The 115343-nt window shown below is 49.3% G+C and carries 102 protein-coding genes, 1 tRNA gene and 5 pseudogenes (1 of these 108 only partly in view); 55 read left to right on the top strand and 53 right to left on the bottom strand.

The window, feature by feature from the left end; all coding sequences use genetic code 11:
• From DYC63_RS03950 to DYC63_RS03885, 14 genes are all read right to left on the bottom strand, one after another.
• On the bottom strand, positions 1-8977 hold part of the coding region annotated (locus DYC63_RS03950; protein WP_147284923.1) for a beta strand repeat-containing protein (this coding region is incomplete at its 3' end). Its footprint begins 940 nt before the window's first position; 8977 of 9917 annotated nt are visible.
• A 39-nt stretch (positions 8978-9016) separates the two neighbouring features.
• Complete coding sequence (locus DYC63_RS03945) at positions 9017-9505, bottom strand: hypothetical protein (RefSeq protein WP_115218018.1); 489 nt, start codon at positions 9503-9505, stop codon at positions 9017-9019.
• A gap of 969 nt (positions 9506-10474) precedes the next feature.
• Positions 10475-11227, bottom strand: coding sequence for a hypothetical protein (locus DYC63_RS03940; RefSeq protein WP_115218017.1), 753 nt, complete (start codon positions 11225-11227; stop codon positions 10475-10477).
• Positions 11228-11331: 104 nt separating this feature from the next.
• The gene (locus DYC63_RS03935; RefSeq protein ID WP_115218016.1) at positions 11332-11655 is read right to left on the bottom strand and encodes a DUF1820 family protein; all 324 of its coding nucleotides are present in this window, start codon (positions 11653-11655) and stop codon (positions 11332-11334) included.
• Complete coding sequence (locus DYC63_RS03930; RefSeq protein WP_115218015.1) at positions 11648-12439, bottom strand: 3'-5' exonuclease; 792 nt, start codon at positions 12437-12439, stop codon at positions 11648-11650. The genes DYC63_RS03935 and DYC63_RS03930 overlap by 8 nt, the downstream gene beginning before the upstream one ends.
• Positions 12439-13035: a YdbL family probable chaperone protein gene (locus tag DYC63_RS03925; RefSeq protein ID WP_115218014.1), complete on the bottom strand. Its 597-nt coding sequence runs from the start codon at positions 13033-13035 to the stop codon at positions 12439-12441. The genes DYC63_RS03930 and DYC63_RS03925 overlap by 1 nt, the downstream gene beginning before the upstream one ends.
• A 12-nt stretch (positions 13036-13047) precedes the next feature.
• Positions 13048-13617, bottom strand: coding sequence for an elongation factor P (gene efp / locus DYC63_RS03920; RefSeq protein ID WP_115218013.1), 570 nt, complete (start codon positions 13615-13617; stop codon positions 13048-13050).
• Positions 13618-13632: 15 nt separating this feature from the next.
• Positions 13633-14724, bottom strand: a complete 1092-nt coding sequence (gene ychF / locus DYC63_RS03915; RefSeq protein WP_115218012.1) for a redox-regulated ATPase YchF — start codon at positions 14722-14724, stop codon at positions 13633-13635.
• Between the two features lie 66 nt (positions 14725-14790).
• Complete coding sequence (gene pth, locus DYC63_RS03910) at positions 14791-15369, bottom strand: aminoacyl-tRNA hydrolase (RefSeq protein ID WP_115218011.1); 579 nt, start codon at positions 15367-15369, stop codon at positions 14791-14793.
• Between the two features lie 5 nt (positions 15370-15374).
• The gene (locus tag DYC63_RS03905) at positions 15375-16025 is read right to left on the bottom strand and encodes a 50S ribosomal protein L25/general stress protein Ctc (protein WP_115218010.1); all 651 of its coding nucleotides are present in this window, start codon (positions 16023-16025) and stop codon (positions 15375-15377) included.
• A gap of 67 nt (positions 16026-16092) precedes the next feature.
• Positions 16093-17031 carry a ribose-phosphate pyrophosphokinase gene (locus tag DYC63_RS03900; protein WP_172459408.1) on the bottom strand — a complete coding sequence of 313 codons (939 nt, stop codon included), beginning with the start codon at positions 17029-17031 and terminating at the stop codon, positions 16093-16095.
• Positions 17032-17080: 49 nt separating this feature from the next.
• Positions 17081-17155 (bottom strand) — tRNA-Gln (locus DYC63_RS03895).
• Positions 17156-17276: 121 nt separating this feature from the next.
• Positions 17277-17816 (bottom strand): outer membrane lipoprotein LolB, encoded by a 540-nt coding sequence (locus DYC63_RS03890; protein ID WP_115218009.1) that lies wholly within the window; start codon positions 17814-17816, stop codon positions 17277-17279.
• Complete coding sequence (locus tag DYC63_RS03885) at positions 17806-19512, bottom strand: tetratricopeptide repeat protein (protein ID WP_172459400.1); 1707 nt, start codon at positions 19510-19512, stop codon at positions 17806-17808. The genes DYC63_RS03890 and DYC63_RS03885 overlap by 11 nt, the downstream gene beginning before the upstream one ends.
• A gap of 50 nt (positions 19513-19562) precedes the next feature.
• Between DYC63_RS03885 and hemA the strand changes: the two genes are divergently transcribed.
• The 8 genes from hemA (at position 19563) to gltS (ending at position 26711) form a co-directional block, all read left to right on the top strand.
• Positions 19563-20858 carry a glutamyl-tRNA reductase gene (hemA, locus tag DYC63_RS03880; RefSeq protein WP_115218007.1) on the top strand — a complete coding sequence of 432 codons (1296 nt, stop codon included), beginning with the start codon at positions 19563-19565 and terminating at the stop codon, positions 20856-20858.
• The gene (gene prfA, locus DYC63_RS03875) at positions 20858-21943 is read left to right on the top strand and encodes a peptide chain release factor 1 (protein ID WP_115218006.1); all 1086 of its coding nucleotides are present in this window, start codon (positions 20858-20860) and stop codon (positions 21941-21943) included. Before hemA ends, prfA begins: the two co-directional genes overlap by 1 nt.
• The gene (gene prmC / locus DYC63_RS03870; protein WP_115218005.1) at positions 21943-22767 is read left to right on the top strand and encodes a peptide chain release factor N(5)-glutamine methyltransferase; all 825 of its coding nucleotides are present in this window, start codon (positions 21943-21945) and stop codon (positions 22765-22767) included. The genes prfA and prmC overlap by 1 nt, the downstream gene beginning before the upstream one ends.
• 159 nt (positions 22768-22926) lie before the next feature.
• Positions 22927-23655 (top strand): IclR family transcriptional regulator, encoded by a 729-nt coding sequence (locus DYC63_RS03865; protein WP_115218004.1) that lies wholly within the window; start codon positions 22927-22929, stop codon positions 23653-23655.
• A gap of 14 nt (positions 23656-23669) precedes the next feature.
• On the top strand, positions 23670-24551 hold the full coding sequence (gene hutG / locus DYC63_RS03860; protein ID WP_115218003.1) for a formimidoylglutamase: 882 nt from the start codon (positions 23670-23672) through the stop codon (positions 24549-24551).
• A 5-nt stretch (positions 24552-24556) separates the two neighbouring features.
• Complete coding sequence (locus DYC63_RS12865; RefSeq protein WP_112863885.1) at positions 24557-24859, top strand: IS630 transposase-related protein; 303 nt, start codon at positions 24557-24559, stop codon at positions 24857-24859.
• On the top strand, positions 24820-25395 hold the full coding sequence (locus DYC63_RS03850) for an IS630 family transposase (RefSeq protein WP_112863887.1): 576 nt from the start codon (positions 24820-24822) through the stop codon (positions 25393-25395). The genes DYC63_RS12865 and DYC63_RS03850 overlap by 40 nt, the downstream gene beginning before the upstream one ends.
• A gap of 110 nt (positions 25396-25505) precedes the next feature.
• Positions 25506-26711 (top strand): sodium/glutamate symporter, encoded by a 1206-nt coding sequence (gene gltS, locus DYC63_RS03845; protein WP_115218002.1) that lies wholly within the window; start codon positions 25506-25508, stop codon positions 26709-26711.
• Positions 26712-26809: 98 nt separating this feature from the next.
• Here the strand turns inward: gltS and rlmKL are convergent, their stop codons facing one another.
• Entirely contained in the window at positions 26810-28960 is a 2151-nt protein-coding gene (rlmKL, locus tag DYC63_RS03840; protein WP_115218001.1) for a bifunctional 23S rRNA (guanine(2069)-N(7))-methyltransferase RlmK/23S rRNA (guanine(2445)-N(2))-methyltransferase RlmL, read from the bottom strand.
• Between the two features lie 23 nt (positions 28961-28983).
• Between rlmKL and DYC63_RS12365 the strand changes: the two genes are divergently transcribed.
• Complete coding sequence (locus DYC63_RS12365) at positions 28984-29325, top strand: hypothetical protein (protein ID WP_172459399.1); 342 nt, start codon at positions 28984-28986, stop codon at positions 29323-29325.
• A gap of 228 nt (positions 29326-29553) precedes the next feature.
• A complete protein-coding gene (locus DYC63_RS03835; protein ID WP_115218000.1) occupies positions 29554-30885 on the top strand; it encodes a DEAD/DEAH box helicase in 1332 nt (443 codons plus the stop codon).
• Positions 30886-31029: 144 nt separating this feature from the next.
• Here DYC63_RS03835 and DYC63_RS03830 read toward each other — a convergent pair whose 3' ends face one another.
• Genes DYC63_RS03830 through DYC63_RS03820 form a run of 3 tightly spaced genes read right to left on the bottom strand, consistent with a single transcriptional unit; the run spans position 31030 to position 33086 of the window.
• Positions 31030-31455, bottom strand: a complete 426-nt coding sequence (locus tag DYC63_RS03830; RefSeq protein ID WP_115217999.1) for a SixA phosphatase family protein — start codon at positions 31453-31455, stop codon at positions 31030-31032.
• 9 nt (positions 31456-31464) lie between these two features.
• Positions 31465-32187, bottom strand: a complete 723-nt coding sequence (gene cysZ, locus DYC63_RS03825; RefSeq protein ID WP_115217998.1) for a sulfate transporter CysZ — start codon at positions 32185-32187, stop codon at positions 31465-31467.
• Complete coding sequence (locus DYC63_RS03820; RefSeq protein ID WP_115217997.1) at positions 32184-33086, bottom strand: hydrogen peroxide-inducible genes activator; 903 nt, start codon at positions 33084-33086, stop codon at positions 32184-32186. The genes cysZ and DYC63_RS03820 overlap by 4 nt, the downstream gene beginning before the upstream one ends.
• Before the next feature lie 153 nt (positions 33087-33239).
• Between DYC63_RS03820 and ahpC the strand changes: the two genes are divergently transcribed.
• Complete coding sequence (ahpC, locus tag DYC63_RS03815; protein ID WP_115217996.1) at positions 33240-33803, top strand: alkyl hydroperoxide reductase subunit C; 564 nt, start codon at positions 33240-33242, stop codon at positions 33801-33803.
• Positions 33804-33874: 71 nt separating this feature from the next.
• Positions 33875-35434 (top strand): alkyl hydroperoxide reductase subunit F, encoded by a 1560-nt coding sequence (ahpF, locus tag DYC63_RS03810; protein WP_115217995.1) that lies wholly within the window; start codon positions 33875-33877, stop codon positions 35432-35434.
• Positions 35435-35538: 104 nt separating this feature from the next.
• On the opposite strand, the gene DYC63_RS03805 is transcribed toward ahpF, so the two are convergent.
• The 4 genes from DYC63_RS03805 to ygfZ all read right to left on the bottom strand — a co-directional run bounded on the left by DYC63_RS03805 (position 35539) and on the right by ygfZ (position 38109).
• Positions 35539-35979, bottom strand: a complete 441-nt coding sequence (locus DYC63_RS03805; protein WP_218564538.1) for an META domain-containing protein — start codon at positions 35977-35979, stop codon at positions 35539-35541.
• A gap of 36 nt (positions 35980-36015) precedes the next feature.
• Positions 36016-36282: a hypothetical protein gene (locus tag DYC63_RS03800; protein WP_115217993.1), complete on the bottom strand. Its 267-nt coding sequence runs from the start codon at positions 36280-36282 to the stop codon at positions 36016-36018.
• Positions 36283-36294: 12 nt separating this feature from the next.
• Positions 36295-37278, bottom strand: coding sequence for a Z-ring associated ZapG family protein (locus tag DYC63_RS03795; protein ID WP_115217992.1), 984 nt, complete (start codon positions 37276-37278; stop codon positions 36295-36297).
• A gap of 87 nt (positions 37279-37365) precedes the next feature.
• A complete protein-coding gene (gene ygfZ, locus DYC63_RS03790) occupies positions 37366-38109 on the bottom strand; it encodes a CAF17-like 4Fe-4S cluster assembly/insertion protein YgfZ (RefSeq protein ID WP_172459397.1) in 744 nt (247 codons plus the stop codon).
• Positions 38110-38182: 73 nt separating this feature from the next.
• Here ygfZ and DYC63_RS03785 point away from each other — a divergent pair, with 73 nt between their 5' ends.
• The 5 genes from DYC63_RS03785 (at position 38183) to DYC63_RS03765 (ending at position 41888) form a co-directional block, all read left to right on the top strand.
• Entirely contained in the window at positions 38183-38359 is a 177-nt protein-coding gene (locus DYC63_RS03785; RefSeq protein WP_115217990.1) for a DUF1674 domain-containing protein, read from the top strand.
• Between the two features lie 150 nt (positions 38360-38509).
• On the top strand, positions 38510-38902 hold the full coding sequence (gene sdhC / locus DYC63_RS03780; protein ID WP_115217989.1) for a succinate dehydrogenase, cytochrome b556 subunit: 393 nt from the start codon (positions 38510-38512) through the stop codon (positions 38900-38902).
• 3 nt (positions 38903-38905) lie between these two features.
• Positions 38906-39292, top strand: coding sequence for a succinate dehydrogenase, hydrophobic membrane anchor protein (gene sdhD / locus DYC63_RS03775; RefSeq protein ID WP_115217988.1), 387 nt, complete (start codon positions 38906-38908; stop codon positions 39290-39292).
• A gap of 10 nt (positions 39293-39302) precedes the next feature.
• Complete coding sequence (gene sdhA / locus DYC63_RS03770; RefSeq protein WP_115217987.1) at positions 39303-41093, top strand: succinate dehydrogenase flavoprotein subunit; 1791 nt, start codon at positions 39303-39305, stop codon at positions 41091-41093.
• A gap of 9 nt (positions 41094-41102) precedes the next feature.
• Positions 41103-41888: a succinate dehydrogenase iron-sulfur subunit gene (locus tag DYC63_RS03765; protein ID WP_115217986.1), complete on the top strand. Its 786-nt coding sequence runs from the start codon at positions 41103-41105 to the stop codon at positions 41886-41888.
• Positions 41889-42148: 260 nt separating this feature from the next.
• Here DYC63_RS03765 and DYC63_RS03760 read toward each other — a convergent pair.
• The 7 genes and pseudogenes from DYC63_RS03760 to DYC63_RS13700 all read right to left on the bottom strand — a co-directional run.
• Positions 42149-42394: pseudogene (locus DYC63_RS03760) on the bottom strand (IS1595 family transposase); the annotation flags it as partial.
• Positions 42395-42517: 123 nt separating this feature from the next.
• Positions 42518-43954 carry an efflux transporter outer membrane subunit gene (locus tag DYC63_RS03755; RefSeq protein ID WP_115217985.1) on the bottom strand — a complete coding sequence of 479 codons (1437 nt, stop codon included), beginning with the start codon at positions 43952-43954 and terminating at the stop codon, positions 42518-42520.
• A 3-nt stretch (positions 43955-43957) separates the two neighbouring features.
• Positions 43958-45085 carry an ABC transporter permease gene (locus tag DYC63_RS03750; RefSeq protein WP_115217984.1) on the bottom strand — a complete coding sequence of 376 codons (1128 nt, stop codon included), beginning with the start codon at positions 45083-45085 and terminating at the stop codon, positions 43958-43960.
• Positions 45086-47905, bottom strand: a complete 2820-nt coding sequence (rbbA, locus tag DYC63_RS03745; protein ID WP_172459396.1) for a ribosome-associated ATPase/putative transporter RbbA — start codon at positions 47903-47905, stop codon at positions 45086-45088.
• Positions 47860-48969, bottom strand: coding sequence for an HlyD family secretion protein (locus DYC63_RS03740; protein WP_218564537.1), 1110 nt, complete (start codon positions 48967-48969; stop codon positions 47860-47862). Before DYC63_RS03740 ends, rbbA begins: the two co-directional genes overlap by 46 nt.
• Entirely contained in the window at positions 48969-49217 is a 249-nt protein-coding gene (locus DYC63_RS03735; RefSeq protein WP_115217982.1) for an FAD assembly factor SdhE, read from the bottom strand. The genes DYC63_RS03740 and DYC63_RS03735 overlap by 1 nt, the downstream gene beginning before the upstream one ends.
• Positions 49218-49323: 106 nt before the next feature.
• Positions 49324-49539, bottom strand: coding sequence for a transposase (locus DYC63_RS13700; protein WP_425452119.1), 216 nt, complete (start codon positions 49537-49539; stop codon positions 49324-49326).
• Between the two features lie 164 nt (positions 49540-49703).
• Between DYC63_RS13700 and DYC63_RS13340 the strand changes: the two genes are divergently transcribed.
• On the top strand, positions 49704-49829 hold the full coding sequence (locus tag DYC63_RS13340; RefSeq protein WP_281267758.1) for a hypothetical protein: 126 nt from the start codon (positions 49704-49706) through the stop codon (positions 49827-49829).
• Positions 49830-49843: 14 nt separating this feature from the next.
• Here the strand turns inward: DYC63_RS13340 and bioB are convergent, their stop codons facing one another.
• The 4 genes from bioB to hldE all read right to left on the bottom strand — a co-directional run bounded on the left by bioB (position 49844) and on the right by hldE (position 54542).
• On the bottom strand, positions 49844-50869 hold the full coding sequence (gene bioB / locus DYC63_RS03720; protein WP_115217979.1) for a biotin synthase BioB: 1026 nt from the start codon (positions 50867-50869) through the stop codon (positions 49844-49846).
• 469 nt (positions 50870-51338) lie between these two features.
• Positions 51339-52094, bottom strand: coding sequence for a hypothetical protein (locus tag DYC63_RS03715; RefSeq protein WP_115217978.1), 756 nt, complete (start codon positions 52092-52094; stop codon positions 51339-51341).
• 60 nt (positions 52095-52154) lie between these two features.
• On the bottom strand, positions 52155-53117 hold the full coding sequence (locus DYC63_RS03710; RefSeq protein WP_115217977.1) for a dipeptidase: 963 nt from the start codon (positions 53115-53117) through the stop codon (positions 52155-52157).
• Positions 53118-54542, bottom strand: coding sequence for a bifunctional D-glycero-beta-D-manno-heptose-7-phosphate kinase/D-glycero-beta-D-manno-heptose 1-phosphate adenylyltransferase HldE (gene hldE, locus DYC63_RS03705; protein ID WP_115217976.1), 1425 nt, complete (start codon positions 54540-54542; stop codon positions 53118-53120).
• A 116-nt stretch (positions 54543-54658) separates the two neighbouring features.
• Here hldE and msbA point away from each other — a divergent pair, with 116 nt between their 5' ends.
• The 6 genes from msbA to DYC63_RS03675 all read left to right on the top strand — a co-directional run bounded on the left by msbA (position 54659) and on the right by DYC63_RS03675 (position 65259).
• Positions 54659-56404 (top strand): lipid A export permease/ATP-binding protein MsbA, encoded by a 1746-nt coding sequence (msbA, locus tag DYC63_RS03700; RefSeq protein ID WP_115217975.1) that lies wholly within the window; start codon positions 54659-54661, stop codon positions 56402-56404.
• Positions 56405-56439: 35 nt separating this feature from the next.
• Positions 56440-58230 (top strand): cation:proton antiporter, encoded by a 1791-nt coding sequence (locus DYC63_RS03695; RefSeq protein WP_218564536.1) that lies wholly within the window; start codon positions 56440-56442, stop codon positions 58228-58230.
• Positions 58231-58238: 8 nt separating this feature from the next.
• Positions 58239-59555: a chromosomal replication initiator protein DnaA gene (gene dnaA, locus DYC63_RS03690; protein ID WP_115217973.1), complete on the top strand. Its 1317-nt coding sequence runs from the start codon at positions 58239-58241 to the stop codon at positions 59553-59555.
• A gap of 203 nt (positions 59556-59758) precedes the next feature.
• A complete protein-coding gene (gene dnaN, locus DYC63_RS03685; RefSeq protein ID WP_115217972.1) occupies positions 59759-61000 on the top strand; it encodes a DNA polymerase III subunit beta in 1242 nt (413 codons plus the stop codon).
• Positions 61001-61150: 150 nt separating this feature from the next.
• Positions 61151-63037 (top strand): MFS transporter, encoded by a 1887-nt coding sequence (locus tag DYC63_RS03680; RefSeq protein WP_115217971.1) that lies wholly within the window; start codon positions 61151-61153, stop codon positions 63035-63037.
• Positions 63038-63126: 89 nt separating this feature from the next.
• Positions 63127-65259 carry an inverse autotransporter beta domain-containing protein gene (locus DYC63_RS03675; protein WP_115217970.1) on the top strand — a complete coding sequence of 711 codons (2133 nt, stop codon included), beginning with the start codon at positions 63127-63129 and terminating at the stop codon, positions 65257-65259.
• A 101-nt stretch (positions 65260-65360) separates the two neighbouring features.
• Here DYC63_RS03675 and DYC63_RS12575 read toward each other — a convergent pair whose 3' ends face one another.
• From DYC63_RS12575 to DYC63_RS03660, 4 genes are all read right to left on the bottom strand, one after another.
• Positions 65361-65516 carry a hypothetical protein gene (locus DYC63_RS12575; RefSeq protein ID WP_172459395.1) on the bottom strand — a complete coding sequence of 52 codons (156 nt, stop codon included), beginning with the start codon at positions 65514-65516 and terminating at the stop codon, positions 65361-65363.
• 326 nt (positions 65517-65842) lie between these two features.
• Complete coding sequence (locus DYC63_RS03670; RefSeq protein WP_115217969.1) at positions 65843-67999, bottom strand: RelA/SpoT family protein; 2157 nt, start codon at positions 67997-67999, stop codon at positions 65843-65845.
• On the bottom strand, positions 67996-70641 hold the full coding sequence (pepN, locus tag DYC63_RS03665) for an aminopeptidase N (RefSeq protein ID WP_115217968.1): 2646 nt from the start codon (positions 70639-70641) through the stop codon (positions 67996-67998). Before pepN ends, DYC63_RS03670 begins: the two co-directional genes overlap by 4 nt.
• Positions 70642-70649: 8 nt before the next feature.
• The gene (locus DYC63_RS03660; protein ID WP_115217967.1) at positions 70650-72950 is read right to left on the bottom strand and encodes an NADP-dependent malic enzyme; all 2301 of its coding nucleotides are present in this window, start codon (positions 72948-72950) and stop codon (positions 70650-70652) included.
• A gap of 146 nt (positions 72951-73096) precedes the next feature.
• Here DYC63_RS03660 and ppc point away from each other — a divergent pair, with 146 nt between their 5' ends.
• Both ppc and DYC63_RS03650 read left to right on the top strand, forming a co-directional pair.
• Positions 73097-75871, top strand: a complete 2775-nt coding sequence (ppc, locus tag DYC63_RS03655; RefSeq protein WP_115217966.1) for a phosphoenolpyruvate carboxylase — start codon at positions 73097-73099, stop codon at positions 75869-75871.
• A gap of 214 nt (positions 75872-76085) precedes the next feature.
• A complete protein-coding gene (locus DYC63_RS03650) occupies positions 76086-76400 on the top strand; it encodes a PepSY domain-containing protein (protein ID WP_115217965.1) in 315 nt (104 codons plus the stop codon).
• A gap of 59 nt (positions 76401-76459) precedes the next feature.
• Here DYC63_RS03650 and DYC63_RS03645 read toward each other — a convergent pair whose 3' ends face one another.
• Positions 76460-78235, bottom strand: coding sequence for an SLC13 family permease (locus DYC63_RS03645; RefSeq protein WP_115217964.1), 1776 nt, complete (start codon positions 78233-78235; stop codon positions 76460-76462).
• 157 nt (positions 78236-78392) lie between these two features.
• Here DYC63_RS03645 and DYC63_RS03640 point away from each other — a divergent pair.
• Positions 78393-78743, top strand: a pseudogene (locus tag DYC63_RS03640) (substrate-binding domain-containing protein); the annotation flags it as partial.
• Positions 78744-78823: 80 nt separating this feature from the next.
• On the opposite strand, the gene DYC63_RS03635 reads toward DYC63_RS03640, so the two are convergent.
• Genes DYC63_RS03635 through DYC63_RS03620 form a run of 4 tightly spaced genes read right to left on the bottom strand, consistent with a single transcriptional unit; the run spans position 78824 to position 83882 of the window.
• Positions 78824-79756: an FAD:protein FMN transferase gene (locus DYC63_RS03635; protein WP_072280907.1), complete on the bottom strand. Its 933-nt coding sequence runs from the start codon at positions 79754-79756 to the stop codon at positions 78824-78826.
• A 3-nt stretch (positions 79757-79759) separates the two neighbouring features.
• Positions 79760-81121 (bottom strand): ankyrin repeat domain-containing protein, encoded by a 1362-nt coding sequence (locus tag DYC63_RS03630; protein ID WP_115217962.1) that lies wholly within the window; start codon positions 81119-81121, stop codon positions 79760-79762.
• 21 nt (positions 81122-81142) lie between these two features.
• Positions 81143-83326 carry a PepSY domain-containing protein gene (locus tag DYC63_RS03625; RefSeq protein WP_115217961.1) on the bottom strand — a complete coding sequence of 728 codons (2184 nt, stop codon included), beginning with the start codon at positions 83324-83326 and terminating at the stop codon, positions 81143-81145.
• Positions 83327-83369: 43 nt separating this feature from the next.
• Complete coding sequence (locus DYC63_RS03620) at positions 83370-83882, bottom strand: DUF2271 domain-containing protein (protein ID WP_078055496.1); 513 nt, start codon at positions 83880-83882, stop codon at positions 83370-83372.
• Between the two features lie 148 nt (positions 83883-84030).
• Between DYC63_RS03620 and DYC63_RS03615 the strand changes: the two genes are divergently transcribed.
• Both DYC63_RS03615 and DYC63_RS13695 read left to right on the top strand, forming a co-directional pair.
• Entirely contained in the window at positions 84031-84333 is a 303-nt protein-coding gene (locus tag DYC63_RS03615) for an IS630 transposase-related protein (RefSeq protein WP_112863885.1), read from the top strand.
• Positions 84294-84869, top strand: coding sequence for an IS630 family transposase (locus DYC63_RS13695; RefSeq protein WP_115217960.1), 576 nt, complete (start codon positions 84294-84296; stop codon positions 84867-84869). The genes DYC63_RS03615 and DYC63_RS13695 overlap by 40 nt, the downstream gene beginning before the upstream one ends.
• A 16-nt stretch (positions 84870-84885) precedes the next feature.
• Here the strand turns inward: DYC63_RS13695 and DYC63_RS03605 are convergent.
• Positions 84886-85797 (bottom strand): annotated as a pseudogene (locus tag DYC63_RS03605) (IS110-like element IS5708 family transposase); the annotation flags it as partial.
• Positions 85798-86021: 224 nt separating this feature from the next.
• On the opposite strand from DYC63_RS03605, the gene DYC63_RS03600 reads away from it, so the two are divergent.
• The gene (locus DYC63_RS03600; protein ID WP_115217959.1) at positions 86022-87227 is read left to right on the top strand and encodes an IS256 family transposase; all 1206 of its coding nucleotides are present in this window, start codon (positions 86022-86024) and stop codon (positions 87225-87227) included.
• 78 nt (positions 87228-87305) lie between these two features.
• Here DYC63_RS03600 and DYC63_RS03595 read toward each other — a convergent pair whose 3' ends face one another.
• The 3 genes and pseudogenes from DYC63_RS03595 to DYC63_RS03580 form a co-directional block, all read right to left on the bottom strand.
• Positions 87306-87797 (bottom strand): SprT-like domain-containing protein, encoded by a 492-nt coding sequence (locus DYC63_RS03595; RefSeq protein ID WP_425452118.1) that lies wholly within the window; start codon positions 87795-87797, stop codon positions 87306-87308.
• Positions 87798-87861: 64 nt separating this feature from the next.
• A pseudogene (locus tag DYC63_RS03590) lies at positions 87862-87981 on the bottom strand (IS1 family transposase); the annotation flags it as partial.
• A 294-nt stretch (positions 87982-88275) separates the two neighbouring features.
• The gene (locus DYC63_RS03580) at positions 88276-89181 is read right to left on the bottom strand and encodes a LysR family transcriptional regulator (RefSeq protein WP_245888006.1); all 906 of its coding nucleotides are present in this window, start codon (positions 89179-89181) and stop codon (positions 88276-88278) included.
• Between the two features lie 73 nt (positions 89182-89254).
• Here DYC63_RS03580 and DYC63_RS03575 point away from each other — a divergent pair, with 73 nt between their 5' ends.
• The 11 genes from DYC63_RS03575 to DYC63_RS13505 are packed head-to-tail and all read left to right on the top strand — an operon-like array spanning position 89255 to position 97378.
• Positions 89255-90349 (top strand): ABC transporter substrate-binding protein, encoded by a 1095-nt coding sequence (locus tag DYC63_RS03575; RefSeq protein ID WP_099065564.1) that lies wholly within the window; start codon positions 89255-89257, stop codon positions 90347-90349.
• Complete coding sequence (locus DYC63_RS03570) at positions 90346-91404, top strand: FecCD family ABC transporter permease (RefSeq protein WP_016239115.1); 1059 nt, start codon at positions 90346-90348, stop codon at positions 91402-91404. Before DYC63_RS03575 ends, DYC63_RS03570 begins: the two co-directional genes overlap by 4 nt.
• Before the next feature lie 2 nt (positions 91405-91406).
• Positions 91407-92201 (top strand): ABC transporter ATP-binding protein, encoded by a 795-nt coding sequence (locus DYC63_RS03565; RefSeq protein WP_115217956.1) that lies wholly within the window; start codon positions 91407-91409, stop codon positions 92199-92201.
• 23 nt (positions 92202-92224) lie between these two features.
• On the top strand, positions 92225-92740 hold the full coding sequence (locus tag DYC63_RS03560; protein ID WP_072281355.1) for a hypothetical protein: 516 nt from the start codon (positions 92225-92227) through the stop codon (positions 92738-92740).
• Between the two features lie 12 nt (positions 92741-92752).
• The gene (gene phnG, locus DYC63_RS03555) at positions 92753-93178 is read left to right on the top strand and encodes a phosphonate C-P lyase system protein PhnG (RefSeq protein WP_021565143.1); all 426 of its coding nucleotides are present in this window, start codon (positions 92753-92755) and stop codon (positions 93176-93178) included.
• 4 nt (positions 93179-93182) lie between these two features.
• Positions 93183-93740 (top strand): phosphonate C-P lyase system protein PhnH, encoded by a 558-nt coding sequence (phnH, locus tag DYC63_RS03550; protein WP_016239119.1) that lies wholly within the window; start codon positions 93183-93185, stop codon positions 93738-93740.
• Positions 93740-94753 carry a carbon-phosphorus lyase complex subunit PhnI gene (locus tag DYC63_RS03545; protein ID WP_016239120.1) on the top strand — a complete coding sequence of 338 codons (1014 nt, stop codon included), beginning with the start codon at positions 93740-93742 and terminating at the stop codon, positions 94751-94753. Before phnH ends, DYC63_RS03545 begins: the two co-directional genes overlap by 1 nt.
• Positions 94750-95562: an alpha-D-ribose 1-methylphosphonate 5-phosphate C-P-lyase PhnJ gene (locus tag DYC63_RS03540; protein WP_021565144.1), complete on the top strand. Its 813-nt coding sequence runs from the start codon at positions 94750-94752 to the stop codon at positions 95560-95562. The genes DYC63_RS03545 and DYC63_RS03540 overlap by 4 nt, the downstream gene beginning before the upstream one ends.
• Positions 95555-96319 (top strand): ATP-binding cassette domain-containing protein, encoded by a 765-nt coding sequence (locus tag DYC63_RS03535; protein WP_016239122.1) that lies wholly within the window; start codon positions 95555-95557, stop codon positions 96317-96319. Before DYC63_RS03540 ends, DYC63_RS03535 begins: the two co-directional genes overlap by 8 nt.
• Positions 96319-96933 (top strand): ATP-binding cassette domain-containing protein, encoded by a 615-nt coding sequence (locus tag DYC63_RS03530; protein ID WP_016239123.1) that lies wholly within the window; start codon positions 96319-96321, stop codon positions 96931-96933. Before DYC63_RS03535 ends, DYC63_RS03530 begins: the two co-directional genes overlap by 1 nt.
• Before the next feature lie 52 nt (positions 96934-96985).
• Positions 96986-97378: a porin gene (locus tag DYC63_RS13505; protein WP_310520874.1), complete on the top strand. Its 393-nt coding sequence runs from the start codon at positions 96986-96988 to the stop codon at positions 97376-97378.
• 184 nt (positions 97379-97562) lie between these two features.
• Here the strand turns inward: DYC63_RS13505 and DYC63_RS03520 are convergent.
• Positions 97563-97670, bottom strand: a pseudogene (locus DYC63_RS03520) (IS110 family transposase); the annotation flags it as partial.
• A gap of 37 nt (positions 97671-97707) precedes the next feature.
• On the opposite strand from DYC63_RS03520, the gene DYC63_RS03515 reads away from it, so the two are divergent.
• From DYC63_RS03515 to DYC63_RS13690, 3 genes are all read left to right on the top strand, one after another.
• The gene (locus DYC63_RS03515; protein WP_112863885.1) at positions 97708-98010 is read left to right on the top strand and encodes an IS630 transposase-related protein; all 303 of its coding nucleotides are present in this window, start codon (positions 97708-97710) and stop codon (positions 98008-98010) included.
• Positions 97971-98546, top strand: a complete 576-nt coding sequence (locus tag DYC63_RS03510; RefSeq protein ID WP_115217955.1) for an IS630 family transposase — start codon at positions 97971-97973, stop codon at positions 98544-98546. The genes DYC63_RS03515 and DYC63_RS03510 overlap by 40 nt, the downstream gene beginning before the upstream one ends.
• A gap of 472 nt (positions 98547-99018) precedes the next feature.
• Positions 99019-99917 (top strand): IS630 family transposase gene (locus DYC63_RS13690; RefSeq protein WP_425452114.1). Its coding sequence is split into 2 segments (ribosomal slippage): positions 99019-99334 and positions 99334-99917, totalling 900 coding nucleotides; the frame shifts between segments, so codons are not numbered across the junction.
• Positions 99918-99932: 15 nt separating this feature from the next.
• Here DYC63_RS13690 and DYC63_RS03495 read toward each other — a convergent pair.
• From DYC63_RS03495 to purF, 5 genes are all read right to left on the bottom strand, one after another.
• Positions 99933-100136 carry a hypothetical protein gene (locus DYC63_RS03495; RefSeq protein WP_115217952.1) on the bottom strand — a complete coding sequence of 68 codons (204 nt, stop codon included), beginning with the start codon at positions 100134-100136 and terminating at the stop codon, positions 99933-99935.
• Positions 100090-101670 (bottom strand): glucose-6-phosphate isomerase, encoded by a 1581-nt coding sequence (gene pgi, locus DYC63_RS03490; protein ID WP_115217951.1) that lies wholly within the window; start codon positions 101668-101670, stop codon positions 100090-100092. Before pgi ends, DYC63_RS03495 begins: the two co-directional genes overlap by 47 nt.
• Before the next feature lie 8 nt (positions 101671-101678).
• The gene (locus tag DYC63_RS03485; protein ID WP_115218048.1) at positions 101679-103295 is read right to left on the bottom strand and encodes an alpha-D-glucose phosphate-specific phosphoglucomutase; all 1617 of its coding nucleotides are present in this window, start codon (positions 103293-103295) and stop codon (positions 101679-101681) included.
• A 79-nt stretch (positions 103296-103374) separates the two neighbouring features.
• Entirely contained in the window at positions 103375-104097 is a 723-nt protein-coding gene (locus DYC63_RS03480) for a class I SAM-dependent methyltransferase (RefSeq protein WP_172459393.1), read from the bottom strand.
• Positions 104090-105607, bottom strand: a complete 1518-nt coding sequence (purF, locus tag DYC63_RS03475; protein WP_115217949.1) for an amidophosphoribosyltransferase — start codon at positions 105605-105607, stop codon at positions 104090-104092. Before purF ends, DYC63_RS03480 begins: the two co-directional genes overlap by 8 nt.
• A gap of 82 nt (positions 105608-105689) precedes the next feature.
• On the opposite strand from purF, the gene DYC63_RS03470 reads away from it, so the two are divergent.
• On the top strand, positions 105690-106577 hold the full coding sequence (locus DYC63_RS03470; RefSeq protein WP_115217948.1) for a LysR family transcriptional regulator: 888 nt from the start codon (positions 105690-105692) through the stop codon (positions 106575-106577).
• A 5-nt stretch (positions 106578-106582) separates the two neighbouring features.
• Here DYC63_RS03470 and DYC63_RS03465 read toward each other — a convergent pair whose 3' ends face one another.
• Complete coding sequence (locus DYC63_RS03465) at positions 106583-107482, bottom strand: cupin domain-containing protein (RefSeq protein ID WP_072281773.1); 900 nt, start codon at positions 107480-107482, stop codon at positions 106583-106585.
• A 94-nt stretch (positions 107483-107576) separates the two neighbouring features.
• Between DYC63_RS03465 and DYC63_RS03460 the strand changes: the two genes are divergently transcribed.
• The 10 genes from DYC63_RS03460 to DYC63_RS03410 all read left to right on the top strand — a co-directional run bounded on the left by DYC63_RS03460 (position 107577) and on the right by DYC63_RS03410 (position 115034).
• Entirely contained in the window at positions 107577-107912 is a 336-nt protein-coding gene (locus DYC63_RS03460) for a carboxymuconolactone decarboxylase family protein (protein ID WP_072281772.1), read from the top strand.
• Between the two features lie 134 nt (positions 107913-108046).
• Positions 108047-108451, top strand: a complete 405-nt coding sequence (locus DYC63_RS03450; RefSeq protein ID WP_115217946.1) for a rhodanese-like domain-containing protein — start codon at positions 108047-108049, stop codon at positions 108449-108451.
• Between the two features lie 159 nt (positions 108452-108610).
• Complete coding sequence (locus tag DYC63_RS03445) at positions 108611-108850, top strand: accessory factor UbiK family protein (RefSeq protein ID WP_172459392.1); 240 nt, start codon at positions 108611-108613, stop codon at positions 108848-108850.
• A 22-nt stretch (positions 108851-108872) separates the two neighbouring features.
• On the top strand, positions 108873-110213 hold the full coding sequence (locus tag DYC63_RS03440; RefSeq protein WP_115217944.1) for a cation:proton antiporter: 1341 nt from the start codon (positions 108873-108875) through the stop codon (positions 110211-110213).
• Positions 110214-110303: 90 nt separating this feature from the next.
• Positions 110304-110627 carry a 50S ribosomal protein L21 gene (rplU, locus tag DYC63_RS03435; protein ID WP_115217943.1) on the top strand — a complete coding sequence of 108 codons (324 nt, stop codon included), beginning with the start codon at positions 110304-110306 and terminating at the stop codon, positions 110625-110627.
• Between the two features lie 19 nt (positions 110628-110646).
• Positions 110647-110910, top strand: a complete 264-nt coding sequence (gene rpmA / locus DYC63_RS03430; protein WP_115217942.1) for a 50S ribosomal protein L27 — start codon at positions 110647-110649, stop codon at positions 110908-110910.
• A 113-nt stretch (positions 110911-111023) separates the two neighbouring features.
• Positions 111024-112091, top strand: coding sequence for an Obg family GTPase CgtA (gene cgtA, locus DYC63_RS03425; RefSeq protein ID WP_115217941.1), 1068 nt, complete (start codon positions 111024-111026; stop codon positions 112089-112091).
• A complete protein-coding gene (proB, locus tag DYC63_RS03420) occupies positions 112081-113199 on the top strand; it encodes a glutamate 5-kinase (RefSeq protein WP_172459391.1) in 1119 nt (372 codons plus the stop codon). The genes cgtA and proB overlap by 11 nt, the downstream gene beginning before the upstream one ends.
• Positions 113199-113753: a hypothetical protein gene (locus tag DYC63_RS03415; protein ID WP_147284920.1), complete on the top strand. Its 555-nt coding sequence runs from the start codon at positions 113199-113201 to the stop codon at positions 113751-113753. Before proB ends, DYC63_RS03415 begins: the two co-directional genes overlap by 1 nt.
• 93 nt (positions 113754-113846) lie before the next feature.
• Entirely contained in the window at positions 113847-115034 is a 1188-nt protein-coding gene (locus DYC63_RS03410) for an NnrS family protein (RefSeq protein ID WP_115217938.1), read from the top strand.
• Positions 115035-115343 lie beyond the last annotated feature (309 nt).

The raw sequence follows: 115343 nt of genomic DNA, 5'->3' as shown, positions 1-115343 counted from the left end.
TTGCGGTGAATTCTTTACCTTGACCATCTTTTGAGACTGGGACTTTCACATCAACTTTACCTGCTTCGATGTGTTTGTCGGTTAATGTTGTTTCTTCGCCATTGACCACCAAGGTGTTGCCTGCTTTGGCATCATCTGGCAGTTCAACGGTGACGGTGACCTTGCCATCTTGGTCAATTTCGTTTGCTGTGATCGTGTCATCGCCGTCGCCTATCGTCACACCGGTGGGTGCGCTTGGGGCTTTGACTGGTGGCGTGGTGTCTGCTTGGGTGGCTGTATCTGAGGCAGGACCACTTGTGTTGTTGCCGTCTTTGATGGTTGCTGTTGCGGTGAATTCTTTACCTTGACCATCTTTTGAGACTGGGACTTTCACATCAACTTTACCTGCTTCGATGTGTTTGTCGGTTAATGTTGTTTCTTCGCCATTGACCACCAAGGTGTTGCCTGCTTTGGCATCATCTGGCAGTTCAACGGTGACGGTGACCTTGCCATCTTGGTCAATTTCGTTTGCTGTGATCGTGTCATCGCCGTCGCCTATCGTCACACCGGTGGGTGCGCTTGGGGCTTTGACTGGTGGCGTGGTGTCTGCTTGGGTGGCTGTATCTGAGGCAGGACCACTTGTGTTGTTGCCGTCTTTGATGGTTGCTGTTGCGGTGAATTCTTTACCTTGACCATCTTTTGAGACTGGGACTTTCACATCAACTTTACCTGCTTCGATGTGTTTGTCGGTTAATGTTGTTTCTTCGCCATTGACCACCAAGGTGTTGCCTGCTTTGGCATCATCTGGCAGTTCAACGGTGACGGTGACCTTGCCATCTTGGTCAATTTCGTTTGCTGTGATCGTGTCATCGCCGTCGCCTATCGTCACACCGGTGGGTGCGCTTGGGGCTTTGACTGGTGGCGTGGTGTCTGCTTGGGTGGCTGTATCTGAGGCAGGACCACTTGTGTTGTTGCCGTCTTTGATGGTTGCTGTTGCGGTGAATTCTTTACCTTGACCATCTTTTGAGACTGGGACTTTCACATCAACTTTACCTGCTTCGATGTGTTTGTCGGTTAATGTTGTTTCTTCGCCATTGACCACCAAGGTGTTGCCTGCTTTGGCATCATCTGGCAGTTCAACGGTGACGGTGACCTTGCCATCTTGGTCAATTTCGTTTGCTGTGATCGTGTCATCGCCGTCGCCTATCGTCACACCGGTGGGTGCGCTTGGGGCTTTGACTGGTGGCGTGGTGTCTGCTTGGGTGGCTGTATCTGAGGCAGGACCACTTGTGTTGTTGCCGTCTTTGATGGTTGCTGTTGCGGTGAATTCTTTACCTTGACCATCTTTTGAGACTGGGACTTTCACATCAACTTTACCTGCTTCGATGTGTTTGTCGGTTAATGTTGTTTCTTCGCCATTGACCACCAAGGTGTTGCCTGCTTTGGCATCATCTGGCAGTTCAACGGTGACGGTGACCTTGCCATCTTGGTCAATTTCGTTTGCTGTGATCGTGTCATCGCCGTCGCCTATCGTCACACCGGTGGGTGCGCTTGGGGCTTTGACTGGTGGCGTGGTGTCTGCTTGGGTGGCTGTATCTGAGGCAGGACCACTTGTGTTGTTGCCGTCTTTGATGGTTGCTGTTGCGGTGAATTCTTTACCTTGACCATCTTTTGAGACTGGGACTTTCACATCAACTTTACCTGCTTCGATGTGTTTGTCGGTTAATGTTGTTTCTTCGCCATTGACCACCAAGGTGTTGCCTGCTTTGGCATCATCTGGCAGTTCAACGGTGACGGTGACCTTGCCATCTTGGTCAATTTCGTTTGCTGTGATCGTGTCATCGCCGTCGCCTATCGTCACACCGGTGGGTGCGCTTGGGGCTTTGACTGGTGGCGTGGTGTCTGCTTGGGTGGCTGTATCTGAGGCAGGACCACTTGTGTTGTTGCCGTCTTTGATGGTTGCTGTTGCGGTGAATTCTTTACCTTGACCATCTTTTGAGACTGGGACTTTCACATCAACTTTACCTGCTTCGATGTGTTTGTCGGTTAATGTTGTTTCTTCGCCATTGACCACCAAGGTGTTGCCTGCTTTGGCATCATCTGGCAGTTCAACGGTGACGGTGACCTTGCCATCTTGGTCAATTTCGTTTGCTGTGATCGTGTCATCGCCGTCGCCTATCGTCACACCGGTGGGTGCGCTTGGGGCTTTGACTGGTGGCGTGGTGTCTGCTTGGGTGGCTGTATCTGAGGCAGGACCACTTGTGTTGTTGCCGTCTTTGATGGTTGCTGTTGCGGTGAATTCTTTACCTTGACCATCTTTTGAGACTGGGACTTTCACATCAACTTTACCTGCTTCGATGTGTTTGTCGGTTAATGTTGTTTCTTCGCCATTGACCACCAAGGTGTTGCCTGCTTTGGCATCATCTGGCAGTTCAACGGTGACGGTGACCTTGCCATCTTGGTCAATTTCGTTTGCTGTGATCGTGTCATCGCCGTCGCCTATCGTCACACCGGTGGGTGCGCTTGGGGCTTTGACTGGTGGCGTGGTGTCTGCTTGGGTGGCTGTATCTGAGGCAGGACCACTTGTGTTGTTGCCGTCTTTGATGGTTGCTGTTGCGGTGAATTCTTTACCTTGACCATCTTTTGAGACTGGGACTTTCACATCAACTTTACCTGCTTCGATGTGTTTGTCGGTTAATGTTGTTTCTTCGCCATTGACCACCAAGGTGTTGCCTGCTTTGGCATCATCTGGCAGTTCAACGGTGACGGTGACCTTGCCATCTTGGTCAATTTCGTTTGCTGTGATCGTGTCATCGCCGTCGCCTATCGTCACACCGGTGGGTGCGCTTGGGGCTTTGACTGGTGGCGTGGTGTCTGCTTGGGTGGCTGTATCTGAGGCAGGACCACTTGTGTTGTTGCCGTCTTTGATGGTTGCTGTTGCGGTGAATTCTTTACCTTGACCATCTTTTGAGACTGGGACTTTCACATCAACTTTACCTGCTTCGATGTGTTTGTCGGTTAATGTTGTTTCTTCGCCATTGACCACCAAGGTGTTGCCTGCTTTGGCATCATCTGGCAGTTCAACGGTGACGGTGACCTTGCCATCTTGGTCAATTTCGTTTGCTGTGATCGTGTCATCGCCGTCGCCTATCGTCACACCGGTGGGTGCGCTTGGGGCTTTGACTGGTGGCGTGGTGTCTGCTTGGGTGGCTGTATCTGAGGCAGGACCACTTGTGTTGTTGCCGTCTTTGATGGTTGCTGTTGCGGTGAATTCTTTACCTTGACCATCTTTTGAGACTGGGACTTTCACATCAACTTTACCTGCTTCGATGTGTTTGTCGGTTAATGTTGTTTCTTCGCCATTGACCACCAAGGTGTTGCCTGCTTTGGCATCATCTGGCAGTTCAACGGTGACGGTGACCTTGCCATCTTGGTCAATTTCGTTTGCTGTGATCGTGTCATCGCCGTCGCCTATCGTCACACCGGTGGGTGCGCTTGGGGCTTTGACTGGTGGCGTGGTGTCTGCTTGGGTGGCTGTATCTGAGGCAGGACCACTTGTGTTGTTGCCGTCTTTGATGGTTGCTGTTGCGGTGAATTCTTTACCTTGACCATCTTTTGAGACTGGGACTTTCACATCAACTTTACCTGCTTCGATGTGTTTGTCGGTTAATGTTGTTTCTTCGCCATTGACCACCAAGGTGTTGCCTGCTTTGGCATCATCTGGCAGTTCAACGGTGACGGTGACCTTGCCATCTTGGTCAATTTCGTTTGCTGTGATCGTGTCATCGCCGTCGCCTATCGTCACACCGGTGGGTGCGCTTGGGGCTTTGACTGGTGGCGTGGTGTCTGCTTGGGTGGCTGTATCTGAGGCAGGACCACTTGTGTTGTTGCCGTCTTTGATGGTTGCTGTTGCGGTGAATTCTTTACCTTGACCATCTTTTGAGACTGGGACTTTCACATCAACTTTACCTGCTTCGATGTGTTTGTCGGTTAATGTTGTTTCTTCGCCATTGACCACCAAGGTGTTGCCTGCTTTGGCATCATCTGGCAGTTCAACGGTGACGGTGACCTTGCCATCTTGGTCAATTTCGTTTGCTGTGATCGTGTCATCGCCGTCGCCTATCGTCACACCGGTGGGTGCGCTTGGGGCTTTGACTGGTGGCGTGGTGTCTGCTTGGGTGGCTGTATCTGAGGCAGGACCACTTGTGTTGTTGCCGTCTTTGATGGTTGCTGTTGCGGTGAATTCTTTACCTTGACCATCTTTTGAGACTGGGACTTTCACATCAACTTTACCTGCTTCGATGTGTTTGTCGGTTAATGTTGTTTCTTCGCCATTGACCACCAAGGTGTTGCCTGCTTTGGCATCATCTGGCAGTTCAACGGTGACGGTGACCTTGCCATCTTGGTCAATTTCGTTTGCTGTGATCGTGTCATCGCCGTCGCCTATCGTCACACCGGTGGGTGCGCTTGGGGCTTTGACTGGTGGCGTGGTGTCTGCTTGGGTGGCTGTATCTGAGGCAGGACCACTTGTGTTGTTGCCGTCTTTGATGGTTGCTGTTGCGGTGAATTCTTTACCTTGACCATCTTTTGAGACTGGGACTTTCACATCAACTTTACCTGCTTCGATGTGTTTGTCGGTTAATGTTGTTTCTTCGCCATTGACCACCAAGGTGTTGCCTGCTTTGGCATCATCTGGCAGTTCAACGGTGACGGTGACCTTGCCATCTTGGTCAATTTCGTTTGCTGTGATCGTGTCATCGCCGTCGCCTATCGTCACACCGGTGGGTGCGCTTGGGGCTTTGACTGGTGGCGTGGTGTCTGCTTGGGTGGCTGTATCTGAGGCAGGACCACTTGTGTTGTTGCCGTCTTTGATGGTTGCTGTTGCGGTGAATTCTTTACCTTGACCATCTTTTGAGACTGGGACTTTCACATCAACTTTACCTGCTTCGATGTGTTTGTCGGTTAATGTTGTTTCTTCGCCATTGACCACCAAGGTGTTGCCTGCTTTGGCATCATCTGGCAGTTCAACGGTGACGGTGACCTTGCCATCTTGGTCAATTTCGTTTGCTGTGATCGTGTCATCGCCGTCGCCTATCGTCACACCGGTGGGTGCGCTTGGGGCTTTGACTGGTGGCGTGGTGTCTGCTTGGGTGGCTGTATCTGAGGCAGGACCACTTGTGTTGTTGCCGTCTTTGATGGTTGCTGTTGCGGTGAATTCTTTACCTTGACCATCTTTTGAGACTGGGACTTTCACATCAACTTTACCTGCTTCGATGTGTTTGTCGGTTAATGTTGTTTCTTCGCCATTGACCACCAAGGTGTTGCCTGCTTTGGCATCATCTGGCAGTTCAACGGTGACGGTGACCTTGCCATCTTGGTCAATTTCGTTTGCTGTGATCGTGTCATCGCCGTCGCCTATCGTCACACCGGTGGGTGCGCTTGGGGCTTTGACTGGTGGCGTGGTGTCTGCTTGGGTGGCTGTATCTGAGGCAGGACCACTTGTGTTGTTGCCGTCTTTGATGGTTGCTGTTGCGGTGAATTCTTTACCTTGACCATCTTTTGAGACTGGGACTTTCACATCAACTTTACCTGCTTCGATGTGTTTGTCGGTTAATGTTGTTTCTTCGCCATTGACCACCAAGGTGTTGCCTGCTTTGGCATCATCTGGCAGTTCAACGGTGACGGTGACCTTGCCATCTTGGTCAATTTCGTTTGCTGTGATCGTGTCATCGCCGTCGCCTATCGTCACACCGGTGGGTGCGCTTGGGGCTTTGACTGGTGGCGTGGTGTCTGCTTGGGTGGCTGTATCTGAGGCAGGACCACTTGTGTTGTTGCCGTCTTTGATGGTTGCTGTTGCGGTGAATTCTTTACCTTGACCATCTTTTGAGACTGGGACTTTCACATCAACTTTACCTGCTTCGATGTGTTTGTCGGTTAATGTTGTTTCTTCGCCATTGACCACCAAGGTGTTGCCTGCTTTGGCATCATCTGGCAGTTCAACGGTGACGGTGACCTTGCCATCTTGGTCAATTTCGTTTGCTGTGATCGTGTCATCGCCGTCGCCTATCGTCACACCGGTGGGTGCGCTTGGGGCTTTGACTGGTGGCGTGGTGTCTGCTTGGGTGGCTGTTTCTTTGGCGCGATCAGTAGCATCATTGCTTTTCTGTCCGTCAACGGTTTGGTTGGCGGTGACTTCACTGCCGTCTTTGACTTTATCCGCAGGTATGCTAACGGTGCCTGTGTCTTTGTCTACGCTGACTGAAGGATTGTCGCCTGTCCATTTGTTGTTGTTCGGATCTTTGCTGACGGTGACGGTTTTTTCTTTACCGCTTTCATCGGTGTAGCGGATGTTGACTTCTGTCGCTTCTTTGCTCGGCGTCACGCTTACGCTGCCGTTTTCTTCGGCTTTAATTGTCGGCTCAGGTGTATTGTCCGCTACTTTAACGCTGGCAGGGTCGCTGGCGCCTGCGGCGGTGCTTTGGGTGGCGGTGACGGTTGATCCGTCTTTGATGTCTGTGCCGGCGACGGTGATGACGGGTTTTTCACCGCTTGCATCGATGCTGACTGCTGCCGGATCGCTGCTTGTCCATTCATTGGTTTTGGGGTCTTTGCTGACGGTGACGATTTTGCCTTTGCCTTTTTCATCGGTATAGGTGATGGTGCTTTTTTCGGCATCCGGGTGCAGGGTGACGATGGCTGAGCCGTCCGGTCCTGCTTTGATGTCCGGTTTGACGGTGGTGCTGCTGTCGCCGTTTTGGGCTTTGGCGGTGGTTTGTCCGGTTCCTTGTGTGTCGTTAGGCAGGGTTTGGGTGGCGGTGGCGGTGCTGCCGTCTTTGACTTCGTCGGCAGGGATGGTGATTTCGCCGGTCATCGGGTCGATGCTGACTTTGTCGTTAGGGTCATTGTCTTTCCAAGTGTCCGGTCTGCCGTCGCCATTGGTATCTTCTTTGGTGAAGGTTTTTTCTTGTTCTTTGCCGTTTTCGTCGGTGTAGTTGATGGTGGTTTGCTTGGCGGTGTCGCTGGGTTTGATGCTGACGGAGCCGTCGTTGTTGGCGATGATTTCAGGATTAGGGATTGCGTTGCCGGCAATGACGGTTTCGTCGCTGCTGACGACGCTTGTTTGTTTTTGGGTGTTAGGGTCTGTGAGTGTTACTTTTTGTTTGGCGCTGACGGTTGAGCCGTCTTGTACGCTTGACTCGGGAAGGGTGACTGCCCCTGTGATAGGGTTTGCTGTGATGTTAGGATTCGATGATGTCCATTTGTTGTTGTTCGGATCTTTGCTAACAGTCACGGTTTTCTCTGCACCGCTTTCATCGGTGTAGGTGATGGTGACTTCTGTCGGTTCTGCGATTTTGCTTGTTTTCGGCGTGATGCTGACGGAGCCGTCGCTGTTGTCAATGACCTGCGGCTCGGGGATTTGATCGCGCATGGTGACTTCATGTTTACCTTGTCCAAGTCCGGGAACCTTTTGAATGGCTGTGATTTGGCTGCCGTCTTTGGCAACGCCTGCGTTAACGGTGACGATGGGTTTGCCGTCAGCAGGGTCGGTTCCGACTGTAATGGGGTCGCTCGTATTTTGGGCCGCCCATTTTATGCCGTCCCAGTTCAGAGTGAATTTGAATGTGTCTATGCCTGCTTGCGGTTGTGCGTAGGTGCCTGAAATCTCGAGGGTCGAATCTTTTACGTTTTTGAGTGCGTCTACGGTGGCGCTGCCGTCGATGTTGGCGGTAATGCGCGGTTGAGGCGCTGCCGGTTCGTAGGCTGTTGCAGGCTGGCTAATATTGAGACCGTCTGAGGCTTTCGCTTCGATTTTGCTTTCCGCTTTGATTTTTTCGCCGGCAATGGTAATGGTTCCTGTTCTCGAATCGATTTCAACATCTGAGTTTGAAATTTCTTCGCCGTTCTCATCCACTACCGCCCAAGTATCCGGCGTGTTCGGATTATTGTCATGGTCGCCTTTGGCGGTAATAACGGTTGTTTCTTCGCCTTGGTCGTTAATATAAGTAATGCTTGTTTGTGTCGTGCTTGGATCTGTGTTTGGATCAATGCTGACTTTGCCGCTGTCTTGGTCGACGCTGATGTGCAGTGCATTCGGCGGGATTTGGTCGGTGATTTTTTCTGTCGCAGGGCTGCTGTTTTTGCCGTCAATGCTTTGCTCGGCGCTCACTGTTTCGCCGTTTGGTACGCTGTTGGGCGGCAGGGTTACTTTGCCGCTTGTCGGGTCTATCCAAGGGCTGTTAGGGTCTTGGGCATTTGGCAATGTTTTGCCGTTTTGGTCGGTTGCCGTCCAGATGGCAGGGGTAGAAGGATCGTTGTCATGATCGCTTTTAGTCGCTTTAATTTCTATTTTTTTGCCGTTGTGGTCGAGGTAGCTGATGTTGAGTGTGCCGGCATTAGCGCTAGGTATCACGCTGGCGCCGCCGTCAAATTTGTTCTCAGCATTATTGGTGCTGGGTTCGATGTCGGGGCTTGCTATTACGCTGTTGTTATTATTATTGCTGCCGCCGCCATTATTGCTGCTGCTGCCGCCGCCGGCTGCTGCGGCTATGCCGCCGATGGCGAGGGGAAGGAAGAGCCAGGCGGGGTTGAATGCGGAGTTAAATACGGCTGCGCTCAGTGCTTCGCCGCCTAGGGCTTGTCCTGCCGAGACTTGTTCGGCCAGTTGGGTGACGATGTCGAGGTTGTTCGCCGATTCCGGAATGTAGGCGTAGTATTGACCGTTTTCGTGTAGGCCGATGAGGAGGTTGTTGTTGCCGTCTTCGTAGTAGTTTTCAATGATGAGGTCGGCTTCTTGGCTGCCTTCGAAGGCGATATGCAGGTCTTTGCCGTGTCGGGTGGCGGTGAGGTTTTCAGGGGCGAAGCCTGTGCTTTCGTCTGTTAATAGGTAGTTGACGTTTTTTTGCGCTTGGATGCGTAGGGCTTCTGTGTTTTCTGTGGCGAGGCGGTGGCTGTTAAGGGTGTTGTTGCCTTGTTGGATGGATACTGTGATTGTTGCCATGTGTTTTTACCTTTTTGCTTTGTGTTTCTTGATACGTGTTTAGTGGGCGCAGCTGATGCTTGGGCTTAAGCGCGCGAGGGTGTGGGCTTGTGTTCGGGTCTGCGCAAGTTCTGTTTGGGCGGTTTGCGGGTCGATTTGTTGGAGTTGCGCGTTGTTGCCGTCGCTATGGATTTTGATGTAAACGGTTTGCCCTGCTTGGATGTTGAGGCTGCTGCCGTGTTGCTTGAGTTTGCTTAGGTAGGCTTGGTCTTTGCCTGTGGGAACAGCGGTGATTTGGTGGGCACTGGGGCATACGGGGGTGCTGATGTGTCCGCCGGCAAGTAGGGAGCTGAGGTATTGTCCGTCAATAGAGAGGTTTACGGCCGAGCCCATTTTCTCTTCCCCGCTGCGGTAGAAAACCAGCAGGCCTTGCTGTGCTTGTGCTTCTTGTACGCCGCTTTGATTGAAGTCTTGCCAGCTGATGTGATTGCCTTGATGGGCACAGGCGGCTAAAGCCAATGAGAGTAGGCCGGGTATGATGCGTTTCATATATCCTCCATTAACGTCTAATGTAACAATTTCTTAAATGCCAAAATACTCAATAAATAATAGGAACAAATATGTTACAACTATAGTCAATTCAGCTCAAATAAAGACACAGTTTTTATATGTTAGCTTGTACAATAGTAAAGCTTGATATTTTTAGGTGTGCAACTTTGTCATGAATTGACTATATTATTCTCATGAGTTAACAATGCAAAATCCGAGCCAAACTTTCTTGATGCAAAAATTAATTCTTAGTTATTTTCTAATGAAATTAGATGAATAAAGCAACAAAAAGAAATGAGGTTCAAATAATAAAAAGTAATCCACAATAATTCGGAATGAACAAACGCGCTCATAGCGTGCAGTTTCTAAGCCACTAAATTACAAAAATCTTTGTAAGTAATTTCTCATATTATTTGCTTGGATATAAGTCAAATAATTTACAAAGAGTTACAGATTCGCCTCTCTTTTTCATACCTTCTCTAACGTCTGTAACTCGCCATCTTGTGTCAGTTTTTCAATTCTTTGATTTATAGTCGGAAAAGTGAAAAAGCAGTACAAGGCGCGTAATATAGTCAATTTATGGCAAACTTGATCATTTTTCAATCGGTAGGTCGGATACTTGTATCCGATATTACTTAAAATATAAATTTGACGGATTCAAGAATCCGACCTACTTCTTTATAAATTATTAGCTTAGATATTTATACCCAATACAATTTGTTATGGCGTGTGTCAGTCCAGCATAAATGCCTAAGCTAAGGTTAAAAATATAATGTTCGTCTTTGTCATGAATTGACTATACTATTCAATTATTCGACTATAATTATTCGACTATAATTTTCACTTCTTCGACTATAATTATTCGACTATAATTTTCACTTCTTCGACTGCATTCTTACTTTTCAGGGTTAAATCTAAGCAATAAAAACCTCGCAAAATTTGCGAGGTTTTTTCTACGTATCCGCCAACTTATTTAGCGATTTCACTATCCGCTTTTTGAATAATGTCTTGAGCTTCCATTTTTACTTCCGCAGCTGCGCCTTCTGCAGCATTTGCCACCTGCTCTGCAGCGGCATCAACCGAGACGGCACCATGCTCATGAACGTGTTCGGCTGCTTTTTCCGCCGCTTCCGCGACTTTTTCAGCGCTGTCTTCAGCGGCATTTTGCGTAGGGCTGCTTAATTCCGCACCTTGATTGCGGATGTTGTCCGCTGCTTCTTGAGTCGCTTCTAATACGGCACTGGCTGCATTTTCTACGGCATGTTCCCCATTTACGGCAGCTTGGCTTGTAGCCTGTTTGACGTCTTCTGCTGCTGTTGCAGCGGCATTAGATACAGTATCTGCAGCATTCGCTGCGGCTGCTTGTGCATCTGCTTTGAGCTCTGCCGCACCTTGTTTGATATCTTCTGATGTTTGCGCAATGCTTTCACTGGCAGATTCGACAGCGTTTGCGGTCGCTTCTTTGGCATCATGCGCCACTTCTGCCATTTTCTCACCGGCAGCTTGAGTCGCTTCTTTAGTTGCTTGTGCAGCATTTGAAGTAGCTTCTTTTGCTGCTTGAGCCGCTTCTCCTGCCGCCGCTTTCGCATCTTGGGCAGCAGAGCTGACCGCCGCACCGGTTTGCTCGGCAGCATTAGCTGCTTTTTCTTTTGTATCGTCGGAACAAGCGCTCAGCAGACCGGCAGATAATAATAAGGCAATCGCTAAATTTTTTGTGTTCATGGTTGGTCTCCAAAATGTAAAGTAATGAACGTAAATCATCATAGCTTGTCGCTTGATGATGTAAAAGTCAAACACCAAATTATGAATAAGACTTCATCATTTGTTTAATGGCTTGCTTGCGGGAAATGGCGGATTTTACCGCTGTTTTGCGCGTCACTGATACGGCTTTCGCCGACTTGTTTGACTTGGTCTATGCGGATAACTTGGTAATAAGGAATAAAGGCGGTTTCCACCTGCCCGAATTCCAAGCTCAATTTTTCGGTGCGCGGATCGATAATCCTGCGGTTTTCCTCAAGAAAGGTAAAGCCTTCCAAACAGATAAAACCTGACATATCCGAAGGATAGACGTGACGAACAAATAAGTCGTAATGTTTGTCATCCGTTTTGAATTGCACGCGATAAATCACGTCTGCTTTTGAATCATACATGCCAGGCCTCTAAAAATTCCGTGATATGAGTGGCGCCGTTTTCCGACAGATGCTGCAAATAAGCGCGCAATTGGGCGATTTTTTCCTCGTATTCCGCCGGCTGCAATCTTCCGCGCAAAAGTTCAAAACGCAGGTAAACGCCGTAGGTATTGAGCACATCGGTTTCGCAGTAATCGCAGATTTTTTCTTTTTCGCCGTTTTGCCATAAGGTTTGCACTTGAGAACCGTCGGTATCGAGTTTTCCCGGCAAAGCGCAGAGTTTCGCCACATCATTTAAAGAGGCGCGCGTATTAGCTTGATAGCCGGACAGTACGTCCATCATGTCAATATGCCGCCAATGAAAACGGCTGATGTAGTTGTTGTAGCGGAATTGATTGTCTTGCTCGCCGATTTCAAAATATGCCGGCGCACTAATGCCGTGAAATAAGGCACGGTAATGCAAAACGGGCAAATCAAATCCGCTACCGTTCCAGCTCACTAATGTAGGCAATGTTTTATCAATGCCGGCAAAAAAGCGGGCAATCAGGCTTTGCTCCGTTTCGTTTTCCCGCCCCAAGCTCCATAATTTGATTTTATTGCCGCTCAACAGCAATAAAGAAATCGTCACCACTTTATGCAGATGATGGCGGTAAAACGTGCTTCCGTTTTCCGCCAAGCGCTCATTATTCATGATGGCGACAATCTCGTTTTCGCTTAAATCCTCGGGCAGCCGATGCAATAAACGATAACCGTCGCAATCAGCGACGGTTTCAATATCAAAAATTAGGACGTTATTATCTAGCATTATTTCTGCTTCCAGCCGCCGCTTTCTACCCACCAGCCGCTTTCCGCCTGCTCAATCCAGCGTTGGGCAAATACTTGGCGGATTTGATCCGCCCAACCGGGCTGATTATTGGCTTTGGCAATCGCCGCATATAGCGCTTTGCGGTCGGCATTTTCTGCGTTGACCAATTGCTGCGCTTGTCCGCGCTCGGACATCGGCACGACAGAAGCATCGCGCAAAACCACGTAGCCATTGTCTGCAAAACCGATGGCGCCTGAAGCATAGTAAGGACGGATTTTGCCAAATCGCGCGCTCATCCGCGATTTAATCGCAGAAATCTCGGCAGAATTGGCATTGAAGTCGATGTCTTGCGCATAGGCCGTGCGGCTTGACATACTCACTACCGCCACTAATGCACGCCGCATCGGTTCATCCCAATGCCTATCATTGCTTGCTTGCGGCGGTAGCGGCGCATTTTTCGCACCCTGCCAAATATCTTCAATGATTTGATCCGCCGCTTTTCCCGCGGCAGCCGCAGGGAAATAGATATTAACGGTGACACAAGCCGCTAATACCAATAGCAGCACCAGCCATGAACTTCTTTTCAGCGCAAGCATATTCGCCTCCGTTTATTCTTTTGCACGACCTAAATATTCGCCGCTGCGGGTATCGATTTTAATCACATCGCCGATGTTCAAGAACAATGGCACACGCACCACCGCACCGGTTTCAATCGTCGCCGGTTTGCCGCCACCGCCGGAAGTATCGCCGCGCAAGCCGGGATCGGTATCAATGATTTTGCGCTCGATAAAATTCGGTGCGGTTACGCTGATGATATTGCCGTTCCATAATACGACGGTGCATTCATCCTGTTCTTTCAGCCATTTTTCCACATCTTCAATCGCACTTTGCGGCGCCGGCAGTTGCTCGAAAGTTTCCGCATTCATGAAATACCAATTGTCGCCGTCTTTATACAAATATTGCATATTGGTTTCCATGACGTCCGCCGCTTCAACCGTATCGCCGGACTTAAAAGTACGCTCAATCACGCGTCCTGTTTTTAAATTACGCACTTTAGTACGCGTAAAGGCCTGTCCTTTGCCCGGTTTGACGAATTCGTTTTCAACGATGCTGTAAGGATCGCCGTCCAGCATAATTTTTAATCCGCCGCGAAAATCATTAGTTGAATAATTTGCCATAAAATTTCTCACTTATTACACATTAAAACGAAAATGTATCACATCGCCTTCATTGACGTGATAATCCTTGCCTTCCAAACGCCATTTTCCTGCTTCTTTCGCGCCTTGTTCGCCACGACAAGCAACAAAATCCTCATAAGCAATCACTTCCGCACGAATAAATCCGCGCTCGAAATCGCTGTGAATCACGCCCGCCGCTTGCGGCGCAGTCGCGTTTTTCGGCATTGTCCAAGCTCGCACTTCCTGCACGCCGGCAGTGAAATACGTTCCCAAATCCAATAACTCATAACCCGCGCGAATTACGCGGTTCAATCCCGGTTCTTCCAAACCGTATTCGCCCAATAATTCCGCCTGCTCTTCCGGCTCCAATTGGGATAATTCCGCCTCAATCGCCGCACAGACTTCTACGACCACCGCATTCGTTTGCGCTGCTTTGGTATACACCGCTTTCACATGCGGATTATCCGGTGAATTGTCCTCCGCCACATTCGCCACATACATCATGGGCTTCATCGTCAGCAAGAAAAACTCGCGCGCTGCGGCTTTTTCCTCATCGCTAAGCGGATAAGTACGCGCCAACTCGCCGTTTTCCAAATGCGGTAGCAGTTTAGCGATAATCTCTAATTTCAGCTTGGCATCCTTATCGCCGCCCTTGGCAATACGCCCTAAGCGTTGCTGCGCCTTCTCCAAAGAAGCCATATCGGCTAAAATCAGCTCGGATTCAATGACCTGAATGTCATTTAAGGGGTTAACTTCCCCCGCCACATGCACCACATCATCATTTTCAAAACAACGCACCACTTGGGCAATCGCATCCGTCTCGCGGATATTGGCTAAAAATTGGTTTCCCAAGCCCTCGCCTTTTGAGGCTCCGGCTACCAAACCGGCAATATCCACAAATTCCATGGTTGCCGGCAAAATGCGCTGCGGATTAACGATTTCCGCCAATGCTTTCAAGCGCAGATCAGGCACATGCACAATGCCCGTATTAGGCTCAATCGTACAAAAGGGATAATTTTGCGCATCAATACCTGCATTAGTTAAGGCATTAAATAAGGTCGATTTCCCCACATTCGGCAAACCGACAATGCCACAATTAAAACCCATGACTGCTCCTTCTCATTTTTCATTCATTTAAGCACGTAAAAAACATCAAGAGGTTTCATATGAAACCTAGGCATTTTCCGTGTGCAAAAAAAGCATGGCTTTTTCCAAGCTCTCTTTCTGACAAATTTCTATTGCCCGCAATGCCCGAACAATGCCCGCATCAATTTTTTCGCGCCCTTCTTTGCCGGGTGCCTTCAAAACATAATGCACCACCTGCGAACGATCGCCGGGATGATCAATGCCTAAGCGTAAGCGCAGAAATTCCCGAGAATCTAATGCCGCAATAATATCACGCAAACCGTTATGTCCGCCATGACCGCCGCCTTGCTTAAGCTTGGCAGCGCCTTCGGGCAAATCCAACTCATCATGTACCACTAAGATTTCATCGGCGCTGAGATTATAAAAATTCGCCAATGACGCCACAGATTTACCGCTTGCATTCATAAAGGTTTGCGGCATTAGTAAATGAAGCGGTTTATTCGCAAGCAAGATTTTGCAGTATTGCGCAAAGAATTTTTTTTCTTCGCGCCATTGTGCGCCTCCAGAAATACGCGCCAGCTCTTCCAATAACCAAAAACCCGCATTATGGCGGGTTTTTTGGTACTGTTCACCTGGATTTCCCAAGCCAACAATGAGCTTAATCATCTAGATTATTCAGCGTCATCCGCATCAGCAGCTTCTTCTTCAGCACTTGTGCTAGATGCGCCGCCCGCAGGACGTAAAATGCTTGCAATCACTAATTGCGACAATTCATCTTCGCTCAATTCGCCTGCAACGCGTACGCCCTCAGGGAATTTAATATCTTTTGCGGTAATCGATTCGCCGACTTCTAAATTGCCTACATCCACTTCGATGTATTCAGGCAAATGACGCGGACGGCAAACAACGTCCAAGCTGGTTAATACGCGAGACAATACGCCGCCGGCAACGACGCCGGGAATTTTTTCGTCATTGATGAAATGCAATGCCACGCTTGCATGCAATTCTTGACCGCGCACGATGCGTTGGAAATCAAAATGTTGGAACAAAGGCTTGTAAACGTGGTGCTGCACATCGCGCACTAAGATTTCTTGTTCTTCTTCGCCTTCAATTTTCAAATTAATGATTTGAGAGAAAAAGCTGTCGTGCTTAGCATTTTTTTGCAATTCATCTTGCTTGATAGCAATGCTTTTCGGATCGGCATTACCGCCATAAACAATAGCAGGAACCCAACCCTCGCGACGCAGGCGGCGGCTCGCACCTTTCCCTTCATCTGTACGCACAACAGCATGTAGCGTATAGCGATATTCTTGATTTGACATTAAATATACTCCAAGTTTAAAAAAGGGTACTTGCGACCAGTACCCTATGAAATTCGCTATTTATAGATTAATCGATAAATAGCGAAGAAATCGATTCTTCAACATGTACGCGGCGAATGCTTTCCGCCACCAATCCCGCAATAGATAATACGCGGATTTTTTTACATTCCTTCGCATCTTCGCGCAAAGGAATCGAATCTGCCACGACTAATTCATCCAAACCGGAATTATTAATATTGCTGACCGCATTGCCCGATAAAACGGCATGCGTGCAATAAGCGACTACGCTGCGTGCGCCGCGCTCTTTTAAAGCGGTTGCGCTGTTAGACAATGTGCCTGCGGTATCCACCATATCGTCAACAATAATGCAATCGCAGCCGGTAATATCGTCGCCGATAATGTTCATAATTTCCGATTCGTTCGGACGCGGACGACGTTTATCGACAATCGCCAATTTTGTGCCCACGCGTTTGGCAATCGCCCGTGCACGCACCACACCGCCGATATCGGGTGACACGACCACAGGGGATTTGAAATCCTGCGATAAAATATCGTTTAGAATAATCGGCGTTGCATAAATATTATCGACAGGGAAATCAAAGAAGCCTTGAATTTGATCGGCATGCAGGTCGAGCGTCATCACACGGTCAATCCCGACGCTGGCAATCATATTGGCAATGACTTTGGCAGAAATCGGCACGCGGGCAGAACGCGGACGACGGTCTTGGCGCGAATAACCGAAATACGGCATAACGGCTGTGATACGGTTTGCTGAAGAGCGGCGCAGTGCATCGCTTAAAATCAGCAGTTCCATGACGCTGTCGTTAGTCGGATGACAAGTCGGCTGAATGATAAAGACGTCTTTTCCGCGGACGTTTTCACGGATTTCGACTTGAATTTCGCCATCTGAAAATTTACTGACGCTGGCATTGCCTAATGGCAAACCAAGGTGCTGAACAATTTGACGAGCTAATTGTGGATTAGCATTGCCCGTAAAAACGGTCATACTGCCTCTTGACACGGCAACCACCCATTTTTGATGATGACTAGGAAATTGGCTGGGGCGGCAGGATTCGAACCTACGCATGCCAGGATCAAAACCTGGTGCCTTACCGCTTGGCGACGCCCCAATTAATCTTTTTTTGAGACTCTCGAGCAATTCGAGAGAGTGCTATTATACGAACTTTTTCCTCGGGCGCAAGTTTTTTGCAAACTTTTTTCTCTCTTTTGTCGAGGCAAGAATTTTAAACCTTAAAATACAGCCACATGATTGACTAAGATGCGCAGATAATAATCTTTTTGCCGCATGGTCAGGCGGCGATAATATTGTCCCTGCCATTGATCGACTTCGATTTGCCAGCCGTCCGCGGTAAATTTCGCTTTATCCTGCGGCGCAAACAGCCATTCGCGCAATTTTTCCACAGGAATAGGCAGTCCGAGTTCTTGGGCTAATTGCGCATGGCTGATTTCTCTTTCTCCGGAACGGTCGTGCAGACGGATGCTTTGTTTTTGATAGGTAATTTTTAATGCTTCCTGTCCTGTCGGGTCGTATAAAGAGAGTTCGTCAATCGGCGCTTTATGCAGCCAATGCAAATTAGCGCTGAATGCCTCTTCTTTGCAGCCGCGATATTCGTCGCAGCGCGGGAAACGCAGCGCTACCTTGCCGTCAGCGGCAAAATTGCCGATTTTAAAAGCGGATTGCGTGAATGTTTTTTCTTCAAACCCGCTGCTACAGCCTTGCAATACGGCAAACGCCAAGCAGCTCATCAGGCAATAATGCTTAATGTTCATCGGCTAGTCCTAAACGTTGTCCTATTTCGATTAGATGGGGATTATTGGGCTGTCCCCGCATTTCGTTTTGATACACTTCTCTTGCCAAGTCTTTTTTATCGTTTGCCGCCAGAATTTCCACATAATGTGCGGCAATTTCGTTTTTCCGATAAGCGGCATAGGCGCGCTGCGACCATTTCAAGGCTTCTTGGCTTTTGCCTTGTCGATACAAAAGCCAGGCATAGCTGTCTTGAATCGCCGGAGAATCGGGGTATTGAGCAATTGCTTTCTCTATCATGACCGCCGCTTCCTGCCGACGCTCGGTTTGCGTGAGCAAGAGGTAGCCGTAGGCATTCAAGGCATCGATATTCGCCGCATCAAGGGCTAGGATTTCCTGATAAGCGCTTTCTGCCGCCGCCGCATCGCCGCTCATGCTGAGATGCTCGGCTTGGGCATAGAGCAAATCGATTTGCCTGGGATAATCTTGCAGGGCGGCGTGTAAGACGGCTTGCGCTTGCGCAAATTTCTTCGCTTGGTCTAATTGCGTGATTTCAACCAAATACATTTCCAGCGCATAGTCCGAAAATTCCTTGCGCATTTCCGCAAAGGCTTGCTGCGCCTGCGCAATCCGTTTTTCTTCAAACAGCATTAAAGATTGCTGCTGCCTTGCCAACATATATAGACGTGAATCCGCGGGGATGCTTTGCAGCCATGTGCGTGCCGCGTCGTTTTTACCGGCGGCGATGGCAGCCTGCCCCATTTGAAAGGCGAATTGACTGTCTTCGATAATGTCGTGTTCGAGCAGATAGCGGTAGGATTTTTCCGCCATCGCATAATTTTTGCTATTGGCGTACAGCCAAGCGATGAGCTCTTGAATACGCGGTTCGCCGGGGACATTTTTATCCCAACGCCGCGCCAATTCCAGCGCATCTTCCCATTGGTAATATTCCACCAGCATATCGATTTCTGTGGATAACAAACTACTGTCTTCAGGATAGCGCTTGCGCAGATTCGCCATCATATGGCGCGCTTCTTTCAGCGCGCCGATGCTGGACAAGGCTTTCGCCTGCATAATTTCCAGCTGTCGCCACTGCTTGTCAATCATTAAGGCATGATTAAAGGCGTCTATCGCCAAATCGATTTGTCCCTGCTCGCTGGCGTGGATACCAAGGTAATAATATAAGAAGGGATTATCGGGAAAGGCTTTGCTCAAGCGCTGCAGTATCGAAACGCGGTTATTGCCATCATTCAAATAGCTCAGCAGACGGCTAATTTGGGCGATGTTCTGCGGACCGGCATCGGTTGATAAGACCGCCAACATTTCCGCATAGGCGCTTTCCACGTCGTTTTTCATCAGCAGGGCGCGCATCAATGCCAAATGCGCCTCGCTGTCTTGCGGATAGGCGGCGACCCAATGTCGGGCGATTTCCGCCGCGCGTTCTATATATAAGGCGCTGATTGCCAAATCGTAGGTGTAATTAAAGGCTTCATATTGTTTGCTTTGTTCGGCGACATCGGCAATTGAGCGGATGGCGTCTTGGTAATCGTCGGCTTGTTTAGCAAAATTTGAGGTCAGCGCGTTAAACAGCCAATGCGAAGAACTTTGCCAAGCAGGCACCTGCGGTATTTTTTCGGCATTTTGAGATGTTAGCGTATTGGCATATAATGAGCCGCTTAATAAGAGCGCGCTATACGCGGCACGTTTTAGAAAAAACAAACTGTCTCCAAATCGTTGAGCAAACGAGAAAGCATAAATCATACGCTATCATGAGCCATTTCGCATTACCAACCGCTGTTTTTGAAGCACCACATATCGCCAGTTTCGGCTTAAATCATCAAACTGCCAATATGGCGGTGCGCGAACAGCTTGCCTTTTCGCCGCAGCAGGCGGCGGAAATTCTCGCGCAAATGCGTCATGATTTTCCGCAGACGGAAATCGCTCTGCTTGCCACCTGCAATCGCACGGAATGGTATTTGTGCAGCAGCGAGCATCTGCCCAATATCGGACAATGGCTGACCAGCCAAGGCTATCTTCAGACGGAACAAGTGCAAAGCAATACCTTTTACTATCAAGACCGCCATGCGGTGCGGCATCTGTATCGCGTCGCCTGCGGCTTGGACTCTTTAATTTTAGGCGAGCCGCAAATTCTCGGACAACTCAAATCCGCCTACCGTCTCGCAAAAGCACAAGGCACCTTAGGCTCGGCGCTGGAACGTTTGTTTCAGCAAAGTTTTGCCGTTGCCAAGCAAATCCGCCACAGCACCGCCATCGGCGAAAATCCCGTTTCCGTTGCTTATGCCGGCGTCAAACTCACGCATCAATTCTTTGACGATCATCCGCAGCGCTGCGCGCTGATTATCGGCGCCGGCGAAACGGGACAATTGGTGGCACGCTATCTGCGCGATTTAAACCTCAAACGGATTATTATCGCCAATCGCAGCCTAAACAATGCCCAAACATTGGCGGAAGAAGTGGGCGGCTATGCCATCAGTTTGGCGCAAATCAGCGAGCATCTGCATGAAGCGGATATGATTTTCGGCGCGGCACAAATGGACGAACTGATACTGAATAATGCCCATCTTCAGCAATCTCTGAAAAAACGCCGTCATGCCTTTCAAGTATTGGTAGATTTGTCCCTGCCGCGCATTTTCGACAATGACATCGAGCAATTGGAAAACGCCTTTTTATACGGCATCGACGATTTAGAGCAAATTATTGATGTGAACCGCGAAAACCGCCAAAAAGCGGCACGGCAGGCGGAAGTGATGATTAATCTGCACAGCGACGACTTCATCGGCTGGCTGAATTCCAAGCCGCAGCAACTGCTTATCCGCCAAATCCGCCAGCAAGCCGATGTCTACCGCCAAGAATTGCTCGGCGAAGCCTACCGCCGCCTTGCTTTGGGCGAAGACCCCGCACTCATCATCGAACAAATGAGCTACAAACTGACCAATAAACTCCTCCATTCCCCCAGTGCGATGATTCACGCCATACCGCCCAATCACAAAGAATGGCTGGCAATCATGGCAGACACCTTTGATAAAGAAAGAAATAATCACTAATGCATCCATCTATCCGCACCCGCTTAAGCGAAATCCAAGAACGCTACGAAGAACTCAACGCCCTGCTTGCCGATGAGCAAACCGTTGCCAATCCCGATTTATTGCGCAAATACAGCCAAGAACATGCGCAAATCTCGCCCATCGTGGAAACGCTCGGCGAACTGCAAGCCCTAGAAGCCGAAAAAAACGATTTGGCAGAACTCGCCGGCGATGCGGAAATGCGCGACTATGTGCGTGAAGAAATCCCGAAAAACACCGCCGCCATCGAAGCCTGCGAACACCGTCTTGAGCGCCTCATGATTCCGCAAGACCCCTTGGACAGCGCGGACGTCTTCCTTGAAATCCGCGCCGGCACGGGCGGTGACGAAGCCGCTATCTTTGCCGGCGATTTATTCCGCATGTATTCCAAATTTGCCGAACTGCAAGGCTGGCGCGTAGAAATCCTCTCTGAAAATGCCGGCGAACACGGCGGTTATAAAGAAATCATCTGCCGCATCAGCGGCGAACGCGTCTATTCCACCTTGAAATACGAATCCGGCGCACACCGTGTGCAACGCGTTCCCGAAACCGAGTCCAGCGGACGTATTCACACCTCCGCCGCCACTGTCGCCATACTGCCGGAAAGCGAAGAAATTGCCGATATCGACATCAATCCGGCGGATCTGCGCATCGACACCTACCGCTCAAGCGGCGCCGGCGGACAGCACGTCAATAAAACCGACTCCGCCATCCGCATTACCCATATTCCCAGCGGTCTTGTGGTCGAATGCCAAGAAGAACGCTCGCAGCACAAAAACCGCGCCAAAGCCATGCGTCTGCTGCAAGCCCGCTTACTCGACGCCGAACGGCAAGCCGCCCAATCGCAGCAAGCGGCGGAGCGCAAAAACCTTGTCGGTTCGGGCGATCGTAGCGAACGCATCCGCACCTACAACTACCCGCAAAGCCGCGTAACCGATCACCGCATCAACCTCACGCTCTACAGTTTGGCGGAAATTATGGAAGGCGCCTTGCAGCAAATCACGCAGCCTCTGCAACAAGAACAAGAAACCCAAGCCCTGCTCGCCCTACAAAGCGAAACGCGCTGATGCAGCCCCTAGCATGGCGGCAAAGCAATCTGTGCCGCCTCAATACGGACAACCCTGATTATGAACTCAGCCTCCTGCTGGAACATATCACAGGCTTGAACAATGTCCAGCAACGCATCAGCAGCCGTCCGCTTAGTGCCGAAGAATTGCAGCGTTTAGAAACATACCTTCTGCGCCGCATCGCCGGCGAACCTATGGCGTACATCCTCGGCACACAAGCCTTCTACGACATCGAACTGCGCGTCAATCCGCATACCTTGATTCCGCGCCCCGACACCGAAATTCTCGTCGAAGCCGCCTTAGAAAAAATTCCTCACGACGCCGCATGGCAGATTGCCGACCTCGGCACCGGCAGCGGCGCTATCGCCATCAGCATTGCCAAACACCGCCCGCACTGCCGCCTCATTGCCGTCGATAAGAGCATCGCCGCACTGCAAACCGCTGCCGAAAACGCCCTGCTCAATAAGGTAGATAACATTCAATTTATCTGTGCAAACTGGCTGGACTGCTTTGCCGCGCAATCCTTCACAGTCATTCTCAGCAATCCGCCCTATATCGCGGCAAACGACTCACATTTGCCCGCATTGCAATATGAACCGCAAAGCGCACTTATCGCCGCCAATCAAGGACTGGCAGATTTACAGCACATCATTCAAGACGCCGAGCAAAAATTGACAACACAAGGCTATTTGATTGTAGAACACGGTTGGCAGCAAGCCGCTGCCTTACAGACATTCGCCGCCCAAAGCGGCAAATGGCAAGATATCCATAGCCGCAAAGATTACGGCGGCAATGAACGCATTACCCTAATGCAAAAATCCTAAATTATTGTTCCCATAATTGAGGGATTGAAAAAATATTAAAGCATCCGCGTAAGAAATAAGTTTATTTTCGAGATTTTCGGCTATATTTTCTCATAAGATGAGAAAAACACTTGTCCAGAAAATCGTGTATTGCTATGTTTTCCATGAGAGGAAAACATCATGAACAGTTTGCATAGAGCCCTAGCTATTCTGAATTTTATCGCCGGACAAGACAATCCTGTCTCGCCAAAAGAGATTGCTGCTCATTTATCTATCCCGCTTTCTACGGTTTATCGTCTGCTGCATATTCTTAAAACATGGGAAATGATCACTTATGCGCAGACTTACGGCACATACACCGTTGGTGCGCATAGTTTAAAAACCACAGATAAATATTACCGTCACAGCCTGCTGTTCAGGCAGCTTCGTCCTTTTATGGCAAAGTTATCCACAAACTGCAAAGAAACCGTTGCTTTGCTGGTAGGCAATTTACAAGAAACCATTTGCGTAGATATTATTGAAGCGGAGCGAACCTTGCGTTGCTCATTTGAAATAGGCAAAAGCAATACCTTATTGCGCGGCGCAAGCGGCAAAACCTTTTTGGCTTTTTGTGCAGAAGAATACCGCAATACCATTTTACACATGCCCAATATACCTCTTGATACCGATTCATCCCAACATTTGCAACAAGAACTCGCCCAAATTCGCCAACAAGGTTTTGCCTGTTCTACAGGTGAAATTGATGAAGGAGTATTCGGCGTCTCTGCACCGATTTTCTATCGCGGCGAATTATTGGCGGTACTAACCATCATGGCGCCGGCTTTCCGCGCATCGGCACAGCAATCTTTTCTAAGTGCTCAAGTCTGCAAAACCGCTGCACAAATGAGCAATTGGCTCAATGGAGAATAAACAAAGGAACAACTATGAATACTAAAGCAAAATCAATTTGGCAAGGACGATTTGACGGCGAAGGAGAAGAGCATCGCCGCTTCTATCAGGCAATATCGGCACAGACTGATGTGGATTTTTCTCTATTCGGCTTTGCCTGCGACGAAGGCGTGCGTCGCAATCAAGGGCGCATCGGTGCAGCGGCCGCACCTGATGCCATCCGCCGCCAATTGGCAAATTTTGCGCTGCATCACAATATCCGCATTACCGATAAAGGCAATGTTTCTTGCGAACAAGGTGATTTAGAAGGCGCTCAATCCGTACTTGCTCAAAAAATCACAGATACCTTGGCGTATCATTCCATGCCCATTATTTTCGGCGGCGGTCATGAAGTTGCCTTTGCCAGTTTTAAGGGTTTGTTTGACTACCTGCAAACACAGCCGCAGACAGGCAATATCGGCATTATCAATATCGATGCCCATTTTGATTTGCGCCAGTCCGATACCGCTTCTTCAGGCACGCCTTTTCTACAAGCCGCACAGATTTTGCAGCAAGCAGGAAAAAGCTTTCATTATCTATGCCTAGGTATCGCCCGACACAGCAATACCGCCGCTTTATTTCAGACCGCATCTGCAGTCAATTGCCGCTATCTTCTAGATAAAGAAATAACATTAATGAATCTAACTTTTCTAAAACAACAATTGGAGGACTTCATCAGCCCATTAGATCATCTTTATTTGAGTATAGACCTAGATGCGTTCCCTAGCAGCATCGCACCGGGTGTCAGTGCAACTGCTGCTCGCGGCATTGATTTAGCCGCCACGGAACATGTATTAGAAATTATTTGTCAAAGCGGCAAACTGCGTTTATTCGATATCGCCGAATATAGTCAAGGAATCAAAAAACAGTTACACTAAAACTTATGGCATACTCAAAAGATTACAGACAAATGATATTGAACAAGCTGGCATCAGGTCATAGCTACAGAAAGCTTGTTGAAGAATATCGACTCAGCGCAACAACTATTCAACGTTGGAAGAAAAGCATAGAACGCAAGAAGTACGAACGCAAACCGGCAAAAATCGATAATGAAGCTTTAATGGCTGACGTCCAAGCTTATCCTGATGACTATTGCTATGAACGGGCAAGACGCTTTAACTGTAGCGACAGAGCTATTGCCATAGCATTAAAACGTGTCGGCATTACTCGAAAAAAAAGACCTTAATTCATCCGAAAGCAGACAAACAACAGCGCCTATTATTTCTTAAGCAGTTAGCGGCATTTGAAGCTGAAGGCAGAACCCTGATTTACTTAGATGAAAGCGGCTTTAAATCTCATGAGAACAGAGCTTACGGCTATTCCCACAAAGGCTGTCCTTGTTTAGGAAAGTACAACTGGCAACTCAAGAATCAAAGCAATGCTATTGGGGCAATACATAAGAACAAGTTGTTTGCGGTAGGGCTTTACGATTGCAGTATTAATAGTGATGTATTTCATTGTTGGGTAGAAGAATTGCTGTTAACACAATTGCCTGAAAACAGCGTCATTATTATGGACAATGCCAGCTTTCACAAAAGACAGGATACCCAAGAGCTTATTGCAGATGCGGGACATCATATTTTATGGCTGCCGCCATACAGTCCGGATCTGAACCCAATCGAGAAAATGTGGGCTTGGCTTAAACGTAAACGCAAGGATTGGCGATTAAATTGCATCGATAAACTATTCTTTTACTTCTTGTGGATTTGTAACTCTTTTTGATTTCCTTGACTATATAATCCTCAATTCGATATCGAACATAGAACCGCAAAACTTGCCGCCTATTTAACCTATCAACTGATCACTTATTTACAAACACAGGAGAAATAGCGATGAACAGCCTTCATTTCGATAGTTTAAGTACACTTTTTATCAGCATACTATGCCTTCTTTTAGGCATTCACTTGAAAAAACGCATTCGATTTTTGCAAAAATTCTGCATCCCCTCGCCCGTCATCGGCGGCTTTCTCATCAGCATACTCATCTGGCTGCTACGTTCTGCCGACCTATTGGAAGTGAGTTTTGAAACCAGTCTACAAAGCATATTGATGGTGGCATTTTTCACCACCGTCGGCATGGAAGGCAGTTTAAAAATTTTACGCAGCGGCGATAAAACCCTGTTTATTTATCTAGGCATTTGTTGGACGGTAGCGCTATTTCAAAACAGCTTCGGCGCAGCACTTGCCGCACTTCTCGGCGAAAATCCTGTAATCGGCGTCATGGCAGGCTCCGTATCTTTAACCGGCGGGCACGGCGGTGCGGCAACATTCGGCGGTATGGCAGAAGAATTGGGTGTTGCTTCTGCCAGCGTAGCCGCTATTAGCGCCGCCACTTTCGGACTGATTGCCGGCAGTTTGCTCGGCGGACCGATGGCACATTTTTTAATCCGCAAGCATCGTATTAACCCACAAACAAATGCGGAAAAACCTGATGTCGTCAAAGAAAATCTACTTCCCCAAGTCAAGGATATTGATGTTCATGCCTTTTTAAAGATGCTGGCACTCATCTTAGGCATTATGGTCGTGGGAGGATACGCCTCCGCATGGTTTACCAAATTAACCGACTTTACGCTGCCTGCTTACGTCGGCGCAATGCTCATTGCCATTATTGTGCGCAATCTTAATGATTACTTGGGTTGGTTTACATTCCGCGAATCTTCCGTGAATTTAATTTCGGAAGTTTCTTTAGGCTTATTTTTAAGCATGGCGATGATTTCACTTAAAATCTGGCAATTGCAAAGTATTGCATTTTCATTGTTTTTCATTTTATTTTTACAAACGGCAGCCTTAAGTGTCTTTGTTGTTTTTGTCGTATTCCGCTTATTAGGCAAAAATTACGATGCCGCCGTAATGTGCGCCGGCTTAATGGGGCACGGCTTAGGCGCTACTCCAAACGGTATGGCAAATATGTCGGCAGTTTGCGAACGCTATCAAGCCAATTCCACCAAGGCATTCATGATCGTTCCGCTCAGCGGCGCCGTCTTGATTGACATTGTCGCCATCCCTTATCACACCTATCTGATTAATCTCTTTACATAAACCTTTTACCTGCACTACAGCATATTTTAAGCCTTGTAGTGCAGGACTTTTCAAGCAAAACATGTCGATATGTCCGCCTCTCACAGCAGCACGAGAACTTATTGATGCCGGATTTTCCACACGCGATGAATGCGCGGATTGCGCTCAAAGTCCTTATCGATGGTTGCGGTACTAATTTCCTTAAGCTGAAATGCCGCCAATGCCGCCTCATCTAATTTAAAACCGCGGTAATTATTAGAAAAATACAAAATCCCGTCTTTAGCCAAACGCTGCATGGCTAATTCAATCAATGCCACATGATGTTTTTGCACATCAAATAAGCGGTTTTCTTTTTTGGTATTGGAAAAGGTCGGCGGATCGCAGAAGATAAGATCGTATTGGTCCTGCCCTTTTGCCAACCATTCCATCACATCGGCTTTGACCAAGCGATGCTCGGAACCCAAAGCATTCAAATGAAAATTATCCTGCGCCCAATCCAGATATTTGCCCGACAAATCAACGCTGGTGCTGTATCGCGCACCGCCTAATGCCGCATGCACGCTGGCGGAAGCGGTATAGCAAAACAGATTCAAAAAGCGTTTGCCCTGCGCTTCTTTTGCCAGCATCAGACGCATGGGGCGGTGGTCCAAAAACAAACCCACATCCAAATAATCGCGCAAATTCACGAGAAAATTCGCCCGCCCTTCCTGCACCATCAGTCGCTGCTCGCTATCATCTAATTTTTCGTACTGCTTATTGCCCGATTGCCGCTCCCGCGTTTTTAAAACGATATTTTCCGGCGCAAAGCCGCTGGCGACAGGCAGAGCCTGCAAGACATCAAATAAACGCTGCTGCGCTTTTTCCTTGGGGATCTCTTTAGGTGCGGCATACTCCTGCACCAGCAAATGTTCGCCGTAAACATCTATCGCAAAAGCATATTCAGGCAAATCTTTATCATAAATGCGGTAAGCATTTGTCGGCACATTCGCCGCCCATTTTTTTAATTTGCCGAGATTTTTTTGCAGACGGTTGGCAAACATTTGCGCCACCTCCGACAAAGCGCTCGGTGCGTCCTCCAGTACCGCTTCTCGTATTTCTTGAGCATCTTCGGGCTGCTGCGCACGCTCATAAAGCAGAATCTTACCCTCCAAAGCACCGTTGAAAATTTGATACTGCCGCTGCGCACGCAATTTCAATCGTTTTAGCAATGCTTCATTAGAAGCGATTAAAGTCATTGTCCAATCATCGGGAAAGGTTTTGAAAGCCTGTCCGATATGCGCATACAGCGGCACCAAATCCGTAATCTCACCCAAACGTTCGCCATAAGGCGGATTGGAAACGATAAACCCTACTTCTCCATAGGCTTTTTCAAAACGAAAATGCTCCACAGCGCGCGTTTCAAAATGAATATATTTTGCCAAACCTGCCGACTCGGCATTCTTCCTTGCTGCCGCCAAGACTTGCGCATCGCTATCGAAGCCGTAAAATTTATGGGAAAAATGTTTCAGCCCTTCTTCCGCCCGCGCCTGCGCTTCGCCGAGCAGTTGCCGCCAATGACTGGGACGGTGCTGCTGCCATTGTTCAAATCCGAATTTCTGACGCTTTAAGCCCGGTGCGATATCCGCCGCCATCATCAAGGCTTCCAGCAACAAAGTACCTGCGCCGCACATAGGATCAATCAAAGTCTTTTTCGCTTGCGCCTGCTCATGCCATTTGCCGCGATACAGCATCGCCGCCGCTAAAGTCTCGCGAATGGGCGCTTTCCCCTGCCATTGACGATAACCGCGCTCATGCAATGCGCCGCCGGAAACATCCAAAGCCAGCGTTACTCTTCCACGTTGCAGATGGGCATCAATGCGAATATCAGGGTTGTCCGTATCGACATCGGGACGGCGTTTATAATATTCCCGCAACCTATCCACCACCGCATCTTTGACTTTCAGTGCGCCGAATTGCGTATTGCGAATGCCCTGCCCCGTGCCTGAAAAGCGAATCGCAAAACGCGTATCCGCCGACAAATGTTCCGTCCAATCGATTGTATAAGCCCCTGCGTATAAATCCTCGGGCGAAGCCATGTCATATTCCGTCAAGACCAACAGCACGCGGCTTGCCACTCTTGACCACAAACACAGACGATATGCCGTTAGCTCATCGCCCTCGCCCGAAACCACCGCCACACCGATTTTACTATTTTGCAAACCCAGCGTATCCGCCTCCGCTTGCAACACCTGCTCTGTCCCCTTTGCACAAGGAAGAATAATCTTATACATGCTTTTCCTAAATATAATGACATTTGCTTGAACGCAAAGCCCAGTATGATACCGCAATCTCAGGAAAAACTTTATCCTCTATGGAAAATCTCATACTCAATCCCCAAATAAAATCGAACAGCTTTTTATCTAAGAAATTTGTTCCACATAGGGAAATAAAAACTCAGTTTCATGTGAAACGCGTCAAATCTCCTCAAACAACTTTACTCCCTCTTGAGTTGTCAAACCAAGCTGTTAAAGTCGAAGAATTGAAAAAATATCACTCTATTGCCTCGCCTTGCCGCACACTAAATATGATGCTCCATACACTTTATACTGGCCGCGCTTCCGTTTTCACCCCAACTTTTCAGATTCCTCAGATATAGATAAAAATACTCGAAAAATCTCAATCCATTCTTTTTCTTGACCTAATCCTTTTCTTGCGTATAATGCGCCGCTCTTCCATCGCCCGCGATCCCCAAAGCGACGTGCTTTACTTCTGATTGTTGCCGATGATTTCGCTGCCTTGCAGCCTATGGCAACACCATCTCGTTATTTCAATATTTTTCACCCTTAGCGGCGTATGGCTTTGCCTCTTTTTCAAAGAGATATAAATGACAACTTTTTCCGATTTAGGACTTCCCGATTTCCTCGTAGCTACCCTCAGACACAGCGGCTACGAACAACCCACTCCCATCCAAGCGCAAGCGATTCCTTTGGCGCTTGCCGGCAAAGATTTGCTCTTATCCGCGCAAACCGGTTCGGGCAAAACGGCGGCATTTGTGCTGCCGCTATTGGCAAAATTATCCGAGCAGCCTTCTAAAATCAAAAAACCGCGCGCCCTTATCATCACGCCGACCCGCGAACTTGCCCAGCAAGTACAAGACAGTTTGCGCAAATACAGCCGCGGCATGGATTGGCTATTTTCCATTCCCCTGCTTGGCGGCGCGCCCTACGGCGGACAAATTCGCGCGCTGAAAAAAGGCGTTTCCGTCGTCGTCGCCACCCCCGGACGCCTACTTGATCATCTGCGCGAAGGCACTTTAGATCTCTCCAAATTGCAATACCTTGTCATTGATGAAGCCGACCGCATGTTAGACATGGGCTTTTCAGACGATATTGCCGCAATCATCGATGCCTGTCCGCCGGAAAGACAAACTATCATGAGCTCCGCCACATGGGATGGTGCGGTAGGCAAAATCGCCGCCGGCTTCACTTACCAAGCGGAAAAAATCGTGATTGCACCGCAGCATCAGCACATTGAAGAAAGCATTTATTTCAGCGACGACCAGCAGCATAAAAATGCCCTGCTTGATCGTCTTTTAAGCGGTGAAAACATCAAACAGGCGATTGTTTTTGCCGCCACCAAGAAAAGCAGCGAAGAAATTGCCGCCATGCTGCATGAACAAGGACATCGCGCGCGTTTCTTACACGGCGATTTACCGCAGCAAAAACGCAATCGCATCGTTGAAGATTTGCGTAAAGGCAAAACCGATATTCTCGTAGCAACCGATGTTGCCGCCAGAGGTATCGACATTCCGGCCATCAGCCACGTTATCAACTATGATTTGCCGCGCCAAAGCGAAGACTATGTGCACCGCATCGGACGCAGCGGACGCGCAGGACGCACAGGAACGGCAATGTCATTGGTCAGCCTCGGCGATCGCGCCGCACTGGCGCAATTGCAGCGCTATCTCAAACGAGATTTAAGCATTGAAGTATTGGAAGGATTAGAGCCGAAAAAAGTCGCGCCTATCAAAAAAGAGAAAGCGGCGGGCAAAAATGCGCGTGGCAAATTCTTTAAAGGCAAGCAGGCCAAACCCTTCAGCAAAAACAAATCTTCGGCCAAAAACGACAGCTATAAATCCTCGGCACCAAAGCGTAATGCCAAACCGGGCGTCAAATTAGGCGCGGTAAAAAGCAAACGCACGCACGCAAGCCGCTAAAAACCAATCGGAGCAATCTTCAGAAATAAGATTGCTCCGATATCACTTTATATTCGACATTTGTCTTTGCTATCACTATAAAATATTTGACAATTTCAACATTGATAAAGAACACTACAGTCATAAAGATAGCCGTTTCGTTCTTTAGCCTGCAAAATGCCCTTTAAGCTGCCAAATACCATCTTTCTGCTCTAGCCAAAATATTTCAGCAGTATTGACTTCAATATAGCCGGAAGGCTTTTCGAGAAATTCGCCGACAATTTTCCCCAACCAAGGCAGATGTCCGACAATCACCGCCGTCTCATCCTGAATTTGCGCCAATGCAGCATAAACCGCTGCAATATTGCCGTCGGGATTAAGCCCTGATAGCTTCTGCTTAGGCTCGGCATAATATCTGCCTGTTTCTTGAGCGCGGCGGGCTTCGGAGGTATATAGCGGAAAGTCGATGTCTTGGTCTTTCAGCCAATCGGCGGCGGCTTGCGCCTGCAGTCGCCCGACTTCCGTCAGCGGACGTTCTAAATCATTTGCTGCCCAAGCGGCTTGGGCGTGTCGCCAAAAAATACGTTGCATATTCTATCCTTATGCGGTTTGAGGAAGATTGGGTCGCACATGACGGACCCAATGCAGGGTTGCGGCAATCACGCTTACCGGCATTGCTACCAGATTAATCAGCGGAATCATCAGCAAAAAGGAAGCAATACCGCCAAATCCTATAATATCGCTTAAACGCCGCCGCAAAATAGGACGCTGCTGCGTAAAAAAGATACCATTATTTGCCATAGGATAATCCATATATTGCAAATAAGCGGAATAAGCAGAATACGCAAACCATAAAAACGGGGTCAGAAGATTTAAGGGCGGTACAAAACCCGTCAGCAAAATAGGAATTGCCCAAAGCAAAAAAAAGTAGGTTTTGCGAATTTCCTGTGCAATACTTTGCCAGATTTCCGCCGCTAAACTCATGCCGGAATCCGGCGCCTGCCCTGTTTCCAAAGCCTCGACTTTTGCCGCCAAAAAACCGTTAAACGGCGCGGCAATCAAATTTGCAAGCAAGGAAAACGTGTATAAAACCAACACGACAATCATCACGGCGATGACAGGCCATAGCAGCCAATGCAAGAAAGCCAACCATGAATCCGTGGGCAGAAAATGATTCATCAAGGCGGAGAAATACCGAATCAATGCCCACATGCCGGTGCCGTAGAGCAATACATTAATCAGCAGAGGCAGCCAAATATATTGGCGCAGGTCTTTATGCTTAAGCCAAGCAAAAGCTTGGCGTAGGCAATCTAGTCCTTTCATTTCATTTTGCTGTCGATAAGCGCCTGCTTGAATAAATCCAAAAGCAGATTCATATCTGCCGCGCGCGGATAATTCGGACGCGTAATAATCGCCAAAGTGCGGTGCGGCGTAGGCGCATCTAAAGGAATTTCTTTTAAATTCGGATAAGCGCTCATTTGAGACAATGCCATTTCAGGCACCAATGTCAGCCCCATATTATTCAGCGTCAATTGCACCAATGTATTTAAACTGGCATCGCGGAACATATCCTGCCCCGTATTGCGCTGGAATTTGCAGACTTCCATAATGTGATCACGCAGACAATGTCCGTCGCCCAAAAGCATCAACGGTTGCTTTTTCAATTTGGCAGGGCTGATTTTTTTCTCTTTGCTCAAAGAGTTATCTTCATGTACTAAAATGAAGAAATTCTCATCGCCAATCGTACTGACTTCCAAGCTCGAGGTATCATAAGGCAGCGCGATGACCGCCGCATCTAAACGCCCGGTTTGCACCATATTGACCAAATGCTCGCTAGTTTTTTCCACCACATTCATTTCGAATTTCGGGTAAGCCTCACGCACAATCGGCAGTAAAACAGGTAAATAGAAAGGTGCAATCGTCGGAATAAAGCCGATGCTCATGCCAAAGCCGAGATCCTTTTGTCCTGCATGGGCACGCTCGACCAATTGCTGCGCATCTAAAAAGATTTTCTCAGCTCTTTGGATCAGCTCTTCGCCGATCGGCGTAACCACGACCTGCTTATTATTGCGTTCGAAAATAGAAACCCCGAGGTTTTTCTCCATTTCCGCAATGCCTAAAGACAAGGCAGACTGAGAAATATTGCACTCTTCCGCTGCACGTTTGAAATGCTTATGTCTTGCAACAGCTAGGGCGAATTGGATTTGACGTAAAGTAATCATGATGTCAGTCCTATATATTTTGATGGTGAAAACATTCTACATTTATTTTCCTTGCTAGGAAAATAAATTTTTTGAAATTTTACTTTGCCAATCGATTATGTATAATTTAGCATGAAAAATCAATTCTTAATTTCTTTTCATTTGGAGAAAAACATGCCGATTATCAATCGTTCAATCCCTGAGTTCAAAGTACAAGCCTACCACAATGGGCAATTCAAAACCGTCACGCATGAAGACGTGAAAGGCAAATGGGCTATTTTCTGCTTCTATCCTGCTGATTTCACATTCGTTTGCCCGACCGAATTGGAAGATTTGGCAAAGCATTACGATGAATTCCAAAAATTAGGCGCTGAAGTTTATTCAGTTTCTTGCGACACGCATTTCACGCACAAAGCATGGCACGACACTTCCGATGCCATCGGTAAAATCACTTACCCGATGTTGGGCGATCCGACCGGCGTATTGGCACGCGGTTTTGACGTCATGATTGAAGAAGAAGGCGTCGCTTTCCGCGGTACTTTCTTAGTCAATCCCGAAGGTCAAATCAAAGTGGCGGAAATCCACGACAACGGCATCGGACGCAGCGCTAAAGACATGGTTCGCAAACTGAAAGCGGCGAAATACGTTGCCGAGCACGATGGCGAAGTTTGCCCGGCGGCATGGGAAGAAGGTCAAGAAACCTTAAAACCAAGCCTTGATTTAGTTGGCAAAATCTAATTGCATAGATGCAAGTTGAAAAGCCAGTAATTTTACTGGCTTTTTTTGCCTAAATAAGATTGGAAAAATCAATGATAGAACAGAATTTGTTAGACGCAGTCAAACAATACACTGCAAACCTCGATAAAGACATCACTTTCGTCTTACAAACCGGCGAACACAGCAAACGCGAAGAGCTGAAAAGCTTCTTAAACGACATCGTTTCCGTATCTGAGCGTCTACATCTTGAAGAAAGCGATTTCACCGATGCACGCAGCCCGATCAGCTTTACCCTCTTAGCAGACAAAACCCATACCGGCATCATTTTCTCCGGCATTCCCGGCGGACATGAATTTTCTTCGCTGATTCTGGCGATTCTGCAAGCCGGCGGCACAGCACTGAAACTTGATGAAAGCGTGCAAGCATTGGTGCGCAATGTGAAAGAGCCGCTGCGTTTTGAAACCTTCATTTCCCTTTCTTGCCACAACTGCCCCGAAGTCGTGCAGGCTTTGAACCAATTCGCCCTGCTCAATCCTTTGATTAGCAACGACATGATTGACGGCGGGCTGTTCCAAGAAGAAATCGAAAAACGCAATATCCAAGGCGTGCCGGCGGTATTTTTAAACGACGAAAGCTTTGCCAACGGCAAAATCGACACCGCCAAATTGATTGAAAAACTCTTGGAAAAATATCCGCATATTACGGAAGGCGCAGCAAGCACGCAAGCATTGCCGTTGCAAGACGTTACCGTCATCGGCGGTGGACCTGCCGGTGCGGCTGCTGCAATTTATGCCGCGCGCAAAGGTTTAAAAGTGACTTTAATTGCCGACCGCATCGGCGGACAAGTCAAAGACACGATGGGCATTGAAAATCTCATCGGCACCAAAGAAACCACCGGCCCGAAATTGGCTGCGCAATTACAAGAACATATCCGCGCCAATGACATCACCGTCAAAGAAAATCTTTCCGTCAAAAGCGTGGAAAAAGGCGAAAAAAGCCATGCAGTGATTTTGCAGACCGGCGAACGCATCGACACTCGCACCCTGATTATTGCCAGCGGCGCGAAATGGCGTGAATTGGGCGTGCCAGGGGAAAAAGAAAACCTTGGGCAAGGTGTGGCTTACTGTCCGCATTGCGACGGTCCTTTCTTCAAAGGCAAACATGTAGCGGTCATCGGCGGCGGCAATTCCGGCATCGAAGCGGCGATTGACCTTGCCGGTATCGTGCGCCATGTCAGCGTCTTTGAATTTGCCGACAGCCTGAAAGCGGATAAAGTTTTGGTAGATGCCGCACAAAAACGCGACAATATCGATATTTATCTCGGCGTCGCCACCCAATCGATTCAAGCCAGTGGCGGCAAAGTTACCGCGCTTGAATATCAAAAACGCGCCGACCAAAGCACGCACCGCCTTGAATTGGACGGCGTATTCGTACAAATCGGACTGGTGCCGAACACCGCCTTCTTAGGTGATACCGTCCGACTAAGCAAATTCGGCGAGATCGAAGTCAATGCCCGCGGCGAAACCAGCACTCCCGGCATTTTTGCCGCCGGCGACTGCACTACCGTGCCGTATAAGCAAATCGTGATTGCCATGGGCGAAGGAGCAAAAGCGGCATTATCCGCCTTTGATTATTTGATTCGCCAAAACTAATCGCACCTTTTAAGACAACAGCCCGAGAAATTCGGGCTGTTTTTCAGAAATATTTTTGCAAAAAAAAGAGGCTGAATGCAGCCTCTAAAATCAAGGAGTAATCCTTAATTAGGACGAAAGAGAAGCTCAACGCCCTCCCCGCTCAATTGCAAAAATTCTGCCTGCTGTTTTGCCTTTGTAATACGGCGCAAAGCAGATAAATAATCGCTCTCCAAACGCATTTGCTCAATATCACCGGCCATACGCGTGATTTGAATATTCTCATCGACTGATAAATCGCTGCCGCTACGCTCTACGGCTACGCGATATTGATTAACGCCGCTATTGCCACTAAATTCACCCTCGCCCGTCTGCAAAGTAATCGGCGCTAAAGCGGTGTTTAATGGGCGATTATCAATGCTGCCTTGGCTCAATTGCCATAATCCCCGCTCATGATTCGGACCAAGCGTACCGTTTGCCGAGCCTAGTCCCGAACTTTGGCAAGCGCTTAATAAAAAACCGACGGCGGCGACACAAGCCAACGTATAAGAATGGCGTTTCAACATCATCAAATCCTTGTATTTTGCATTCATTTGCCGCGATTATTTATCCTCTTTACCCGATTGCATTTCAGCTTCGCTAATATGCGCTGCAGGTTTTTCAATCGGCATACCGGGTTCTTTTGCAGTTGTCGCTGCTTCTTCTGCCGTCAACTCCTGTGCTGCCATTGCGGCGATTTCCGATTCATCCGGCATTGCCTCGGGCTTATCAACGACTTGCATTGCAGGTTGCAGCTGCTCAATCGGCATTCCCGGTTCAACCACTTGGTTTTTAGGCGCTAAATCCTTAAGGTCTTTTTCATTGCTCATTGTTACCTCTGCTTATTTATTGTCTTGATTTTCACGAATATGACGCTTCACTTCCGCTAAAGGGTCAACATTATCTTGGGATTTTACTGCGGTAAGTCCTGCATTTTCCGCCGCTTTTTGAGCGAAAGTTTTTTCTGCGCTTTCCGAAGCTGGTTCCGGTGCAGCGGCTTTGGCTTTATCAAGCGCTTGAGCATTTTCTTTTTCCGAAATATGCGCCGCCGGTTTTTCAATCGGCATACCCGGTTCTTTCGCCGTCGCAGCAACAGTTTGATTATCTTTTACTTCGGCGCTAACAGCCGCTTGCACCGCCTTATTTGCCGGCGCCACCGGTTTTTCCGCCACTTGAATGGGTGCCGCAGGTGCCGCAGGAACAGGTTTTTCAACCACGGTTTTTTCTGCCGTTTCGTCTTCATTGATTTGAGCTTTTGGAAGCGGGCTAATGGCGGGTTCGGTTTTGGCGACTTTATCATTTTTTGGCTGAGCCGCAGGTTTTGCCGCTTCTGCCGGACGCGGAGCAACACGCACATTGGTTTCTGTTTTTGTATCCGCTTTATGTTCGTTTTTATTTTCTGCTTTGTTTTCTATGCTTTCTTGTGCATTGCTGGGGCTAGGAATACTGGATTGACGCGCTTCGATATTGCTTAAATAAGCCAGCGTAACGGCTTTGCCTTGACGCTTGGCGCGCTCGATTTTCAAAGCCTCGCCTTCCATTAATTGCTGCGCACCTTCAGAGAGATGATCAAAAACTTCTTGATAGCTTTTGGTCAGATTATCCACTGCCGTTGCTGTTTTACTAAAATGAGTATTGATTTTTTCGCGGTAGTTTTTGTATTCGGCTTGCAATTCATCATACGGTTTTTGCAAGGGATTATCAGCAGGTTCAGCATTTTTGCGCCCAAGCAGATAAAAAATAATCGCGCCGAGCACAAAGCCGATTAAGGCGGCGATAAGCACTTCGGGGCTTAGAAAAGTATTCGCAGCTGATGTTGTTTCCATAATGTTTCTCCGTTAATGTCAATATGCCGGTTTTGGATTGTAACAGATTTTATTTTATTTCTGTAAACAGCCTTGCTGCATAGTCATTTATAAACAGTAATAGCGATTGCCTTGCGCGTCGCTTAAAAGGCTGTCGGCATAGCGGTCTTGCACGACGGCAAGAGCGATTAGGCGGTCGTTTTCGATATAGCTTTCAATAATATTTGCTGCTGCTTGTTCTTCTGCGTAGAGCGTGTCGCCGGCGGCAAGCGGACTGTTTTGTGCAGTTTCGCTCTGCAATAGTTGCAGATGGCGGCGCACGGGTGCGCGCGAGTGGGCGCGGGCAATGATTTCTTGTCCGATGTAGCAGCCTTTGGCATAGCTGAGTCCGCCGTTTTCTTCCAAGCCGAGCATTTGCGGTAGGAATTGGTCTTGGGTGGCGGGGAGGATTTGTGCGAATCGGGCGGCGATGTTATCCGCCGCCGTAAAGCCGTTGATGCCGCCGAAAGAGAGGTGATTGTTTTCTAAAGCGGCGCTGCGTTCTGTGCCGCCGACGGCGCTTGCTTCTAGCTCCGATCGCGGTATGAGTTGCACGGGGCGGTTGAGGCTGAAGAGTTTCCAGCGTTTGGCGATGCTTTCGCTGAGTGTTTCGGGTATGAGGACGAAGTAATTTTTCTCAATGCGGGCGATGCGCAGCATAGCTTGCACTTTGCCTTGCGGCGAGCAGAAGGCGGCGTTTGTCCAATGACCGTCCGCGACTGTACGGATGTCGGCGGTGAGGAGGTTTTGCAGATAGGTTTCCGCTTCAGAGCCTGCGATTTGCAGAATAGATAGAGAAGATTGTGATTTCATGAGAAAAACCATGTTTAAAATTTAGATGGATTGGCGTATTATAACAGACCCTTAATAATGTCGGACAAATCGCATGTCAGAGCATCATCATCGGTCGGACGAGCCGGCGTCAGACGAAAAAAATCTATCCGTGCAACCAAGCCAAATAGAAGAGAAGACCGCAATTGTTGAGGAAATCGGCGGTCCCGAGGGTTTGGAGCCTACTCGCTACGGCGATTGGGAGCGCAAAGGGCGTTGTATCGATTTTTAGATATATCAAAAATTTCTTGCCGATTGAAGCCCTCCTTTCAGGCAAGATAATGAAATTGGGAGAGCGGTCATCTCTTTCCATTCAGGGCAAAACACAGGGCGGCACTTAGCTGTCGTTCTGTGTGTTGAAACATAAAATGAGGCAAACATCATGAAAGTAGCAAAAGATCAGCGGCCTTTGTCGCCGCATTTGCAAGTGTATAAATGGGAAACCCATATGGCGATGTCGATTTTGCATCGCGCTACGGGGGTGGCGTCGGCGGTGGGTCTGCTGATGCTGACGTGTTGGCTCTTGGCCGCCGGCGGTGGCGAGGCTTCTTGGCGCAGCGCAAATCAGTTGTTCCGCAATCCTTTGATTGTGCTGATTATGTTTTTCTGGTCAGGGGCGCTGATTTATCATTTGTGCAATGGTATCCGTCATTTGACTTGGGATGTGGGCAAGGGCTTAGGCAAAGACGATGCACGCAAGAGCGCGAAAGTGGTGCAGATTGCCGCCGCAGTGCTGACTTTGAGCTTGTGGATTGGCATTTGGGCGCAGGGGTAGGATATGAGCAGCGTATTTCAAGCATTAAAACGCGCCAAAGGTTTGGGCTCGGGTCATAACGGCACGCATCATTTTATCGTGCAGCGCACGACGGCGGTAATTTTGATTCCTGTGGTGCTGTATTTTCTTTGCTCGATCATTAGCTTGGTGGGCGCGGAGACTTTCCACGAGGTGCTTGCCTGGTTTCGCAATCCTTTTAATAGCGGCATGGCGATTGTCTTTTTCCTCACGGGCTTTTATCACGCGGCTTTAGGTGTGCAGGTCGTGATTGAGGATTATGTGCATCAAGAGCCGGTGAAATGGTTGGCTTTAATTGCCGTGAAGGCGGTATGCGTGATTTTTGCCGCCGTGGCTGTGGTTTCCATTTTGCGTTTGGCACTGGGCTATTAAGGAGCAAGACATGACTCAGGAATATAAAATTCATCATCATAGTTATGATGTGGTGGTGGTCGGTGCCGGCGGTGCAGGTTTACGCGCGACTTTCGGCATGGCTTTGGAAGGTTTGAAAACTGCCTGCGTAACTAAAGTTTTCCCTACGCGCTCGCATACGGTTGCCGCTCAAGGCGGAGTTGCCGCCGCATTGGGCAATATGGGCGAGGATAAATGGCAGTGGCATTTTTATGACACGGTCAAAGGCTCGGATTGGCTGGGCGACCAAGATGCGATTGCCTATATGTGCCGCGAGGCGATTCCCGCGATTATTGAATTGGAGCATTACGGCGTACCGTTTTCGCGTACCAAAGACGGCAAGATTTATCAGCGTCCTTTCGGCGGTATGACGACGAATTTCGGCGAAGGTCAGGCGCAGCGCACTTGTGCCGCCGCCGACCGCACAGGACATGCCATGCTGCATACTTTGTACCAGCAGGCATTGAAGCATCATGCGGAATTCTATATCGAATATTTCGCCACCGATTTACTGATGGGCAAGGACGGTTCTTGTCACGGCGTATTGGCTTTGGATTTGCAAAGCGGCGAATTACATGTGTTTAATGCGCAAATGGTGGTTTTAGCCACCGGCGGCTATGGTCGGGCGTGGTTGTCTTGTACTTCCGCCCATACCTGCACCGGCGATGGCAATGGCATGGTATTGCGTGCAGGACTGGCATTGCAGGATATGGAATTTACCCAATTCCACCCCACCGGCATTTACGGCTCGGGCTGTTTGATGACCGAAGGTTGTCGCGGCGAGGGCGGCTATCTGACCAACGGCGAGGGCGAACGCTTTATGGAGCGCTATGCGCCGAGCGCCAAAGATTTGGCATCGCGCGATGTAGTCTCGCGTTCCATGTCGATTGAAATCCGCGAAGGACGTGGTGTCGGCAAACATAAAGACCATATCCATCTGCATTTGGAGCATTTGGGTGCGGAAGTCATCAACAAACGTTTGCCGGGTATTGCCGAAACTGCAAAAATCTTTGCCGGTGTGGACGTTACCAAAGAACCGGCACCGGTGATTCCGACCGTGCATTACAACATGGGTGGTATTCCAACCAATTATCACGGCGAAGTGGTGCAGCTTAAAGACGGCAATCCCGACAGCGTCGTGCCGGGCTTAATGGCGATTGGCGAAGCCGCCTGCGTCTCCGTGCATGGCGCGAACCGCTTAGGCTCGAATTCTCTACTCGATTTGGTTGTTTTCGGACGTGCCGCCGCACATCGCGCCAGAGCCGTGATTCAGCCGAACAGCAAGCCTGCGCCGATTCCGTCCGCAGCATTGGATAAAGCCCTGCAACGTTTCTCCGATATTCATCATGCGCGCGGCGATTTGCGCACCTCGGAAATCCGCGAAGCCATGCAGCGCACCATGCAAAACCATGCCGCGGTATTTCGCACTGCCGACAGCCTCACAGAAGGCGTGGCGAAAATGTCGGAAGTCTTCAAACAACTGCCGCAAGTGCGTATTGCTGACGAAAGCCTCAATTGGAACAGCGATTTAGTCGAAACCTTCGAACTGGCAAACCTGCTTGCCTGTGCGCAAGTCTCGATTGTGGCAGCGGAAAACCGCCACGAAAGCCGCGGTGCGCATGCACATGAAGATTATCCCGACCGCAACGACCAAGAATGGATGAAACACAGCCTCACTTGGCTAGAAGAAGACGGTAGCGTCAAAATCGACTACCGCCCCGTACATGACTATACCGGCACCGACGAAGTCGATTACGTCGTGCCGAAAAAACGCGTTTATTAGGAGTCACACATGGCTGAATTCAAACTGCCGGCAAACTCTGTCATCAAAGAAGGCAAACACTACTCCGCACCGGCGGGGGCAACTAACGTCCGCAGCTTTAAAATCTATCGCTGGGATCCGGGCAAAAACGAAAACCCACGTACCGATACCTATGATATCGACATGGACGACTGCGGACCGATGGTTTTAGATGCGCTGCTCAAAATCAAAAACGAAATCGACAGCACGCTGACCTTCCGCCGCTCCTGCCGCGAAGGCATCTGCGGCTCCTGTGCCATGAACATCGACGGTAAAAACACCTTGGCATGTATCTGCGCGACGGAAAGCGTGCCGGAAAATAAAAGCGTCAACATCTATCCGCTGCCGCATATGCACGTCGTTAAAGACCTTGTGCCGGATCTGACGCATTTCTACGCCCAGCATGCTTCCATCAAACCTTGGCTGCAAACCGAAACGCCGGCACCGGAACGCGAACGTCTGCAAAGCGAAGAACAGCGCGCCAAATTAGACGGCTTATACGAATGTATCATGTGCGCCTGCTGCTCTACCTCCTGCCCGAGCTATTGGTGGAACAGCGAAAAATACCTCGGACCTGCCATATTGCTGCAAGCCCACCGCTGGATACAGGACAGCCGCGACGAAGCCACCGCCGAACGTCTGGACTTCTTGGAAGACAGCTTCAAACTCTACCGCTGTCACACCATTATGAACTGTACTAACACCTGCCCCAAAGGATTAAACCCCGCCAAGGCAATTGCAGAAATTAAAATGAAATTAGTCGAACGGCAGACATAATAAAAGCGGCGCAAGCCGCTTTTTTTAAAAAAATAAGCAGATAAATTTGCATTATCTCTTACAAACAAACTATTTCTCATAGGCAGCAGCAGTTTTTGCGCAATTTCCAGTTCGCGCGCCTGCTGCATCAGTAAAATTTCCTTAAGTTGCAGCAATTCATTTTGATGCTGAATAATCAACTTAAGTTTTTCAATTTCTTGAGCCAAATCTTCAGCATCAAGATGATTGTCAACAGATCCTAGCCGAGTGATTGGTATAATTTATTGCAGAAGCGACCATAAATGTTTTTCTAAATCATCAATACTCTGCTTCCAGCGCCATTCGCATTTCTTCAAATGCCATTCGAAATTTTTGCTTACACCGTTAAATTTTGCAAGCCTTCTTTTGGTAAAACTCCAAAAACTTTCTATACCGTTGATGTGTCTGCTGCCATATGCAAATTCGTTTTGTCTGTGATTAACTCGCAAATGCTTGCTATAACCCACATCAACCAATCCACTAGAACCCAATCGAGAAAATGTGGGCTTGGCTTAAACGTAAACGCAAGAATTGGCGCTTAGATTGCATCGATAAACTATTCTTTTACTTCCTGTGGATTTGTAACTCTTTTTGATTTCCTTGACTATATATCAAGGCGTATGTTGTTCCCAGCCGCCACCGAGGGCGCTGTAGAGTTGGATAAGGTTCAGGGCGTAGCCGCGGCGGTTGGCGAGTTGATGTGTGCGGTATTCGGCGGCATTGAGAATGGCGCTGGGGATGGTGTCAAAGGTTTCGCGTCCGTATTTGAAGAGGCTGCGTGCTTGTGCAATTTGTGTTTCGCTGTGTTGCAGGGCTTTATTCAGGGATTGGGCTTGCTTTTCCAAGGCGGCGGCGAGGCGGTAGCTGTTTTGTGCTTCGGCAAGGGCGTTGAGCAGGGTTTGGTCGTATTCGGCGAGGGCTTGACGCAGTTGGGCTTCGGCTTTGTCCAGTTGGGCTTGCAGGCGGCCTGCGGTAAAAATCGGCAGTTGCAGATTGATGCCTAAGCCTGCACCGCTGCCGCCGAGGCTGTGTTGCAGCAGGTCGCCGTCGAGTCCGATGCGTCCCTCCGCCAGTGCGAAGTTAAGGCTGAAACGCGGGTAGAAGTCGGCTTCGGCGGAGGCGACTTGGGCGCTGCGTGCTAAGACGGCGGCTTTGCGGGCACGGATGTCGGGGCGGCGTGTGATGAGTTCGGCGGGGTAGTGTCCGCCGGGGGCGGCAGGCAGGGAGGCGAAGAGTTTGCCGCCGTCTGCGGTGATGTGCAGTTCGGTTTTACCGGCGAGGGCGGCAATGTGGGTGATGTGATTGCTGCGTTCGGCATCAAGACCGGCGATTTGCGCATTGAGGGCGGCGATTTTGGTGGCGAGGTCTTCGCGGTCGTATTGGCTGGCTTGTCCGGCGGCAAAGCGGCCTGCGGCATAGCGCGCCAGTTCTTGCAGGGCGGATTTTTGGGTTTGCAGGATGCGGCTGTGCGCTTCGATGTGGCGAGCTTCGATGTAGTGTCGGGCGATGTGTGCCGCGAGTAGGATTTGCGCGCCGTGCAGGCGTTCGGTTTCGCTGAGATAGGCATAGTAGGCGGCATCGGCGTCGCTTTGTTTTTTGCCGAAGAAGTCGGCTGTCCAGCTGCCGATAAGGGCGCTTTGTCGGCTATGGGCGGCGGGGGCGAGGCTGTCGCCGATTGGTGTCGGCAGGGCATTGGATAGAGGGTTGTCGAGATTGCCTAAGGCGATGCCTGCGCCTGCGGTGGCGCCGAGCAGGGGATTTTTGTCGCTGTCGGCAAGGGCGGCGGTAGCTTGGGCTTGTTCCATTCGTGCTTTGGCGATGGCGATGTCGGGCGCATTGGCAAGGGCATCGTCGATAAGGCGGTTGAGAACGGGGTCTTGGAAATGCCGCCACCATGTGCGGATGTCGGTTTTGCTGGGGTTGTCGGGGCTGTGTTCAAAGCTCGTCGGCAGGCTGATGCGCGTGTCTATCGGCGGTATGTCGCTGTGTTGGCAGGCGGCAAGGCTGATGATGAGGGCGAGACTGAATGATAGGCGGGTGGCGGTCATGGTTTATCCTTGTTTGTCGAGCATGGAGCGGAAGCGCAGCAGGGCGATGAGTAAAAATGCCAGTCCGATGCCGCCCATAATCAGCAGCTCTTTTTGCACCAGATGCAGGGGCGCGTTGCGAAACAGCACGGCATTGCTGAAGCTGACGTATTGGGTCATGGGCGAGGCTTGGCTGATGTTTTGCAGCCAGTCGGGCATGCTTGCCAAAGGCGTTTCGCCGCCCGAGATGATGCGCAGGACGATGTATATCGGCAACATGAGGAGGGCGAATTGCGGCATGCTGGGGGCGGCGATGGCGAGCAGAATGCCGAGGGCGGCGGCGGAAAAAAGAAAGACGACCGTACCAAGCGCAAATAGTGCCATTGATCCCGATAAGTCCACGTTTAATACGCCTTTAACGATAAATTGCACCGATGCCAAGGTCGCCAGCGCAATGACTGTACCGTTGGCGATGATTTTTGCCGCCGCAATTTCGTTGGCGCTAACGGGCATGACGAGCAGATGCTCGATGGTGCCGCGTTCGCGTTCGCGAATGACCGCTGCGCCGACCAAGAGCATGGCGAGCATGAATACGAAGGTGCTGACGTTGGCAAGAGCTAAAAACCAGCTGCTGTCGGTATTGGGGTTGAATGTGATGTTGAGATGGGGCTGCAGGGGCAGCAAATCCGTCATATCATCCTGTCCGAGTAGGACGAGGGCTTCGCGCTGTATGATGTGTTGTAAATAGCCGAAGCCGATACCGGCTTGGCTGAGCGCGGTGGCATCGGCGATAACTTGGATTTCCGGCTTGGCGCCGCGCAGCAGGTCTTTTTCCAGTTGCGGCGGCAGTACCAGTACAAAAATATAGTCGCCTTTATCCATGGCTTGCTGCGCCGCCTTCAGCGAGGGCAGATACTGCGGCGGCTGGAAATACGGCGCTTGCAGGCTGTCGGCGAGGCGACGGCTAAAGACGGAATGGTCTTCATCGACAATGGCAACGCTGGCATTACGCACTTCAATGCTGATGCCTTTGGCAATCGCAATCACTGCCACCGTGAATATCACGATAATCAAACCCATCATGACGGCATCGGAGAGCAGGCTGCGGAATTCTTTGAGGGTCAGGGTCAAGGTATTGCGGAAGCGGTGCATTTATTTCTCCTGTTTGCGCAGCAGCATAATGGCGAGGCTGAGACAGCCCAGCGCAAAGGCGAGCAAGGCGGCGTAGTTGGGGAGAAAATCGGCAAAACTCTGCCCTTTGGTAAAGGCACCCAAAGAGATGCGCTGAAAATGTGCCGCGGGGAAGACTGCCGCCATGATACGTCCGCCGCCGGTAATGGTGGAAACGGGGTAAAGCATGCCGGAGAAATTCATGGCGGGAATCATAGTCAGAATCGCTGCAGCCGCCATTGCCGCCACTTGTGAAGACAAAACACTGGATACCAGCAAACCAAAGGCGGTAACGGCAAAAATCAGCAGGTAGGCGCCCAACAGCATGGCGAAAAAGCTGCCGTGAATCGGCACGTCGAAGAGCAGTACCGCCAATAAGACCAAGATAAGAAAGCTCAATAAGCCTGCGCCGATATAGGGCAATTGCTTGCCGAGCAGAAATTGCGCCACCGAGGCGGGCGAGGTGTACAGATTGCTGATAGAGCCGATTTCTTTTTCGCGCACCACACCCAAAGTGGTCATCATCACGGGAATCAGCATCAATGCCATCATAATCACGCCGGGCGTGATGGCATAAATACTTTTGAAATCCTGATTATAGGCAAAGCGCGCCTGCACTTGCAGCGGCGGACTGAAATCGAGAGGATAGCCGCTTTGCTGCAATTTTTCCGCGCTATAGCTTTGCACAATACCCAAGACCATGCCTTTGATGTTTTCCGCCAAGAAAGGCTCGCTGCCGCTAATGAGAAAAGCGACCGGTGTCGGCGATTGCCTGAGCATGTCTTTGGCAAAACCTGAAGGAATCTCAATCACTAAAGCCGCCCTGCCGCTTTTTAGCGCCGCCTCTTTGGCGGCGGCGGAAGACAGCGGCGCCTGCTCGCAAAAATAAGGCGAGCCGCGAAAATGCGCCAATAAAGCGCGACTTTCCGCGCTTTGGTCTTGATCCCAGACGGCGAAATCAATCGCGCGCACATCAAAAGAAATCGCGGCGGCGGCAGAGACCATCATCAATACCGGCCCGAACAAGGCGAAAAACAGACGCACGGGGTCGCGCAGCAATTCCTTGCTTTCGCGTCTGGCAAAAGTCCACAGCAAAGACAGCCATGCTATAAAACCGCTTTGCGGCGCGGTATGTGCGGCGGCGATGGGCGCGCGCTGTTCGGCGTCCTGACGGTCTTCTGCCGCTACGGGCGCCTCTTCGGCAGCTTCCAAATAGCGGATAAAGGCTTCTTCCAAATTCGCCGCGTCCTGACGGCGGCATAATTCCCGCGGCGTACCCATATCCAGCACGCGTCCGCGGTGCATAAAGGAAATGCGGTCGCAGCGCGCCGCCTCGCTCATGAAATGGGTGGATACGAAGATGGTAATCCGTTCTTCGCGCGAGAGTTTGCCCAATTCTTGCCAGAACAAATCGCGCGCCGCAGGATCCACGCCCGAAGTCGGTTCGTCTAAAATCAAGACTTCGGGATGATGCAGGCAGGCGGCGGCAAGTTGCAGACGCTGGCGCAGTCCCAAAGACAAATGGCGCGGCAAGATATCCGCCACTTCCGCCAATTGATAGCGACTTAAGGCGTCTTGCACCGCTTTTCGCGCCGCGCTGCCGCGCAGGCGGTATAAAGTGGCGTGCATTTCCAGATTTTTGCGTACGCTCATTTCTTCATACAAAGAAAAGGCTTGCGACATATAGCCCACGCGCATCCGCATCTCGATACTGCCGGCTTCGATGGCTTCGCCTAAGAGTTCGGCATGACCTTCGCTGGGCTCGAGCAGCCCCGTCAGCATCTTCATCGTGGTGGATTTGCCACAGCCGTTCGAGCCTAAAAAGCCGAAAATCTCGCCTTTTTCAATCCGAAAACTGACGTTGTCCACCGCCGTGAAATCGCCGAAACGTTTGCTCAAGCCCTCCGCCTCCATTGCCGGCGGCGCATCTGCTTCGGGCTGAAAAGGCGGAATCTGCAAATCCACATCGCCACGTTTGTCTTCGGGCAAGAGATGATGATAGGCGCGCTCCAGCGGCGTAATATGGCTGATGTCCTCATCATCAGGCGGCGCCGTGCCGGCGTATTGTTCAATCACTTCCGCCGTTGGCGCATGAATCAGCAATTTGCCCTCGTCCATGGCAATTAATTGTTCGAATTGCTCCGCCTCGTCGATATAGGCGGTGGCGACCAGTACCGTCATGCGCGGATTTTCGCGACGCAAATCGGCAATCAATTGCCAGAATTGTCGCCTTGACAGCGGATCAACACCCGTCGTCGGTTCGTCTAAAATCAACAGTTCGGGGTCATGCACCAATGCGCAGCACAGGCTTAATTTCTGTTTCATGCCGCCCGAGAGCTTGCCCGCAGGACGGTCGCGAAAACGCAGTAAATCGGTGGCGCTTAACAATCGCTCAATCCGCGCCTCGCGTTCGGCGGCGGGAATGGAAAATAAGCGCGCGTGGAAATCGATATTTTCGTCAATCGAAAGCGTGGGATAGAGATTATAGCCCAAGCCCTGCGGCATAAAGGCAATCCGCCGCGACAGGGCTTGTCGCGCATGGCGGTCGGCAATATCTTGTCCGAAAACATGCAAACTGCCGCTTTGCAGAATTTTGACCCCTGCAATCAATGCCAGCAAAGTCGATTTGCCCACACCGTCCGGCCCGACCAAAGCAATGCTTTCCCCTGCCGGTAGGCTGAGGCTGAAACTCTCCAATGCCGTCGTTTTGCCGTAGCGATGCGAAACACGGCGCACATCGACGGCTAGCGGCGCAGTCATTGCGGCTTCGCCGGCAGACGCAATGCCAATTCGCTCGGCCATTCCTTATGCTCGTCTAAGCGCACATAGCCCACAGCCGTCATTCCACCCTTGAGATAATCGGCATAATCGGCGGCAATCTCGGGCGGAATCCGCACCGTTACGCGATACATCAAATGCTCGCGCTCGGCGGCGGTTTCCACATATTTCGGCGTGAATTGCGCTTGCTCGGCAATTCGGATGACCTGCGCCGGCAACACCGCCGGCAAACCGTCGGGAACAATCCGTGCCTCCGCCCCAATCGCTACCTGCCCCATCGCGCTAATCGGCAAAAATACGTCCATCGACACGTCCAGCGGATCGACCAAAGACAGCAGCACGCTGCCCGCCGCCACCACATTGCCCGCCTGCGCCACCGTATATTCCACGCGTCCGTCAATCGGCGCTTTTACCGTCAAATCCTCAATCGCGCTTTGAATCGCGCGAATCTCGGCATCGGTCTGCGCGACTGCCGCCTGCGCTTCCTGCACACCTGCCGCCGCCTCGCTGATGGCCGCCTGCGCCTCCGTTTCTCCGGCTTGCGCCTGCGATTTACCGGCAGTGGCGGCATTGACCGCCGCACGCAAAGCATCGCGCGCCTTTTCGCGCTTCGTCAGCTCCGCCGCGGAAATCAATTTCTGCTTAAACAACTGCCGCGCATTGTTCAATTCCTCTTCGGCAATCGCCAATTGCGCGCGCTGAGCCGCAATCTCGGCATCCGCCTGCGCCATACCGCCGTCGGCACGCGACTGCGCACTCTTGGCTCTTTGCTCGGCGCCTTGCGCGCGTCGTACCGCACTTTGCGCCCGTGCGCGCGCCGCTTCTGCCGCGGCTAATTTCGCCTCCGCCTCTTCGGAAGACAAACTGACCAACACATCATCTTTCGCCACCTGCTGCCCTTCCTGCACATGCAGCATTGCAATCCGCCCCGGGCGCAAAGTCGCCACGCGGTAACGCTCCAATTCCAAACGTCCGTTGGCTTTGGCAAAACCCTCTAACTGCGTATCCAACAACTGCTGATTGCGCCACCACGCAAAAGCCGCTCCGCCCGCAATCAACAACAAGAGTAATGGAAAGATTTTCTTCATTATTCACCCGCTTTCGCCACTTGATAATCGTGCAAAATATCAATCAAAGCCTGCACCTCGGCATCAGCATCGCGCTCGCGCCCGAAAAGCAAATCCAAAATCAAAGGATCCTGATAGCCCAGCAATTTTTCAAAAGCCACCTGTCGCGCCTTAGACGCCTGCGGATAATCCTGCTGCAAATAGCTTTCCATCAATAAATCCAACTCTTTCATACCTCTGCGGCACAACCATTTCAAACGTGGGTTCATCTTTACATCCTTTGCAAGCACACTGCCGGCTTATCTGTGAAAAGCATATCATAGCGCGGTCGGAAAAAGCATTCCATAGACGAGAAATATCTAGGGTCTGTGACAATCACCTTAAAGCCATAAGTATTGCAGCGAGGTAAATGTTTGTCGCAAAGGATCTGTCTGTTTTCTCCGAAGGCATGGCTATCTTCTTAAACTCCTTTAAATTACAGAAAACATTTTCTAGCAAATGACGCCATTTGTACACATGCCGGTCATAAGCACGTTGCAGTTTTCGCTTGCTCGTCGGTGGAATCACCGCTTGGCAAGCTCTTTCGTTCAGTTCCTCTAACAGCCAATCTGCATCACAAGATTTTGGTGCTCATGTCGTCTTTGGATTTACCGATGGACTGATTTGAAGTCCCCTTTTTGCACCTTGTCCGTGGCGGTGGACTTTAACAATGGTGCCGTCAATCATAGCGTATTCCATATCAGGATCTCCCCGCAGTGCTTCAAAGATTACGGCAAAGCGCTCAGCCTTTATGGCAATGGAAACGGCAAAAAAGCAATCATTTTGCCTATGACCAACAAGCGGAACAAAGCGTTTTTGTAGAAATCAGCAAAGATTTTTAGCGGCAATTTCCTTGCTAATTTGCCAGATTTTCTGTCGCTGAAGGACGATAGACACCCAAAGCGGCGGCTTGCTGCAAGCTGCGGCGCAAGGTCTGCTGCGCCGCTACCCATTCGGGGTTAATGCCCAATTTGGCGAATAATTGCACATCGCCCTGCTCGTCGGCATTATTGGCGGTCAGCAATTTGCAGCCGTAGAAAACGGAATTGGCACCCGCCATAAAGCACAGCGCTTGAGTTTGCTCGCTCATAAATTCGCGCCCTGCCGCAATGCGCACCGCACTTTTGGGCATCAGAATGCGGGCGGTGGCGATAACACGCACAAAATCAAAAGGATCGAGATCGTCTTCATGCGCCAGCGGCGTGCCTTTGACACGTACCAACTGATTAATCGGCACGCTTTCCGGCGGCTTGGGCAAATTTGCCAACGTTACCAGCATTTCCAAGCGGTCATGACTTTCTTCGCCCATACCCATAATGCCGCCCGAGCAGATTTTCATGCCGGCATTGCGTACGTTATCCAAGGTATCCAAACGTTCGTCATATGTACGGGTAGTGATGATTTTTTCGTAAAATTCGCGCGAGCTGTCTAAATTATGATTGTAATAATCCAAGCCTGCCGCCGCCAACTGCCCTGCTTTATCCGCGTCCAGCATGCCTAGCGTCATGCAGGTTTCCAAGCCTAAGGCTTTGACTTCGCGCACCACTTCCGTCAAAAAAGGCATATGCTGCGGCTTAGGGTCGCGCCATGCCGCGCCCATGCAAAAACGTTGCGCACCTTGCGCTTTGGCACGCTGCGCCGCTTGCAGGATTTCTTCTTTCGACAATAATTTCTCGCGCGCCACGCCTGTTTGATAGCGCGCGCTCTGCGGGCAATATTTGCAATCTTCAGGGCAGGCGCCTGTTTTAATCGACAATAAGGTGCTGACTTGTACTGCATTTGCCGCATGATGGGCGCGATGTATTTGCTGCGCCTGAAACATCAAATCCATAAAGGGCTGGTCATGAATTGCCCGCGCCTGTTCGAGCGTCCAAAGCGACATATAAGATTCCTTAGAAAAAACTTACTGTATAACTAAAAGATGTCGCCAAAGCAAATAAAATTTTCTTTAAGAAAATATAGTCAATTCATGACAAAGTTGCACACCTAAAAATATCAAGCTTTACTATTGTACGGGCTAACATATAAAAACTGTGTCTTTATTTGAGCTGAATTGACTATATCTAGTCATTAATGATTATGTGCGGATAAAATCAAAACTAATACGTTGTATAGTACCTTAACTTCAAAATGAGATTTAGAGATACACATTTTGTCAGGAGAAGCGCTTAGAATAATCTCATTTTGAAGTTAAGAGACTATAAAACCGGAAATTTAAATGCCGTTCATAAAATAGCATTGCAAATAGGGCATAAAAAAGCGGAAAAACATTCCGCTTCAGATAATTTCATCGATAGTTTAGGCATTCGGTATCGATATATTGAATACCTGAATTTGTATCCGATTTCAGATTAGAAACATTTCACAGGTTTATATTCAGCCGGAAAATCGCTTCCGATATCGCATTTCCAGTAAGTGAGGTTTGGCTGGGTGATAAAGCTGTTTGTCATTTCCGCATTGCGCAAGACTTTAACCACATCGCCGCTAAAAGTTAAGACAATCTGCTGTCTTTGCGTATCAAGACGCAGATTAAAGCGGCTGTCGCTATTGTGCAGATTGAGTTTTTCCGGGAAGATTTTGCTTTCTCTAATGGCGTTTTCTACTTGCGATTCCGTTTGTTTTAAGAGTGCCAAAGCCGCTTGCGCCTGTTCTTTTCCCGCTTTTTTGTCTAATAGGGGTTTAGAGAATATAAAGGCCAACAGAAGCACGATTAACACGCTAAAAGCAATGATGATTTTGCGCAAATCAAATAAAGAGAAACTGCCTAAATTCGTATTTTTATCGGATAAGACGGAATATTCCGCTAATTCTTTGCGGATGTCGTATTTATGATGTTCGGGCTTGGTACTGTGATGATTTTTGCTAACGCTTTCGTCAATGTCCATAAAGCTGTCTTTAGGACCGGAATAACCGTGTTCGAAATCATATTGCACGCGCAGTTCAGGGTCTGTAAGCGTTTCTTCGATTTTATTGATAATGGCGGCGTAATTGCCGGATTTGTCTCTTTCTTCACGAAAATGCCGAATCGCTTCGGCAACTTCGCGTAAATCTGCATCCGGACTAATATGAAGGATGTCGTAGTAATCGTTTTTTTTGGGTTGGGCCATTGTTCTTCCTTAGCAAGGCGTATGATTATGCCTGATTATCGAGCATTTGTCAGTTAATTGTTATTTCCATACTTGACTGATTAAGCGCAAAATATTGCCTCGCATAATCGCATCTATTTGCGCTTCAGTATAGTTGCGCTTAGCAAGTTCCTCGCCAATGCTCATTAATCCTTCCGGAGAGATGTATTTGCCGGAGAGTCCTTTGCCGGGCAGATAACCGGCTTCCACCGGCCACCAGTAGCCGCGATCAACATCGGCGGGAATATCGGGACGTCCGTCGTCATAGCAATAATCCAAGCCGATTGCCGTATGTTCGATGCCCACAAGCCCCGCCACATATTCAATCAACGGCAGCATAGACAGAGGATTAAGATTCTCATCGCCGACAAAACGCCCCACGCCGTTTAAGGCGATCAATCCGCCGGTTGCCGCCACCGCTCGCATAATATCGTCGCTGATATTGCGTCCGTGCGCGACCAGTGCGGCAGGGTTGGCATGGCTGTATAAGACGGGACGCTTGCCGCTTAAGCGACAAATATCGAATGCGGTTTCTTCGCTGTTATGGCTTAAATCCATCAAAATGCCGTGGGTATGAATGGCTTCCACCACTTCGCGCCCCAAGGCGGTCAAGCCCTGCGGCGTGTCGTGCGCGCCACCGGCAATGCTGTTGTTACGGTTATACGCCAAATGGATTTGCCGCACGCCCAGATGATGATAAAGCCCGACCATGTCCACGCTTTCCAAGAGCGGCAAAGCGCCTTCCAAATCAAAGGAAACCGCCAGTTTGTTTTCAGCGAAAGCGCGTTCAATGTCGGCATAGCTTTGCGCCTGAATCAGCCAATCGCTTGCCGCGATTTGGCGGCGGAAACCGGCAATGGTACGCATGATTTGCGACAAAGGATTCATGTCCATGCCGATATTGATGCTCACATAGCGCACGCCGCTGTCGTAGTGCAGGCGCAATTGGGCGAAATCGGTATCTCCGTGCAGGGGCAGGCAGCTATGGCAGTCGGCAAAATACATTTATTGCTCCTTTTGATATTTGGATAGGGTTTTAGTGGTAGAAAAGCCGTCTACATAAGACATGATTTTCACTTCGCCGCCCTTGGCTAAGACCGCTTGCGCGCCCGGAATGTCTTCCACGCGGTTATCGCCGCCTTTGACCAAAATATCCGGCATCAGTTCTTCAATCAATTGCGCAGGCGTGTCTTCTTCAAAAACGACGACCCAATCCACGCTTTGCAAGGCGGCAAGCACCGCCGCGCGACTGTGCAGATTATTGGCGGGGCGGCTTTCGCCTTTCAAGCGCCGCACCGATTCGTCGGTATTGACTGCAACAATCAAGCGGTCGCCCAAGGCCTTAGCTTCCGCCAAATAGGTAACATGTCCCGCATGCAAAATATCAAAGCAGCCGTTGGTCATGACGATTTTCTGTCCGCGTGTCCGCGCCCGCGCAATCAGACGTTTAAGACTTTCCTTATCCACCACGCCGTGCGAACGCGCCCGCGGCGGCTCTAAGGCGGCGCGCAGTTCTTCCGGACTGAGCGTGGAAGTGCCGAGTTTTCCCACCACCACGCCGGCAGCGGCATTGGCATATTCCAAAGCCTGCGGCAAAGGGGTTTTAATCGCCAATGCTGCCGCCAAAGTGGCAATCACGGTATCGCCCGCCCCCGTTACGTCATAGACTTCGCGCGCCTGCGCCGCCAAATAATGCTCTGTTTGCGCCGCCACATAGCGCATGCCTTTTTCGCTTAAGGTAAGCAATACCGCCTGAATGCCGCAGTCATCGAGCAAGCGCCGCGTATTAGCGAGCAAATGCGCCTCGTCGGCATTACCGGTCGCCAAAGCCAGTTCGCTGCGGTTCGGCGTGATGATATCGGCGCCGCGATAGCGGGCGTAATCGCTGCCTTTGGGATCGAGCAAGACCAATTTTCCCGCCTGCTTGGCTTTGGCAATCAATCGGCTGACATCCGCCAATGCACCTTTGCCGTAATCGGAAAAGACCACCACATCGGCTTCGTCCACAGCCTTTTCAAAGGGCGCAGCTAATAATTCTGCGTATCGGGCATAATCTTTCGCTTCAAAATCTAAGCGCATCAGCTGCTGATGGCGCGACAAAACGCGCAATTTGGTAATCGTATCGGCAGGGCAATTTTTCATGAGATCTGTAATGCCCTGCTGACGGATAATCGCGCGCAATTGTCCGCCCGCCTCATCATCGCCGACCAAACCGCATAAGGCGACTTTCGCGCCCAAAGCGGCTAAATTCATCGCCACGTTCGCCGCACCGCCCGCCCGCGCTTCCTGCCGACTGATATTGACCACCGGCACCGGCGCTTCCGGCGAAATTCTCTGCGTATCGCCCTGCCAATTGCGATCCAGCATCACATCGCCGATCACTAAGACGCTTGCGGCGGAAAAATCCGGTGTATTTCTTTGCTCCGACATCGCTAATCCTCTAAAAAACGCTATTCAATCCGCTAATTAAGCCCTTGAAGCAGGAAGCTGCTATACTGCCCGCCTTTGCGTCTGCCGACGCCTGACAAACTAATATAACACCCCTTATGCTCAATAAAGAAGATAAAGTCCGCTATCTGCGTCTGATTGCCTATCTCAAGCCGCTTAAAGCCATGGCGGCGCTTGCCGTCATCGGCACTTTGCTTTACGGCATGACCGAGCCGCTCATGCCTTGGGTAATGAAAGGTCTGATTGACGAAGGCTTTTCCGGAGACGGACAAAGCCATAATTACCGCGCCATTTATTATTTCGTCGCCCTGATGATCGGCGGTTTTACCCTACGCGGCATCGCCAATTACGCCTCTTCTTACGCCACCACATGGGTAGGGCAGAAAGTCGTCTATCAATTGCGTAGCGAGATGTTCGCCAAAATGCAGCATTTGCCGATGGCGTATTTTAACGAACACAGCCAAGGCAGCATGCTGTCCAAATTCACTTATGATGTAAACCAGCTGCTCTCCGCCACCACCAATTCCCTGATTCAGCTTATCCGCGACAGCATCACGATTCTCGCCCTGATTATCAGTCTCTTTGTTTTAGACTGGCAGCTGACTCTGATTCTGATGATTGCCGCGCCTTTTGTGGCATGGTTTATCGTTTTCGTTTCCAAAAAAATGCGCCGTCTCTCTCACCTTTTGCAAGAAGACATGGGCAGCATCAATCATGTGATTGACGAGGCCTTGCGCGGACGCACCATCGTGCGGATTTTTAACGGCTTTACACACGAACGCGCGCGATTCAATCAGCAAGCGCATTCCATCGAAAGCCATATACTCGCCTCAAGCCGCATCTCCGCCATGACCTCGCCGATTTTGGAAGTCATCATTATTCTGGCGCTTTCCGCCGTTATTCTGATTGCCGCCACCCAAAGCCACAGCGACGGCATGACCAACGGCAAATTCGTCGCCTTTCTCGGCTCGATGGCATTGCTCTTTCCGCCGATAAAACGCCTCGGCAAAGTCAATGAAGCCATTCAGCGCGGTCTTGCCGCAATGGAAAGCGTTTTCGAACTCCTCGATGCCGAAGAGGAAGAAATCCGCCAAACAAGCCCTAGCGGCATTCGTCTGGAACAGGGCGATATCCGCTTTGAAAATGTTTCTTTTGCCTATGGCGAGCGGCAGGTATTGAAAGATTTTTCCCTGCACATTCGGGCGGGCGAAAGCATCGCCCTAGTCGGCGAATCGGGTTCGGGCAAATCCACTCTTGCCGCGCTGCTGGCAGGCTTTTATCCGCCCGACAGCGGACGCATTTTCATCGACGGGCAAGACACCGCCGCAATCAGTCTAAAAGAACGCCGCCAAGCCATGGCATATGTTTCTCAAGAAACCATGCTCTTTGATACGACGATTGCGCAAAACATCGCCTATGCCGATGAAAAGCCCGATCAAGAGAAAATCGTCGCTGCCGCCGTCTCCGCCAATGCCGACGAATTCATTCGCCAATTGCCGCAGGGCTACGACAGTCCTGTGGGGCAATACGGCAACCGCCTCTCTGGCGGACAAAAACAGCGCATCGCCATCGCCCGCGCCCTATATAAAGACGCGCCGATTCTGATTTTAGACGAGGCAACCTCCGCGCTGGATAACCGCAGCGAGCAAAAAGTGCAGGAAGCGATAGAGCGCCTGAGCAGAAACCGCACCGCGATTATCATCGCCCATCGTCTATCCACGATTGAAAACGCCGACCGCATTGTCGTGCTAGAACGCGGTAAAATCATTGAATCCGGCAGCCATCAAGCGCTGCTGGACAAAAACGGCTACTATGCCAAATTACTGCAACGTATTCCTTCTTAACCCTAAGCGATATTGATATGAAAGACCTTTCTTTAATGCTTGCCACTATTTTGGCACTCGGCATCGCCGCCCAATGGTTGGGCTGGTTTTTAAAAAAACCGGCGATTATTTTCCTACTTGCCGCCGGCTTACTGCTCGGCCCGACCTTCCATGTCTTCAATCCCGACGAATTGCTAGGCAATTTGCTCTTCCCCGTGATTTCATTGGGCGTGGCGGTGATTTTATTTGAGGGCGCGCTGACGCTGAACCTGCCCGAAATCAAAAATCATGGCATGGTCGTGACCAAACTGGTCAGCATCGGCGTAGTCATCACGATAGCCATCACCGCATTTGCCGCTTGGGCAATCATGGATTTGAGCTTTCCGATTGCGCTCTTATTCGGCGCATTGGTCTGCGTAACCGGCCCGACGGTCATCGTGCCCCTGCTGCGCAGCGTGCGTCCAAACCGCGCAATCAGCAATATTCTGCGTTGGGAAGGCATTATCATCGATCCTATCGGCGCGCTGTTGGTAGTCCTCATCTACGAATGGATTATTGCGGGACATTCACCGCTGATTTTCGCCAAAGTGATTATTATCGGCTTGGCGCTGGGTTTTGCCGCCGCCTTCGCCCTTGCCACCGCCCTGAAAAAACAATGGATTCCCGAATATCTGCAAAACGTCGGCACCCTTGCCTGCGTCCTGCTGATATTCAGCATTTCCAATGCCCTTGCCGAAGAATCGGGCTTATTGACCGTAACCGTCATGGGCATGATGATGGCGAACATCAAAAGCCTGCATACCGACGATATTGTCGATTTTAAAGAAACCCTATCGATTTTAATCATTTCCCTGCTCTTTATTCTGCTCGCCGCCCGCGTCAATTTCCAAGGCTTTGTGCAAATGGGCTTCGGCGGCATTGCCGTATTGCTGATTGTGATGCTGATTGCCCGCCCGATTTCCGTCTGGGTCTGTGCTTTGGGCTCGCCGCTCAGCCGCAATGAAAAATTATTGATTAGCTGGATTGCGCCGCGCGGTATCGTCGCCGCCGCCGTATCTTCGCTTTTTGTTTTAAAACTGCAATTAGGAGGCAATCAGGAAGCCGACATTCTCGTGCCGATGGTATTTACCATCATCATCGGTACGGTAATGTTGCAAAGCCTCTCCGCCAAAGCCTTGGCGATAAAATTGGGCGTTGCCGAAAGTGCGTCCAACGGCGTTTTAATCACCGGCTCGCAGCCCTTTGCTATCACACTGGGCAAAAGCCTGCAGGAAAACGGCATCGAAGTCCTAATCGCCAGCAATCAATATCAGCAAAGTCAACGCGCGCGCATGGCAGGACTGGCGAGCTATTACGGCAATCCCGTTTCTGAATACGCCGACCGCAAATTAAACCTGATCGGCATCGGACATCTGATTGCCCTGCATTCGCGCGAAGAAGAAAACCTGCTTGCCGCCCTGCGTTATCGCAATGAATTCGGCAAAGAAAATGTGTACCGCATCCGCATCGAGCATCAGGAGCAAGACGGCGAAATCCACCGCGACGACTGGCAAAGTCCTTGGCTGTTCGGCAAAGACATCAGCAATGCCCAATTGCAAGAAAGCCTGAACAAGGGCGCGGCGATTAAGCTGACTACGCTGAGCGAAGCCTATACATGGGAGCAGTATCAAAGCGATAATGCGCAGAATATTGCGCTCTATGCCTTAGATAAAAAAGGCGAACTGCATATTTTCTCCAGCGCAAGCAACCTCAAGCCGCAAAAAGGTTGGAAAATCGCCGCCCTCGTGATTAAGGCGGAAGAAAAAGCGCGCAAAAAAGCCGAAGACCGTCTGGAAAATTTATCTTAAGGAAGACCATGAGCGAAGCCAATCAAAAATGGGAAACCATCATCGACAGCCTCAAGCCGATTTTGAGCGAAGATTTCGTCAATCTGCTCAAATCCTGCGAACTCAGCCAAGAAAAGCAGCAATGGTTCATCAATGCGCCCAACCAGTTCGCCATCAGCACTTTGGAAAAGAAAGTGCTGCCCACGCTGGGGCTTGCCTTAGAAAAATACGGCATTCAGAAATTCAAACTGCGCGTGCATGAGCCGGATATTTTCGACGAGCAGAAAAACGTCCGCAAAACCGGCGGCAGACAATATAAAAGCAACCTCAACATTGAATACCAGTTTGACAATTTCGTCGTCGGGCAATCCAATGACAATGCCTATGCCGCCGCCAAAAGGGTCAGCGAAGGGGAATTCAATCCGCAATTCAATCCGCTGCTGATTTACGGCGGCACGGGATTGGGCAAATCGCATCTCATGCACGCCGTCGGCAATGCCCTGCGCGCCAACGGGCGCAACCGCGTCATTTATCTGACCGCCGAAGAATTTACTAATGATTTCATCGCCGTGCTGCAAGAAAAGAAAAGCAATATGCAGGAATTTAACGAATATTACCGCAGCGCAGACGCACTCTTAATCGACGACGTGCAATTCTTAGGCGGCAAAGAACGTTCGCAAACCGAATTTTTCCACACTTTCAACAGCCTGTTTGACCGCCATTGCCCGATTATCCTCACCTGCGACCGCTTTCCCAAAGAAATCGACGGACTCGAGCCGCGTCTGCAATCGCGCTTCGGGCAAGGCTTAACCGTATCCGTCGTGCCGCCGGATTTGGAAACCAGAATCGCGATTTTGCACAATAAAGCCGACCGCTTAAATTTCCATTTGCCCGACGATGTGGCGCTTTATATCGCCGAACAAGTGGTTTCCAATGTCCGCGATTTGGAAGGCGCGCTGAAAAACGTCTATATGCGCTGCCAAATCCGCCAATTAAGCGCCCCCGACATCCGTTTGGCGCGCGAAGCTCTCGGCGATTTAATCAAAGCGCGCAGCCGCCAAATCTCGCTGGAAAACATTCACAACGTCGTCGCCCGACATTACAAAATCACGCCGGAAGAAATGATTTCCAAAAGCCGCAAAGCCAATATCGTTTTGCCGCGGCAAATCGGCATTCATTTGGCGCGCAAGCTCACTCAGCATTCCACCACCGAAATCGCCCAATATTTTAATGTCAAAGACCACACCACGGTTTTGCATGCCTGCAACAAAATCAATGAAAAGCTGGATAATGATTCTGCTTTCAATGAGTTGTACCGCGGTTTGGAAATGACCATCACGGGCTAATAATTTTTGTATTAAGTGTGTATTTCTTGTGCATAATAGTCAGCAAAAATCGTTTGCCGGTTTTTCCACAATGAGGCCTTGATTTATTCACAGCTTTCCTGGGCAGAAAAATTAATCTTTATTGAGTAAAATAAACCGCTTGCGCTTTTATCCACTATTCCACAGACCTGACGACGACGTCGTCTTTATAAAAAAGAGGTTATATGAAATTTGAAGTTGTGAAAAACATTCTGATCTCTCCTTTAACGGAAGTGAACGGCATTATCGAGAAAAAAAGTCCCCAACCGATATTGCAGCATATTTTGCTGGAGGCAAAAGAAGACAAACTGCATTTGCTCGGTACCGATACGGAAATCACGCTTGCCACAGAATTACCTGCTAAGGTGGAAGAAGCCGGCAAAACAACCATTTCATCCGAAACCTTGACCCAACTGATTTCCCAATTGCCCGATCAGGCGAACATTCATTTTCATTTGGAAAACGAACAGCTTTTTGTCAGCAGCGGCAAAAGCCAATTTCAGCTGCAAACCCTGCCGGCGGAAGATTACCCTATTGCGCAACGCACGGATAAAACGGGCGAGTTCGCCATTGACGCTCTGAATTTCGCACGCTTATTGGATAAAGTGCGTTTTTCCATGGCAAAAAACGATATGCGCCATTATCTCAACGGGCTGCAGTTAGCCGTAGAAGGTAAAAACATCGAAGCCGTCGCCACCGACGGACATCGCCTTTCTTTGGCAAGCAGCGAATTAAACGCCGCGGATAATGTGCCCAATGCCCTGATTCTGCCGTCTAAAGCGGTGAAATCTTTATTGGAAAACCAATTGAATATCGACAAATGGCACAGCCATTTGGAACAAAGCAAATTGGCTTCAAGCAATGTTGATGAGCTAAACGAAATCAAAGACCGCATCGAGCGGCTTAAAGAACTGAAAAAACTACCGAGCTTTAAGCAAGCAGAAGCGCAATTTTGCGCCGTAACGCTTAATCTCGGCGAACGCGAACTTTCCCTTGACGACGGCATTTATCGCCTCACTACGCGCTTAATAGACGGCAAATATCCCGATTATCATAAAATCATTCCCTCTATCCAAGACAATCCGATTCAAATCGAGCGCAAAACCCTGCATGAAGCCCTAAAGCGCAACAGCGTGGTGCTGACGCGCACCAATGAAAATGGCGTGATTTTGGAATTCAAAGGGCACAGTCTGACCATTACGGCGCGCAATAATGAAAACGAACTTGCCGAAGAACATATCGACATCCTCAATCCTGCCGATCTCGAAGTGCGCATCGGTTTAAACGTCGCCTATTTGATAGAAGTCGCCGATGCTGTGGAAGGTGAGCGCTTGCAGTTGCATATCCAAAGCGCCGACGGTCCTGTGCTGATTACTTGCGAAGAAGAGCCGGCGCTGAAGTACGTCATCATGCCGATGCGCATCTAATTATTGAGAACCTGCATTTCTAAACGCTGCGGCAGATATTTTTCTTAATTAAAGGAAAATTTGCCGCAGATTTGTATAGTCGATCTAATCGACAATAAATACAGGTTTTTGACCGCCGCTCTTATAGCGGCGCAAATATAAGGATAATCCATGCTTTTTTTCAGTCGCCGCTTTTTCCCCTTCTTTATCGTGCAATTTTTCGGCGCATTTAATGACAACCTCTTTAAAAACGCCATGCTGATTTATTTCAGCCTCATGTTCAGCGCGCAAACCCTAAGCCTATACACCAATCTTGCCATGGCATTATTCATTTTGCCGATGTTCATCTTTTCGGCATGGTCGGGCTTGGTGGCGGAAAGCATCGAGAAAAAACGCCTGATTGTTCTGCTGAAAATCATGGAAATTCTGATAATGAGCGCAGGCGTTTTCGCCTTCCTCTGGCAGCAGCCTTGGCTGATGATGGGCGTTTTATGCTTATTGGGCATACAATCCGCCTTTTTCGGGCCGGTCAAATACGGCATTCTGCCGGAAAGATTAAAAGCGCAGGAATTGATGCTGGGCAATGGCTTGGTTGAAGCCGGCACCTTTCTCGCCATCTTGACGGGCACGATTTTAGGCGCGGATTTGGTCGCGCGCGGTTTCGGGCAAGAGCTGCAGATTATCGGCTTCAAATACCTTTACGCCGCCATGCTCTCTGCCGCCGGTATCGGGTTTGTTGCCGCCTGCTTTGTACCCAAACAGTCATTAGGTAAGCAAGAACAATTGCCGCCTTTCAAACCGTGGACGCAAACCAAAGCCCTGTTAAGCTACACCTACGGACAAAAATCGCTCTTTCAAGCCATACTCGCCAATTCATGGTTTTGGCTCCTAGGCGCGGTCTTGCTCACACAAATCCCGCAATTCAGCAAAGACGTGTTAGGCGCGAATCCGCAAATCACCACCTATCTGCTGGCGCTATTTTCCATCGGCATCGGCATCGGCTCGATTGCCGCCGCCAAACTCACCGCAGGACGCATTGAAACCGGCTTATCTGTTCTTGCCGCATGGCTGATGCTGCCCTTTCTCTTGGGTATCGCGCTCTCGGCAGGCAATAGCGTCAATGTACAAAGCAGCCTGAACTTCGCCCAATTCTACCGCCAAGGCGATTTTTGGACGGTCAGCATCTTATTCTTCGGCATGGCATTCACAGGCGGACTGTACATCGTGCCGTTGTATGCCAAATTGCAGCATCAAAGCGAAGAAGGCAATAAATCGCGGATTATCGCCGCCAATAACATCATCAACTCCTTAGCCATCGTTTTTATCAGCCTCTTTTCCGTTCTCATCTTAAGCATTCTCGGTCTATCCATGCGCAGCCTCTTCCTAATCGTCAGTGCCGCACATATCGCAGTGGCGGTATGGCTGTTCCGCCGCGAACCGCAATATAGCCTGCGTCTGATTGCCATTCTGATGAGCTACGGTTTCTATCGCCTGCGCATCGTCGGCAAAGAACGCCTGCCGCAGCAAGGCGCAGCATTGCTCATCTGCAATCACGTCAGCTATATGGACTCGCAAATCATCATTGCCGCTAGTCGCCGTCGCGTGCGCTTTATGATTTACTACCTCATTTACCGCTTTAAACCCTTAACATGGCTGTTTAAATCCGCCGGTACCATCCCAATTGCCGGCAAACGCGAAAATGCGCAAATATTCAATCAAGCCTTCGATATCGTCAGCGAATCCTTAAAAAACGGCGAACAAGTGCTGATTTTTCCGGAAGGTAAACTCACTACCGACGGCGAAATCGGCGTTTTCCAACGCGGTGCGGAATTCATCCTCAAACGCGATCCCGTACCTGTGATTCCCCTGTATATCGACAACCTTTGGGGCAGCTTTTTCAGCCGCCACGGCGGACTGTTTAAAGGCAAACCGCGCAAATTTCGCGCTTTGATTAGCGTCTATGTCGGTGAAGCCTTGCCGCCTGATGCCAATATCGACGACATGCGCGCCGCAGTAAAACAACTGGAAATGCAGGCGAAAACCGCGCGGGGAATTTAAATTACATTGAATTTTAAAATAATGAGGCAAAAAGTACGATAAAAACATGGCAATTTGATTGTTTATTAATTTAAGTAAAGGATTGTCTTATGAAATTGAAAAAACTATCGTCTTTAATTCTGTTTTCTATTTTAGGGATGCAATATACAAATGCAGGAGAAATAAAACCACAAGCTGTTATAAAAAGTAAATTGGCAGGCAATGAAAAAATCATTTCTGCTGATATGTTTTTACCTTATTTTTTAAATCAACACTTAGGTTTTATTGGGTTGGGATATGCTAAAAACAATCAAAAATCGGATACTGCCAGTTTGGGTTTAGGTTATCGCTATGCTTTGTCTCCTTCTTCATACATAGGTGCAAATACTTATTTTGATGCTATCCGCTCTAAACAAAAAGATCGTTATCAACAAATGTCATTAGGTATAGAATACGGTTATGATAAATTTAATATCAGCAGTAATTTATATCTGCCGCTAGGAACAAATACCAAACAAAAATCACAAATTCATCAAAGCACTATTGAAAATAATTATTTAGGTCTGCGTACTTATACCGATTATGCTGCTTTAGAAAAATCAGCTGATATAAATCTTAGTTATGACTTTTTACATAAAGATTATCACCGTTTGCAAGCCTCTTTAGGTGCTTACTGGCAAGAAAGAAAAGATAAAAAAGATAATCAAGGAATTAAATTAGGATTGCAATGGGAAGGAAAAAGCATTATAGGCATAGGTGATTTGGAAGTGGGAACTTATGCTCAATATGACCGAGAAAACGATTGGAAAGGGGGGCTTCAATTTGCCCTGCACTTTGGTAAATCAAATTCAAATAAAGATTATCACGAAGATTTTTTAAGTTTACCTTTGCGTGAAAGTATTTTTACTCCTTCATTTTATACAGTTAAAGGAAATTTTGAACCTGCTTTGGAATATGGAAAAGTTAATATATTTAATTTAAAAGAAAATCCTGTTTCAGCTAATGAGTTAAATGTACATTTAAAAGATTTGGGTCACAATGGCTTAGCTTTGATGAGCGGTAAGATAAATACGGATTCTGCTATCCTTATTCCGGATAATATACATATTAAAGGCAGCGGTGATACCCTGAAATTTACAACGGCTTCCGGTAAAACAGCTTATTATGAGCATAAGGGAGAGGCATTTCATGTTCATAATAGCAATCAAGATAGTAATATAATTGAAATGGGTTCAAATACTTATTTATCTTATGCCGAGCTAAGTGGCGGTAAAAATGCTATTACAACTTCAATGCCAAATACGAAAAATATCACTATTGAACATCTTCATATTCATGATACTGCCAATCATGGAATAGAGCTAAATCAAGTAAATGGCGCAAACCTTTCAGAAATAAAAGTAGAAAATTTACCTATTTGTGAGAACAATGCCAATTGTGAGTTTTCGGTATATAGAAACCCAAATCAAGTACCAAATGCCGCATTGACTGCTTTGGCTTCAAATAATATCAATATTGATGGTTTTAAAGTAGATAATTCTACTTACGGCATATTTATTGCTAGTGAATATGATGATAATACAATGGAATTTACTAAAATTTCAAAAAATAATCATTTAAGAAATATTGAGATTAATAATGTTCGCCGTGAAGGTTTGTTATTTGTAGGAACAGATGGTATGCAAGTTGAACATCTGAAAATTGATAATAGCAAGAAAATATCTGAAAATTTAAATGATATGGACTTAATTGTTTTGCAGGCAGCACAAAATGTGAATATGAAAGACGTGGACCTCATCGGTGGTATTAATGGATTGATGATTGTGAATTCGCCAAATTTACCAATCCCGGAAAAAAATAATATTCATATTGAAAATTTGAATATTAAAAATAATAGTAATTCAGGTGTATTTATTAATCCTGCTAATGGAATTAGTCTGCAAAATGTGAAAATTGACAATCCTGTGCGCAGCGGTTTCTTTCTTTACGGCAGCCCTTATGATTTCATGGGCGGACCGGTACGTAATTTGAATTTAAATAATGTACAAATTAATGAAGCACAAACCGCAGATTTGACTATTTATGGTCCTGTTGAGAATATTAATGGGGAAATAATAACAAATCATAAGCCTTTTACTTGTTCTTCAAATAAATGGCAGAAAGCTATATTGAATCAATCAGGAGAAAATATTTTTTCTATTAATGGAAATAAAATAGAAAATTTTAATTCTTGTATGAATTAAAAAGAAGAAAAATATTCTATATATTGCTATGGATTTTAAATAACATACTTTTAAAAAGGGCTCTCGAGAGCTCTTTCTGTTGTTTAGCCTTTGCTTTGCAATTATTGCGCAGGTGCTTGATGCAGGCTTTTGGTCGCTTCTACATCAATCTCGCAGTTTTTCAGCATGATGTCGTCCACTTTTTCTTGCTTGCCGTTGACTTCCGTCGTTTGGCGACGGGTCAGCATCACGGCTTGCGCTTGTACGATATTTTGCAAAGGTTCTAAGTAGAATCGTTTCCCGATAGGTCAGCCGGGTGAGTTACCACAGAGGGGAATTGAACCCCAAATTTCTCACTTCTGTGCTGACCTTATTTTTTGCAATCAATAAATGTGTAGACAGGGCTTGTTGTTCTTATAGTCGATTCATGACAAAGTTGCACACCTAAAAAATATCAAGCTTTACTATTGTGCGGGCTAACATATAAAAACTGTGTTTTTATTTGAGCTGAATTGACTATACATATCGAGATTAGCGTTAGGTCGGTTTCTTGAATTCGATAATTTTCTATTTTTAAGTGATGTCGGACACAAGTATCCTACTACTATTTTTGCAGGCGGCGGACTTCGGCGACGTCTTTGGTTTGCAAAAGGCGGTCGATGAGGCGCGAGAGTTGCGCCATATCGGCGATTTCCAGTGTAAAGCGTCCTTCTAATTGGTGGCGCTGATTGTGTTTCATGTCCACGTGCAAAATGGGGATGCGTTCGTTTGCCACGACTTGCGAAATGTCGCGCAGGATGTGCGGACGGTCAAAGGCAAGTATTGCCAAATCAATGGCATAGCTGCCGCTTTCATTGTCTCTCCAGCGTACGTCGATTATCCGCTCGGGGTGGACTTTGCCCAGATGTTCGATGTTTTGGCAGTCGCGGCGGTGAATGTTGATGCCGCGGCCTTGGGTGATGAAGCCGATGATGGCGCTAGGCGGCACGGGTTGGCAGCAGGTGGCGAAGTTGACCATGAGGTCTTCCACGCCGTCGATTTCCACATTGCCGCTGCGCGCTTTGCGTGCGGTTTTGAGCGGGATGCGCGCAAGGCGTTCGTTGAGGCTGAGGTGTTTCTGCGGTTGGTGCGCCTGTTGGCGGGCGGCGATTTCATGGGCGACGGTGAGCAGGTTCAAATCGCCGAAGCCGATGCCGGCAAATAAGTCGTTTTCGCTGTGGACGTTGAATTTTTTGGCGATTTCGGTGAGGTCGCCGTGGTTGTCGATGCTTAGGCGGCGCAATTCGCGCAGCAGCATTTCTTTGCCGAGTTCGATGCTTTTTTCTTTGGCCTGCTTTTTGAAGTAGCTGCGCACTTTGGCTTTGGCGCGCCCGCTTTGCAGATAGCCTAAATGGTCTGAAAGCCAGTCCCAGCTGGGATTGGGTTCTTTTTGTGTGAGAATTTCGACGCTGTCGCCGTTTTTAAGCGCGGTGGTCAGCGCTACGATGCTGCCGTTGATTTTTGCGCCGCGGCAGCGGTGTCCGAGCTGGGTATGTACGTGGTAGGCGAAGTCCAAAGGCGTGGCGCCTTCGGGTAGGTCGACGACGCGTCCTTGCGGGGTAACGGCATAGACGCGTTCGCGGAAGGCTTCGTTGCGGAATTGGTCGAAGACGAGATCGCCGCGTCCTTCGTCGCCTTTGCCTTCGAGCAGGCGGCGCAGCCATTCGATTTGCTGTTCGAATTGTTTGCTGTGGCGCACGCCTTTTTCTTTGTATTTCCAATGCGCCGCTACGCCCAATTCGGCGCGTTCGTGCATTTTGCGGGTGCGGATTTGCACTTCCAGCGTGCGTTTGTCGGGCCCGATGAGGGTGCTGTGCAGGGATTGATAGCCGTTGGCTTTGGGGTTGGCGATGTAGTCGTCAAATTCTTCCGCTACCGGCTGCCACATTTCATTGACGACCGACAGGACTTGATAGCATTCGCTTTCACTTCCCACTTCCACGCGCACGGCGCGGATATCGTTGACTTGCTCGAAGCGCAAGCCTTTGCGCTTCATTTTCTGATAGATGGAATTGATGTGTTTTACGCGTCCGTAGATGCGTTGGACGGGGATTTCCGCCCGTTCTAATTGGAAGGTCAGTTCGGCGATGACGCGCTGGATATAGCGTTCGCGATCCACGCGTTTTTGTTCTAGGGCGGTGGATATTTCTTGATAGATATCGGGCTCGAGGATGCGCAATGCGCTGTCTTCCAGCTCCCATTTGAGTTGGGCGATGCCGAGGCGGTTTGCCAGCGGGGCGAATAAATCGCGGGTTTGCAGGGCTAGGCGCTGTTTGCCGGCATTGTCGTATTGATGGATAAGGCGCATGGCGACGACTTGCAGGGAGAGTTTTAATATCGCCGCCCGCATGTCGCTTGCCATTGCCAGCAGCATTTTGCGCAGTTGTTCCAAATCGCTTTGGTCACGGTCGTGCAGATGGTCGATTAGTGCCAAGTCGTCAAGACCGCGCAAGAGGATTAGAACGATGTCGCCGCAGCTTTCCTGCACTTGTTCGGCTGTGATGCGTTTGGCGCGCCAAGCGGTAACTAAGATGCCGGCGCTGACAAGGGTGGCGTCGCCGCGCAGTTCGACGAGCAGTTGGGTGAGGATTTTTGTGCGTTCGTCGCCCTCTTCCTGCGCGTCGCCGAAGGCAAGCTGCGCCGCGGCTTCAATGAGTTCGCGCGCTGCGGTATCGGGATAGACGGCCTGTCCCGGCAGCCAAGCAGCACGCGCTGTGCTCATGATTTGAGTCCGTTCAAGAGGCGTTCGAGTACTTCGCGCACGTCCACGCTCAAGCCTTCAATGTCTGCCAATGCGCCGAGTTCTTGACGGGCGAGGGTTTTTCTTTGCTCGTCCAGTTTGCTGACGCTGCTGAATGCCCCTAATAAACGCGCTGCCAATTGCGGATTTTGCAGGATGATGCGGCGGATTTGCGTGCAGACGAAGCGGTAGCCGGCGCCGTCGCCTTGGTGGAAGATGGCAGGGTTCATTTGCGTAAGCGGCGCGATGAGGGCGCGGAAGCGGTTCGGATTGCCGATGTGGTAATCCTCGCGCGCGGCTAAGGCACTGATGCGCTCTAATGCTTCGGGACAGTTGTCTTTGGCTTGCAAAGCGAACCATTTGTCGATGACTAGGGGTTGCTCGGCGAAGCCTTGGCGGAAGTCCGCTAAGGCTTGCTCACGGCATTTGTCGGCGCGCATCATTAAGGCATCAAGGGCATTGACACGCTCGGTCATACATTGGGCTTCCTGATAATATTTGATTAGGCGTTCGCCGACGCTGTCGTCTTCAAAGACCGCCAATGCGCGCCAAGCCACGGCACGCAGGGCGCGTATGCCGGCATCGCGGACGCTGAATTTGGCTTGGGTTTCTTCTTTGTCGTTTTCCAAATAATCCGACCAAGCACGGCGCATTTTCAGCGCAATGATGCGCACGATGCGTTCATAGGCACCGACTGCTTTGTCCATGTCTATCGGGGCTTCCAGATAGGGCAGGAGACTGTCGAGGCTCGGCAATGCCAAGAGCAGAGCTTTTTCGCCGGCGCTGAATTTGTCGTTTGCCAAGACGTGCATCATCATTTCCGCCACGTCTTTGGCATGGTCTTTGGTTTTCAGCGGTTTTTGCAGGGCGGTCATAAACAGACGGCGATAGGAAATTTGCATCGCTTCGTAGCGGGCGAAGCCGTCCGGCGCATGGCGGACGATAACCGCCAGTTCTTCATTGCTGTAATGGTGTTCGTAATAAACCGGTGCGGAAAAGCCCATCATCAGGACGGGGATTAAATCTTCTTCGCCGCGTTCAAAGGACCAACTGCCGCGTGTTTGGTCAAGCATCAGCAATTTGCTGTAGCTACCGTCGCTGAAGCGGTATTGCCGTCCATTGGGGGAAATCAGCGCCAAGCGGATGGGAATGACTAACGGACGCGCAGGGCTGACCGCAGAGGTGTCCTGATGCGCGGAGATTGTGAAATGGCGGTTGTGTTGGTTGTAAGCGGAGGTGAAATTGACTTTCGGCGTGCCGGCAGTGGTGTACCAATCAAAGAATTGTTTGGTGAAAGGATAGCCGCCGGCATCTTCCATACATTGTGCAAAGTCTTCAATCCGCACCGCCTGTCCGTCATGGCGCTTGACGTATAGTGCCATGCCTTTTTGGAAGGCTTCTTCGCCGATAATGGTGTGGTACATGCGGATGATTTCCGCCCCTTTTTCATAGACGGTGGCGGTGTAGAAATTATCAATGGCGGCGTATTCTTGCGGCTGCACGGGGTGGCGCATCGGACCGGCGTCTTCGGCGAATTGCACGCGCCGCAGCAGGCTGACGTTGTTAATCCGCTCGATGTCGCGCTCGTTCATGTCGCAAGAGAATTCCTGATCGCGGAAAACGGTCAGGCCTTCTTTTAAAGAGAGCTGGAACCAGTCGCGGCAGGTGATGCGGTTGCCCGTCCAGTTGTGGAAGTATTCGTGTCCGATGACTGCCTGAATGCCGTGAAAATCGGCGTCGGTAGCGGTTTCGATGTCGGCGAAAACGTATTTGGTGTTGAAAATATTGAGGGATTTGTTTTCCATCGCGCCCATGTTGAAGTCGCTGACCGCCACGATGTTAAAGCGGTTTAAATCATAGGAGAGATTGAAGCGTTTTTCGTCCCAGTTGATCGAATCGACCAAGGCTTGCATGGCGTAATCGGTTTGCGAGATGAATTTGGCTTCGGTGTAAATCCGCAGTTCGATTTTTTTGCCTTTGGCGGTGGTGATGCGGCGGCTGACTTGCGCCAAATCGCCCGCGACCAATGCAAAAAGGTAGCTGGGCTTAGGATGCGGGTCGTGCCAGACGCTGTAGTAATTGTCTTCGCCTAAATCACCGTGCTGTTCCAAATCGCCGTTGGAGAGCATCACGGGGTTTTGCTGCTTATTGCCTTCAATCCGTACGCGGTAGGTCGCCAATACGTCCGGACGGTCTAAGGTGAAGGAGATGCGGCGAAAGCCCTGCGCCTCGCATTGGGTGCAGTAAATGCCGTTTGAGCGGTATAGTCCCGATAATTCTTTGTTTTCATCAGGATGTATGCGTACTTCCGTTTCTAAGACAAATTCGTCCGCCACGTCGAAGAGGGTCAGCAAATCGTTTTCATAGCGGTATTGCCCGCTTTCCAAGGCTTTGCCGTTGACGGCAATCGACAGCAGTTCCAATCCTTCGCCGTTGAGGACAAGGTGTTTTTCGCGTTCGATTGTCCAGCCGTTGGCGTCGGTTTTTTCCTGCACGCGGCGGATTTTCTGCTGATGCGCCACGCGCACGCTGTCTTCTTGCAGATAAAACTGCAGTTCGTGATGGTCAATGCCGAAAGCGGGTTTGCTGTAGTCAGCCAGTCGTACGATATTCAACTCACTCATAATCTTTACTATTTCGCTTGAATTCCTAAACGCTCGTAATAAGCTTGGGTTTCTGTTACCGCGATGGCGGCAAGGTTTAAAATGCGGCGGCTAGTGGCGACTTTGGTCAGCACCATGGCGGGACGCGCCAAGCCGACTAAAATTGGACCGACGACGTTGCCGTCCGTCAGCACTTTCATCAGGTTGTAGCCGATATTGGCGGCGTCGAGATTCGGCATCACGAGCAAATTCGCGCTGCCGCTGAGGCGGTTGTTCGGATAGACGCCTCGGCGCACTTCTTCCGCCAAAGCCGCGTCTGCCTGCATTTCGCCTTCGATTTCCAAATCGGGTTTTGCTTGGCGGATTAATTCCAATGCCGCGCGCATTTTCTGCGAGCTGTCTAATTCGCCGTGATCGCCGAAATTCGACTGCGACAGCAGCGCGACTTTCGGCTTAATGCCCAAGCGCTGCATCATATCTACGCTGGCTAAGGTGATTTCCGCCAATTCCTGCGCATTGGGATTGTTATGCACATGGGTATCGGCGATGAAGACCGTGCCTTTGGGCGAGATGACCATGCTGACCGCCGCCGGACGACTCAAGCCTTCCTGCATGCCCAAGATGCTGCGCACGCGGCGCAGGTGGCGGTCGTAACGTCCGACCGTGCCGCAAACCATGGTGTCGGCATAGCCTAGTTTGACTAGCATCGCCGCCAATACCGTCGGACGCGTGTTCAAATGGATTTTCGCTTCCTGCGGATCGACCCCGTCGCGGCCGCGCAATTCGTGATAAGCACGGTGGCAGGCTTCATAATAAGGGTTGTTCATCGGCTCGATCAGCTCAAAATCGCCATCAGCTTTAATCGAGAGATTGTTTTCCTCGATTTTCTTGAGAATCGTGCTGCGCCGCCCAATAACAATCGGACGGCAGATGCCTTCTTGCACCGCCGCTTCCACCGCGCGCAAGACGCGCAATTCTTCGCCTTCGGCAAAGGCGACTTTCAAAGGATTGGCTTTGGCGCGCTCCAATACCGGCTTCATTACAAAACCGCTGCGGTTGAATAATGCGCCCAATTGCTCGGCATAGGCGGCCAAATCTTCAATCGGACGGCGCGCCACGCCGGATTTCATCGCCGCTTCGGCAACAGCGACCGGAATGCGCGTAATCAAACGCGGATCGAAAGGTTTGGGAATCACATAATCCGCGCCGAAGACCATATTCGCGCCGCCGTAAGCCGCCGCCACTTCTTCGCCGGTCGGCTCTTTCGCCAAATCCGCCAAAGCATAGACCGCCGCCATCTGCATCTCATCGTTAATCGTGGTCGCGCCCACATCCAATGCGCCGCGGAACAGATAAGGGAAGCAAAGCACATTATTGACTTGATTAGGGAAGTCGGAACGCCCTGTGGCGACGATGGCATCATCGCGCACCGCATGCACTTCATGCGGCATGATTTCCGGCACCGGATTGGCAAGGGCAAGAATCAGCGGTTTTGCCGCCATCGATTTGACCATCTCGGCATTGACTACGCCGGCTTTTGAAACGCCTAAAAAGACATCCGCGCCGACCATGGCTTCCGCCAAGCTGCGGGCGCTGGTATTGCTGGCGGTATATTGCGCCTTGCGCGCATCGAGCTTGTCGCCGCGTTCGGCATAAATCGGGCCTTTAGAATCGCAGACGATGACGTTTTCGCGCTTCACACCCAAGACGCAGAACATATCCAAGCAGGCCATGCCCGCCGCGCCGGCGCCCGAAGCCACGACTTTCACTTCATCGATTTTCTTGCCCTGCAAACGCAGAGCATTGATTAAGGCAGCGGCGGAGATAATCGCCGTGCCGTGTTGATCATCATGAAAAACGGGAATTTGCATACGCTCGCGCAGGCGGCGTTCGATTTCAAAGCATTCGGGGGCTTTGATGTCTTCCAGATTGATGCCGCCGAAAGTCGGCTCGAGGCTGGCGACGATATCGACGAATTTATCGATATCGGTTTCATTGACTTCAATATCAAAAACATCAATGCCGGCGAATTTTTTAAACAAGACACCCTTGCCTTCCATCACGGGTTTGCCCGCCAAAGCGCCGATATTACCCAAACCCAGCACCGCCGTGCCGTTGGAAATTACCGCCACCAAATTGGCGCGCGAGGTCAGATAATCGGCTTGCAGAGGGTCTTCCTGAATCGCTTCGCAGGCATAGGCGACGCCCGGCGAATATGCCAAAGACAAATCGCGTTGATTGGCTAAGGTTTTTGTCGGTACAACAGAAATTTTGCCCGGAGTCGGATAGCGGTGGAAGCGTAGCGCCTCTTCTTTAAAGGAATTGCTCATAATAATCTCGCCATGAAATGAAAATGTGCGCCATTCTAACAGATTTATGCGTCTTGACTGCGGATAATTGCTTTGTGCGGCGCAAACATTGCAAAGTCGCAAACTGCGTCCTAATATGCGCTTTTCATCATTTTTGGGGATAGAACATGACTTCTAATTATTCGGATTTGCGCGAACGCATCCGTTTGCTCGGACAATTGCTGGGCGATTGCATCAGCACACATAATGGGGAAAAAGCCTTGGCTGCCGTAGAGAGCCTGCGCACCGGATTTATCGAGCAACGCCTCAATCCCAGTCAAGAAGCGCTTGAAGCATTGTTTCAGCAAATCGCCGACAGCGACACGCAGACCCTGAAAGTCGTTACCCGCGCTTTCAGTCTTTATTTCTCCCTTGCCAACCTTGCCGAAGAAAGTCTGCTCGCCGACCGCCGCCGCCTGATGCGTGACCAAGACAATATCGAATGGTACGGCTCCTTCCGCCGCAGCCTGCGCGAATGCCGCGAAAACAACATCAGCCCGCAGGACATTCACAGCATGCTCAAGCAATTGCGCGTGATACCCGTCTTTACCGCCCACCCCACCGAAGCGCGCCGCCGTACCACCATGACCCTCTTGCAGCGGATTTACCAAGCCTGCATCGAGCGCTTCGGCGACAACCTCAATGAAAGCGAGCAGGCGGCAGCGGAAGCAGAAATCCGCGACATTTTGGACATGCTTTGGGCATCTGACGAAGTCCGTACGCGCAAGCCGATCGTATTTGATGAAATTAACAACGGTCTGCACTATTTCCGCACCAGTTTATTTGCCGCCATACCGCGCATTTACCGCAATTTCGACCGCGCGGTCGCCAAAATTTACCCCGAACTCGCCGAAGAAAGTGTGCCGAGCTTTTTGCGCTTCGGCTCGTGGATTGGCGGCGATCGGGACGGCAATCCCTTCGTGACCCATGAAACCACGCGCCAAGCCGTGCTGATGCACGCGGAAACCATTTTGGCGCATTACGACCAATTGCTCAAAGCCCTCGGCGGACAACTCGTGCATAGCGACACCATCGTGGCGGTTCCCGCTAGCATCCGCGCTCGCATTCAAAGCGACAGCGCGCTGGATGCCCAAGTCTTTGAATACAACCTTGACGACTACCTCAACGAACCCTACCGCCGCCTCATCGCCATCATGCGGCGCAAATTAGCCTGCACGCGCAAACACATCGCCGCCCTAGGTACGGATGCGGCGGCGAAAACCCATGCCTATCAAAACCCGAACGAATTGCTGGCGGATCTGCATCTTATCCGCGATGCGCTCTACACCTACGACCAAAACGCCGCCAACGGCAGCATTTTCGACCTCATCCGCCTGATTGAAACCTGCGGTTTCCACCTTGCTTCTCTTGATATCCGCCAAGAATCGGGCTGGCATTACGAAGTCATCTGCAACCTCTTCGACCAAGCGCCCAACCTGCCGGATTACCGCAGCTTGGACAATGACCAGCGCTTTGCCGTTTTGCAGCAACTGCTGGCGCATAAAGGCGCACCGCTGATTTACACCGACAACCTCAGCGCCCAAAGCCAAGAACAGCTCGCTCTGATGCGCACCCTTGCCGAACTCCGCGCCCTTTGCGGCGAAGACACCTTCGGTAGCTACATCATCTCAATGGCAAGCCACGGCTGCCACGTCTTGGAAGTGCTGCTGCTCATGCGCTTTGCCGGACTCTCGGGTATTGACGAAGACGGTAAACCCTTTGCCGCCCTGCCAGTCGCGCCGCTCTTTGAAACCATTGAAGATTTGAAAGCAATCGAAGAAGTCCTGCCGCAACTCTTCGCCGATACGCAATACCGTAAACTGCTGGAAGGACAAGACCGCCGCCAAGAAATCATGCTCGGCTACTCCGACAGCAGCAAAGACGGCGGCATCCTGACCTCCGCTTGGCAACTCTATCGCGCTCAGCAAACCATCACGCAAATCGCGCATTCCTACGGACTGCAAACCCGCCTCTTCCATGGACGCGGCGGCTCCGTCAGCCGCGGCGGCGGCAGCACCCACCACGCCATTGCCGCCCAACCTGCCGGCACCCTGCAAGGCGAAATCAAATTTACCGAGCAAGGCGAAGTCTTATACGCCAAATACGCCAATACCGAAACCGCCGTCTATGAACTCACCCTTGCCATCACCGGCGCGCTGAAAGCCACCGCCACACAATTCTCGCGTGCCCCCGAACAGCTCGACGACTACGAAGGCATGATTGCCAAACTGGCGGATCGCTGCGAACAACGCTATCGCGCTCTGACCGACCACAGCGAACAATTCTACGAATTCTTCTCCCAAGCCACGCCGATTGCCGAAATCAGCCTGCTCAACATCGGCTCGCGTCCGGCGCACCGCAAAAAAGGCACGCCGACCAAGCAAACCATCCGCGCCATTCCTTGGGTCTTCTCATGGTCGATGGCGCGCTTTACCCTGCCGGCATGGTACGGCGTCGGCAGCGCGCTCAGCGATTTAAGCGCCGAAGAACAAACCCTAGTCGATGAAATGTATCGCCAATGGCCCTTCTTTAACGCCTTTATAAGCAATACCGAAATGGCCTTTGCCAAATCCGACATGAACATCGCCGCCCATTACAGCGAACTCTGCCGCGACGAAGCCTTGCGCGAACGCATCATGAACGACATCCGCGCCGAAGCCGCACGCACCGCAGACGGACTGAACCGCATGATCGGACAGCCGCAGCTCTTGGCGCAGCAAAGCGAACTCGCCACCTCCCTGCAATGGCGCAATGCCTATCTTGATCCCATGCACCATATCCAAATCGAGCTTCTGCAACGCAGCCGTGTCCAAGATTTGGACGAGCAAAGTCGCGCCGACATCAACAATCCGCTCCTGCGTACCATCAATGCCATCGCGGCAGGGCTGCGTAACACGGGTTAAGATTGCCCATCAGCTGATAAGAAGCCCGTCGCATGGCGGGTTTTTGTGGAAAAAGAGCGATAAAGCCGCTGCCGATAATAAAGTAATTAAGGATAAATAAACATTGTGTAATTATAAGCAAAGCGTAATGTTGCTTATTTATGGTGGATTTATAATCTCGCGTAATGAATCTTGATTCAGACTCTTAAACTTAAACTGTAATAAAGGACAAATGATGAAAAAATTTATTTCGATTGCCGCTTTAGCCGTTTTGACTGCTCCGGTCTTTGCTCAATATGCTGATCGTTATGATGACGACGCACGCTATTACCAGCAACATCAAGGAGAATATATCTCTCATGACAAGGCGGCGGAAATCGCCATTCAAGCAGCGGGCGGCGGTGTAGTGACTGATGTGGATTTTGAATACAGCCAATATCGCGGCGCGCGTTTTGAAGTGGAAGTACATCATAACGGTATGGAGCATGACATTGTAATTGATGCCAAATCAGGCAAGATTAGACGTCATAGCGTAGAGCGTGACGATTAATTATCACCATTTTAAAAAAGCCGGCTGCAAGCCGGCTTTTTTGCGCTCTCGTTTTGAGTTTAAAACGATGTGGGGCGGAAAGGAAAAATCAGCGGAATAAGCAACAAAGCCGCTGCTGCATAGGTAAAGAGAATTGCCCAACCGAAGCGGAGAAAATCTTTAACGCGGTAATTGCCGGGGGTGTAAATCATCAAATGGGTTTGATAGCCGAAAGGCAATAAAAAGCAGGCGCTTGCGCCATAAGTCACTGCCATCACAAAAGGCAGATAACTGACTTCCAAAGCGGCGGCGGTCTGCAAAGCCAGCGGAATGGCAAGAGCGGCGGCGGCATTATTGGTGATAATCTCAGTCAACAAAACCGTCAATACAAAGATAATCAGCAGGGAAAGATAGGCATTGTTATCGGGCGATAAGAGCATGACCGCCTGTCCTAACATAGCGGCGGCGCCGGTGGTCTCCAAACCTTTGGAAACTACTAATGCCGAGCCGATAACCAATAATAAATCAAAGGGAAAACGGCGGCGCATTTGGTCAAGGCTTAGGCAGCCGGTGAGCAGATACAATCCCAGCAACATCAGCAAGCCTTTAAATAAAGAAAAAATTTCTAAGGCGGAAGCCAGAATCACAAGCACAAAACTCAGCGCGACCAGAATGCTTTTGCCTTTGGAGAGCGTGTGGCTGTGTTTGTCGTTTTGGTTCAGGATATGGAAATTGCGCTCATTGGTGCGCTGGCGGTAGAAAGTATCGGCAATCGCCAATAATAAAGCATCGCCGACACGCAGCGGAATGCGGTCAAGTCGTCCTGTCAGACGTTTGTTGCCGCGACGAATACCGACTACGGCGGCATGAAAGCGGTTATTAAAATCGACTTTTTCCAAGGTGCTATACAGTAATTCGGATTCATTGGTAATGATGACTTCCACCAAATTCGATTTCAGTACCTCGTTTGCCGCACCGCCGAGCAACTGCAAATGCTTGAATTTTTGCAAAAGTTGCACGTTTTCCAATGAGCCGGCAAAAATAAGATGATCACCCTGCATGATGATTTCAAATTGACTGACAGGGGAAATCAGGCGGCCGTCGCGAATAATTTCTAACAAAAATAAACCGTCTAATTGCCCGATGCCGCCGCTTTTAATCGTTTTGCCGATTAAATCGGACTCAGCTCCCACAGCGGCGGTGAGAAAATAGGCGGCGGTTTCGTCTGTGGCGCTTGGCTGATGATTGGGCAAATGATTGCGCCGCCAATAGACAATGCCTAAGCAGACCAACATAATCGGTACGCCGACTAAAGCAAAGCTAAACATTTTCAAAGGCTCATAGCCGGCATTGACCACAAAAGAATTGACGACCATATTGGTGGAGGTGCCGACAAGAGTGGTAATGCCGCCTAAAATGGTGGCGTAAGACAAAGGAATCAGCAAACGCGAAGCGGCAATATGTCTTTGGCGCATGATTTGCCCTAAAAAGGCGGCGACAACGGCAGTATTATTGATAAAAGCCGAGAGCAGCGCGCTCACCGAAATCAAGCGTATGAAACTGCGTTTTTCGTCCTGTTGAATCATTTGGCGGGAAAAATACTGAATCAGCTGCGAACGCTCCACCGCCATGGAGCAAATCAATAATAAAATCAGCGTCATTAAAGCGGTATTGGTAAAACCGCCGAGAAATTGGGGAATGCTGACAATATCCAACAGTACGTAAACCGCCGCCAAGACTGTAAAGGCCAAAGCCGCCGGCACAATGTTCAAAATCAGTAAAGCGAGCAAAATCGGAATGCTGCACAACACAAACCATTTCTGCCATTCGCCCGTTTCAAATAAGCTCTGCCACATAATGCTTCCATGTTTTAACTATCACACACTATAACGATAATTCGGCGCAGTTGCGCAAAAATTTACGCCCGCACCGTCTGCCGGAAAAACACCGACATATTTTCGTAACAAAGCGGCGGTATAAAGTGCTCAGAAATATTCAACCATGGAGACGATTATGAAAATCCGTTTATCAAATTTGCTTGTATCGACTGCTGTTGCGCTTGCCGGCAGTGCTTATGCCGCGAATGTGACCGGCGCCGGTGCGACTTTCCCGCAGCCTATTTATGCGGCTTGGGCGGAGGCTTATAAGGCGACGATAGGAAACGAGGTGAATTATCAAGGCATCGGTTCTTCGGGCGGCGTGAAGCAGATTAGCGCCGGCACGGTGGATTTCGGCGCTTCCGACGAGGCTTTAAAACCGGAAGTCTTGGCGGAAAAAGCTTTGGTGCAATTCCCGACGGTCATTGGCGCGGTATCTACCCATCAAATCCCCCAAGGCGAAAGCCCGAAAAATCACACTCCAACGGAGATAAAAAAACCGCCTCCAAGACGGTCAAGCATACAACCTATTTAACCCGACTAACGCCACCTATCCTCTATCAAAGCTCATCTTGCAAAACGCGCCACCCATGCCTTAGAACGAATTTCACAAATCCCCTCCTCGTCTTGCAATAAAAACAATGCCGCAATTTCTTCCTTATCCGCAAAAGCGCTCCCATGCACCGCCCCCATCACATACAACCCCGTCGCCAACGCATCCGCCGACATACAAAATTCATCCGCCACCATCACCGACAGCAACGCTCCCTCTAGTGGCTTGTGCGTTACAGGGTCAAGCGTATGCCCATAAACCTTTTCCCCAATCCGACGATATTTACGATACCCCCCCGAACCTGCCAAAGCGCCATCTTGTAGCGCCACATAATCATAAACCAACGTTTTTTCCGCTAACGGCAATTCCAAGCCAATCTGCCACGGCAATTTAGGTGCACGCCAACCCTGACACACCACCTCACCTGCCGCCTCCACCATAAAATGCGCAACCCCCAAACGACGCAATGCCCGCGCTGCATAATCCACCGCATACCCCTTTGCAATACAAGACAAATTAAGCGCCACATCCCGCGTTCTCTGCACAGCATACGCCTCACCCAATAAAAAACCAGCCTCTGATGAAGCTGGTAGAGAAGAGAGAGAAGACGGCACCGATGCATCCGCTACACTTCGACCAAAGCCCCAAGCCTCAATCGAACGCCCCAGCGCCACATCCACCGCCCCTTGCGTATAATCATACATTGCCAAAGCCGCCGCCAACACCTCATAAAGCTGTGCAGGGACAGTAAACCACTGCCCTACAGGCGTTCGGTTTAAGCGCATCAACGCCGAATGCTCACGAAAATGCGACATCTGCGCTTCCACCTCAGCCAAAGCTGACAAAACAGTTGCATGAACCACCTCATGCTCAACCCCTGCCTGCTCTCGATAGCGCACCTGCCAAGGACCGCCCATGGCAATGCCACGGGCTTGATGAATGCGCATAACTTACTGACTTAAGCGCTTGGCTATCTCACTATCTGCCAACGCCTTATTATCTTTAATAATATCTGCAGCTCTATCCTCAAAATCATCTGCAAAATCAGTTCTTGCGCCATGGTCTAACAACAATGCTAGCGATTCAGGATTTTCACTTTTAAGCGCCAAATGCATCAATGCCGACATCTTATCGCCATCTACCGCATTCACATCCGCGCCTTTTTCTATTAACGCCTGCAAAGTTTCTATGCCCATATTTTGACTCGCCGCGCCAACCAAAGCAGTCAAACCTTTTTTATTCGCCGCCTTAACATCCGCGCCTTTATCGAGTAATAGCGCCACAACCTTATCCGCATCCTTATAATCCCGTTGAGCCGCTTCAATCAAAGGCGTCATCCCCTTTTCATCTGCAACATTAATCTCAGCACCCTGCTCTAACAACAACGCCACCACATCAGGTGTATTACGCGAGGCAGCGTACATCAACGGCGTTCTCCCTTGCACGTCCTTAGCATTGACATCCAAACCTGCTTCAATAAAACGTGCAACCGCCTCCTTGCTATTGCGATAAGAGGCAATCGACAATCCATCGCGCCCTTCTTTATTTTTAACTTTTACGTCAAAACCTTGTCCTAATAAATACTCAACAACCGCCACATCATTACGCAACGCCGCCTGCAAAAGCAAATTATTACCTGCCTCATCAACAGAATCTTTTGCAAACCCCTCACTGATTAACCATGCAATCACCTCAGGATTTTTATTTCGCGCTGCTGCCAAAAGCAAGGCATTTTTCCCCTTATCGGCAACTACTTTTAAATCAGAAAGCTTCGCCACCGTTTTTACCGCCTCAAGATTAGGATTGAGATTAGCTGCTGCTAAAGCCGCATTCATCCCAAGTTCATCCAGCTCATTCGGGTCAAGCCCCTGTGCTATCAAATACTCAAACACCGCAGGGTCATTTTGATTAAATGCCGCAAACGCAAACGCATTACGCTCGCTATCATCTAACACCGTCAAATCCGCCCCCAATTCAACCAAATGTTTCACCACATCCAGCGAACTCCCATACGCCGCATAAAAAATCGCAGGGCGCCCATCATGCCCAATCCGATGAATATCCGCCCCCTGCTCAAGCAAATAATTCACCACCTCCAACGGCGCTCCATAACGCAACGCATTTATCAAAGGCGTAAATTGTCTGCTATCCATTTCCTTCACATCGCTTCCTGCCTTTACCACCTCTTCCACCTTCGCGGTATTCACATCCTTCCAAAAATCTTTTTTCAATAAAGGATTTTCTGAAGCTGCCCAAACACCTTGCATAGCAGCCAAAGCCACTGATAACGCCAAAATATTTAACTTACGCATAGTTACTCCTAACAATTTTTATCAATAAATATCTTCTAACAAACGATTTTGCCGCCTTAGCTCATCAAGCGTTAGCCCAACAGCCTGCGCACAAACCGCTAATTCCACACACACCGCAGCCGCCATCTCACGACCACCACAAATCATCACCACAGCCCCTGCACGCAAACGCTCTATCAAATGCGAACGCTCACGCGCCACCACCGCCTGCACATACTCTTTTGCCTTCACACGCGACCATGCTGGATAAAATCCAGATAAACGCCCATCAGCAAGCCAGCTTACAATCTCATCGCCATACAGCCCATCCACCTCAGGCTGCCGCCCACCCCAAAATAAATCCAAGGCGCGTCCAGAATGGTTATGCCGAATCATTCCCACAAAAGGCGCAATCCCCGTCCCCGCACCAATCATCACCACCGCCCCTTTTTTAGGCAAATGAAACCGCGGATTGCGCACCACCACCCCTTCAACCGCCTCCCCCAAAGAGAGATGACACAACCAAGGCGAACACAATCCACCTTGCTGATAACGCACACAAATCTCCACCGCATCATCATATTTAGAATGCGAGCCTAAGGAATACAACCTTGGCACCGCACAATCAGGCACATAAACCGCCAACCAATCCCCTGGTTCATGCTTAGGCATACGCCCAGCGCCCAAACGCAACACCGCCAACGGCACATTAAGCGCCTCCCCATAAAGCGTTTTCTCCTTAAGATAAAAAGTCTGCGTTTTCGGACGTTTAGGCACATAGTCCACCACCAACGAATGCCCCAAACACCGCCCCACTTCAGCACACCACGACGTAAACGCCTGCGAGGACTGCTTATCAATATATCCAAGCGGCAACATTGCCTCCCCACAACGCTCAGTCACCGCCAAAGCCACCTGTTCACCAAAAGCACAGAACTTCACAAAGGCGCGGTCTCCAAAAGCCAATGTTGCATGGCGTAAACCCTCAGTAGGTTCAAACGCCGCCAAACGCGTTAAAAATCGCGTCGCTGACTGTGGCGCATCCCCATCCCCATAAGTAGAAGTTAACAACAACAGCGTCTCAAGTTTTGGATAATGCCCCCCCAACGCATTCATCTCAATGGTGCGCACCTGTTCACCCGCCACATGCAATGCCTCATGCAACGCCTTGGCAAATCCCCAAGTACTCCCCCCCTCAGAACCAACCAGCAATAACACCGTCGCTTCAGCTGCAGAAGCCTGATGCGGTAAACGTCCACCCCCCAATTTTCGCCCACGCCACCAAACCATCACACCCGTTACCACAAAATAAGGCACACTCAACGCCACCAGCAACAGCACCACCGCCCACCAAGGCGAACCTTCGCCCGTATGTAGCAATAACACCCAATCCATCACACGCGCTAGAAATGGCAAAGCCTCACGCGATAAAACATCGCCTGTAAATTGGTCAATAAACACATATTCACGGTCAGTCTGCACCGTCCACACATCAAACCAATCCTCAGCAATCGGATAAATCACCTCACGCACAGACGCCATCTGAATCTCTTGCAGTCCGTGCAAAGTCCAAGGCTCAACCGCCTCCAACTCCTGCAAGCTTTCAGGATAAGCAGGTGGTTTATCCGCCCCAGCAGAGACCAAATCAAACGTTACCGCAGATAACCAAATCGCCGTTATAGTCGTTATCAGCAATGGCAACAATGCCAAGCGCCCAAGCGCTGAATGCGATTGCCCAGCGCCCTGCCAAGACATTGGCGCAAATAATTGCCTCACCCCACCTAAACGCCGTAAAAGCAACGCCACCCCACTCACCGCTAAAACCAACATCACCAACGCACCTAAGGCAGGAAAAATCCGCCCATTTTCTCCAAGTAGCAATGAACGATGCAATTTGCGCAACCATACATAGCCCTCTGGCTCTTTTTGCTCACGCAACAAAGCGCCCGTTTGCAACGACAATCCCTGCTCTTGTAAACGGTTATTCTTGCTATAAGACAATTTAGCTTCACCCGAAACAGAAACAGATAACCGCTGGGGTGTAATGCGTGGCTGCGCCTTAGCAATCTGCTCAATGACCGCCGCCACACTCATCTCTTTAGCCCCAGCAGGTAAACGATAGGCATCATAAAGGGGTTTTGTCGCCAACAAAGCGCCTGAAACCGCCAATACTAATACCAACACCGCCAAAGCCAATCCCAGCCATGAATGAATACGACGCCACATCAGAACATCACCCCATTACAAAACAACGTGCCAATTAACAAACTTATTCCCACTTAAAGCGCAAATAGCGCACATAACCCGTCCCAGGAATTTTCTCTTTCATCTTCTCACTAGATAAAGGCGCTTCTACATCGGTTGGGAAGTTGTTTTGATCTTCAACCGAACTATCCACCCGCACCTGATACCCCTTATCCAAAATCTCATCTTCTAACTCAATGCGAATCAATGCTCTATCTCCAGGTGCGGTTGACGCGCCTGTAATCGCATCCAAATCCTGTGGCGCGCGCCCTAAATACTTCCACCAACGCGGCTGGTCTCTATACCAACGCTCCTCCTCACCAGAGACCCAAAGCGTGCGAACATAGCGCCCCTGCTCATCAACCAAATACATCGCAAAATAAGCATTTTCACCTTCATAATCATTAAGCTGAACCAAAAAAGTCCCTTCAGCAGCCACCGCTACAGAACCCAAAGCGCCCGATGCCAACACTCCAAATAGCAATGCCTTTTGCATCGCGCCAACCAAAGGTAGACGAGAACCCAAAGCTTTTGACATATCAACCTCCCTTAAAAAAATAACAAAAAACAACCCAGCAGCTTGTACAAAACACTTGCACAAGCTTAAAAAGCCTTACATCTACAGTTCAATCCATGCCACCAATGGCTTATAGTCAAGGAATCAAAAAACAGTTACACTAAAACTTATGGCATACTCAAAAGATTACAGACAAATGATATTGAACAAGCTGGCATCAGGTCATAGCTACAGAAAGCTTGTTGAAGAATATCGACTCAGCGCAACAACTATTCAACGTTGGAAGAAAAGCATAGAACGCAAGAAGTACGAACGCAAACCGGCAAAAATCGATAATGAAGCTTTAATGGCTGACGTCCAAGCTTATCCTGATGACTATTGCTATGAACGGGCAAGACGCTTTAACTGTAGCGACAGAGCTATTGCCATAGCATTAAAACGTGTCGGCATTACTCGAAAAAAAAGACCTTAATTCATCCGAAAGCAGACAAACAACAGCGCCTATTATTTCTTAAGCAGTTAGCGGCATTTGAAGCTGAAGGCAGAACCCTCATTTACTTAGATGAAAGCGGCTTTAAATCTCATGACAACAGAGCTTACGGCTATTCCCATAAAGGCTGCCCTTGTTTAGAAAAGTACAACTGGCAACTCAAAAATCAAAGCAATGCTATTGGGGCAATACATAAGAACAAGTTGTTTGCGGTAGGACTTTACGATTGCAGTATTAATAGTGATGTATTTCATTGTTGGGTAGAAGAATTGCTGTTAACACAATTGCCTGAAAACAGCGTCATTATTATGGACAATGCCAGCTTTCACAAAAGACAGGATACCCAACAGCTTATCGCAGATGCGGGACATCATATTTTATGGCTGCCGCCATACAGTCCGGATCTGAACCCAATCGAGAAAATGTGGGCTTGGCTTAAACGTAAACGCAAGGATTGGCGATTAAATTGCATCGATAAACTATTCTTTTACTTCCTGTGGATTTGTAACTCTTTTTGATTTCCTTGACTATACCAATCAACGAGCAGACCCAACGGCTAAACGAGTCCGTTCTATTCTCTGCCCCTACCATAACAGAACGGGCTCCCTGGACCAGCAGGGTTCGCAGGTAGGCATCACCCGCTTTTGTTATCCTGCCAAGCTTTGATTTTCCGCCACTACTGTATTGTGATGGCGTTAGCCCCAACCAGGCTGCCAGTTGGCGCCCGTTCTTAAAATCATGGGCATTGCCAATACTGGCGACCAGCGCACTCGCCGTTGTGGGCCCAATACCTTTCAGTTCCATTAACTGCTGGCTGCGATGATCTGTTTTGGCAACACGAGATAACACCCTGTCATATTCGGCGATTTTCTCTTCAATATTAGTGACATGTGCTAATAGATCATCAATGCACAGCCTGACCTGTACTGGCAGAGTTTCCTTCTGGTCAGAAACAGCATGACGCAGAGCATCAGTGCTTTGTGGGGCAATAACCCCGAATTCAGATACCAACCCCCGAAGACGGTTATACGTCGCTGTTCTTTCCTGAATAAATCCCTGTCTTGTCCTATGTAAGCATTGCATTGCCTGCTGGCTTTCGTCTTTGACGGGTACAAAGCGCATGTGCGGCCGCTGCACAGCCTCACAAATAGCTATTGCATCAGCTGCATCATTTTTCCCGGTCTTACCCGCCATGCGATAGGGTGAGACAAATTTCGGTGCCATCAACCGGACATCATGGCCATACTGCCTGAATAATCTTGCCCAATAGTGGGCACCCGAGCAGGCTTCCATTCCAATGACACAGGGAGGTAAACCAGCGATGAGTTCAGAAAGTGCTGCACGCGACACCTTGGGTTTAACCAGAACTGCTTTACCATTTTGGTCAACGCAGTGAACAGCAAACACATTTTTAGCAAGATCGATACCGACAGTGGTGATGGTCATAACGAATCCCTCTGGGTCAATGTTTATCCCATGATTGCATGAAAGTTAACCAGGCGCATATCCAGGGGAAGTCCCTTCCATTCGTTAAGCGTTTTAAGCTAACGGGTGATTTCGTTCCATTGAGCGCGAACCCCTGACCGTAAGGGATGTACGAAATGATCCGGCTGGGTAGTGTTCAAAAAACTGTGTCACTCCCATAAACTATCCAGAAAACAAGGAATGACATTATGCAACACTTTGACTTTAACGAAGCTTTAAAAGCCATCCAAGCAGGTAAGCCCATCACAGGCAGTGATGGGGTCCTAGCCCCGCTTATTAAACAACTTACTGAAGCAGCTTTATCAGCTGAAATAGAAAGTTATCTTGGGCAGAATCTCAATAGTAATAACCGCCGTAACGGTTACAGTAAAAAGACGGTCAAATCGACACTTGGCAGCTTCGAACTTGAAACTCCTCGTGACCGCAATGGAGAATTTGAGCCTGTCTTAGTCAAGAAACACCAAACTAAGCTCAGCCCTGAAATAGACAATCGTATCTTATCGCTGTTCTCGCACGGGATGAGCTATAGCGCTATCAAAGAGCACATTAGCGAGATTTATCAGCTTGAGGTTTCAGAAGCTGCCATCAGCAGTATCACCGACCAACTTATCCCACAACTTAAAGTCTGGCAATCCAGAGCACTGGATAGCGTTTATCCTATCGTATGGCTTGATGCTATTCACTATAAGGTCAAAGATGAGGGACGCTATGTCAATAAAGCAGTCTATACACTGTTAGCCCTCAATACTGAGGGGCATAAAGAGCTTATTGGACTTTACTGCTCTGAAAGTGAGGGCGCCAATTATTGGCTGTTTGTGCTGATGGATTTACACAATCGTGGCGTAGAAGATATTCTTATTGCCTGTGTTGATGGTTTAAAAGGCTTCCCTGAAGCCATTGAGGCGATATTTCCTAATACCGAGGTACAGTTGTGCGTGATTGATCAAATCCGTAACAGTATTCGTTACATAGCCAGCAAGGAGCAAAAAGCCTTTATGTGTGATTTAAAGCCTGTGTATAAGGCGGTTAATAAAGAATCTGCCGAATTGGCCCTTGATGAACTCGACAGACTCTGGGGCAGTAAATATCCTGCGGTGATAGCTTCTTGGCGAGAGAAATGGCATTTACTATCGGCTTATTTTAAGTACCCTGAGGCAGTCAGGAAGCCCATTTATACCACCAATACGGTTGAAGCGCTACATCGCCAGTTTCGTAAGTTGACTAAAACTAAAGGTGCTTTCCCCAATGAAAACAGCTTGCTTAAATTACTATATGTGGCTATGTTAAATGCCGGTGAGAAATGGACAAGACCTATCAACAATTGGGGACAAACTATGATGCAGTTGTCTATCCATTTCCCCGGGCGCTTAGATAAGGTGATGAGCCTTTGATTGAACTGACACAGATTTCTGAACGCCCTCCGTAGCGAGTCTGTTACGGTTCCATCAATAGCCGACAAGCGAAGCGCGTCAGTTAGCGACTTCAAAGGCTACGTTACAGTCTCCACACATCACATTCAGGTCAGGCTTCCCCCAAATATTTGTTTCGCACATAGAGCAGGTGTATTTAATCCTGTTTGATTTATTCTCATTCTTTATCGTCAACTCGCCATCTTCACCAACTTCAATCCCCATAGCTTCTAAGTCACCCGCGAACTGGTCAGCATTGCCAGATGCAATGGCCTCAAGAAGGCGATCCCTTGCTGGAAATCTATCCATCCATGAAATACGAAAATCATCCTTCATAAGCTTGTTGTATTCATCCATGAACTGGCCACCTTCAATGGCATAGTCGGCCATGCTATCACCTGTTCTGGCACCGCCGGGTTTCCCCGTAGAAGATGGCATTAAACCGATAGACTCCATTTTATCAGCCCACTCTTTATTGTGGTATCCACGGCGTCCGGGTTTACCAAAATGGTATTGCCAGAGATGGGCCATTTCATGGACAAGCGTTTGCATAATTTCTTCTGGCGGGCATACGGCAAAATAGGCGGGGTTCATTGCTATTTCATCCGTCCGGGTTCCATTGGCGTGAACAAACCTTTCGGCAGAGATAGCGCTGATGTCCGGCAGTACTTTTACCGTTACGCACCACGCCTTCAGTAGCTGAACAGGAGGGACAGCTGATAGAAACAGAAGCCACTGGAGCACCTCAAAAACACCATCATACACTAAATCAGTAAGTTGGCACCATTACCGGCACTTGCGCTATGTCGAATTCCTCCCGACGAGCGCAACTGGAAAAAAAATCAAGAGTACTTTCAAAGCGACAGGAATTGCCTTTCCTTGCTTATCTGTTACAACGAGCGTCAAGCATGATGACGCTCGAAGGCTGATCCGAATGTTTGCAGACCACAAAATCAATGCGTAAGCGCACCTTGATGCACAATGCCTTTTTTCAGTAAAATCTTAAATACTCCCGCATCAGAAACATGCATTACCATGCTTCACTAAAAGCCTGAGAAATTTGACTCCCCATCATGTATGAGTGACGCCAAAAGCAACCTAATTCACGCTCTGCCGATAAAGCGGGAGGAAGCTCCATCACTGCTAAATGATCCGGTAAATGTACATCTCTTACCCAGCCATACGGCAATAATGCATGACCATAACCTGCGGCAACTAAAGCCATTCGATGCTCAACACCAAGGCCATATGTACGAGTCAAGCCGGAGCTTAATAATTTACTTAAGCCTTCAGTAATTAGCGATGGAACAAAATCATCCTCGCTAAGTGGTAGTAATCCAGGCTCACAGAGCATAAGAGGATGGAGTTCAGGCTGAAGTTTATCGGCTCGCACTAGTAAGACAAAGTGTTCCTTGAATAAGCTTGTATATGCTATCCCCTCAGGAACCGACTGTGCTGCACTAATTAGCAAATCAATTTCACGGTTCTGTAAACGCCGTAACAGACCTTGATGCTTGCCACTAACCAACTCGACTTTAGTTTTACCTGAACGGTGAGCACAAATCTGGATAATCCGTAACAAGTTATCCGGTGCCAGTGAGGAAATCACTCCAATACGTAAGGTTTGCCCAAAGGGAAGAGCTAAGCCATCATCACGTAACCCCTCAAGCCGAGCCACGCCTTCTAAAATTACGGCGATTAAGTCTAAAACTTCCTTTCCAAAGGCAGTGGGTGTTATTTTACTCCCCCTTTCAAAAATGGGCTGTCCGAGAATTTCCTCTACTTTTTTTACTTGATAAGACAAGCCCGAGGTCGAAATACCCATGTCTATGGCCGCATAACGAAAACTACGTTTCATTGCGACGGCCTCAACTAAAAGCAAGTCACGCACAGACACTGCTGCTAGCTTGTTCGAAATTACTTCACGCACCGTCATAAATATTCGATTCCAATTGATGAAAAACTGGCTATAATATTTTTAATCAAAATTATATTCAATTGGAGGGATTATGACCTCAATACCCCGTTGCTTTGCCGTGCTAGTAGCGACAACTTTGTTATCAGGTAACTTGTCAGCGCAAGAATTTAACTTTACTGATGTAACCGGACAGGAAATTAAGTTAGAAGCCCCTCCTAGACGTATCATTACTCTGCCCAATCCAGCTGCAGCTACCTTCATCGCAATAGATGGTTCTACCGAGCTGTTAGTGGGTATGAATGAGGGCTCTAAACGAGCCTTTGAGAGCGGTATGATGAGCGTTATGTTTCCTGAAGCTGTTGATATCTCCAGTGACATTTTGTCGGAAAACGGTGGTTGGATGCCCAACGTAGAGGCCATCGCAGAACTTAAACCGGATTTAGTCATCCAGTGGGGTGAGCGCGGCGATGATATCGTAGCTCCACTTCGCAATGCAGGTTTGCCCGTTGCTCTAATGGTAGGCGGTGGCAATGCGGGTACAGAAGAGCTGGCCCGAGCCAATATGAAAATGGTGGCTGATATCACGGGTAATACTGAAAAACTGTCAAAGCTTATTGATTGGCGTGACCGTGTACAAAGTGAAATTACTACTGGTTTAAAACAAGTAGGCTTTCATGCAACACCAAGCATTTTGCATTTGCGCTCTGCCAAATCCAAGTTGACTGCTACTGGTGAGAAAAGTTATCAACAAACCTTCATCGAGCTGGTTGGCGCTAAAAATGTAGCTCAAGGAGCTGGCGTACAAAGCACTGTTAGCGTGGAACAGATTCTTGAATGGAACCCAGATATTATCTTACTTTCCGCAGCAGAGACGGATGCTGGATTAGAAGCGATATACGACGACCCATTACTTTCTCGCTTAAATGCCGCCGTACAAAAACGCGTTTATAAGACACCTCAAGGTGGATATATCTGGGATAGTGCTTCCCATGAAAGCCCCTACACATGGATGTGGCTGGCCAATCTTACTCATCCCGATATTTTCTCTTTTGACCTACGTCACGAATTAAAAGAAGGCTTCAAATTACTTTATAACTTTGACCTATCGGATGAGCAGATAGATCGAATTCTGCGTATTGATATGAACGGCGACAGTCACGGTTATCAAGTGTTTCGTAAACAATGAACAAATATACGCGATCGATTCACTCGTCCTCAGAAATGGTTGAGCCAGTTACCCTGAGCACTTGGCGTGCTAGTCATTGGCCTCTTTTGTCCCTACTGCTTATAGCGACTGTGCTAATCGGGCTATCAGTAGGTCGATACAGCGTAGCGCTAGATGAGATTGTAGCCATCCTATATGCAGCCTTACGAGGTGATAACTCACAGCATATGGATGCGTTGGTGATCTTGAATGTACGCTTGCCGCGCATATTATTGGCAGGAGTATGTGGGGCTGGGCTTGCCATCTGCGGGGTAGCCTTACAAACCTTATTTCGTAACCCTCTCGTTTCACCTAAAGTGCTAGGTTTATCCTCAGGTTCAGCATTAGGAGGATCACTGGCAATTTTGGCTGGAGTAGGGGGGCCGCTACTGATGGGGGCTACGTTTGTATCAGCATTTGCTGCTCTGTTTTTAGTAGTGCTGATTTCAAATATGGCGGGTCGTACTTTGATGACTATTGTGCTTGCTGGAATTGTTATTGATGCTTTATTTGCAGCAGGTATTTCGTTAGTTCAATATGCCGCGGATCCAGAAACGAGTTTACCTGCCATCGTCTTTTGGCTGATGGGAAGCTTTGCAACGGCGAGTTGGGAAAAATTTGCACAAACTGCTCCTATACTCATTGCCAGCATTTACCTACTGAATAGAATGCGCTATCGCATTGCTGTACTCGCTATGGGTGACGACGAAGCTAAGTCGTTTGGCATCCATGTTGCACGCTCCCGGATGGTCGTCTTCGCGTTGATTTCTATCATTATCGGCGCCTGCGTAACCGCATCGGGCGTAGTGGGGTGGGTAGGACTCGTAATCCCACACTTTGCTCGTATGTTAGTAGGCGAAGATCACCGCCGGCTCTATTTCACGAGTCTTATGCTGGGTGCCACTTTCATGATTTTGACTGATACGTTGGCTCGTAGTTTAACTGCTGCAGAGATTCCTTTAGGCGTACTCACAGCTCTAGTTGGCGCCCCCGTCTTTGTGTACTTACTATGCACTCGTCGACGTGAAAGGGCTTAATCATGCAAACCGTCTTTACCTCTCATCTCAGTTTAACTGGAGCGTGCGTACGTTTTAGTGAACGTGTGATTTTTCAGGATTTAAGTTTTAACGTACAAAAGGGCGAAACGTTGGCCATTTTGGGCCCAAACGGACGCGGTAAGACTACGTTGCTAAAAGCTCTATTAGGCTCACAACGTTTAGATCAAGGACAACGGCAGGTACCCCACCTCATCGGCTATGTACCTCAATACCAATACGGTAGTGAAAACCATTGTTGCCTCGATGTGGTACTTATGGCACGAGCCGCCTTGCTTCCCATGTTCAGCCTTCCTTCACAGCGGGATCGTAAGCTAGCTCTTGAAGCATTGGAAAAAGTAGGCGGAGGGCATTTTGCTTATCGTTTATATGGCTCTCTATCCGGCGGCGAGCGCCAATTAGTGTTGCTTGCTCGTGCTTTAGCTACTGGTGCTGAGGTACTCATACTTGATGAGCCGGCTTCAGCTTTAGATTTAGCTAATCAGGACTTATTGCTTAACGTCTTATTCGAGTTACGCCGAGTACGTAGCCATTCGGTCGTTTTTACCACTCACCATCCGCAACACGCTCTGCATCTCGCAGACAAAGTACTGCTGATGCACACCAACGATCAGATTAAATTTGGTCCAGCTGATGAGCTGTTAACCGAGTCTGAGTTATCCCGTTTATACAACGTCAGACTACGCCGTCTAATGGTGCAAACGGGAGAACATTTTCAAAGCACAATCTGCCCGGTTTTTGGAATACGTGAACCGGATCAAGATATGCCCATTTCTTAATCCTCTAAACAAAGGTAAATACAATGAGTAACGATACAATCTCCTATCTGGAAAATGGACATGAATTTACAGTCCACTTTGATGAGTTATTAAAATACCACGGTGCCGGTTATCCGGGTGGTGTAGCCCACGGGCTAAAAGTTATGCAGCGAGCCTGGCCCTTGCTAGATAATGGTCGTTTGCCTGAACGACGTGAAATTCGCTGTGTCACAGCCTTTGGAGGCCCAGGGGGTAGAGATGCGATTGAGTTTGTTACCCGCGGTCTTACTGAGGGTCGCTACATTGTTGATAACTCAGTAGGGCTCGAAGAAGAAGAGTCCCCCGGTGGTCGTTATTACTTCCGTTTCGAGTACCGTGGCACCGCTGTTGAAATCACCATCCGTCCCGGACACGTACGCCCCGAGTTCATTCAGTTAGCACGCAAGAAAGACCGCTCACCAGAAGAAGAGATCATTTTGGCTGAAATGAAGCTCGAAATGGTAGAACGCTTGTTAGTCCAGCCCGCAGAAGATATTTACAACGCTACCGTATTATCGTAATAAGTCATAGCCATGAATCAAGAACGTCAAACTTGGCTCGGGCTACTTGCCCGAGCTAACCGAGATTATCTGGAAAATATCTGGGCTACTTACAATCCGGGTGTGCCTATACAAAAACTCGCTGGCCCTGAAACGGGGTTGGTGCAGCTCAATACACAAGCTTGTAAGGCCTCAGTGTCATTTCAGTTTGGTGAGGCTTCTTGTACTCGCTGCGTAATCGCTATTGGGAAAATTCAAGGTTACGCAGTACATTTGGGCTCCGATCTACGCAAAGCGGAGTTAGCGGCCTATCTAGACGCCTTTCTACAAACGGCCCCCTCCCACCAACGTGAGCTGGTGCTGCACCCTATACGCCAACAGTTAGAGCTAAAAAAGGCTGAGAGGGAGCAGCTGACGGCTGCTACTTCTGTACGTTTCTACACCACACAAAAAACTTAGAATCATGAAAATACCTTTACGATCTGAGCACAGACATGACGATGAGTTACATCGGCAGACGCGTACTTATCGGCGACTACTGCATGCCTTTGGTTACCCAATGCGCATACAGCAACTAGAAGAGCGTGCTATTCATTGCATCGTTGACTGCCTTCTAGACAGCCAAACGACGGTAGCTATTGAGGTGGAAAATAAGGAATTAACAAGCCGTATTTTGAATACAGGCGCAACCTTGAGCCAAACTCCCGAATGGGTTTTTGCAGGTTCTCAACGGCATCACTTACAACATATTCCAGCAGGAAGCCGTGAGTCGCCTGAAAGTGGGGCAACCCTTGTCATGGAAATAGCCGCCATATCACCTACAAACGGGGGGCTTGCTATACGAGCCACCGGTGCAGGACTCAACAAACCACACACTTTATATTTTTCAGGGTTACATCAAAATGTAGTCATTGATCATATTGCTTTTCGTGCCGATTACCCGCGTGGAGTGGACCTACTACTATGCGCTGACACGCAGCTGGTTGTATTACCACGTCACTTAACTTTGGAGATCATTTAATGTACGTACCAGTAAAGGGTGGTGAACAAGCAATTGCTGCTTCCCGTATAGCCGTAGAACGGAGTCGCCGAGGCGACGACACAATCCCCGAGATTGAAATTAATCAAATCATGGCACAAATGTCGTTAGCTCTTGATCGGATCATGAGTGAGGGGGGCTTATACGATCGACGTTTTGCTGCTATTGCCTTTAAGCAAGCTCAGGGAGACATTGCCGAAGCGGTATTTCTCGTACGTGCTCATCGCGCGCAATTAGCCAATTTTGGCTCAAGCCAAAACATAGATCTAAAAACAATGCATTACAGTCGCCACATTTCCGCCACGCAAAAAGAGTTGGCTGGAGGGCAAATTTTAGGCGCCACTTACGACTACACCCACCGCTTACTGAATATGGATTTAGAACACTCTCGCCCTCAGTGCGAGTTACCTAAATCAGTGATAACAGCTCCCTCATCGCCCTCTAGCTCTGAGCCACTGTACGCAGATCTTATCCGCACCGAAATATCTAAAGCTCCGATAGACATTACGCGAACTGTTTTGCCTTCTTTACCTGATCCTTGCGAGCGTCTCGCTCATCTCGCTCGTGGCGAAGAAGGCTACTTAACTGGATTAGCTTACGAGAGTTTGCGTAAAGCCTCAACGAGTCATCCCTATGTAGCGCAATTAATGAGAGGGAGCGTTGAAATATTCGTAGAGCTGGAAGACCTCAATTTAACCGTATCCATTGGTGAGGTTGAGTTAACTGCCTGCACTACTGTGGCTCCAAATTTTAGCTCATCTCCACATTTAGAAGCGGGTTTTGGTATTGCTTTTGGAGCTAACGAGCGTAAAGCCGTCGCCATGGCAATCGTAGATCAGCACTTTAAAATTGAGGGTGCTACCAGTGATGCACTCATGCATACCGACGGAGTCGCTGCATCCGGCTATGTCAGCCATTTGAAATTACCTCATTACTCTGACTTTGATGCTGATTTAGCGCGTTTACGCCGAGTTCAGGCTAAGGAGGAAATATGAATTATGCCTACCTTGATCTACCGTCCAAACAAGAAATACGTCGTAAAACCCTAAAAGCACTCTGTCTACCTGGACGTCAAATACCTTTCTCAGCTCCTGAGCTACCCATTGCCTATGGTTGGGGGGTAGGAGGCATGGCTATTACCGCTGCCTTATTAGAACCGAATGACACGTTAAAGGTAGTCGATCATGGTTCGGATGATACCGTTAATGCCCTGAATATCGCGGATTTTTTTACTAAAACGGCAAACATATCAATTACGACAACAAGCTCAAAGGCTACTCTCATTCAAACGCGTCAGCGAGTCCCTGAAAGCCCGTTGCGGGAAGAGCAAATTGTGGTGTACCAAGTTCCTCGACCTGACCCTCTACGTGGATTTATTAATGATGCGGCCGAAGCACTGACACGGCACGCACATCATGATTACGGTGTCGTGTTAAGCGCTCTATTTGAAACATGGTTGCAACAAGATGATGCGTGCTTAGGATACGACCACCCTGTGATTGTTAATGATGGGGTCTTAATGTCACCGTCGCCTATTCCTGCTATGGATAACCCCCGCATGGCGATGATGCCTGCTATTCAGATTTTTGGCGCCGCACGCGAGCGACGAATTTATGCATTGCCTGCCTATACACCCTTAGCAAACTTAGCTTTTGTTGACCTGCCTGCTAGCCTGAAAAAAGTCGATACAGCATGTTGTATCTGCGGCTCATCTATTCATTATTTGGATAATATTGGTACGTCAAACACCCCCCATTGGGTATGTTCCGACTCCGAAGCATGCAAGGAGCGCGCTCATGTTTAGCTTGCCAGATCCCGTGCTGACAGCACAGGCTATCTCACTTGAAATAGCTGGGCACCGTATTTTGTCGGATTGTCACCTCAAGCTTTATCCTTCCGAGGTTCTCGCTTTAGTCGGCCCCTCAGGTGCTGGAAAATCAAGTCTTCTGAATATACTTGCTGGACGACAGCTATCTAACAACTGTCAGGCTCTTTCCCTTTTAGGCCAGGATTTACTACGTACCAGTCTTTATCAAACTAACCTTTTACGTCGGCGGGCGTGTGGCTATGTGGCTCAGGATGCCAGCACAACCCTAAACCTGAGACAAAGTGCCGCCACTAATATCGTACGTCGTCTTTTTGATTTAGGTGACAACCGTGCGGTTGATGCACTCAAACAAGCACAAAAATGGGGCCAGCGACTTGGTTTATGTCCAGAACGATTACATGAGCCAGTGAAGAACTTTTCGGGAGGGATGCGCCAACGCGTACAAATCGCTGCGGCCATGATCCATCAGCCGAGCATTTTATTTTTAGATGAACCCACTGCTGGTCTCGACTCAGTCGCTCAAGCAGATTTTTTAGATGTGCTCTCTAATTTGAGAAACCAAACACAGACTGCCATGGTGTTTGTGACTCATGACTTACGTCTAGCTCGACTCATTGCTGATCGGGCCATCGTGATGGATCAAGGCCGCATCGTCAGCGAATCCATTATGGATCGTTTGCTTACTGAGCCTGAGCATCTCATCGCCCAAGCTCTTGTTAAGGCAATGATTTAATGAATAAACCAACTGTGATTTTGCAGTATGAAGGCAATGGCATACATCATGGGCCACTTCGCATAACGGCACAAACAGGGCAGATCGTACAGATCTGGGGAGCGTCAGGCTCAGGAAAATCGACTTTGCTCTCACGAATTTGGGGAAGTCGAAGCTTAGGAACGGCACACTTGTGCATACGAACCCACGATCAGCAGTTCACACCAAGCACAATGACACCCGCCCACTTTGCATTTCTACGCTCACGATTAATGTCGTACGTAGGGCAACATCCTACCGTACTACCTCGCGAAAAACTTGTGGATTGGTTTGCTCTAGTCCCCACAAAGACAGTACTCGACGGACTAAGACTGCTGGACCTCTCTCCTAGCTTACTCTCTCGCTATGCCTGTGATGTCTCTGGTGGTGAACTACAGCGTTTTATGTTGCTTCACGCTTATTTTTCTTCTCCTCCAATCTTACTTTTAGATGAGCCCTGTACAGGATTGGATCCAGAGCGTAGTCATCAGGTGAGCACGCTTTTATTACAGGCTAAAGCCGCTCAGAAACTGGTTATTTACACCAGTCATACGAGTGCCAGTTGGGTGGATCAGTCAATCTCTTTAGACGGTTAAACCGTCTACATTTAATTTAACCTGGAAAAGTACTCATAATGAAAAAATTTTATTGGGATCTGCGTTGAGTGTAGGTTGCCTAAACTTCGTTCATGCCGATACCTCAGTCACACTGTATGGTGTGTTGGATGCTGGAATTACTCATCAACGTATTAGTGGCATGTGGGACGGTTCTCCTTACTCATCCAAATCCACTGGGCTACTCAGCGGTGGCCAATCCGGAAATCGATGGGGCTTAAAAGTCACTGAGTCATTGGGTAATGGCACGGCAGCAGTCGTACAGCTAGAAAGTGGTTTTGAGTTAACTACCGGTGAAAGCAAGCAAGGCGGACGTCTATTTCGGGTCCGCTTGGAAAAAGGAAATTATCCTACTATAAGGGCTTCCCCAAACAGTCAACGCCGGTTTTTAATTTCTGGCTGTTCATCAATGAAAGGCAAGGGATGAGACTGCACTACTATAAACGGTCACGCTGAATCGCTATTGATTCGGACCCTGATGAAAGACGCTCGTGAGATCCTCCTTCGTTAATCGGATAGTGATATCCAGTAGGATATGCAGATACTTCTCACGGGGGTCTAACCCTTTACCATCAACGAGTTACAGTTCAGTTACTACTCAGTTTAATTTTTCACGTTGTTGAATACAGTCTGAAGTCATCGCCGTAATGTAATGATGCCCAGCACAACCTCGCATTCTTGGCGGCGATTGCAACGACAGCACGCCAGTATCCCCGCCTATAGTCAAGGAATCAAAAAACAGTTACACTAAAACTTATGGCATACTCAAAAGATTACAGACAAATGATATTGAACAAGCTGGCATCAGGTCATAGCTACAGAAAGCTTGTTGAAGAATATCGACTCAGCGCAACAACTATTCAACGTTGGAAGAAAAGCATAGAACGCAAGAAGTACGAACGCAAACCGGCAAAAATCGATAATGAAGCTTTAATGGCTGACGTCCAAGCTTATCCTGATGACTATTGCTATGAACGGGCAAGACGCTTTAACTGTAGCGACAGAGCTATTGCCATAGCATTAAAACGTGTCGGCATTACTCGAAAAAAAAGACCTTAATTCATCCGAAAGCAGACAAACAACAGCGCCTATTATTTCTTAAGCAGTTAGCGGCATTTGAAGCTGAAGGCAGAACCCTCATTTACTTAGATGAAAGCGGCTTTAAATCTCATGACAACAGAGCTTACGGCTATTCCCACAAAGGCTGTCCTTGTTTAGGAAAGTACAACTGGCAACTCAAGAATCAAAGCAATGCTATTGGGGCAATACATAAGAACAAGTTGTTTGCGGTAGGGCTTTACGATTGCAGTATTAATAGTGATGTATTTCATTGTTGGGTAGAAGAATTGCTGTTAACACAATTGCCTGAAAACAGCGTCATTATTATGGACAATGCCAGCTTTCACAAAAGACAGGATACCCAAGAGCTTATTGCAGATGCGGGACATCATATTTTATGGCTGCCGCCATACAGTCCGGATCTGAACCCAATCGAGAAAATGTGGGCTTGGCTTAAACGTAAACGCAAGGATTGGCGATTAAATTGCATCGATAAACTATTCTTTTACTTCTTGTGGATTTGTAACTCTTTTTGATTTCCTTGACTATATCACACAGCCTTATCTTAAGCAAAGAAAATCCAGCGACGCAAAAACTGGCGCACAGTATAGACAAAAGTAAACAAGAGTCAAATAAAAATTATTCTTATTTATAAAATAAAGCCTCCGCCTCATTTTTTAAAAAACAACCAATAAACCCCAGAAAAATATTCTGACGCTTTTTTATAACCATACGCCACAATCACGCGCTTAATATCAGTTTTGCCTAACACGCGGCATTGCCCAGCTAGCGCCTTTAATCTGGCTAAAAAGTCAGCGCAAATGCTCTAATCTGGGCGCTGTTGCGCCCCATCCAATTAACTTTTATTGTTATTTTTAATTATCAGCTTAGCGTTATATTTTTAAACACCAGCAAACTACAACATAAACCCTAAATATAACTAACAAACCTTGAAACAACACCAACCATCTCCATATCTCCATCACCATTCACTAATCACTACTTCAAATGGCTTATTCACTAGAAATCAGACAAAAAGCCTTGGCTTATTATGACAAATGCAAGAACATTGACCTTGTTATAGAAGCTTTTGGTGTATCAAGACACACCGTGTTTCGTTGGAGACGACAACTTAAAGAAACAGGAAATCTGTCTTGTAAAAAACCCACCAACAGACCCAGAAAGTTTGACAGAAAAGAGCTTCTTGCTTACGTAGAAGCAAATCCTGACAAATATCTACGTGAAATTGGTGAAGTATTTGGGTGTAGTGATATGGCAATCCATAAAGCACTCAAAGCAATGAATATTACTCTTAAAAAAAGACCACAACTTACTTCGAGCAAGACCCAAACAAAGTCAAAGACTTCCAAGATAAATTAACACAACTACAAGCTACGTCCAAACAAGGTTACGAGCTTGTCTATATAGATGAGACAGGCATTGACACTTACTTGCACCGTACTCATGCAAGAAGCCTAAAAGGTCAAAGAGCCTATGATAAAGTCAGTGGCAGACGTTATCAACGAGTCTCCTTAGTGGCAGGACAAATAGGCAACAAAGCCAAAAACTTGATTGCTCCACTCATCTACAACAATACAATGACAAGTGCTTTGTTTGAAACGTGGTTTGAACAAATGCTACTGCCTTGTCTTAACAATCACACCAAACAAACAGGCAAGCCTTGTATAATCATCTTAGACAATGCAAGATTTCACAGAATGAAACACTTGCAAGAGCTTATCAATAATACACCATATGAACATATCATCTTACCATTACCACCTTACTCACCTGAGCTGAACCCAATAGAGCAAACTTGGGCAACGATTAAAAGATGGCTTAGAAGTCATTTGTCAGAGTTTGATACAATCGAAGAAGGTTTGAAGTGTTATTTTGGGGTTTGGTGAGTATAATTTCACTTATTATTTGTCGGCGGTTTCGGCGGATTGGAAAGCCGGACCCGGCACCAGTAAGAAGACTACATCACCGGCAAATTCGGTTGACGGTTTGTGCAATGCTTCGATTAACAAAACGGCGACCGCTGAGTGTTCGCCGTTTTGTTTAGGAATCCATAAAAAATTAGGAAGATTTAAGATGCTTGAGCAATGCGGCGGTGGAAGCATCATGATGCGCGCCGATTTCGCCCGCCAAGCTGGCTTCGGTGCCTTTTGCCAGAATTTTGCCCAATTCCACGCCCCATTGGTCGTAGGCATTCACATCATACAAAATGCCCAAAACGGTGGTTTTGTGTTCGTACAAGGCAATCAGCGCGCCCAAACATTGCGGACTTAATTCATCAAGAATCAATGTCGAGCTCGGACGGTTGCCCGGAGAAGTGCGTTGATAGCGTTCGGCTTCGGGAATCTCTTGTAAATCGCTTTCATCGCGTCCGCGCATCAGTGCTTCGGCTTGTGCCAAGCAATGTCCGTGCACAATGTGCGCGGCTTTTTCCAAGCCCTGCGGTGCTTTTTTCACGGTAATGAAATCTAGCGGAATGCGGCGCTGTCCCTGATGAATCAATTGAAAGAAGGCGTGTTGCGATTCGGTGCCGGTGCCGCCCCAAATAATTAAGCCGCTGGGTTTGTCCAAAGGTTTGCCGGCGCGGTTAGCGCGTTTGCCGAGGCTTTCCATATCCAATTGCTGCAAATATTGCGGAAAGGCGGCGAGGCTGTGCGCGTATAAAATCAAGGCGCGGTTGTTAATGCCGAAATAGTGGTTATACCAAGCGTCCAAGAGCGCGAGTTGCGCCGGTAGGTTTTGCGCAATCGCCGCCGTTTGGAAATGCTTGTCCATTTCATGCGCGCCCGCCAAGAGTTTTTCATAGGCGGCATAGCCGTTTTGCAGGATAAAGGGCAGCGCAATGGCAGACCATAGAGAGAAACGCCCGCCGACCCAATCCCAGAAAGGCAAGACGCGTTCTTCGGCAATACCGAAGGCGGCGGCTTTATCTACATTGGCGGAGATGGCGAGCATTTGATTATCCGCCGCCTCGCCGCCGTGCTGACGCAGCCATGTGCGCAAAATATCGGCATTGGCAAGAGTTTCTTCCGTGCCGAAACTTTTTGAAGCGACAATCAGCAAAGTAGTGGCAGGATTGAGCGTGTGCATCAGATGTTGCAATTGCACGGGATCCGGCGTGGCAAGGAAATGAATTTTCGGGCCGTCCGCTTCATGGGCAAAGGCTTCGCATAAGAGACGCGGGCCAAGCTCCGAGCCGCCGATGCCGATATGCACCACATCGCTAATCGCTTCATCACGATAACCCTTCCATGTGCCGCCGCGAATGCGTTCGGCAAAGTCTTGCATGCGGCGGCGTGCGGCGCGGATTTCAATGTTCACATCAATACCATTGACGACAAATTCTCCTTCCGCCGGCGCGCGCAGGGCATGATGCAGGGCGGGACGGTGTTCGCCCTTATTGACGTTGTCGCCGCGCACGACCGCCGCAATGCCTTCCGCCACGCCGGCTTGCGCCGCCCATTGCGTCCACAATTCGCCGGTTTGCGTATTGATGTGGTTTTTCGATAAATCTGCATAGATGCCCGCCACTTGAAAAGTAGCGGCTTGCACGCGCTGCGGCTCCTCGGCAAAGAGTTCGACTAAGGTTTTTTGACTAATTTGCGCGGCATGGTCGCGTAATTTTTCATCAATATGGCTCATATGTGCTCCTAAGCTATGTTATTGGGTTGGCTGCGGCCGAAGCGGCCTTGCAAATCCATTAAATTCTGTGCCATTGCGGCAAGGCTGTGTGTCGTGCCGGCTAATGCCGCCTGACTTTCGCCCGGCATCTGCCAATATTCGCAGTAGATGCGCAGAGTAGCGCCGCGGGTGTCGGTGCCAGAGAGGCGGCAGATAATGCGAGCGCGGTCGCCGCATTGAATCTGCAAACCTTGGTTTTTGCTGATTTCGCCATTGGTCGGGTCGGTATAATCAAATTGTCCGACATGGGTCAGCACCAAGCCTTGCAAACTCTCGCCAATGCGTTTTTTCAGCGCAGCAGCAAAGTCCGCCAGCATCGCTTCGGCGGCTTCTTTATCCAATTCGCTGTAGTCAAAGCGGTTGAAATGATGGCGTCCGTAAATCTGCCAATGGGCTTGCAGAATTTCATCGGGACTTTGTTCGGTAGCCGCCAATAGACTCAGCCAACATAAGACCGTCCATAAGCCGTCTTTCTCGCGCACATGATTGCCGCCGGTGCCGAAACTCTCTTCGCCGCATAATTGGATTTTGTCGGCATCGAGCAAATTGGCAAAGAATTTCCAGCCGGTAGGGGTTTCAAAGCAACGCATGCCTTTGGCTTGAGCCACCGCATTTGCCGCGCGACTGGTCGGCATGGTTCGACCGATACCATTTAATTTTTCTAAGCAGGGAATATGTTCATGCAGGGCGGCAATAATTGCCAGACTGTCGCAGGGATTGACTATCTGCTTGCGCCCCATGATTAAATTGCGGTCGCCGTCGCCGTCACTCGCCGCGCCCATGACTGCTTCGGGAAACTGCGCCATCGCCGCCTGCAAATTCTGTGCATGCGAGGGCTGCGGGTCAGGGTGTCCGCCGCCGAAATCGGGACTGGGTGTCGTATTAATCAGATATTTTTCCGGCAAACCTAAACGCTTGGCGAAAATCTCCTGCGCATACGGACCTGTGGCGGCATGCATGGCATCAAAAACCAACGGTTTTGCCGCCAAATAGACTTTGATTTTGGGAAAATCGAAAAGACTTTCCATCAAATCGGCATAATCCGCCGTACTGCTGATCACATCTATTTGCGTCTCGCCTAAAACATAGCTGCCCTGCTGCAAAGCCGGCACGGCAATATCGGCAATCACATATTCTTTGAGGATTTTGCTGTTTTCAAATACACGCTCGGTCACGCTTTCAGGTGCCGGCTGCCCCGCCTGCAGATTGAATTTAATTCCGAAATCGCCGTTTTCGCCGCCCGGATTATGGCTGGCGGAAAGAATGATGCCGTAATCGGCTTGATAATGACGGATGACATGCGATGCCGCAGGCGTAGAAAGCAATCCGTTTTCGCCGATAATCAGGCGTTTAACGTTTTGCGCTACCGCCATTTTAATTAGAATTTCAATCGCTTCCTGATTATAAAAACGTCCGTCGCCGCCGATGACGATGGTTTTGCCGTTTGCGCCAAGCGTCGTGAAAATGGCTTGGATGAAACTTTGGGTGTAATGCGGCTGACGAAAATGACTGACGGGCTTGCGCAGCCCTGAAGTACCGGGTCGCTGATCCGTAAAAGTATCAAAGGCTTGGATAATATGCGGCATGATAATTCCCATGATTGAATGAACTGCTGACTATAGGGGTTTTGCCTTATTTTGACAAGCAAGTATTAACAATTTAAGCCTATATTCGGCTTAGATAAATATCAAAGCGCGTATTGGGTGCTGCAATGCTGTGATGCGGTGCGATGCCGCCCAAATGTTCGGCGCTGTGCGGACGTTTGACGACAATGCGCGGGCAGCCGCTATTGAGTGCGCTATCTAATAATTGCGCGTTATCGCTTTGTTCCCCGGCATCCGCGCCTAAGAGGGCGTGCAGGATTTGCATGTCTTTTTTGACTTTGGCGGATTTTTGCCGCTGCGGATACATGGGATCGAGGTAGATGGCGTCGGCCTGTGCGCCGCTGGCGGTGAGAAAATCGCGGCTGTCGTGGTGAACAATTTCTATTCTGGCGGCGACAGCGGCGGTCAGCGGCAGTTCTCGGGCTTGTTCGACGGCTTGTTTTAACAGTATATAGAGATAGGGGTTGCGTTCGCAGAGAGTAAGCCGAAAGCCGCGATAGGCGAGCAGCCAAGCATCGCGCCCCCAACCGGCGGTGGCGTCGATGATGCTGCCGCCCGCCATGCCTTTAAAGGCTTTGGGCAGGTATTCCGTGCCGCCGCGATGACGGTAATGTGCGCCGGAAAAGTCGATATGCAGGGGCTTGATGCCCTCGCGGCAGAGTTGCCAGAGTCCTTGCGGATTTTGCGCCAGATAGAAGTCTTGTGCCGGCATCTGCTCGAGGATTTGCCATGCCTTTTCTTCGGCAGCGGGCGGATAGGAGTCGAGGGCAAGGGCTTTAGTCATTGGCATTCATTAAATCGATCGGTGTTTGTCCGATGGGGCTGTGGCGGGCGCTGCGGCTGTCGGCGCGTTCGGCGGCAAGACGGGCGAAGTAGCGCTCGTCAATGTCGCCGGTGATGTATTTGCCGTCAAAGACGGAGCAGTCGAAGCGTTCGGCAAGGCGGTGTTTGGTGGATAAGCAGGCGTCTATCAAATCGGGCAGGCTTTGGTAGATGACTTTGTCCGCGCCGATGAGTTCGGCGATTTCTTCAGGCTCGCGTTGATGGGCGATCAGTTCTTCATGGGTGGGCATGTCGATGCCGTACACATTCGGATAGCGCACAGGCGGCGCGGCGCTGGCGAAATAGACTTTGTTGGCACCGGCTTCGCGCGCCATTTGCACGATTTGTTCGCTGGTGGTGCCGCGTACGATGGAGTCATCCACCAAGAGCACGTTTTTACGGCGGAATTCCAACGGCAGGGCATTGAGTTTCTGTCGCACGGATTTTTTGCGCAGGGTTTGTCCGGGCATGATGAAGGTGCGCCCGATGTAGCGGTTTTTCATAAAGCCTTCGCGGAATTTCACGCCCAATTGATTGGCGAGTTCGATGGCGGAGGCGCGGCTGGTGTCGGGAATGGGGATGACGACGTCGATATCGTGATCCGGCCATTCGCTTTTGATGCGTTCGGCGAGTTTTTCGCCCATGCGCAGCCGCGCTTTATAGACGTTGATGCCGTCGATGGTGGAATCGGGACGGGCGAAATAGACATATTCGAAAATGCAGGGCACGCGCTCGGGATTGTCCGCGCATTGGCGGCTGAACAGTTCGCCGTTTTCGCTGATGATTAAAGCTTCGCCGGGTTCGACGTCGCGGATAATTTCAAAGCCTTGCGCTTCCATTGCCACCGATTCGCTGGCGACCATGTATTCCGTACCGCCCTCGCTTTCGCGTTTGCCGTAAATCAGCGGACGAATGGCGAAGGGGTCGCGAAAGGCTACCAAACCGTAGCCGCTAATCAGGGCGACCACCGCATAAGCACCGCGTACGCGGCGGTGCGTGCGGGCAACAGCGGCAAAGATTTGCTCGGGCGTGGGCGGAATATGTGCTTCATGGGCGAGTTCGTGGGCAAAGATGTTGAGCAGGACTTCCGTATCCGAGCGCGTATTGATATGGCGCAAATCACTGCGGAAAATATCGGCGATGAGATCGGAGGTATTGGTCAGATTGCCGTTATGGGCGAGGGCGATGCCGTAGGGGGAATTGGCGTACATCGGCTGGGCTTCGGCGCTGCTGGCACTGCCGGCGGTGGGGTAACGCACATGGGCGATGCCGATATTGCCGATAAGGCGGCGCATATGTTTTTCGCCGAAAACATCCGCCACCAAACCGTTAGACTTGCGCATAAAAAAGCGGCCATTGTCGCTTGTGACAATGCCCGCTGCGTCTTGACCGCGATGCTGCAGCATAATCAGCGCATCATATAAGACCTGATTGACAGGGTTTTTTCCAACAATACCAACAATCGCACACATGGTTTTTCTCTCGCCGTAAAAAGGAAGGCATTATAATGCAAAGCATTGCCTGCCTAAACAGGCTTTTTTATGAGGAGTTTTGATGCTCGACCGTCATCATCTTGCCATTATCGCCGCCGTCATGGAAACCGGCACCCTGACCAATGCCGCCGATGCCCTGCATCTTACGCAACCTGCCCTAAGCCATACCATCAAAAAACTGGAAGATATATTAGGTACGCCGATTTGGGAAAAAGACGGCAGACGGGTGCGTCTGACCCGTGCAGGGGACTATCTCTATCAAATGGCGCTGCGGCTCTTGCCGCAATTCGAGCGCGGCGAGACGGAATTACGCCGCTTTGCCCAAGGGCTGCGCGGCAGTCTGCGCATCGGCATGGAATGCCATCCTTGTTATCAATGGCTGTTGCGCAATGTGCGTCCCTATCTTGAACAATGGCCGGATGTGGATTTAGATGTGCATCAGCAATTTCAATTCAAAGGCATTGCCGCGCTGTTTGCTTATGAGGTTGACGTGCTGATTACCCCTGATCCCGTGTTCCGCGAAGGATTGATTTTCACGCCGGCTTTTCCTTACGAACTCAAGCTCGCCATGCACGCCTCGCATCCTTTGGCGGCAAAAACGGCGATTGAAGCGACGGATTTGAGCAATGAAACCTTATTCACTTATCCCGTGCCGACGGAAAGACTGGATATTTTTCAGCAGTTTCTTCTGCCCGCCAAGCAAAACGTCGCCCTGCATAAGCGCGTGGAAACCACGGAAATTCTGCTGGAAATGGTGGCGGCAAACCGCGGCATTACCGCCTTGCCGGGTTGGCTTTTGGAAAACCAGTTTGCGCATTTGCCGCTGGTCAGCAAATCCATCGGCGCCGGCATTCATAAGCATATCTATTTGGGCATTCGCGAAAATGACGCCGAGATTGATTACATCAAGGGCTTTATCGCGCAATGCGTGGCGCATGATAATGCCTGAAGCTTTTATTGTTTGCGGTAATCGCCGGCGCTGATGCCGTAGTAATTTTTAAAGGCTTTGCCGAAATTGGTTTCGCTGTTAAAGCCTGAAAGCAGGGCGATGTTTAAAATGCTGTCTTGGCTGTTTTTGAGCAAATGAGCGGCTTTTTGCAAACGGGTTTGCAAGATAAAGGCATAGGGGCTGATATTGAGATGCTGCTTGAACAGGCGCATCAATTGCGCTCTGGAGAGATGCCCTAATTCGCAGAGTTTTTCAATCGTCCAATCTTGTTCGGGATTGTGCATAATCGCGTGGATTAAAGGCTGTAGGCGCGGTTCCCGTCCGGCTTTGATAATACCCTCGGGCAATGCGGGCGAGTCGGCAAGATAGGCGCGGATAATCATGATGAATAATGCCGAAGATAAGGCGTGAATCAGCGATGCGGCGCCCTCGTCATACTTATCGGCTTCATTTTTCAACAGTCGGCTTAAGGTTTGCAGGGCGGGATGCTCGACATTGATGGCAATCATCTGCGGCAGAGCGCGGAAAAGCGCCGCATTCGCTTCATAATGAAAAACGGCGCAGAAAAACTCCATATCGGCTTGTGCATAATCGCCGCAGTAGTTCAGGGTAAATACGCCTTGCTTGCGGCTGTGTATTTTTTCCTGTCGATGCAGGGATTTATCGCTGCTGCTCAAGCGGTGCGTATGCGCTTGCGGAAAGAACAGAATATCGCCCTGCTTAATCGCACGGGCTTCTTTTTCTCCTGCGATATTCAGCCAGCCGCTGCCGCGGCTGATGATGTGCATATTGGCCTGCCCCTGCTTTTGCTCATGCGGAATCGACCAGTCCCCTTGCAGACGGCAATGAATATCCGCTTGACCGCGAATCTGTGCCAGCTGAATTAGTTGATCGAGAATATCCATCTTTTTTGCCTACAATATGAGAGGATTTGATAGGTATGATAGCGAAAAAAGTCGCATAATGCCCGCTCTTCAATGAGAAACTTAGGAGCATATGATGTTTAACGATTGGAACGCCCATACCGCACATGTCAAAAAATCTTTTGGCGAATTAGGCAAAAATCATCCCAAAATGTTGCAGGCTTATCTGTCATTAGACCAAGCGGCAGCGGCAGAGGCTTTGGATGAAAAAACGCGGGAATTGATTGCCATTGCGGTGGCGATTACTACGCGCTGCGAAAGCTGCATCAGCGTCCATGCCGAGAAAGCGGCGAAATTGGGCGCCACGGAAAGCGAAATTGCCGGTGCTTTGGCAACCGCAATTGCTTTGAATGCGGGAGCGGCTTATACCTATGCTTTGCGTGCTTTAGAAGCTGTTGAAGCGCAAAAATAATCGCTATAGTCGAAGAATTGAAAAAGTATTACGGCGTTGGCTGGCCTTGCCGTACTATCTGTACTGTCTACGGCTCGCCGCCTTGTACTACTTTTCCACTTCTCCGACTATATTTCAATTATTCGGGAAATATGATGAAACATTTATTAAGAAATATCTTAATCGCAGCGGCATTGCCCTTATTGTCGCTCGGCGCTTGGGCGCAGGCGGCGGTCGAACAGCCTGCGGCGGCGGTTAGCGAAACAGCGGCTGCCGAATCGGCTGATAAAGCGGCGGTCAAAGCCGAAGGGATATGGATTGACGTGCGCACCGCAGAAGAGTTTGCCCAAGGACATTTGGAAGATGCCGTGAACATTCCCGTCGATCAGATTGCACAAGCCATCGAAGCCTTGAGCCCTGATAAAGACGCGCCTTTGCATGTGTATTGCCGTGTTGGACGCCGCGCGGAAATGGCAAGACAGCTGCTCTTAGAGAAAGGCTATACCAATGTTACTAATCATGGCGGCTATGAGGAATTGGTCGAGAAAGGTTTGCGCTGAGCTAATCAGAGCTTGAGAGCTTAAAAAGAAATCTTTTTATATCATATCGATACTCTCGAGATAAATGCCTTAGCATCCGCACTGTGCCGCAAAAGAATTATCTTTGGTCGAATGATGCCATGATACACTATGCGGCATTTCTTTACTTGGAGTGTTGCGATGAAAACCAATCCTTTAGCCTTTTTTATCAATCAGTTGGAAATGCACACGCCTGCGCCTCTGCGACCTGTGCAGGCACAGGTTAAATCCACAATCAAGCAGGCGGCACAGGCGCAATTCAGCCGTTTCGATCTGGTGCCGCGCGCGCAATTCGAGGCGCAGCAGCGTCAAATCGCGCAGTTAAACCGCCAGATTGCGGCATTGGAAGCGCGTTTGGCGGCTTTGGAAGCGGCGGAATAATTTTCCTGCGGGATGTTGTTTCATGTCATTGCCTTTTATCTTTGCGCTGGTCTTAGTCGCCAGCGCTGTTTTTTCTGTTTTTAATGATCGCATTTTGCGGATGCACCGCTCTATCGGCGTAATGCTTTTGGCCTTGAGCGTGTCTTTGTTATTATTGTTGGCAAAGCATTTCGGTATTTTTCAGATCGAGCAGATTACGCAGTCGGTGGCGAGTCTGAATTTCAGCCACACGCTAATTCACGGTATGTTGGGGGCTTTGCTGTTCGCCGGCGGCATCAATATCAATTTTGATGAGTTGCAGCCGCGCTTGGTCGTGATTACGGTGCTGGCGGTGGCGGGCGTCTTGATTTCGACTTTTACGGTCGGCATTTTGGCGTATGTGTTTGTGAATTATCTCTTGGGAATACTGCTGTCGATGGTGTATTGCCTGACTTTCGGCGCTTTGATTTCACCGACCGATCCGATTGCCGTATTGGCGATTTTACGTTCGATTGGCGTGTCGAAAGGCTTGGACATGGATATTACGGGCGAGTCTTTATTTAATGACGGCATTGGTTTTGTCGTCTTTGCCTTTTTCTTTGAAATGGCGGTGCATTCCGAGAGTATGGGCGCCGGCGAAGTCTCGATGTTTTTTATTAAGAGCGTGGGCGGAGCTTTTGTTTTGGCGGCCTTGTGTAGTTATGCGGCTTTTTATCTGCTGCAACAGGCGCGCGATTCGCATGTGGAAATTATGATCAGCTTAGCTTTGGTGTTCGGCAGTTTCGAATTGGCGGAGACTTTGCATGTATCGCCTGCCATCAGCATTGTTTGTGTCGGACTGTTTTTCGGCAGATTGTGCAATCGTAAAATGAGCGAGGAAGGGCGCACAGCTTTGTACCATTTCTGGGGCGTAGTAGATGAAATTTTCAATACCTTGCTGTTTGTAATGGTGGGATTGCTGCTGTTGATTGTGCCGCTGACGACGCATATTTTCTTTTTGGGCGTGATCTCGGTAGCGATCGTTTTGTTCGGACGTTGGATCAGTGTGATTGTGCCGGTGGCGGTTTTGAAAAAATGGTATTACTTTTCACCGCGTTCGGTTCGCATCATGACTTGGGGCGGCTTGCGCGGCGGTTTGTCGATGGCAATGGCGCTGACTTTGCCCGACAGTGAGGCGAAAAACATGATTTTATGGATGACTTATGCAGTGGTCGTATTTTCGATTTTGGTACAAGGTACGACGGTTGCCCGTGTGGCAGGGCAAAGAGCAACGCATGGGAATGAATACCGTGATCCGCGGCTAAGCGAGTTTTCCGCTGCCGCTTCTGCTAGCGAGACAAATGCCGAACGACGTTTGGGTGCTGCGCGCAAGACAGGGGATTAGCGCAGTGACTGCTTGCCAAGCGGCAGATTTTGTGTATAATTTGCCGCCTTTACTTTTTGGGCGCTAAGCGCATTTATTTGGAGAAAAACTATGTTTGCAGTTATCGAAACCGGCGGTAAACAATATAAAGTCAAGCCTGGGCAACGATTACGCGTGGAAACACTGGCAGGCGAAGCCGGCGACAGTATTTCCTTTGACAAGGTCTTATTGATTGCGGCGGGCGAAAGCGATGTAGCAGTCGGCGCGCCTTATTTGGCAGGTAAAGCGGTGAGCGCAACGATTGTTGAGCACGGCCGCCACAAGAAAATTAAAATCATCAAATTCCGTCGCCGTAAGCATTCTATGAAGCAACAAGGTCATCGTCAAAACTATACGGAAGTATTGATTGGCGCAATTGACGGCAAAACCGAATAATTTATAGGAGTAGTGAACAATGGCACATAAGAAAGCGGGCGGCTCCAGCCGTAACGGACGCGATTCCAAAGCGAAACGTCTTGGCGTAAAACGTTTTGGCGGCGAATTGGTATCGGCAGGCAGCATTTTGGTTCGCCAACGCGGCACACCTTTTAATGCTGGCGAGAATGTAGGCGTGGGCAAAGACCACACTTTATTCGCTAAAGCAGACGGTCGCGTGGTATTTAGCAAGCGCGGTCCGCACAAACGTCAGTTTGTCAGCATCGAAGCGGTTGAAGCCTAATTCGCAACAATCTGCATAAGCCTCGCATTGCGGGGCTTTTTTTATAGGTATTTGAGCTTGTGGCATAATGGCGGGCTTATTGATATGCCGTCTGCGGCGGTAATGAGGGAAAAATGAGATTTGTAGATGAGGCTTTGATTTTCGTGCAAGCGGGCAAGGGTGGCAATGGGATTGTGAGCTTTCGGCGCGAGAAATTTATTGAGTTCGGCGGACCTGACGGCGGCGACGGCGGCGATGGCGGCAGTGTGTTTTTGCGCGGCAATGAGGGTGTGAATACTTTGGCGGATTTCCGTTTTAACCGCCGCTTTGAGGCGAAAAACGGTCAGCCCGGCGAGGGGCGCAATAAGAGCGGCAAAAGCGGCGAGGATTTGGTGATTGATGTGCCGGTCGGTACACAGGTCTATGTGGCGGAAACAGATGAGTTGATCGGCGATATTACCGAGCATGGGCAGGCGCTGTTGGTGGCGCAGGGCGGTTTTCACGGCTTGGGCAATACGCGTTATAAAAGTTCTGTTAATCGCGCGCCGCGCCAATCCAAGCCGGGCTCGGCGGGCGAGGGGCGCGAGTTGCGTTTGGAACTGAAATTGCTTGCCGATGTGGGCTTGCTCGGTATGCCGAATGCAGGAAAATCTACTTTGATTTCCGCTGTCTCTTCCGCAAAACCTAAGATTGCCGATTATCCTTTCACGACTTTGCACCCGAATTTGGGTGTGGTGCGCGTGGGAATGTTGCAAAGTTTTGTGATGGCGGATATTCCGGGTTTGATTGAGGGCGCGGCGGAAGGCGCGGGCTTGGGACATCAATTTTTGCGTCATTTGTCGCGTAACCGTTTGTTATTGCATGTTTTGGATTGTTCGCCTTTGAGCGATTCACAAGATCCAGTGCGGGATTTTCAGCAGGTGGATGCGGAATTGGGGAAATATGACGAGGTGTTTGTCGAGATTCCGCGTTGGCTGGTTTTGAATAAGATGGATACTTTGCCTGCCGAGGAACAGGCGGCGCGCGAGGCGGAGATTGTGGCGGCAATCGGCTGGCAAGGTCCCGTGTATCGTATTTCGGCGGCGACAGGCGAGGGCACGCAGCAATTATGCGCCGATGTGATGCAAAAACTTGAGCAGATGAAGGCGGATGAAGAATTTTTATCTTCCGCTGAACATTGGGATGCGCCTCATGAGTCGTAGTCAATACTTGGCGCATGTCAATCGCTGGGTGGTCAAAATGGGTAGCGCGATGATTACGCGCGGCGGAGAAGCTTTGGATACGGAGGCTTTGGCGGACTGGGTGGCGCAAATGGCGGCTTTGCACAAAGACGGCAAGCAGTTTGTGGTGGTCAGTTCGGGGGCGATTGCGGTAGGTATGCAGATTTTAGGCTGGCAGAAGCGTCCGACGGAATTGTCTGAATTGCAAACTGCGGCAGCGGTGGGGCAGATGCGTTTGGCAGGGGCTTGGCAAGAGGCTTTTGCGGCGCATAATATTCGCGTGGCGCAGGTCTTGCTTACGCATGACGATGCCGCCGATCGCCGCCGTTATCTGAATATCCGTTCGGCTTTGCAGACGATGTGCCGCTTAGGAATTGTGCCGATTATCAATGAAAACGATACGGTGTCGTTTGAGGAAATCCGTTTCGGCGATAATGATAATTTGGGCGCGATGGTGGCAAATATTACGACCGCCGGCGCTTATCTGATTCTGACCGATCAACGCGGTATGTATAACAAAAATCCGCGCGAACATGCAGATGCGCAATTTCTTGAGCAAGTGGATGCTAATGATCCGACTTTGCCGGTAATGGCGGGTAAAACCGGCGGTGTTTTGGGTTCCGGCGGCATGTACACGAAAGTCTTGGCGGCACAGAAAGCGGCACGCAGCGGCACGCATACGGTCTTGGCTTATGGGCGCGAGCCGGAAGTGATTCGCCAAGCGGTTGGCGCGGAAAATATCGGCACGCTGTTTCTGGCGCCGGCAGATAGTCAGCAAGCACGCAAGCAATGGCTGGGCAGCCAATTGCAGGTGCAAGGAACTTTGTATTTGGATGACGGTGCGGTGCAGGCATTGACTCAGTCGCATAAGAGTTTGCTGCCGATTGGCGTACGGCGCGTGGAGGGCGAATTTGCGCGCGGGGAATTGCTGCGCTGCTGTAATATGGCAGGCGAAGAATTGGCGCGCGGATTGTCTAATTACAATAGCGAAGATTGCCGTATTCTGTGCGGTAAACACAGTCAGGAAGTCGCGCGCTTATTAGTGCATGGCGAAACCTTGATTCATCGTGATAATTTGGTCTTAGTCTGATGAAGAGCCGTATCAATGGAAAATTGACGCAATGGTTGGACAGCAGCCGTCGCGGTTATGTGGATTTGCCCGATGGACGCAAAGTTCTGGTTAAGCAGGAAAACTTTACTCCGCCGCTTAGTGAGATTCAGCAGGGGATGTTGCTGAGTTTTGAAGTGGAAATGGTGGGTGCTGTTGTTGCTGCGGTGCATGTGCGCCCCTACAGAGCCGGCGATTTGAGTTTGCGGGCGGAAGATATGCTGACGGAGCGCTTGGGTGTTTTTGGCGAAATCATCGCATGGGATCCGAAAAGCCGCAGCGGAACAGTGTGGGTGGATTCCTGTCAAACCGAAGTGGTATTTGATCGCGAGGCTTGGCAATCTGCATCTGCTCCGCGTTTGAATCAGCGCGTATTAATTAAAGCAGAAAAACAACAAGAACAGTGGCAGGCGCAGTGGTTGCGCGATCCCGAGCAAGCGATTGTCGAAAAGAAATCGCCGCCTTATATTTTGTATGCGCTGTTTTTTGTGTCTGCACTTATCCTGTCGGCGCTCGTTTACTATTGGTTTAAATAAGAAAAATCCTGCATATAAATTCGCTTGATGCGCATCAATGAGCATATTGAACAAATGCGCTATGCTGCCGACATTATCTTAGGGGAATGAATCATGAATAAGTTTCTGAATGAATTGTCAAATAGAGCGATTTTTAATCTCGGTTTCCGGATTTTTTTTGCCAGCGGCGCATTTTATGCGGCATTATGTATGGCGCTGTGGATTTTTATCTACCGCAGCGCTGATCTAAGCGCCTATGTGCGCATTTTGCCGCAATATTGGCACGGGCATGAAATGGTTTTCGGCTACGCCATGGCGATTGTGGCGGGTTTTCTCTTAACGGCGGTCGGCAATTGGACAGGACTGGCAATGCCTTCAGGAAAATCATTGTGTCTGATGTGGATGCCGTGGTTGGCGGCGCGCGTGATTTTTATTGTTCTGCCGCAATTTCTATGGTTGGCGGTATTATTAGATACGCTCTTTACGCTGATGTTGCTCTGGGGTATCGGTAAGCCGATTCTTGAAGTAAAACAGTGGCGGCAAATGGGAATTTTGTCGAAAATCGTCTTGATGATTCTGGCAAATATGTTGTGTCTGGCGGCAGCCTTCGGTTGGCATATCGGCTGGTATTACGGCTTGTATTTGGGCGTTTTCGTTATTATCGGTTTGGTGCTGACGATTGGGCGCCGCGTTACGCCCTTCTTCATTAAAAATGGCGCGGGCTATCCTTTTGAGCCGCGTAATAGTGCATGGATAGACCGCATCAGCTTGGCGGGCTTTGTTGCCTTCTTTATTTTTGAAATCTGTACGCCGTGGAAAACAGCGGCAAGCGTATGCGCATTGATTTCCGCTTTGGCGCAAACATGGCGCTTACAAGGCTGGCATACGCAAGGCATCTGGAAGCGCCCTTTATTGTGGAGTATGTTTATTTCGATGGGATTAATCGTGCTCGGGCAATTCCTGTATTTCCTCCGTTTATTTGTGCCGCGAATTACAGATTCACTTGCCATGCACATGATGGCGGTAGGCGGTATCGGTTTGCTGACGCTTTCTATGATGGCACGCGTTAGCCTTGGTCATTCAGGGCGCAATATTCATCAGCCGCCTAAAACCGTTCCTTGGGCATTGGGATTATTGGTGGCTGCAACTATTTTCCGCGTTTTGCTTCCATTAATCGCACCGCAGCAAATGCCGGTGTGGATTGTGCATGCCCAAGTGCTATGGGTAATTGCCTTTTTGATGCTGGTCATAAGCTATTTTTCTATTTGGTCAACGCCTAGAATCGATGGTCGCCCCGGATAAATAGGGTTCGGAGCGTGTTGTTTAGCGCAAATTAAGCGGTTTTTTGACGTATCAGACAAAAGCCGCTTAATTTTTTAGGGCGCTTGAAGCAAAAAATCAAAAAATAAAGTTATTAAAAAACAGTTTGATACGAAGAAAGTTCGGAATAAAAGTATTTGACGCTTGCAAAGGAGGATGTTGAATGTATAATGCGCACCTCTCGAGACGCAGACGAGCTGATGAGTTGAAAGACTGGTTAGTTAAAAAGAGTTTGGTTTCAGATCTTTAACAAAGAAATAAGATAGTTTGTGCGGGTATTTTGTGGTCGTG

This window comes from Suttonella indologenes, assembly GCF_900460215.1.
Taxonomy (GTDB): domain Bacteria; phylum Pseudomonadota; class Gammaproteobacteria; order Cardiobacteriales; family Cardiobacteriaceae; genus Suttonella; species Suttonella indologenes.
The sequence above is the reverse complement of the archived record's forward strand: the minus strand, read 5'-3'. Positions and strand labels throughout refer to the sequence as shown.

What these genes read in the sequence shown, in the direction of transcription:
- pepN (WP_115217968.1), bottom strand. Translation starts at nt 70,641, where the DNA reads ATGAGTGAGTTGAATATCGTACGACTGGCTGACTACAGCAAACCCGCT.
- DYC63_RS03710 (WP_115217977.1), bottom strand. Translation starts at nt 53,117, where the DNA reads ATGTATTTTGCCGACTGCCATAGCTGCCTGCCCCTGCACGGAGATACC.
- DYC63_RS03755 (WP_115217985.1), bottom strand. Translation starts at nt 43,954, where the DNA reads ATGACCGCCACCCGCCTATCATTCAGTCTCGCCCTCATCATCAGCCTT.
- DYC63_RS03535 (WP_016239122.1), top strand. Translation starts at nt 95,555, where the DNA reads ATGTTTAGCTTGCCAGATCCCGTGCTGACAGCACAGGCTATCTCACTT.
- DYC63_RS03450 (WP_115217946.1), top strand. Translation starts at nt 108,047, where the DNA reads ATGAAACATTTATTAAGAAATATCTTAATCGCAGCGGCATTGCCCTTA.
- DYC63_RS03695 (WP_218564536.1), top strand. Translation starts at nt 56,440, where the DNA reads ATGCTTGCCACTATTTTGGCACTCGGCATCGCCGCCCAATGGTTGGGC.
- bioB (WP_115217979.1), bottom strand. Translation starts at nt 50,869, where the DNA reads ATGTCGCTTTGGACGCTCGAACAGGCGCGGGCAATTCATGACCAGCCC.
- DYC63_RS03660 (WP_115217967.1), bottom strand. Translation starts at nt 72,950, where the DNA reads ATGAGCAATTCCTTTAAAGAAGAGGCGCTACGCTTCCACCGCTATCCG.
- DYC63_RS03570 (WP_016239115.1), top strand. Translation starts at nt 90,346, where the DNA reads ATGAACAAATATACGCGATCGATTCACTCGTCCTCAGAAATGGTTGAG.
- DYC63_RS03890 (WP_115218009.1), bottom strand. Translation starts at nt 17,816, where the DNA reads ATGAACATTAAGCATTATTGCCTGATGAGCTGCTTGGCGTTTGCCGTA.
- pgi (WP_115217951.1), bottom strand. Translation starts at nt 101,670, where the DNA reads ATGAGCCATATTGATGAAAAATTACGCGACCATGCCGCGCAAATTAGT.
- prfA (WP_115218006.1), top strand. Translation starts at nt 20,858, where the DNA reads ATGCATCCATCTATCCGCACCCGCTTAAGCGAAATCCAAGAACGCTAC.
- DYC63_RS03540 (WP_021565144.1), top strand. Translation starts at nt 94,750, where the DNA reads ATGAATTATGCCTACCTTGATCTACCGTCCAAACAAGAAATACGTCGT.
- DYC63_RS03565 (WP_115217956.1), top strand. Translation starts at nt 91,407, where the DNA reads ATGCAAACCGTCTTTACCTCTCATCTCAGTTTAACTGGAGCGTGCGTA.
- DYC63_RS03620 (WP_078055496.1), bottom strand. Translation starts at nt 83,882, where the DNA reads ATGTCAAAAGCTTTGGGTTCTCGTCTACCTTTGGTTGGCGCGATGCAA.
- rlmKL (WP_115218001.1), bottom strand. Translation starts at nt 28,960, where the DNA reads ATGTATAAGATTATTCTTCCTTGTGCAAAGGGGACAGAGCAGGTGTTG.
- DYC63_RS03545 (WP_016239120.1), top strand. Translation starts at nt 93,740, where the DNA reads ATGTACGTACCAGTAAAGGGTGGTGAACAAGCAATTGCTGCTTCCCGT.
- DYC63_RS03495 (WP_115217952.1), bottom strand. Translation starts at nt 100,136, where the DNA reads ATGATGCTTCCACCGCCGCATTGCTCAAGCATCTTAAATCTTCCTAAT.
- DYC63_RS03470 (WP_115217948.1), top strand. Translation starts at nt 105,690, where the DNA reads ATGCTCGACCGTCATCATCTTGCCATTATCGCCGCCGTCATGGAAACC.
- DYC63_RS03930 (WP_115218015.1), bottom strand. Translation starts at nt 12,439, where the DNA reads ATGCTAGATAATAACGTCCTAATTTTTGATATTGAAACCGTCGCTGAT.
- DYC63_RS03740 (WP_218564537.1), bottom strand. Translation starts at nt 48,969, where the DNA reads ATGAAGAAAATCTTTCCATTACTCTTGTTGTTGATTGCGGGCGGAGCG.
- ygfZ (WP_172459397.1), bottom strand. Translation starts at nt 38,109, where the DNA reads ATGAAATCACAATCTTCTCTATCTATTCTGCAAATCGCAGGCTCTGAA.
- phnG (WP_021565143.1), top strand. Translation starts at nt 92,753, where the DNA reads ATGAATCAAGAACGTCAAACTTGGCTCGGGCTACTTGCCCGAGCTAAC.
- sdhA (WP_115217987.1), top strand. Translation starts at nt 39,303, where the DNA reads ATGACTCAGGAATATAAAATTCATCATCATAGTTATGATGTGGTGGTG.
- rbbA (WP_172459396.1), bottom strand. Translation starts at nt 47,905, where the DNA reads ATGGCCGAGCGAATTGGCATTGCGTCTGCCGGCGAAGCCGCAATGACT.
- DYC63_RS03445 (WP_172459392.1), top strand. Translation starts at nt 108,611, where the DNA reads ATGAAAACCAATCCTTTAGCCTTTTTTATCAATCAGTTGGAAATGCAC.
- ahpF (WP_115217995.1), top strand. Translation starts at nt 33,875, where the DNA reads ATGATAGAACAGAATTTGTTAGACGCAGTCAAACAATACACTGCAAAC.
- DYC63_RS03830 (WP_115217999.1), bottom strand. Translation starts at nt 31,455, where the DNA reads ATGCAACGTATTTTTTGGCGACACGCCCAAGCCGCTTGGGCAGCAAAT.
- ychF (WP_115218012.1), bottom strand. Translation starts at nt 14,724, where the DNA reads ATGGGTTTTAATTGTGGCATTGTCGGTTTGCCGAATGTGGGGAAATCG.
- hldE (WP_115217976.1), bottom strand. Translation starts at nt 54,542, where the DNA reads ATGTCGGAGCAAAGAAATACACCGGATTTTTCCGCCGCAAGCGTCTTA.
- proB (WP_172459391.1), top strand. Translation starts at nt 112,081, where the DNA reads ATGAGTCGTAGTCAATACTTGGCGCATGTCAATCGCTGGGTGGTCAAA.
- DYC63_RS03945 (WP_115218018.1), bottom strand. Translation starts at nt 9,505, where the DNA reads ATGAAACGCATCATACCCGGCCTACTCTCATTGGCTTTAGCCGCCTGT.
- DYC63_RS03925 (WP_115218014.1), bottom strand. Translation starts at nt 13,035, where the DNA reads ATGCTTGCGCTGAAAAGAAGTTCATGGCTGGTGCTGCTATTGGTATTA.
- DYC63_RS03625 (WP_115217961.1), bottom strand. Translation starts at nt 83,326, where the DNA reads ATGTGGCGTCGTATTCATTCATGGCTGGGATTGGCTTTGGCGGTGTTG.
- dnaN (WP_115217972.1), top strand. Translation starts at nt 59,759, where the DNA reads ATGAAATTTGAAGTTGTGAAAAACATTCTGATCTCTCCTTTAACGGAA.
- DYC63_RS03765 (WP_115217986.1), top strand. Translation starts at nt 41,103, where the DNA reads ATGGCTGAATTCAAACTGCCGGCAAACTCTGTCATCAAAGAAGGCAAA.
- rpmA (WP_115217942.1), top strand. Translation starts at nt 110,647, where the DNA reads ATGGCACATAAGAAAGCGGGCGGCTCCAGCCGTAACGGACGCGATTCC.
- DYC63_RS03575 (WP_099065564.1), top strand. Translation starts at nt 89,255, where the DNA reads ATGACCTCAATACCCCGTTGCTTTGCCGTGCTAGTAGCGACAACTTTG.
- DYC63_RS03940 (WP_115218017.1), bottom strand. Translation starts at nt 11,227, where the DNA reads ATGAACACAAAAAATTTAGCGATTGCCTTATTATTATCTGCCGGTCTG.
- hemA (WP_115218007.1), top strand. Translation starts at nt 19,563, where the DNA reads ATGAGCCATTTCGCATTACCAACCGCTGTTTTTGAAGCACCACATATC.
- DYC63_RS03560 (WP_072281355.1), top strand. Translation starts at nt 92,225, where the DNA reads ATGAGTAACGATACAATCTCCTATCTGGAAAATGGACATGAATTTACA.
- efp (WP_115218013.1), bottom strand. Translation starts at nt 13,617, where the DNA reads ATGGCAAATTATTCAACTAATGATTTTCGCGGCGGATTAAAAATTATG.
- prmC (WP_115218005.1), top strand. Translation starts at nt 21,943, where the DNA reads ATGCAGCCCCTAGCATGGCGGCAAAGCAATCTGTGCCGCCTCAATACG.
- DYC63_RS03460 (WP_072281772.1), top strand. Translation starts at nt 107,577, where the DNA reads ATGTTTAACGATTGGAACGCCCATACCGCACATGTCAAAAAATCTTTT.
- hutG (WP_115218003.1), top strand. Translation starts at nt 23,670, where the DNA reads ATGAATACTAAAGCAAAATCAATTTGGCAAGGACGATTTGACGGCGAA.
- DYC63_RS03905 (WP_115218010.1), bottom strand. Translation starts at nt 16,025, where the DNA reads ATGTCAAATCAAGAATATCGCTATACGCTACATGCTGTTGTGCGTACA.
- DYC63_RS03480 (WP_172459393.1), bottom strand. Translation starts at nt 104,097, where the DNA reads ATGACTAAAGCCCTTGCCCTCGACTCCTATCCGCCCGCTGCCGAAGAA.
- DYC63_RS03645 (WP_115217964.1), bottom strand. Translation starts at nt 78,235, where the DNA reads ATGTGGCAGAGCTTATTTGAAACGGGCGAATGGCAGAAATGGTTTGTG.
- ppc (WP_115217966.1), top strand. Translation starts at nt 73,097, where the DNA reads ATGACTTCTAATTATTCGGATTTGCGCGAACGCATCCGTTTGCTCGGA.
- DYC63_RS03805 (WP_218564538.1), bottom strand. Translation starts at nt 35,979, where the DNA reads ATGTTGAAACGCCATTCTTATACGTTGGCTTGTGTCGCCGCCGTCGGT.
- DYC63_RS03935 (WP_115218016.1), bottom strand. Translation starts at nt 11,655, where the DNA reads ATGTATGATTCAAAAGCAGACGTGATTTATCGCGTGCAATTCAAAACG.
- phnH (WP_016239119.1), top strand. Translation starts at nt 93,183, where the DNA reads ATGAAAATACCTTTACGATCTGAGCACAGACATGACGATGAGTTACAT.
- DYC63_RS03650 (WP_115217965.1), top strand. Translation starts at nt 76,086, where the DNA reads ATGAAAAAATTTATTTCGATTGCCGCTTTAGCCGTTTTGACTGCTCCG.
- DYC63_RS03595 (WP_425452118.1), bottom strand. Translation starts at nt 87,797, where the DNA reads ATGCAAACGCTTGTCCATGAAATGGCCCATCTCTGGCAATACCATTTT.
- DYC63_RS03410 (WP_115217938.1), top strand. Translation starts at nt 113,847, where the DNA reads ATGAATAAGTTTCTGAATGAATTGTCAAATAGAGCGATTTTTAATCTC.
- DYC63_RS03835 (WP_115218000.1), top strand. Translation starts at nt 29,554, where the DNA reads ATGACAACTTTTTCCGATTTAGGACTTCCCGATTTCCTCGTAGCTACC.
- DYC63_RS03675 (WP_115217970.1), top strand. Translation starts at nt 63,127, where the DNA reads ATGAAATTGAAAAAACTATCGTCTTTAATTCTGTTTTCTATTTTAGGG.
- cgtA (WP_115217941.1), top strand. Translation starts at nt 111,024, where the DNA reads ATGAGATTTGTAGATGAGGCTTTGATTTTCGTGCAAGCGGGCAAGGGT.
- DYC63_RS03515 (WP_112863885.1), top strand. Translation starts at nt 97,708, where the DNA reads ATGGCATACTCAAAAGATTACAGACAAATGATATTGAACAAGCTGGCA.
- DYC63_RS03680 (WP_115217971.1), top strand. Translation starts at nt 61,151, where the DNA reads ATGCTTTTTTTCAGTCGCCGCTTTTTCCCCTTCTTTATCGTGCAATTT.
- dnaA (WP_115217973.1), top strand. Translation starts at nt 58,239, where the DNA reads ATGAGCGAAGCCAATCAAAAATGGGAAACCATCATCGACAGCCTCAAG.
- DYC63_RS03795 (WP_115217992.1), bottom strand. Translation starts at nt 37,278, where the DNA reads ATGGAAACAACATCAGCTGCGAATACTTTTCTAAGCCCCGAAGTGCTT.
- DYC63_RS03580 (WP_245888006.1), bottom strand. Translation starts at nt 89,181, where the DNA reads ATGACGGTGCGTGAAGTAATTTCGAACAAGCTAGCAGCAGTGTCTGTG.
- DYC63_RS03440 (WP_115217944.1), top strand. Translation starts at nt 108,873, where the DNA reads ATGTCATTGCCTTTTATCTTTGCGCTGGTCTTAGTCGCCAGCGCTGTT.
- DYC63_RS03530 (WP_016239123.1), top strand. Translation starts at nt 96,319, where the DNA reads ATGAATAAACCAACTGTGATTTTGCAGTATGAAGGCAATGGCATACAT.
- DYC63_RS03735 (WP_115217982.1), bottom strand. Translation starts at nt 49,217, where the DNA reads ATGAACCCACGTTTGAAATGGTTGTGCCGCAGAGGTATGAAAGAGTTG.
- sdhC (WP_115217989.1), top strand. Translation starts at nt 38,510, where the DNA reads ATGAAAGTAGCAAAAGATCAGCGGCCTTTGTCGCCGCATTTGCAAGTG.
- rplU (WP_115217943.1), top strand. Translation starts at nt 110,304, where the DNA reads ATGTTTGCAGTTATCGAAACCGGCGGTAAACAATATAAAGTCAAGCCT.
- DYC63_RS03670 (WP_115217969.1), bottom strand. Translation starts at nt 67,999, where the DNA reads ATGAGCACAGCGCGTGCTGCTTGGCTGCCGGGACAGGCCGTCTATCCC.
- DYC63_RS03630 (WP_115217962.1), bottom strand. Translation starts at nt 81,121, where the DNA reads ATGCGTAAGTTAAATATTTTGGCGTTATCAGTGGCTTTGGCTGCTATG.
- DYC63_RS03820 (WP_115217997.1), bottom strand. Translation starts at nt 33,086, where the DNA reads ATGATTACTTTACGTCAAATCCAATTCGCCCTAGCTGTTGCAAGACAT.
- DYC63_RS03465 (WP_072281773.1), bottom strand. Translation starts at nt 107,482, where the DNA reads ATGGATATTCTCGATCAACTAATTCAGCTGGCACAGATTCGCGGTCAA.
- DYC63_RS12865 (WP_112863885.1), top strand. Translation starts at nt 24,557, where the DNA reads ATGGCATACTCAAAAGATTACAGACAAATGATATTGAACAAGCTGGCA.
- msbA (WP_115217975.1), top strand. Translation starts at nt 54,659, where the DNA reads ATGCTCAATAAAGAAGATAAAGTCCGCTATCTGCGTCTGATTGCCTAT.
- DYC63_RS03785 (WP_115217990.1), top strand. Translation starts at nt 38,183, where the DNA reads ATGTCAGAGCATCATCATCGGTCGGACGAGCCGGCGTCAGACGAAAAA.
- DYC63_RS03865 (WP_115218004.1), top strand. Translation starts at nt 22,927, where the DNA reads ATGAACAGTTTGCATAGAGCCCTAGCTATTCTGAATTTTATCGCCGGA.
- purF (WP_115217949.1), bottom strand. Translation starts at nt 105,607, where the DNA reads ATGTGTGCGATTGTTGGTATTGTTGGAAAAAACCCTGTCAATCAGGTC.
- gltS (WP_115218002.1), top strand. Translation starts at nt 25,506, where the DNA reads ATGAACAGCCTTCATTTCGATAGTTTAAGTACACTTTTTATCAGCATA.
- pth (WP_115218011.1), bottom strand. Translation starts at nt 15,369, where the DNA reads ATGATTAAGCTCATTGTTGGCTTGGGAAATCCAGGTGAACAGTACCAA.
- ahpC (WP_115217996.1), top strand. Translation starts at nt 33,240, where the DNA reads ATGCCGATTATCAATCGTTCAATCCCTGAGTTCAAAGTACAAGCCTAC.
- DYC63_RS03635 (WP_072280907.1), bottom strand. Translation starts at nt 79,756, where the DNA reads ATGCGCATTCATCAAGCCCGTGGCATTGCCATGGGCGGTCCTTGGCAG.
- DYC63_RS03485 (WP_115218048.1), bottom strand. Translation starts at nt 103,295, where the DNA reads ATGCCGCATATTATCCAAGCCTTTGATACTTTTACGGATCAGCGACCC.
- DYC63_RS03800 (WP_115217993.1), bottom strand. Translation starts at nt 36,282, where the DNA reads ATGAGCAATGAAAAAGACCTTAAGGATTTAGCGCCTAAAAACCAAGTG.
- DYC63_RS03900 (WP_172459408.1), bottom strand. Translation starts at nt 17,031, where the DNA reads ATGACCGTTTTTACGGGCAATGCTAATCCACAATTAGCTCGTCAAATT.
- sdhD (WP_115217988.1), top strand. Translation starts at nt 38,906, where the DNA reads ATGAGCAGCGTATTTCAAGCATTAAAACGCGCCAAAGGTTTGGGCTCG.
- DYC63_RS03615 (WP_112863885.1), top strand. Translation starts at nt 84,031, where the DNA reads ATGGCATACTCAAAAGATTACAGACAAATGATATTGAACAAGCTGGCA.
- DYC63_RS03415 (WP_147284920.1), top strand. Translation starts at nt 113,199, where the DNA reads ATGAAGAGCCGTATCAATGGAAAATTGACGCAATGGTTGGACAGCAGC.
- DYC63_RS03715 (WP_115217978.1), bottom strand. Translation starts at nt 52,094, where the DNA reads ATGGCCCAACCCAAAAAAAACGATTACTACGACATCCTTCATATTAGT.
- DYC63_RS03750 (WP_115217984.1), bottom strand. Translation starts at nt 45,085, where the DNA reads ATGCACCGCTTCCGCAATACCTTGACCCTGACCCTCAAAGAATTCCGC.
- cysZ (WP_115217998.1), bottom strand. Translation starts at nt 32,187, where the DNA reads ATGAAAGGACTAGATTGCCTACGCCAAGCTTTTGCTTGGCTTAAGCAT.